This is a genomic window from Streptomyces albipurpureus (genome assembly GCF_023701525.1).
GTDB lineage: Bacteria > Actinomycetota > Actinomycetes > Streptomycetales > Streptomycetaceae > Streptomyces > Streptomyces albipurpureus.
On the sequence record NZ_JAMQAW010000012.1, the window covers coordinates 60,109 to 175,451 of the forward strand.

A 115,343-nucleotide genomic window follows, 5' to 3' on the forward strand; every position below is an offset into this window, starting at 1 on the left:
ACCCCTGGACCTGGGCGAAGCCATAGGTGGCCGCCGCGCCGAGCAGCGCGCCCGTAGCCCCGCCCAGCCCCGAGAGCAACAGCGACTCGGTCAGGAACTGGAGCCGGATCGCACTGCGGGTCGCGCCCAACGAGCGGCGTAGGCCGATCTCCTGGCGCCGCTCCAGGACGGAGATGACCATGGTGTTGGCGACGCCCACACCGCCCACCAGCAGGGCCACCGCGCCCAGGCCGAGCATAAGGGTCGTCAGGCCCTCATGGGTGGCGGCCTTGGCGGCCAGCGCGTCCGAGGGGCGGGAGACCTTGACGCCCGACCCGTTGCCGGGGCTGATGGTGCGGCCCAGAACCGCCCAGACATCCTCCACCGACGCGTCCGTGGAGCGCTCGAAGATGGTGGTGGGGTGGCCGTCGAAGCCGAAGTAGCGCTCGGCGGCGGGGAATCCGACCATGGCCACCCGATCCAGGGTGGGGACCAGTTCGATCGGTTTGAGGATGCCGACAACGACCACGCGCGTCTCATTCATCATGATCGTCTCGCCGGTGCGGGTGATGCCGAGGCGATCCGCCGCCACCGAGCCGAGAACCGTCGTCGGCAGGCGTTCGCCAGCCTGATTGAGCCAGCTGCCCTTGTCGACCTCGCCACCGAGCGTGGACAGCAGATCGATACGGACCGCCTGGGCGATGACACCGGCGGTGCGTTCCCTGGGAACCACATCGCTGCGGCGGATGCGGGCGTCGATGTCGGCGCTCGCCGTGGCGTGCTGCACCGGACCGATGCGCTCGACCATCGCGACCGCGCTCTTGGGGAGCTTGATCGGGTTCCCCCGCTCGTCCTCGGAGGCCTCCGCGGTGAGGAGATTGGTGCCGAGGCGGTCGAGCTGGGCCATCAGATCCGCGCGACTCGACTCGGACAGGCCGACCACCGCGACCATGGTCGCGATACCGATGGCGATACCGAGCGCCGAGAGCACCACCCGCGCGCGACGCGCCCGCAGGCCGACCGCTCCGACACGGAGGATGTCGCGCGGGGAGAGACGGGAGGGCTTGAGGTCGCTCTTCATGAACCGGCCTCTTCGGTAGGGAAGATGGGGCGCGAGTCCGAGACGATCTCGCCGTCCTTGAAGCGGACCCGGCGCGGCAACGAGGCCGCGATCTCACTGTCGTGGGTGATCACGCAGATGGTGGTACCGGACGCGTTCAGCTCGTGCAGCAACTCCATGACGATCTCGCCGGACGCGGTGTCCAGCGCCCCGGTCGGTTCGTCCGCAAGCAGCAGTGTGGGATCTCCCACCAGGGCACGGGCGATGGCCACGCGCTGCTTCTCGCCACCGGACAGTTCGCTCGGCGTATGCGAGTAGCGATGCTCCAGTCGCACCTTGGCGAGCGCTTCCCTCGCCCGCGTACGCCGTTCCCTCAGCGATACACCCGCGTACAGGAGCCCGTCGGCGACGTTGTCCACCGCGTCGCGCCCAGCGGCCAGGTGGAAGTGCTGGAACACAAAGCCGATATGGCGGGCGCGCAGTGCGGAGAGCCGGGAGTCCGACAGCTGGGACACGTCGTATCCGGCGATCCGGACGGTGCCCGTGGTGGGCTTGTCTAGGGTGCCCATGACATGGAGCATGGTGGACTTGCCGGAGCCGGACGGGCCCACAACGGCGACCAGTTCGCCTTGGTGAACGGTGAGGTTCACTCCACGCAGGGCGTGGACGCCGCCGGGGTAGGACTTGGTGGCGTCCCGTAGTTCGATCACCGGTGCGGGCGTCATGACTTCGCCACTCCGACCTTCAGTCCCTCGCGCACATCCGGGCCGCTGACCTCGATCTGCCCGTCGGCGGTCATGCCCGTCTGGACGCGCACCATCTTCGAGGTGTCGCCGTCGACGGTCTGGAGACCGTAGCCGCCGTTCTCACCGCGCAGGGCGACGACCGCCTCGACGGGGACGGCGAGGACTCCCTCGCGTGCCTCACTGACGAACTTCACACTCGCCGACGCCTTGCTGTCCTCGCCGGACAGGGCGCTCGCCCCGCCGTCCAGGACGACCTCGACGGTGATGCCTTCCGCGGCGACCGCGCCGCCCTCGGATTCGGACTGCTCGGGACGTACCGTCCCGGCGACCTTGCCCGTCACGGACTTCCCACTCGGGAGGGTGACCTCGACCTTGGTGCCGCTTGAGGCGAGCGCACCGTCGTTCTGGTCCAGTTGCGCGCGCACGACGGGTTTGGTGGAGGCGATCGTCAACACCGTGTCGCTCGGGCCGACCTGATCGGCGAGCACCGCATCGGCCTTGGCCACCTTGACCTGTCCGGTCTGGAAGACGACGTCCCCCTTGCCGACCCTGCCGGTGGGGTCGCGGTTGAGGGACTTCTGCCACTGCTTCACGGCCGCCGCGGTGTCGTCGTCGTACCAGATGTCGACATACAGCTTCGACCCGTACCCCAGGTCGCGCAGATTGCGCTCCAGCTGGAGTACATCGCTCCCCCGGTCGCCCGCCTTCATCTCGCGGAACATGGGGACCGGCCCGTACAGGAGGGTGACGGGCTTGTCGTTCAGCTCGTACAGTGCCTGCCCCATGGTCAGGGTCTTCCCTTCGGAGGCGGCCACCGTGACGGTGCCGTCGACGGCGGACTTCACCGCGCGGCGCTGCGCGAAGTCGAGCTTGCCGTCGACCGTCTTGGACAGCACGAGGTCGGTGCGTACGACGGTGGTGGTGGCGGGTGGGAGATCGCCACCACCACCGGAGTTGCCCGCGTCAGCTCCGTTGCCGAGGAAGAGGACTCCCCCGGCGACCGCGGCGCCGACAGTCACCGAGCCGAGGGCGAGGAAGGCGGTGCGGCTCCTCACTGCATGCCGTCCAGGCCTTCGAGCAGCTTTGACTCGCACGCCTTGCGGGCCTGCTTGTACGAGGGCGACTCCTCGTCGAAGGCACGGGACATCGGGTTCGGCTGGCCGCCCGGCTGTGCGTTGCCGCCGCTCATGGTCGGGTTGGTGAACTTGGAGATGCCGTTGTCCCGCATGCACTGGGCGTGCGCGAGCATCGACTCGTACGCTTTCTGCTGGTCGATCTTGGGCGTTGCCGCGGACGCGGCCAGCAGCTCGTCGACGCAGGCGCGGTTCTTGCCGCCCTTGATGCCCTCGTTGCGGCCGGGCTGGGAGCCGATCTCGTTGATCTTCGCCCAGTCGAAGTGGCCGCTGAGCTTGGGGTCGGGGAAGTCCGGGTAGCCGCCCTTGGCGCGCATGCACTGGACGTACTTCATCTGGGCGTCGTAGAAGGCGCTCTTGCCCGCGGGCTGGGTGGCTGGTGTGGTCTCGCCCTTCGTCGCGCTTGAGGTCGGCGCGTCCGGTACATCGGCGATCGCGTTGTCCTTCTTGGCGCCGTCGCTGTCATCACCGCCCCCGCAGGCCATCGAGAAGGCGAGGACGGGGACCGTGACGAGCGCGGTCAGGCGCAGCCGACTACGGGTACGCGGGGTCGTTTTCAAGATCATGCCCCTACTCTCGCGACCCCGTGTGACAGGCCCTCCATGGCCACATGATGAGAACGTAACAATGCCCCCGACCTGCACATCCACCACCCGTCGGGGCAGCGGACGGGCGGTTGTGGCGCCCATAATCGACGGCATGCCGCATGTACTGCTCATCGAGGACGACGCGTCCGTAAGGGACGGAATGGAGCTCGTGCTGCGCCGGCACGGGTACGACATCGACACGGCGGCCACCGGCGAGGAAGCCCTCGCCCTGCTGGACGGGCCCGGGGGCGGGAAGGTTGAGCTGGCCGTACTGGATCTCATGCTGCCTGGAATGAACGGCTTCGAGGTGTGCCGCCGCATTCGTTCCAGGACCACCGTGCTGCCGATCATCATGCTGACCGCGCGCGGCGACGACCAGGACGTCGTGACGGGTCTGGAGGCGGGCGCCGACGACTATGTGGTCAAGCCGGTCACCGCACCCGTGCTGGAGGCCCGCATCCGGGCCGCCCTGCGGCGTGCGGAACCGTCCGGGCAGACGCAGGGGGCGGACGCCGACAGCGCCGGGTTGGTGATCGACCGCGCCGGGCTGACCGTCACCAAGTACGGGGTCCTCATCGCGTTGCCGCCCACGGAGCTGCGGTTGCTGCTGGAGTTGTCGGCCGCCCCCGGACGGGTCTTCAGCCGCGAGCAGCTCCTCGACTCCGTATGGGACCACACCTACCTAGGTGACTCCCGGCTGGTGGACGCGGCGGTCGGCCGGCTGCGGGCCAAACTGGAGGACATACCGGCGAAGCCGCGGTACATCCAGACGGTGCGGGGCTTCGGCTATCGCTTTGGACCCCTGTGAACAGGAGGAACCAGGGCGGTGGTCCCACCGCGAAGCGCCGCTCCCGGCGGCTCGCCGGCGGGCTGCGCACCCGGCTGGTCGCCGGCTTCGTCGTCGTCGCCCTCATCAGCGCGGTGACCGCTACCGCCCTCGCCTACCGGGACGCCCGCACCGCCATCCTCCAGCGCACCCAGAACACCGCCGTGGACGATCTGCGGGAGCGGGTCAGCACGGTCGCCGCCGACTTCGACGTACCGCCCAACCGGGAGTCGCTGTCGCGGTTCGCCGTGAAGGTCTCGGAAGGCATCGGCGTCGGCACCCCCATCGTGCTCGCGCGCTACCAGGACCTCGTCGCGGTCTCCGACACACTCGCCGACACCGAGGGCCGCATAACCACCGAGCTGCGCGCCGCGGTACGGGGCGGGGGTGGTGCCAGGTTCCAGCGGGTGATGTGGCGGGGCCAGCCGTACCTGATCGTCGGCATGCCCGTGCTGATCTACGACGACGGGAAGAGCCGCGTCTCCGGCCTGGAGGTCTTCGCCATCACCGATCTGCGGGCCGAGCGCGATGACACGGCCGCCCTGCTGGACTCCGTACGGACGGGCGTCGTGCCGGTGGTGGTGCTGGCCGCCGTTCTGGCGCTCCTGGCCGCGGGTACGGTCCTTCGTCCGGTCCGGAAACTGGGCCGGGCCACCCGTGAGCTCGCGGCCGGAGACCTGGGCAGCCGGGTGGCCGTCACCGGGCACGACGAACTCGCCGATCTGGCCAGGACGTTCAATGAGACCGCCGACGCGCTCCAGGCATCCGATGCCGAGCTGCGCGAGCAGGAGGCGAAGGCACGCCGCTTTGTGGCGGATGTCTCGCACGAGCTGCGCACACCGCTGGCGGCGATGACGATGGTGGCGACCGTTCTGGAGGAGGACGCCGACCAACTGCCGCCGGACGCGGCGCGGGCAGCCCGTACCGTCGGCGCGGAGACGGCGCGGCTGGCCCGGCTGGTCGAGGATCTGATGGAGATCTCCCGCTTCGATGCGAAGGCGGCACGGCTGAACGCCACCGAGACGGACCTCGCCGACACCGTACGAGCGTCGCTGGCACTGCGCGGCTGGACGGACCAGGTGCGGCTGCGGCTACCTGGCGGGGTACGGGCGGTGGTCGACCGGCGGCGCATCGATGTGATCGTTGCGAACCTGGTGGGCAACGCGCTGCGGCACGGAGCCCCGCCGGTCATCGTGACCCTCAAGGTCGCCCACGCGGTGGACGGGGAGTGGGTGACGTTGGAGGTGGCCGACCACGGCCCGGGACTGCCACCGGAGGCTCGGGGGCGGGTCTTCGACCGGTTCTACAAGGCGGATGCGGCACGTACGCGGAGCACGGCTGACGAGAGCGGCCAGGGCAGCGGCCTCGGCACGGCGATCGCGCTGGAGAACGCGCGGCTGCACGGCGGCACGATCGAGGTGGCCGACGGATCCCGGGGCGGCGCGGTGTTCACACTGCGGCTGCCCCTGCGACGCGACGGAGAGGAGACGCGGTGAAGGTCCGACCGGTGCTCTTGATCACCGCGCTGGGTAGCGCCCTCATGGGTTGCGGCGTTCAACCGACCGGAGTGGTGGACGCGGGCGGGCCCGCATCCGGCCTGACCAGCGGGATGCGGCTGTACTTCGCGTCCGACAGCGGACTGCGCGGGGTGTCGTTGCTCGACCGGAAGACCGAGAGCCTCGGCGGTGTGATGAAGCGGCTCGCCGAGGGGCCCTCGCCCAGCGAGGTGCGCGACGGGCTCTCCTCCGCCTACCGGATAGGCGGCTACACGGTGACCGGTAAGGGCACCCGCGTGACACTGCGCCTCGAAGGAGGCTATGCGGGGACGGGGAGCGACCAGGGCACGGGACAGCTGGTGTGCACGCTGTCGCGGGCGCAGTCCGTACTCGATTCGACGGTCAGGGCCGATGAGGTCGAGGTCACCTTGCGACCGTCGGAAGGCGCGGTGCTGGGTCCCTACCGGTGTGCGGAGTTCCTCAACGGGTGAGGCGGGCCGCTGATTTGGCCGCGCCGATCCAGGCGGGCTGCCCAGCCCGGTGCACCGATCCGGCTGGGCCGTTGATCTCGGCGCGCCGACCAAGCGGGCGCGCGCCGCCGTTCGCTCCGTCCCGTACGGGTGCGCAGGCCGAGCGAAGCCGGTGCCCACGAACAGCGGTGTTCATCGCGGGGTCCCGGCCAGCACCGGTGGTCACGATCGGAGTGTTCATCGCCGGTCCCGGCTGGCGCCGGTGGCCGCACGACCTTGAGCGGCCGCCGAAGCGCGGGTTTCGGGTACACGGGCCGGGTGGCCCGACTCGTCGTCGAGGAGGGGAACGGCGGAACCCCCGACGGTGGACCGCACCCCTCACCCTCACACCGCGCCCGGCCGATGGCTGTGATGGGCGAGAGCCGCGTGCGGGTCGCTCCCCGTGGGGATGTGGTCGGTGTGCACGGTCACGGCGGTCAGTCTCGGTACCGCGTGGATCAAGGCATGCTCCGCAGCCACGGCCAGTTCATGGGCCTGAACGACGGTCAGATGCGGGTCGACGACGATGTCGGCCTCCGCGCGCAGAGCGTGGCCGATCCATCTCATCCGCACCGGACCGGTGTCCCGCACCCCCTCCACATCGCGCAGCGCCGCCTGGGCGGTGTCGACGAGGGCGGGGTCGACCGAGTCCATCAGACGGCGGTAGACCTCGCGGGCGGCGTCCTTGAGGACGAACAGGATGGCGATCGTGATCAGCAGGCCGACGACCGGGTCGGCCGCCCGCCAACCGAGCGCCGCGCCACCAGCGCCCAGGAGCACCGCGAGGGAGGTGAAACCGTCGGTGCGAGCGTGCAGGCCATCGGCTACCAGCGCGGCGGAGCCAATCCTCCGCCCGGTGCGGATCCGGAAGCGGGCGACCCACTCATTGCCGACGAACCCGGCCAGCGCCGCGGCCGAGACCGCCCCTAGATGCGTGATGTCACGGGGGTTGAGTAGCCGGTCGATGGCCACCCAGGCGGCTAGGCCGGCAGAAGCGGCGATCGTCGCCACGATGACGATGCCGGCGAGATCTTCGGCACGGCCGTAGCCATAGGTGTAGCGGCGGTTCGCCGCCCGCCGCCCCAACAGGAAGGCGATGCCCAGCGGGACCGCGGTCAGGGCGTCCGCGGCATTGTGGATCGTGTCGCCCAGCAAGGCCACCGACCCCGACAGGGCAACGACCGCCGCCTGGACGAGAGTGGTCACTCCCAGAACAACCAGGGAGATCCACAGTGTGCGCATCCCCTCGCGGGAGGTCTCCATGGCCGCGTCGACCTTGTCGCCCGTTTGATGGCTGTGCGGTGTGATCAGATGGGCGAGCCGGTGCCGAAGTCGACGGCGGTGCGGCTCGACCCGCCCGTGCTGGTGCCCGCTGGCGCCGTGCCCGGGGCTGGGGTCGTGGTGGTGATCGTGCGGATGAATGGGCCGATTCGCCTCCATGCCCGTCACCGTGACACATCGAATCGATTGCGGCTACCACCGTCATACACTCCCTGACCAGGTGCGAAGTACCCGCAGCTGCGACCGGAGAGCATCTGGTACCCCGCAGCCGGGGTTCATGGAGGTCAGCGCCTGCTGTCGTCGAGCACAGAGACCGGTCATGGGAGCGATTCCTTCAGCGGCGGCTTGAAGGAGGAGCGGACATGGTCCGACTCCCGCTGCCGGGCGCCCCCGGAAGCGGAGCCCTCCGAGGCCGTCAAGAACCGCCTGGAGACCGAGCTCAAAGGCTCTGTCGGGGGCTGCGCCGTACTCGGCGGCGTGCGTTGCCCAACCCCGTTGCACCGTTACCGCGCGGCAGGCCGACCCGACGACCGCGCAGAGCCCCCGACTCAGACACCGCCTCATGCGCCGCTGTGCCGCCGACCGAGGTCGATGTCAGTCCCGTCCGCTTCAATGGACGCGATGGACGACAACGAAGATGTGCTCAGGGCGGTCCAACGGCTGGCCCGGCCCGGCATGGGCGATCTGCACTGTGATGAGGCAGGGCACTCGGCGAACCACTGCTGTCTCGCACTGTCGGAGAGGACCCCGCTCCCCATGCTCCAGGATGCGCTGAGCGCACGATATGGACAGCCGCGGAACCTCGCCATGGACGGTTATGTCGATCCGACCGTGACCGAGCGGACCGGACTGCCGCTCCTGGTTCCCTTCGGTGAGCGGGTCGTCGAGATGCGCGCATGGACGTACGGAAGCAGGTGGATAGGCTGCGGAACCATCCAGTTCGGCAACGGCATCCGGCCCGTCGTGCTCGTGGCGGAGGAGCAGGACCCGGCGGCGGAGTTGCCGGAGGGGGCATCCTGGGCGGAGGGGGTCATCGCCGCGACCGGATGGGACACCACTCGTGCGCGTACGGTCGACTGGGCGGCGGCCGAGGCCCGGTTGGGGACCGCGTTGCCCAGCGACTACAAATGGCTCGCCGAGATGTTCGGACACGGCGCCTTCGATGAGTACCTCGAACTGTTCGTGCCCGGCGCCTGTTTCAGCAGCCGCGACATCATCCTCAACACCAAGCGGTCGGGAGAATGGGCCAGAACCAACAGCGGCGACCTGTGGGAACCATACGATGTGTACCCGGCCCCGGGTGGGCTGCTGGAGTGGGCCCATTCCGAGCAGGCCGATCAGTTCTTCTGGCTCACCGAAGGTCTCGACCCCGACAGATGGCCCATCCTCGCCACGCCGGACCTCCCCGACTCGTGGGTGCGGTTCGACGGGACGACCACCGAGTTCATCTACCGGATACTCACCGAACGACAGCACCCCTTCTCAACAGCCCGCTACTTCGACAGTCACTGGTTCCAGAGCTGCGAAAGCGAGGGCTGAAGGCCGCCCGCGGACTCAGCCGGGACGGGAGGTGGTGACAAGGACCGAGAAGGCACGTCATCGTGCGTTCGCTAAACCTGCGTCGGGGACAGCCCTGGGGCATTGGTGGCGGCCAGCCAGGTGCTGACGTCCTTCCCAACCGTGCCGATGGGCAATTCGGTGGTGGGCGATGGGTGGCACCCGGCCGGGCCATCGCGTCAGCGCCCACGACGCACTCGGTTGCCCGCGGTCCACACCTTCACCACGCGTTCGGCTTCCGCCGCCCGGAGTACGGGCGAGTGTCGGCGCGCCTCTGGAAAGGGCCCGTACTCATCCCGCTGTCGGCGCAAGAACCCCGTCAAGCCGTGGCGAGTCGCGGCAGCCTCGCGGAGCGAGCAAGCCCAGAACACATCAGGGCCGTCGGTCGAAACCGTTGTCCGCGGGGTTGAACACCCAGGGGGCCGATGGACAGACGAGTTCATACTCCCGTCGTGCCCGGGTAGACCTTCGACCGATGTTCGGCGCGCGCCACCGTTCACCAGACTGGGATCCCGTCGCAAGCGGCGGAGACGACCAGGAGAGGTGTGATGCGCGGTGCGGAGCGATGGAATCAGCCGAGCGCGGTTTCTCGCGGGAGCGGGAGCCATGGGTGTTGCCACCGCAGTCGGGACAACGGGGTGGGCAACGGCCGCTGAGCCGACGCCCATTGGTACATCGGATGGCAACGCGAGGCGGCGCGGGCTCACCCACCGGGGTGTGTGCTACACGCTCGGAGCCGGTGAGACCCCCGGTACCGCGTGGCAGCCGGCGCGGGTGCGCGACGATGTACGGGCCATCCAGCGCGAGCTACACGCCGACTCGATCAAAGTCACCGGAGACGGTGTACAGCGGTTGACGACCACGGCAGCTGAAGCCGCGGAACGCGGCCTGCACATCTGGCTGGAGCCCACTCTCGGCGATCAGCCAGAACAGGACATTCTTGACCATCTTGCGGAGTGCGGTCGGTTCGCTGAGCGGCTGCGACGGCAGGGCGCGAAGGTCGATCTCAGTGTCGGCTGCGAGTTCTGGCTGTTCGTCCCCGGCATCGTGCCCGGCGCACATGTGCTGGAGCGGATCGCGAACCTGCAGAACGGCACCTTCGACCCAGTCCATATGCAACGTGAGCTACGGCGATTCATCGGCCGGGCCGCACGGGTCGGCAGATCCGTTTTCCACGGGCGGTTGAGCTACGCGTCCGCACAGGGCGATGAGGTTGACTGGACGCTCTTCGACATCGTTGGCCTCAACTACTACTCCTCCTTCCCCCGCCGATCGTCCTACGTCCGTGAACTGGAGAAGTATCTACGCTGGGGTAAACCACTGGCGATCACGGAGTTCGGCACCTGCACCTTTGTCGGCGCACCGGAAGCAGGCGGCATGGGGTGGGCAACGGTCGACTACACCAAGGATCCGCCGGAGATCATCGGCAATCCGATCCGAAGCGAACATACCCAGGCGGTCTATCTGCTGGAACTCCTGGATGTGTTCGAGTCGATGGGACTGTACTCAGCGATGGCATTCGAGTTCATCACCCCTGACCAACCGCATCGGAAAGAGATCCGATACGACCTCGATCTGGCGAGCTACGGCATCGTCAAGGTGATCAAGGACAACCCCAATGATCCGGAATCCGACTGGCACTGGAAGCCGAAGGAGTCGTTCCACGCCCTGGCCCGGCGCTACGCCCGGGCTGCCACCGACTGACCAGGTCCTGCTCATAGCGGTGCGGCGGTCACATCCGAACGGTGGCGGCACCCACGTCGGTGATCTTGCACTTCACCCGTGGACCGTGTTGCCGTTCGCCCTATTTCCTCTCTCCGTGGCGCATGAAATCATAAATACGTTACTAACGGTAAAGCGCCAACACCGCGCATTCTGCCTCAAGAGCGCCAGTGCCGTACTGTCTCGCAGGCTGGAAAGCAGCCAAGTGATTTGGTGATAGACCTCTGACTCTAGCCCTCGGGGAAAGCGCGCGGTTAAGTTGCTCGGTGGAATTCAAGTTCCACCACGAGGAGAGTGAATGCGTACCGCACTGAGATGGTTATTGTCGATTGTGGTGCTTTCTAGCGCCGTGAGCGTTTCCGGTGGCCCGGCTGCGGCATCCTCCGAGGACCCCATATCAGACATCAATGGACGCCTTGCCGCGCTTCCGGGAGTGACCTCCTCGCAGGAGATCACCAATAGCGAACACTTCGGTCTGCGCGCATACCGGGTCCAGTTCGAGCAGCCCAAGGACCATCGGCGACCAGCGGCGGGCACGTTCCAGCAGCAGGTCATCGTCTTCCACAGGGGCGAGACCCTCCCGACCGTTCTCACACCCACACAACACGGCCAGGGAAACCCCACCGGCATCCTCTTCCCGAAGAACGAAGTGAAGGTCGAGCAGCGCTTCCTGCCCGATTCGTCACCGCATCAGAAGGACCTGACAAAGCTGACCAGCTGGCAGTTGGCCACCGATCTGCACCGAGTGACGGTCGCAATCAAGGGCATCTACGATCAGAAGTGGCTCTCCACAGGTATGGGAGTGACGGGTCAGATCGCGACGTACCACCGCCGCTTCTACCCGGCTGATGTGCAGGGGACGTATGTCCTCGCCGCTCGGAATGACGCGCGAAACAACGACGATTCGGCGTACGACGCGTTCTTCGCACGGGTGGGCACTCCCGAGTGCCGGGACCGGATCGCATCCTTCCAGCGCGAGGCCCTGGTGCGCCGAGACGAACTGGTGGAGCTCTACCGCCAGCAGGCCCAGGCGGACGGCGATACCTTCGAGCTGATCGGCTCGGTGGACCGCGCCTTCGAGATCTCGGTCACGGACTACCCATGGAAGTTCTGGGAACACCGGTCCGAGCGACTCTGCAAGATCGTTCCGCTGAAATCGGCCACCACGGCCGTGATCTGGAACGAACTCCGCTTGAGTGCCGCCTACTTCCGGGGCGACAAAGACCTACGCTGGAACGAGCAGAACCTCTACCTGGCCGGAACTCAGACCGGCTGGCCCACCGTCAGCACACCGCACCTGGACGACCTCCTACGCTATCCGGGTATCAACAGCCCGCGAACCTTTGTCGACCGAAGCATCCCCATGACCTTCGACAACAGGGCGATGGCGGACATTGACAACTGGGTCCGCAAGGATTCCTCCGAGATGATCTACATCTACGGAAAGAACGACCCGGTGAGTGCCGAGGCGTTCCGGGTCGACCAGGGCAGCAAGGATTCCCAGGTCTACTTCGGTGCTCCGTACGGAGGGATCGCCTATCTCACTCCGGCCGAACAGCAGGAGATCACCGGGAAACTGAGGAAGTGGGCTGGTGTAGCGGACCAGCCGCCCGCAATACGCTAACCGACCGGCTCAGGGCTGTCTCGCAATCCGGGTGGGACAGCCCTGGGCAACGACTCAAAGCCTGGACGGGTAGCGGTGGCCCGCCGTGCGTCTCCGCTCGGTGGCCACCGTTGCGCGACGCTACAGCCTGTTCGTCAAGGAATGCACCGAGGGTTCCCAGATCTCGAAGCGCCAGCGCGCGGCCGCATCAGCGAGCAGTTCACAACCCCTCTTGCCCACCGGCGGTGGCCACGACCCCGAGGGGCGGGTGGGCACGCCCTTGTCGCCCGTAGGCGATTCGTCGCCCTGCCGACCGGCGGGGAAGGGCCCCGGTTCAGCGAAGGCCGCGGCCACCGCCGGTGGGCGCCGTTGGCCCAGGGCGCGTACCCGTCGGGGCCTCAGCCGATTCACAGGATCGAGACCCCTGCGAGTGGATAAGAGGGCAGAGCTTGCCCGACGGTTCATCGGAGCCGGGACTGAGGCCCGAATGCACCCCTCAGCTGGTCTCTTTCGGACATCAGTGATCGTTTGGCCAACCCAGATCACCGGAACTCCGCTTCTCTCAGGGTGAACGAGGCCGCACCGGCACGCTCAACTCCCCGCAGGAGGTCATGTGTTCCAAAGACAGCAGCGCGCCGGGATGGCCGCGCTCACAACCGCGGTCTCACTGGCGCTGGTCGCCGGAATGACCGAGGCCGGTACTGCCGCCGCCGTCCCAGCGCCTGCCGGAAACGCCTCGCAGGCACGGTCGGCGGCCGGCCAGCCGAGCTGGATCACACTGATCACCGGAGACCGTGTCCGGGTCGATGCGAAGGGCAAGGTCACGGGCTTCGACCATGCCGAGGGGCGGGCTGGGATACCCGTTGGGACCTATACGGACCGCGGACACACCTATGTGGTGCCCCATGACGCGCGCCGGCTGGTCGCCGATGGCAGACTGGACCGGCGGCTCTTCGATATCACCGAGCTGGGTAGGGCGGAGAGCCGAAACGCGCATCGGGACGGGCTGCGGCTGATCGTGGCGTACGGCGGTTCCGCCGGAGCGGGTGCCCGTAGGTCGGTCCGTGCTGCCGATGGCACCGAGTTCAACCGGGCGTTGAAGACGCTGAACGCGGACGCGGTGACCAGCACGCCGGAGTTGTGGGAGACCATCACCAGGGATTCGAACGACGGAGCCAGGGTCGCAGCGTCCGGCATCAGCCGGATCTGGTTGGACGGCATCCGCAGCGCCACCCTGGAGAGGAGCACCGGGCAGATCGGGGCACCGAAGGCCTGGCAGGCCGGGTATCAGGGCAAGGGCGTGAAGATCGCCGTCCTTGACACGGGCGTTGACGCGGATCATCCCGACCTCAAGGGGCGGGTCGTCGCGGCCCAGAACTTCGGCGATTCCCCGGACACCCGGGACCGTGTCGGCCATGGCACCCACGCGGCCTCCATAGCCGCGGGCAGCGGAGCCCATGCCAACGGAACCCACCGGGGTGTCGCTCCCCAGGCTGAGATCCTCAACGGCAAGGTGCTGAACGATCTAGGCCGTGGCACCGACTCGGGCATCATCGCGGGCATGGAGTGGGCGGTGGCGCAGGGAGCGGACATCGTCAACCTCAGTCTCGGCGGGCAGGACACCCAGGAGATCGATCCGCTGGAAGCCACTGTCAACAAGCTCTCGGCCCAGACCGGTGTGCTCTTCGCAGTGGCGGCGGGGAACGCGGGACCGAACGGGATCGATTCGCCGGGCAGCGCCGACGGCGCTTTCACCGTCGGCGCGGTCGACCGCGCGGACAGGCTCGCCGGCTTCTCCAGCACCGGCCCCCGGGTCGGCGGCGGTGCGGTCAAGCCCGATGTGGCCGCGCCAGGTGTGGACATCTCCGCCGCGGCCACTGGGAATGGATCATCCGGGAGCACCCCGGGCTACCTCTCGATGTCCGGTACGTCGATGGCCACCCCGCATGTCGCCGGCGCCGCCGCCCTGCTCAAGCAGCAGCATCCCGGGTGGAAGGCGAAGGAGCTGAGGAGCGCCCTCGCCTCATCGGCCAAGGACACCGGACACACCCCCCATGAGCAGGGCAGTGGCAGGATCGCCATCGACAAGGCGATCATCCAGACCGTGATCTCCGAGGAGACCTCGCTCGACTTCGGCAAGCAGGCGTGGCCGCACACCGACGACACACCAGTCACCAAGAAGATCACCTACCGGAACAGCGGCAGCGCGGACATCACCCTCGATCTGGCGGTCACCGCCCATGGCCCCGGGAGCACGCCCGTACCGGCAGGCTTCTTCACCCTCGGCACGAACCAGGTCACCGTCCCAGCCGAAGGCACCGCCTCCGTCGACTTCACTGCCGACACCCAGCGGGGTGGCGATGACGGCCACTACTCCGCCACCGTCGTGGCATCCGGCGGCGGCCAGACCGTCCGGTCCACCGCGGCGATCGAGCGGGAGGCCGAGTCCTACGACGTCACCTTCAAGCACATCGGACGGGACGGGAAGCCGAGCAGGCACTTCAGGTCCGGGCTGAACTCATTGACCGCGCTGCATTCACCACCGCGATTCATCGATTCATCCGCCGGTGACCTCACCGTCCGGCTGCCCAAGGGTGAGTATGTGCTCGACTCCAACGCACCGGTCGACCCCAAGAACCCGGCCGACGGCATCGATGTGCTGCTCCAGCCCAAGCTCACGGTGGACAAGGCCCAGACGGTGACTCTCGACGCCCGCCTCACCAGGCCGGTGAAGCTCACCGTGCCCCATGCGAAGGCCAGGATCGCCGCCGGAATGATGGAGTACAACCGGACCTCCTCGAACGGTCGGGGCACCGGCGGGTACTTCCCCGTGGACTCGTTCGACACATTCAACATCGCTCATCTCGGCCCGCAGATCACGGACGGGTCCCTGAACCAGATATGGGTCGGGAACTGGCGCAAGAACTCCCGCACGGAGTACAACGCCGCTTCCGGCGGCCCGGTGAAGCGGATCGCCACCGGCTACACCCGCGACTTCAGGGCCGCGGAGTTCGCCACGGTGAAGGTCGGTCTCGGCGCCTCGGTCAAGGGCAAGCGGGCAACCGTGGAACCGACCGCGTACATCCCGGGAGGCCACTGGGGAATGGTCGGCTTCGGTGTCGCGCGGCCCTCGCCCGACACCCGCACGGTGTATGTCTCCAACGGTGACAGGGTGAGGTGGAACTTCTACGTGGGCCAGGTCGCATCGGACGACCCGAACGGCGGGTACCAGACCGATCTGCTCCTGAACTCACCGCCCAAGACCTACCGGGCCGGCAAGACCCATCAGGAGACCTTCAACACCGCTGTCTTCGGGCCGATGCTCGATCAGTGGTCGGGGCTCTGGCGATACGGCGACCAACTAGTGGCCCAAGTACCGCTGTTCGCTGATGGCCGGGGCAACTCCGGCACCGGCGCCGTCCAGTCCGCCCGCACCACGCTCCACCGGAACGGGACGAGGATCGGCGAGAACTCCGACGCGTTGACCGGTCGCGAGACGCTGCCGATCGGTCGGGAGGCGGGTCAGTTCACGCTCACCACCTCGGTCACACGGAGCGCCACAACGACACGGGTGAGCAGCCGAATCGACGCCGAGTGGACCTTCCGCGCCGATGCGGCACCCACGGACGGTCAGGTGACGCTACCGATCTCGACAGTGCGTTTCACCGGTGCCCAGGTCGGTCTCGACAGTACCGCTCCTGCAGGTGCCACCCAGACCATTCCGCTCCAACTCCACGGCGCGGCGGCGAAGGGCAACATCGCATCGCTCACCGCGCAGGCCTCCTATGACGGCGGCAAGACCTGGCGGAAACTCACGGTGACCAAGAACAAGGTGACCGTGAAGAACCCGGCGAAGGGCAGGTCGATCACCCTGCGCGCCCAGGTGGCCGACAGGCAGGGCGGCATGCACAAAGTCACCGTGCACAACGCCTTCTTCGGCGGATAGGCACCGCAGCGGAGCCCGCACCGCATGATGACGGCGGCCGACCGGAACCTGGTACCGGGTTCCGGTGGGCCGCCTTCCGCAGGGTGGAAGTGCGGCCCGCCGGAGCCTTGGTACGAGGTCCGGACGGTGACGCTCGGGCGTCGCCCGAATCAGATGTGGTCCAGCGCACGGGCCTGGCCGAGGGCGACCGATCGTTGTGACGGCGGATACTTCGGGCCAGAGTGCAGGGCGCATGGGACACATGGGTGCTCGGCTCTCGTGCGCCCAGCGGACGCACCACCTGGTGATCCGCCGCCCCACCCCGCGTGGACCGCGCCCAGCCGGTCAGTCAGTCACCCACTCGCTCGGGCCGAACCCACCGATGGGGGTGTCCATCCGCACCTGGAGTCCTCGGTGTGATCCGAGCGACGGTCCGCTGGGGCCCACACTCCGGGGTGGGACAGCCTCAGGCGATATCGATGTGCATGTTGAACCGCACCCCGCCGATCTTGACCAGCAGATTCCCCTGCACCTTTCGCTTGGCGAGCGTCTCACCGACCGAGCCCTTGCCGAGCGCGGCCTTGTTCTGCGGAGCGTGGCTGACGAAATCGGTGAAGACTCCCCCCGCAGCGAGCCCGGAGGCCTGTCTCCACTCGCTGCGCAACTCCCCGTAGGTGTCGGGGTCCATCGGAGATCCACCGAGGCCCAAATTGACGCGCTCCCCACCGACATAGGCGGCGGCGCACTGGGTGAGTATGGTCGGGACAAGGGTGTCCTTCAGCAGGTAGTGCCCCTTCACCGTATCGAGGAGCCCGCTCGCGTCCGCGGCGAGTCTGGCCTTGCGGGCGTCCTTGGCGCCAGCTCTGACCATGTCCTCCTTGTCGCTGTCGATGGTCTTGCGGGCCTGTTCGAAGCCGTGGTCCTTGTCCTGGGCGATCCTGATCGACGAGGCCCACTTGTCGGGGGTGACCCACTCGGGGTCGAACCCAATCTCCTCGCAGTACTCCTGGAGGTTCTGCTCGGCTTCCTGCGCGGACTTGGCGTACTTCGGCATGCGTCCCCCTGGGTGTGTGTTGTGCTGGCGCGGTGCAGCGTCCCACGTGGAGCCGAGTCCGTCAGACGTTCCGGAAAGATCGTGAAAGGGGCCTATAACTGGGGCTATTGGTGCGCGTTCACGTCGTTTTGCGACTCGATTCGCTCGACTCTGAACGGAATATCAGTCATGCGGGATTCTCGGTCCAGGCGGTATCTGCTCGACCGGCACCATCGGAAGGAGACCCGCTGCAACGGTGCGGGCCAGAGCCGGATCCACCGCGACAAGCCAGTGGGGCGGTACCAGCCGAATACACGGACGCGACGACACCACGGTCTCCGCTTGACACTCAAGGATCAACAGCGGGCTGGTGGCGCGCCCACCCGATACGAACACAGGCTAGGCCGGAGCTCCCCCGGTGTTCTGGATCATCCGGTGGAGCACCTTCAGAGTGGTGACGTAGTCGGCGTCGTCGATGCCCTGGTGGATGTGGTGACGGATTGCCGGAGCGTGCTGCTTGAGGCGGACCCGAGCCTCCTCGCCCGCCGCGGTGATCCACAGTCTCTGCCCGGCGTCGCGGGTGAGCCAGCCACGCTCCAGGAGGACTTCCGCCTCAGCGGTCAGTTCGTCCTCAGGCCTGAGGTAGGAGACCATTGCCTGTTGGAGTTCGGCGATGGTCATCCCCTGGCCATCAGTTGAGATGTCGTTCTCAGAGAGGTTGCGCAGCAGCCAGAACTGGGGCTGGGTGAAGCCTTGTTCGGCCTGTTGGGCACGGGTGAACGAGATGAGGGCCTCATAGGCCACTCCGGTCCAGTACGCGGCGGGCTGGGCAGCGAGCTCGGCGTCGGTGATGTGCTGGGTCGTCATGTTCGCTCCTGAGTGAGGATCACCGGGTGCAAGCACCGTAAAACCTCAAGCGGAGCTGAGGTCAAGGCCAGCGTTGTCCCGATAGCGGTGAGGGACACCGACCCTGGGCAGTCACTCTGCACGGGCACTTCGAGGACAGGGGCGGAGCACAGGCACTCGGGGGCGTCGTAGCGGTCGGCCTCGGCTTCGGGGAGGCCGGCAGTGGCCTGCGGAACCCTGCGAATTCTTCGCCGTTCCGGCGGGCGCGAGTGCTTCTTCCTCATGGTGGCGCGCTCTCGTTCCCGAATCGACCGGACTGAAACCACGATGTCGAGTGCGTGAGATGTCGATAGCGGGGCACATGATTTTCCGGAGGTTGATAATTATGGTTCCCCTGCTTCTTGTTTTGCTTCTGGCTCTCATCCTTTTCGGCGCTGGTTTTGCCTTGGAAGCGTTGTGGTGGATAGCGGTCATCGTTCTTGTGGTGTGGCTGCTGGGGTTCGTCGTCCGGCCTGGCGGTGGTGGCGGTCGCCGTGGCCGGTGGTATCGCTGGTAGAGCCGAACAACCGGTTCGCGTGGCGGGTCGGATCAGGTTCTCCCTGGTCCGACCCGTTTGCGTGGTGCAGGAGGCCGCGTAGCCGACGGCCGGTGAACCTCGGGAAAGTACTGGAATGCAGAGGTGTTTTCCAGTTTTCGGGGTAGGGACGCGCGAGCCCGGAGACAACCAACCCCTATGGGGTATTTCTCAGACCTCGCCAGGTTTCCTGGATTATTGAGGAATGGCATGGCGCGGTGTGGGAAGGCGCTTCATCGAGCAACGAGTCGGCACCTATTTGAGTATCGACCCTCATTTCTTACCCATCGATCGAAAGGCTTTATCGTGACGGACAACATGTGGGGTTACCCGGCGGCGTCGGGACACCAGGCCGGATCGGATCTGACCGGCTTCAAGGTTGAGGCGACGGACGGCCAGATCGGCAAGGTCGACAAGCACTCCGAGGACGTCGGCTCCGCCTACATCGTGGTCGACACCGGTATGTGGATCTTCGGGAAGCATGTGCTGTTGCCGGCGGGCACCATCTCCCGTATCGACCCCGCCGAGCAGAGGCTCTACGTGGACCGCACCAAGGACGAGATCAAGGCCTCCCCGGAGTTCGACAAGGACAAGCACGTCGGCGACACCGGATACCACCAGCAGGTCGGCACGTACTACGGATCGCCGCGCGCGTAAGCAGCGCACATGAAGCGGGGTGTTCACCTCCCGAGAGGGTTGGGGTGAACACCCCGCTTCATGTGTCGGGACCCAGGTCATAGCGGCCAGGCTCAGACCTTCGATGGCCGGCGGCAGAACCCGGATCGTCGGTGCGGCCGGTGCCTCAGGTCCCGCGTCGGCAGCCGACGATCCGACGAGGTGGCCAGAGGGTCCCCGCGGACGGTTGAAACCCGGCGTCCCCGGTCCGTGCGCCATGGGCGACGGGCCGGGGACGGGTATCGGTGACACGGTCATGACAGCCTGGCCATCATGGGGTGCAGGAACAAGGGGAAGACGCGGTGACTCGGACATCGTCGATGACGGGTCCGTAGGCACCGGGCAGAGTACTGGCGAACCCAAGGGTGGTCGTCGGCGTGTTGGCCACGAAGGTCACCTGCCGCTGCACATAGCCCATGGCGGCACGCGTCTTCCCGGTGGAGTCAAAGGAGAAGTCCTGGAAGTTCTGCCCGCCGACCAGGACCCGGCCGGTCTTCACCGCCGGGCCGCCCTCCGGGTTCGCGGCCAGCGCATAGGTCACCGTGTAAGTCCGCCCCACGATCGTGGAGAAGGTCTGCGCCACCGCGCCCGCCTGACCGCCGTTGAGATCGACGGACTGGTCACCCTCAGCCGCTTGCCAGAACCCGGTACCGATCAGGTCCACTGACCCGGAGGTGACCTTCCACGGCCCGATCGACTGCCCGCTGACCAGGGTCGTGAAGGAGTTCGCCGGGGCGGTGGGGTACTCGAAACTGCCGTCGTCGAACCGGCTCACAGCCGCCGCCGACGGGGCGGCCAGCGCCGCACCCGAACCGCCGACAAGGAGCCCTGCCGCAACAGCGACGACGCCCAGGGAACGTGCAACCAACATGACTGCCTCCTGAAGAGATGGAATTCCTCGTCCAACACGATCATCTTTCCGTCAGCTCGGAAGGGATGAGAAGGCCCGCGCCCAGGCGTGCGGGAGTACTGGCGAGGGGAACGTGATCCATGAACACACTCGTGCGCCCCAACAAGCCGATTGAGCCCATCGTTACCGCGTTCATCTCCTGTTGGCGTCCCGGGTCGGAGCCTCAGGGCCGTGCTTCACTGAGCAGCTCCGCCGGCCCGGGGTGGCCGGTCGGCTCTGTTTCCCCGGCAACCGGGCGTCCTCGGAGAAGAAGTGCAACAGTTCGTACGGTGGGGCGTGCATGGGCCAGGCCCACGCCCTGCCGGGGCAGCCGGGGCAGTGGCAGACCAGGCTCGTCAGGGGAGAGACAAATCGGAGACCTGGACCGCGCACCAGTCAGGCAGCCGTTTCCCTGCCGGAGGGGCATTGCACCGGCCCGCGTGGACCGCTGCCAGGGCCGGCAATCCCAGCGACCTTGAGTGGTCGCACCACCGGGACTTCCTCGTTGCCTCCCCACGGCGGCTCACGATCGCCCGCACGACCGCTCGAACCAGCTGGCCGCTTCGGAGCGGCGTTTGGCGCGACTCGGCGAGGTGCGCGGCGATGCCGGGCCCTGGGGTGCGGATGGGAGGAGCGCGGCTCATGCCATCCAGCGCGATCGTCCCAGCGCGTGACCCAGCAGAGCAAGGTGGTCGGCGGGTGCGCCCGGTCTACAAGCAACGGTGTGGGTGAGAGCGGGAGCGAGATACTCGGTGCCATCGTCGAGGCTGTCGATGGCATCGCCCGGTACGGGGACCCGCGCTCCCGACTACGCCGTGGGCGGGTGTCGTTGATCGGGCCCTCGGGGGTATTCAGACCTTGCGGCCAACACCGACGTACAACGGGGTGCCACCGGCCGCTGTGGACGCTGCTTCCGGATGCCAGTCGTCCACCAGCCGAAGGCCGGGTTCAAGAAGTTCAAGCCCGTCGAAGAAGGTGGCAACCTCGGCTTCCGACCTCAACTGGGCCATGACTCCATTGTTGCGATAGACCTCCATGACCCGTTCCATGGCTTCGGGGTCGAGATCGGCCGTTCCATGGGACAGCACCAGATGACTTCCCGAAGGCAGCGGGTCGAGGAGGCTTCGTACCAACCCGCGAGGGTCATGCTCATCGGAGACGAAATGCAGCAGCGCCACCAGCGACAGCGCTATGGGCTCATCGAAGTCGAGCACATTCCTCGCCCCACGGAGAATCACGTCTGGGCTGCGGACATCCGCCTGGACGTACTCCGTCCGCCCTTCCGGGCCGCTGCTCAAGAGGGCCTCGGCATGTCGCAGCACTATGGGGTCGTTGTCAACGTAGACCACGCGTGCCCCGGGAACGATCCCCTGGGCGATCTGGTGGAGATTCGGCTCGGTGGGTATCCCGGTCCCGATGTCCAGGAACTGCTTCACACCGTGCTGGGCTAACAGCCTCACAGCCCGGTTCATAAACCGCCGATTGGCCTGTGCGGCCAGCCTGCCCTGAGGGTAGAAGGAGAGGACCTGTTGGGCGGCGGCAGCATCGACGGGGTAGTGGTCCTTCCCATTGAGGTAGTAGTCGTACATGCGCGCAGGATGGGGTTTGGTGGTGTCAAGGATTCCCGATCCGTCGTCAGCATCCGTCATGGGCCGTCCTTCGCTCTCATTGACTGCGGTAGGGCAGGTACGGGTGCCGGGTGACTCCTCGCCACCACTCAGGAGATCAGGAAGTCGGCGCCGCCGTCCTTCGCCCACTGGATGAAGACACGCATTTCCTCGGTCGTACAGACCAGGGCCGGGCCGTGTGGATCGCTGGATTGACGCAGCGCGATCCTGCCACCGGGGAGTTTCTTGGCCTCCACGCACGAGGCCCCGTTGGGGCCGCTCCACGGCCGGCGCCAGTTCTCGTCGCCGAGGTCGGCGGCGGCATGGTCGACATGGTGGGTACGCGCGGTCATTGCTTCTCCTTGTGGATGTCCGTCCAGGACATCTCTGATCCTGCTAGGGGTGTCGCTTTGATGGTCAACGGGCTCGATGGCCGGGAAGGGGCCCGGGCGGTGGGTGATGGCATTCGCAGCAGATTCGGCGGGGCGGGCCGCGGGGCCATCGGCAGATCCACTGCGACACCCACCCTTCCCACCTCGCTGTGTCCTGGCGTACGGTCACCGACCGCCGCTCCCGCCTCGGGCCATCCATTGATCCGACACGCCTTCGGCATGACCTCGACGGCACAGGTCTCCGCGATCGGTGGGGCCTATGCCCAACGCCGACCCCCGGTAGGTGTGAACACGACTCGGCTCGCTCACACCCCACAAACTCCCCTGCACCATGGGCCCGTTGAAGAACAGTTTGCCACGCATGGGGTGGAGTGCACAGAGCACTTCGTGACAATGCACTGTGCATACTTCGCGGCGTGATAGGCCCTCAGGAGAAGGTACGCAGGTCAGCGGCTAGCTGGCCCAAGAGGCGAGGCCCGACGTGGCCCTGGCCGGGAGGGCACCAAACCCCATCGCGTGGCGGGAGGAGGGGCGTGAGGACACAGCCGCCGGCGTTCTGGGCGGCGTCACCGTAGGCCCGGCCACGCGGTACGAACATGCCCCATGAGGGGGTAGCAGCTGGCCATCCGCAGGGAGAAGGCTCAGTGGCCGGGGCAAGCGGAGGAGATCGCGGCATCCGCTCGACTCCGCTAACCATAGGAATACGGTGGATACTCACCCATCGAGGGCAACACACGCCCATGCGGGGTGACTTCACTCGCACGGACAGCGGAGGAAGCCCAGGGACCGGGGTGCTTCAGCCGCTCCCGGAACCAACCTGACGCGTACTCGGCCCCACCCGCCAAGCGCCCGAACAAGCCAACCGCCTACGCGGCCCGACGCCCCTTGAGTAGATTCCTACCGTCGCAGTCCCGCACGAGGACACCATAATCTACCGGCTTTAGCTCGACCTTCAATTCCGACAATTGAAACGCTGCCACCTCTCTCTGGAATTCACCACTCCCGCAGGGCAATCAGGGCCGGGATCCGCATAAAGGACATCAATATGCCAGAAGCCAGAAGGGGACATATGAATCGCGGTAATGGCATCACCTTGCTCGCCGTAACGGCCGCACTAGCCATCTGCTCGATTCCATCGTCTACGACCATGAGCGTGCAACCCCTGCGGAACGTGGCAGCCTCCGACCCCGGCGTACTGCTCACCGGCAAAGTGGTAACCATGAACGATGCAGGGGAAGTCTGGCCGGGCGCCCGCCTCTGGGTTCGAGCTGGACGTATCGAAGCGATTACCAAAATGGGCGATCCATTACCGGCAGGCGCAAAAGACGCACAAGTCATCAACACCGATGGTGTGATTTATCCAGGGATGATCGATCTGCACAATCATCCTGAATTTTCCATCTATCCGTTAATGCCCATTCGGAAGGCATACAAGGATCGCTATGAGTGGCGATTCTATGAAGCCGCCTACAACAAGCGCATCACTTACCCTCAACTCGTTCTGGCCGCGAACGACTACTACGACCTCGGCATGGAAATGGGCCGATACGGCGAGTACAAGGCCATGGCGGGTGGCACAACGGCTCTCCAGGGTGGGAGCGTGGACCGACCGTACTCCACCAGCGAATGCCTGGTACGCAATATCGAGAATTCAAGAGTTGGTCCGCGACTGGCCGTGAGCCGTGTGGATATCGGTCGCGACGCGATCGAATGGGCTGATCTACTGAGGGTAAAAGAAAAAGGCCTGCTGGCGCTGCACCTGGCCGAAGGAACCAGCTCACGTATGGCGACCGAGTACGAGGCCATCAAGAAGAGCGGTTTGGTAGGTTCCGAACTCATCACCATTCATAACGTAGGGCTCACCCGAGATCAGTTCAAGGATATGGCGGCTCATGGCGCCAAAATGGTCTGGTCGCCACTTTCGAATTTCCTCCTCTATGGAAAGACCGCTGATGTAGCTGCCGCAAGGAAGGCTGGTCTCGCCATCAGCCTGGCACCCGACTGGGCGCCCTCCGGGAGTAAGTCGATCCTGGGTGAGCTGAAAATCGCGGATCTCGTAAACAAACATCAACTCAACGGCCTGTTCAGCGATCGCGAACTGGCAGAAATGGTGACACGAAACCCGGCCCAAGCTATGCGCTGGACCGACCGTGCCGGTCAGATCGCGCCAGGTTTCGTGTCCGACCTAGTGGTGATGGATGATCAACACAATGATCCCTATCGGAACCTGATCGAAGCCACTGAAGAGAATGTACGGCTACTGGCTGTGCGCGGCGAAATGCTGTATGGGGATCAGTACATCATGCGGAAGGTCCGCCGCGCGGTGGACATCGAAGGCACGGCGAAATTCGACAACAACCGGACCAAGGTCATGGCGGTGGACTGCCCTGGGACGAAACTACCGAAGATGAGCTTCGCCGAAACAAAGGATCGACTGCAGCGCGCACTCGATATGGATCCCAGCTTTCTCCTGGAACAGGTACAGAGAAGACCAGATTCCGTAAAGAGGATTGTCGCCGAGCTATCCAACTGTCCGGGTGGCAGTTCAGCCGGCAGATTGACGGCTGCGGATATGAAGCGCCTCCTCAGTTGCCGCCTCGGGTTGCCCTACGAGAGAACAACGCTGAGCCCCCTGGTCACCAACGACGATGAAGAGTGGATGGCTCGATTGCTGGCCAATCCAAATATCCCGACATACCTGAAAGCCTTGCCGCATTACTATGAGAGGAAGCAGGAAGAGGGAGAACATCAGGGTAACCAGGGCAACGAACAGCACACTCGAAGGTAGGCGCCCGGTGTTGTGCCAGAAGCGTTCCCGAGACGTTGAAGAAGCGCTTGCGAAGGTCGGTGGCCGAGCAGACCGGCGGGTGCCCGTACGAAGGCGCCGGAGCACACGCTGACCGCTCGTGCTCCCCCATGGAAGGTCCATCCCATGGAAGGTCCATTCAGCCCGGGGGCCCGAGCCTTGGACTCCTGGTGACAGACCCAGAGCATGAGTATTGACTGGTCAGTGCGGTCCACTCCCCCGCTCGCCCCGCCCCGGGCCATCGGGGGCGAAAAGGTCCAGTTCCTGCCAGACCGTCGATACCCGCTCGGCAGCCGATCGGCTCGCCGCCGGGTCACTGGCCGTCAACTCCGCCACCAAGCCGTAGGCCACGCTGGTGGCCACCGTCATGGACTGGATGTTCGCGATGCCCTCGGTCGGCACGACCAGGACATGGTCGGACTCCTGGGCGGGCGGGGAGTACCTCGTATCGGTCACCACACAGGTCACCGCACCCGCCCGGCGTGCCGCCCGAAGCGCCGCCCGAGTGTCCCGGTAGTGCGGCCAAAAGGTCCAGGCCACCAGGCAGTCGTCAGCGCTCAGAGCAGCGAGTGCGTGGGCCAGATGCGCACCGCCCCGATCCTCGCAGCTGACGGGGAAGCCCCGGCTCGCGGCCACCATGGCGAGGGCCTGTGCGGGAATGGCGTGGGTGCCCGCGGCAACGACGAGGGTACGTCGAGCATCACGGATGGAGCGCACGACCGTGCGCGCGGTCTCGAAGTCGAAGGACCGTTCCAAGGCGCCCAGGCTCTGGGCGTCACGGGCGAATGCGGTGGCGAGAAGGCCGCCGTCTGCCTTGGACGGCTGCCCGGGGACGAACCGCCCGGTGAGGTAGACCGCCCGGAGGTCCGCCTGGAGGTGTGGCCAACCGGCGTACCCAAGGCTCTGGGCGAAGCGGACGACCGTCGCGGGGTTGACCTCGGCCCGCTCGGCGACGTCAGCCGCGGTGGCGTAGGAGCAGTAGGTGGGTTGGGTGGTCAGCACCTGACGGACGAGTACGGCCTTGGGGCCCAAGGGGACTTCGTCCGTCAAGCCGTCGAGCCACTGCGCGACCGTGGTCCCGACTCCGTCCGGGTTCTCGCTCGCGCCGAGGGCGCCAGGCGTGTCTGGGTCTTCCATCACAGCCCCATTCTCCCCTTGCACGAAACCATGCACTGACTGTTGTGTGCACGTAACCATGCGACTAGGGTCCTCGCAATCGAGCACCGCCCGCGAGCCGGCAAACCAGCGCGGAGCCGTAGCCACACCCTCAAGGAGCTATGTCCATGTGCGTTGACCCCACCACCCCGCCTCCCCCTTCCCGGGTCACGCGCCGTGGCGTGCTGGCCGGAGCAGCCGTGCTCGCGGGCGGCGCGGCGCTGACCGGTACCGCAGCGGGCACCGCTGCGGCGGCTGAGGATCCGAAGGCCGCAGCGCGGGGCACTTCGTCCCGTCCACCGCGTGGCGGCACGCTGATCATCGACGGCGGTACGCTCCTGGACCCGCTGACCGGTCGGGTGACCGAAGACGCCGTGGTCGTCATTGAGGACGGCACCGTGCGGGCGGCCGGCACCCGTAAGGCGACCCGCAACGACGTCGCGGCGGTACGGAAGACGGCACGCGTCATCCAGGCAGAGGGCCGCTGGGTGCTGCCGGGGCTGGTCGACTCCCATATCCACCTCAGTACCCTCACCGACGCGCACCGCGCGCTCAGTCTCGGCGCGACGAGCATCCGCAGCGGCAGCACCGCGTTCTACCAGGACATAGCGCTCAGGGAGTTGGCGCGCTGGTCTCCCGAGCGGGTACCGCGGATTCGGGCGGCGGGAATCTTCGTCACACCGAAGCTCGGCGACACCATCCTCGCGGACCCCGATCTCGCCCCCCTCGCCCGCCTCAAGGACGGGGTACGTACCCCGGAGGCGCTGCGCCGCGTGGTGGAGGTGAATCTGTCCCGGGGCGTCGACGTCATCAAGACGCGGGTCAACGAGCGCGCCGGCTCGCCCACCGAGGACCCGCTGACTCAGGTCTACAGCCGCGAGCAGCTCTCCGCCACGGTCGCGGCAGCCCGGCGGGGCGGTGCCACCGTGCTCTGTCACAGTTACAGCGAGAAGGGCATCCACGACGCCGTGGTGGCGGGCGTCAACAGCATTGAGCACGGTGTCTACCTCGGTGAGCACACCATGCGGGAGATGCGCCGCCGCGGTACGTACTTCACTCCCACCCTCGCCGCGATGGCGAGCCTTGCCGCCGACCCGAACCCGATCCTCGCCGAGCGCGGTCGCCGCTTCCTCCCGATCGCCAAGCGCGCCGTGCTGCGGGCGCATGAGTTGGGCGTTCCCATCGCCTCCGGAACCGACTCCTCCGGCGGTGCGGTCGACCCCATCGGGCGCGAGGTCGAGTTGATGCGCGAGGCCGGGCTCCCGGCGCTCGAAGCGATCCGCACCGCGACCACGGGTGCCGCCCGCCTGATTGGACTGTCGCGGAGCGCCGGCCGCCTCGCACGCGGTTTCCGCGGGGACGCCGTGCTGGTCGACCGCGACCCGCTGCGGGATGTGTCGACACTCAAGTCCCCCAGCACGGTGATCAGTTACGGATTCGCGGTCGAGGCCTGAGTTACGCCCCGCTAACCCTTCCCCTCGCCCGGATGGCCATCCTCCGGGCGAGGGGTCTTCGTCCGCCCATTCCCGTACGACTGGTCCGGTCCGGCTGATCCGTACGGACTCCGGGAGCGCCGTGCACCGGGCGAGTTCCCCAGGCGCGATGGGATCTCCGCGGCCATCCCGGGCGGTTCCCCACCCTTCTCACGCGCCTTCGGTCGGACCTGGTGCTCAACGGGCCGGCCGGAAACGAGGGCTGTCGCCCTCGTTCATCGCGCCGGCCGTTGCCGCACCCCTCCACCGGGAAGCCCCCGCGCTCGCTACCGCGCGGGTGGCGCGTCTGGCCTTGGACGGAATCCCGGCCTGGCGTAGCAGCGCAGGCCAGGTTGTACTCCCTGGTGACACTGCTCGCTGGTGAGGACCCGCGCATCGTCGGTGCCTCAGCGGGCGGCACCGTGATGCCTCTTGCCGCCGTGGAACCGCCGCTGGAGTCGGCTGGTCCCTGAGCCGGCCAACGTCGTCGCCTGTTCCGCAACAACGCATGAGGGGGCGGGTTTGCGGGCACTCGCCGCCCGTGCGGACGCGGCTCGGTACGCTGCGCTGATGGATGCCTCGGCACGGTGGATCAGCCAGTTCAGCGGCTTGCGTCAGTGGGCCAGGGCTGGTGAGCGAGCCCCGCACAAACCCCTGCTGCTGCTGTACGCGCTAGCGCGATTCCAGCGGGACGGCGCGGAGCCGCTGCGGTACTCGGCGGTCGAGCGGGACCTTCGGGGGCTGCTGGCCGAGTTTGGACCGGCGAGGCGGACCACCCCTGCGTATCCGTTCCACCACCTGCAGAGCGACGGGCTCTGGGTGGTGCGGACCGCGCAGGGCGAGGGCAGTCCCGGTACGGGAGAGCGTGCTCTGCGGGAGAGCGGAGCCGCAGGGGAACTCGCCCCAGAACTACGGGCAGCGCTGGAGGCCGACCCCGGGCTGTTGGAACGCCTGGTGGGAATCCTGTTGGAGCGCCACTTCGCGCCGTCGCTGTTCGAGGACATCGTGGCCGCGACCGGTTTGCAGCCGCAGGAGCCGCAAGTCCAGTCAGCCGACGGCTCGACCGGTGTGGCCTACGCCCTGGGAATGCGACAGGTTCGTCGTGGTGCGGTCAAGATGCGGGCGCGGGTGCTTGAGGCGTACAGCGGCCAGTGCGCCTTCTGCGGATTCGATGGACGGCTGGGTGAGGTGGCGGTGGGTCTGGAGGCGGCCCATGTGCGGTGGTGGGCGTTCAACGGACCGGATGAGGTGTCCAACGGCCTCTGTCTGTGCACCCTGCACCACAGACTCTTCGACAAGGGAGTGATGGGGCTCTCCCCTCAGCGGCGGATCATCGTCTCCCAGCGTTTCGCGGGGCACGGTGAGGCTGCCCGTACACAGGTGTTCGCCCTGGCGGGGCGCCCGCTGCTCGGTCCGGGTGACGCGGTCCTCGATGGTGCACACATCAACTGGCACACCGCCCAAGTCTACAAGGGCTGAGGCCGCCGCACCCCCGTGCTACCGGGACAGAGGACAAAACCAGGGGGAGTTCCCCAGTGCGTTCGCGGGCAGTCGACCAAGCGGAGGTGACTCTATGCAACCCGAGACTGAGGTGACGAACTGCGGCACATCGGCAGCACGGTGGTCCGAAGTCCTCCATGAACTGTGGTCCGCCGCGGACCGGGCCGAGGATGTGACGGCATTGGCCGGCCGCCTCTACACGGTCCTTGCCGAGTTCCCCGGCGTCTTGACGGTTGTGGGTACGCGCTGGCACGGGGGGCAGTTGCGATATATGCGTGGTCTGCGCACGGCTGATTCCCCACCCGCGCTCCTGGACACGGATCAAGAGGGATGTGCCGAGGCGGCAGCCCGTGCCCCCGGCTCGGGGACTCGGGTCCGGGAACATGACACCGCCGATCTCGCCGCCGGCTGGCCGGAGGCCGAGTTGCTGCGGGCAGTGGGCGCCAAGCGGGTTGTGGAATGCGTCTTCGCCCTGGACGCGGGGGATTGGGCCTCCCTGGTGATCGGGCTCGTCTCCGCGGAGCCCGCCGATCCGGCGCTTTCCCTGCGACTGCGGCAGGCATCGGAGGTCGTCGCGACCTGCAATCGACGCATCGTCACTCAGCGCGAGCACGAACGGCGCCAGGTTCATGACGCGTTCCTGGCAGAAGCGTCGTTGCAGATGGACGCGAGCCTCGATGTGGAGGAGACGCTCCAGCGCGTGGCACGACTCGCGGTGCCCGCCGTCGCCGAAGGCTGTCTGCTGCACCTGCGGCAGGGGCCACGGCTGGTGCCGGTGGCATCCGCGCACATCGCGGCAGACCGTCAGTCCTGGCTCGCGGACACCGCAAGCGGTGACGCATGGCTCACCCAAGTGCTACGGCGTTCGGTCGAGGGCGAAGGAGGACTGATCCTCAGTGGGAAGGCACTGGTGGGAGGCCCATTGGGCGCGAAGGCAGCAGGGGTGGGCACATCGGTACGAGTGCTCAGCGTCAACCCGCTACGGGCCCGCGGGCGGGTTCTGGGCACCCTGACGTTTCTCTTCCACCATGAGGACGCGAGTACCCAGATGCCCCGCTTCCTCGCCGACCTCGCCAACCGTGCCGCCCTCGCGATCGACACCAGCACCCTCTATGAGCAGCGAAGACAACATGTGGTGTCGTTGCAGCGACATCTGCTGCCAGCGGAGCTTCCGCACTCCCCCGGGCTGGTCCTGAGCTCCGCCTACGAGGTGGCGGACGACTCGCTCGATGTGGGTGGCGACTTCTACGACGCGATACCCGGACCGAGCGGGCGGATCGCTCTGCTGATCGGGGATGTGTGCGGCCGGGGAGCCGAAGCCGCGGCACTGACTGGTCTCGCTCGCCATACGCTACGGACCCTGCTGGAGGACGGGAGCCCTGGCGCGCACACTCTGGTCCGGCTGAACCAGGCACTCCACCGGGAGAGGGCCCGGCGGTTCGTCACCGCGCTCGTGGTCACGCTGGTGCCCGAAGGGGACGGATTCCGTGCCGAGGTCGCCAACGCGGGCCATCCCCCGCCACTCGTGCGGCGAGCGAGCAGCAGGGTGGAGCGGGTCGAGTGCGGCGGTCTGCTGCTGGGGGTCCAGTCGTCCGCTGCGTACACCTCGGTCTCCGTTGATCTGGGGCCGGGCGACAGCCTGGTGCTCTTCACCGATGGGTTGACCGAAGCCCGGGCGCGTGACGGCCGGTTCTTCGAGGACCTGCTCCCCGGCGCTGTGGCACGGGAGGGCGCCGGCGACCCCCGTTGGCTGGCCGGACGGCTGGTGCACGCCGGGGTCGACTTCCGGGTCAGCGGGGAGGACGACGTGGCCGTGCTGGCCGCCTTTGTGAAGGAGGTTCGATGAACGAGGTACAGCAGCACCATCAGCGGGTGGACCGAAGGCGCATTCTCGTGGTGGAACCCTCCGCGGAGGACGCCAAGACCATCGAGCAGGCCCTGAGTCGTACGCATCCGCATCTGCGGCTGGAATTCGCCTCTCGGGAGGACGGAATCGCCGAGCGGCTGCTAGCGGCGCCGACCCTGCCCGGTCTGGTGCTGCTCAACGTTCATCTGCCCGAGCACCAAGGGCATGCGGTACTGCGAGCCATTCGCTCGCACCCCCATCTCAGTGAGGTCACGGTGGTGGTCTTCACGCCCTCGACCTCACCGACCGAAGTCGACTCCTGCTATCAGGCGGGAGCCGACAGCTATGTCTACAAGCCGGTCAACTTCGCGCTGTTCAGGACCGCGCTCAAGGGTGCGATCGACTACTGGCAGGATTCAGCGTCCCGGATACGCGGATCGTTGGATGGGTCCTGCCCCACGCCACGGTAGACGGTTCCTTGTGCCAGGACGCGGTCGTGCTTCAGCCCGAGCCGCCGACCCACTTCAGGCTCCACGGCTCTTCTCACGCCCCAGCCCGATCTCCACCGTCCCCGGAACTGCGGGGCACGGCAACGGGCTCCGCCGCCCGGGCCACCGGACCGTCACCACCATGGGAGAGTTCCCCACGGTCGTTGCGAGCCCTCACCCGGTTCACCCGGGCTGTTCGGTGCCGTCGTTGCCCGGTGATGGTGCTCCCCACCCGATCGCTGGCGCCCGATGGCTGCGCCTCACCAGTGCCTTCTCCCGTGCACATGGCCCGCACGGCTCTCCTGGCGCTCCAGGTCCAAGGAGTCACTTCGCCGCCGGAGAACCGTCCTGGGCACGATGGACACGCAGCAGCCACTGTCGGCCCGGCCAGCCGTCGCGCTGAATGAGTTCAGCGGTGAAACCCGACTCCTGCAAGGTCTGCGCTATCAGCGCCAGCCGCTCCCGACGGTGCTCCGCCGCGCCCGGCGGGTCCGGCACATTCCCCGGGGGACGCCGGAACTCAGCGGGTGGGTAGTAGGTGACCTCGACACAGAGCTCCGCACCGGGAGGCCAGCTGTCTGGATGCACTGCCTCCACGGCGCAGAATCCACCCCTCCAGTGACCTTTTCGCTCGGCCCGGGAAGGAGTCAGCCCTGTCTCCTCCAGGACACGCGCCACCTCCGTGGCTCCCCCGTAGTAGTCGAAGCCTTCGGGCACCGGGCTGGCCGGCTGCTCGGAAGCCGAGTCGAGGGGCGGAACGGCGGAGAGAGGATGCGCACGACCGCGGTTGCGCTTGGTCATGCCCCATCCTGCCTCTCCATACCCGCCGCCACCGCCGCTTTCCGGCCAGGTCCTAGAGGCGGGAGAGCAGAGCAGAGACCGGGCGCCGATGACCGTTCAGGAGTAGCTGACGCTGAGCGGTCCCGGGCGAACGGCCGGTGCTGACGGCGAGCCGTGCTCCGAGGGTTTTCATCTGATCGATAGCGCACAAGAGTTGATCGTATGATCCTGCCGATTCCCTTCGTGTGCGAGCAGGGCACATACGCTTCGATTCCCTCGCTGCTCGCTGGAGTGTTCCATCCGGGTGGGGGTGAGAAGTGCTCACCAGACACGCATACGGATTCATCCCGGTCAGCCGATGCTCCGCGCAGACGCTCAACAGATCAGTCCCTCCCCGGTCGCGGACGCTCCCAGATGCCTGGATCCCACCCACCGGGTGGGGTTCGGGCTGCCACCCGTGGACACGCGCCAACTCATCGGCCGCACCTCGTGCCCACACCCTGCGACGGCTCCGCCGGCGCCCGCCACGAAACCAAGCGTGAGCGGACAACTCCCCCTGATCGGTGGTGAAGTCGCCCTCTGGTGGACCGGGACCAGACTAGAGGGCGGCCTCATCGCGGGCCTTACTTTTCCGTCAGTACGGCTGGAGAGCGATGTGTGCCGCTGAGGATCCCCGGTGAGGTCAGCGCATCGGGGTGGAGGTGCCGATCCAGTACAGGGCGATGTCGATCTCCCGTGCCGTCCAGTCGGCGGCGAGCGGGTCGGCGTGGGTGAGGAGCCCGTCCAGAAGGTTCATATAGCGGCTGTAGCGCCCGGAGTCATCGGTGAGAGTCAGCCCCAGGGATGTCAACGCGTGGTGGGCGCGCCGGTCGTAGACGGCCATACGGTGGGGAGCGGCGGCGGTCAGCAGGGTGGATGCCAGGGCGTCTCCCGTTCTGCAGCCTGGCAGTTCCCAGACGATGCTTCGTCCTTTCCGGGCGGCCTCGCCACGCGGTTCGGCCATCTCACGGACCGCTTCCATTGCCCTGGCGGTGATGGAACGTATCTGGACGTCCGGGAGCCCCATCAACTCGGCCACCCAGGCGGTCCGGGCGGAGAGGCGTTTCCACACCATGAGTGCACCGATGTCGACCTTGCCCAGGCTGCCCGTGTCCTCGGCTCGCTGGGCCACCTCCCACAGGACTTCGTCGTACGCGGGTGAAACCGCGGCCCGGTAGGAGGCACGGGCGGCGAGGAGGGACGGCCAGACCCGTCTGGCTTCGATGGCGGTCAACGGTGTCGATTCCATGACTCTGTTTATCAGTCAAAGGGTTGATGGGCCCGAGGTTCTGTCTGGCCGCGGAGGTGACGGGTCGGCCAACCAACCACGGCGGACGATCAAGGGCGCGCACTCCGCCGCGCCCTATCGCCCCCAACCGATCGGCTCCCCGGCATCCGGAGATCCGACCGCGATGCGAGATGCCTCAGATCAATCGGCGTATCTCACCGCGCACCCGGTAGAACCCACCCGAGGCAGGGTGGAGCGCATCGACCACATAGCGGGCGCCCGGCTCTCTGATGCCCCGCGGGAACTGCACGTTCCAAGAGGGGTCGAAGCCCTCGGAGACCACCTGTACCCGCATACGGCCGGCGTCTTGGACGCACTGCACCACCACCCCTCCAGCAGGTGCCACCACCACGGTGGCCACCTCGGTCGGCGAGGCCGCCGGGGTGTAGGCGGTCATCGCGGCGGCCGACTTGATGTCCCGTGCCAAGGGGACCGTGCCTTGCTGTGCTGCCGCTATGGCCGCGGTACTCGCATCCACACAGACCAGTGAACCGTCGGTGGTGACCATGTACAGCCGCTCATCGAGATACTGCATGGACAGCGCCGAGCCACCGCCGGTGCCCAGTTTCCACAGTCGATTGCCCTCAGCGTCGAAGCAGTACACGGACGAGGAGGAGTCACCGGCGAAGACATAGGCCCCACCCGGCGCGGTCGCGCAGGAGTAGACCGAGGTGTCACAGCGATAGGTCGCCTCGACCACGCCCTTCGCCTTGGACAGCCGCTGAACCACATGGCGGCTGGTCCCCGCGTACACCGAGTCGTCTTCCTGCCAGCCGAAGAGGACGCCTCCTGTCGTGGGGGTGTGCCAGAGTTCGCCGCCGCCATGAGGTGCGTAGGCGGTCACCCCCTTCTGGTGACCGTGGTAGACACCCCGCTCGTCCGCCCGGACCATCCAAGCGTGGTTTCCGGCGGACTTGCGCGACCACTGGTGCTCATCCTCATGGTCAATGACCGTCAGCCCGCCCTGGGCATCGGAGACATTGAGCACCCCCTCGCGAATGTCCAGCCAGAAGATGTCCACGTCGGCCGCTATGTCATAGGCCCCGAAGGGCAGCTTCGACGAGAGGTCGTACACCGTGCCGTTGTCGCATCCGGCGTAAATCCAGAAGTCGTCAGCGACCAGACACTTGACGCCGTCCGGCAGCGCGTAGCGAGCGAGCACATCGCCGCCGTGGCTCAGTGTGTAGACATCGCCGGCCTGGTTGCCCACCCAGCAGCGGTCTTCGTCGATATGGATTCCAAAGGCCGCGGAACCCGTGCGGAACCTCCAGAGCACGGGGGCGACCGAGTGGGCGGTCGAGGGCGCGGAGGTGGCCTGACGACGGGTCACCGAGCGCGCGGCCCGCTGCCCCTGGACCGCGGGCGCGTATCCCTTGCGGACCTTCTCCCCGACCTTCTTCGCGGCTGCGGCCTGTGCCTTCTCGACCGTGGGAAACGTCGAGACCTGGGACTGACCCTGCGCGCCGATCCTCCCGTAGCGCACGGAGACGACCGTGCCGGCCACGGTCACCTCATAGAACTTGTGCGCTCCTTCGCCATCCTGTGACAGCTCCAGATACGTGGTGGTACCAGACACAGCAGACCCCTCCCCTGGGTGGAACCGCGGTCCGATCCGCCGGCTCCCACTGCTGAAAACTCTAGGCGGCACCACTGACACTCGTCCGGGCCACGCGACGGGCCAGCTGCCGGGGACCCTGCGGAGGATCGCAGTCCGCACGCGGTGGAACAGATCGCCGTCCCCTCTCGGATTCCGGAATGTGAACAGTGGTATCCGCGTAGGCGCCGGTCCCTCTAGTCTGGTAGGGCAACTGGTTCGCCCTGTCCGCCAGGCAGGCGCGTCGCAAGAGGGAACCCGGTGGGAATCCGGGACTGCCCCGCAGCGGTGAGTGGGAACGACCGCCGTCATACGCACTGGGCCCGTCGGGCCTGGGAAGCGACGGCCAGTAGGTGTCTGCCCCGGCAGATGTGCCCGCGAGTCCGAAGACCTGCCCGTTGCCCGCGTACGTCCATCGTGCGCGGACCGCTGTTCCGGTGACCTTCGAGGGCGGGTCGACGTAGATCGAACGGATGGCCGCGTCCCAGCACGCGGAAATGGTCCGGTCGGTCGGTTCGTCATACCTTTGCGTTCCTCTCCCGTCACCGGGACATGTCGGACGACATGCTCGCGAAGGAGAGTTCTGTGACATCCAAGTCCGCAGTCGCGGCGGCACGGGCCACCGTGTACGGCTATCCCCGTCAGGGGCAGGGCCGAGAGCTGAAGAAGGCCATCGAGGGCTACTGGAAGGGGCGCGTGAGCGCCGATGCCCTCCAGCAGGCGGCAGCCGGCCTTCGGCGCAGCAACTGGCAGCAACTGGCCGACGCCGGTATCCACGAGGTGCCGACCGGCGACTTCTCCTACTACGACCATGTTCTGGACACCAGTGTCATGGTCGGCGCGATCCCCGACCGCCACCGGGCCGCCGTGGCGGCCGACGCCCTCGACGGGTATTTCGCCATGGCGCGAGGCACCCAGGATGTGGCGCCCCTGGAGATGACCAAGTGGTTTGATACGAACTACCACTATCTGGTGCCGGAACTGGACCCGAACACGGTCTTCACCGCGAACTCCTCCCAGCAGGTGGCCCAGGTGCGGGAGGCACTGGCGCTGGGTCACTCCCCCCGGCCGGTACTGGTCGGCCCGATCACCTATCTGCTGCTCGCTAAGCCGGCCCCCGGTGTTGACGAGGGGTTTGACCCGCTGACACTGCTGGACCGACTGCTTCCGGTGTACGCGGAGGTCCTCGCCGATCTACGGGCGGCGGGCGCAAGTTGGGTGCAGCTGGACGAGCCCGCCCTCGTCCAAGACCGCTCCCCGGCTGAACTGAACGCGGCATCCCGTGCCTACCAGGCCCTCGGCACGCTGACCGATCGGCCCAAGGTGCTCGTCGCCTCCTACTTCGACCGCTTGGGTGAGGCGCTCCCCGTACTGGCCAAGTCCCCGGTGGAGGGCCTCGCGCTGGACTTCACCGAGTCGGCGGCCGCCAACCTGAGGGACCTCGCCGCTGCCGGTGGGCTGGCCGGCAAGCGACTGGTGGCCGGTGTCGTCAACGGTCGCAACATCTGGATCAACGACCTGGAGAAGTCGCTGTCCACCCTCGGTACCCTGCTCGGTCTGGCTGACCGGGTCGATGTCGCCGCTTCCTGCTCGCTGCTGCACGTTCCCCTCGACGCGTCGGTTGAGAGCGAGATCGATCCTCACATCGCCCGCTGGCTCGCCTTCGCCCGTCAGAAGACGGCCGAGATCACCCTCCTCGCCCGGGGGCTCACCGAAGGTACGGAGGCCATCGCCGCCGAGCTGGCGGCCAACCGAGCCGATCTCACGGCCCGCACCACCTCGGCGATCACCCGCCACCCGGCCGTACGCGCCCGTACCGCGGCCGTCACCGACGCCGACAGCCGCCGTCCCCAGTCCTATCCCGAGCGGGCCAAGGCCCAACGGGAACAACTCGGTCTGCCCCTGCTCCCGACCACCACGATCGGCTCCTTTCCGCAGACCGCGGAGTTGCGTACCGCTCGCGCCGAGCTGCGGTCCGGACGCATCGACATCGCCGCGTACGAGGAGCGCATCGAGTCGGAGATCCGGGAGGTCCTCGCCTTTCAGGAGCGCGTGGGAATCGATGTCCTGGTGCATGGGGAGCCAGAGCGCAATGACATGGTGCAGTTCTTCGCGGAGCAGCTGACCGGTTACCTCGCCACCCAGCACGGTTGGGTGCAGTCGTACGGCACCCGCTATGTGCGTCCGCCGATCCTCGCCGGTGACATCTCCCGCGCCAAGCCGATGACCGTGCGTTGGACGACCTACGCCCAGTCACTCACCGATCGACCGGTCAAGGGGATGCTCACCGGGCCGGTCACCATGCTGGCCTGGTCGTTCGTCCGGGACGATCAACCGCTCGGGGAGACCGCCCGCCAGGTGGCGCTCGCGCTGCGTGATGAGGTCGGCGATCTGGAACGGGCGGGAGCATCGGTCATCCAGGTGGATGAGCCAGCGCTGCGCGAAACCCTGCCGCTGCGGGGCGCCGACCGTCCCGGCTATCTGGCGTGGGCCACCGAGGCGTTTCGGCTCACCACCAGTGGGGTGCGCGCGAACACCCAGATCCACACACATATGTGCTACGCGGAGTTCGGTGACATCGTCGAGGCGATCGACGATCTGGATGCCGATGTCATCAGTCTGGAGGCGGCCCGCTCGCATATGCAGGTCGCGACCGAGCTGGCTGCCCATGGGTATCCGCGTGAGGCCGGTCCGGGGGTGTACGACATCCACTCGCCACGCGTTCCGACCGTGGACGAGGCAGCCAGCCTCCTGCGCAAGGGTCTCGCCGCCCTCCCGGCCGAGCGGCTCTGGGTCAATCCAGACTGCGGTCTCAAGACCCGCGGCTGGCCCGAGACCCGAGCGTCCCTGGAGAATCTGGTCGCCGCTGCCATCAGGGTGCGGGGTGAGCTTCCGGCCCAGCCCTCCTGATTGAGGGGATCCGCCGGGCCGGGCGGTGTGACCGCCCGGCCCGGCGGTTCGAGTCGGCTTCTCGACGTCCCCACGCTAGGGGAGTTCCTTACGGATGCGGTACAGAACGTCCTTGGTCGTCCGCGGTGGGGTCGCTCTGATGACCATCTGGTCGAGGACTTCCCGGTACACCGAGACCTCCGTCGGCTCCTCGATGTAGGAGGAGCGGGTCAGGCTCTCGCAGTAGATGACATCGGGAAAGTCGAAGCCGTCGAAGCGGAAGAGGGCGAACGGCCCGTATGCCCCTGGGTGGGCGCCGGCACGGAACTCGGCGAGCTGGAGTGCGACATTCGGCAGATCGCAGGTGTCGAGCAGACGGTCGATCTGCCCCTTCATGACCTCCGGTCCGCCAACAGGACGCCGTAGCGCCGTCTCGTCCATGACCACCCAGAGCTTGGGAGCGCCGGGGCGGCTGAGTACCAGCTGGCGCTCCTGGCGGAGGGCGATGCGTCGATCCAGCTCCCGCAGATCCACCCGGGGAAAGCCGAGCCGCAAGACGGCTCGGGCGTAATCCTCGGTCTGTACCAGGCCCGGGACGAAGTGTGGTTCATAGGTGCGGATCTGGGCGGCTGACGCCTCCAGACTCACATAGAGGCTGAAGACGTCTGGGAGCACATCGCGGTACTTCTGCCACCACCCGGAGACATTCGCCTTCTCGCTGAGATCGAGGAACTCCCTTTTGTCTTTGGCGCTGACGCCATAGAGATCGAGCATCGCGGCCACGGTCACATACTTCAGCGCGACCTCAGCGCGCTCGATGCGCGTGACGGTGGTGTGGGCCTGGCGTAGGTGCTGACCGGCTTGCTGTGCGGTCATGCCCGCGGCTCTGCGCAGCTTCTGGAGCCGTCTGCCAAGGACCATCTGCAGAACGGTGGGAGCGGACCGCGACTCGCTCACTCCCACAACCTCCCCTGTTCATAGGCCCTTTGAGGAGCAGTCTGCCATGGCCGCGGGAAGGTCGCCGCCGGCCGCCAGTCAGCCTGCACCCGGCGTATTCGATGTCACCGGGGACGGGACGGTTGACCAACACATTCAGCTGATGGCTTGTGCCCGATCGAGGGGGGTGAGTCGGGATATCTCGGCATCCCGCTCACTGGACCGGGGACCGAATCGGCCGTCGGCACCGTAGACTCAGCAGTTGCTCCCGGCCACGGGAGCGAAACTCGTGTGCGGAGAGGACTGGTTGCCCGTGTGGCAGGAGGCGCCGATCTACGACCGGCTCATAGGGGAGCTCGGCGATGTGCCTACTCAGGTCCGCCGGGAGGCCGAGCGCGTACTGCGGGAGCTGGAGCAGGTGATGCGGTTGGCGACGCCGCTGTCCGGGGGGCTTCCGCAGCAGATGTGGCCTCCGTCGCCCCGTCAGTGAGGCTGTCGCGACACTCGTTGAACGACGATGGCCGGGGCCGGCTGCGTCCGGCCCCCCTCGTCGAGCATGACCGCCTCGTATGACCCATACCCCGCACCGGGCCTTGGGCCCTGGGGCGGGGTTTTGGCGCGCCGCTGAACAGTGCCGCGCGCGCATCAGGCGGTGCTTCGCCCTTGCCCGACGGGTACCTCCCGCCTGGGCGCGGTGCCCATGCTCCCGTGGGGCGGGCGTCCTGGCTGCCTCGGTGACGAGCCCACCCGCCGTCTGAGGGGACGGCCCACTTCACAGGGCGACCCCTCAGGAACCCTGCGCGGCACCTGGACCGGGGCACAACAGACTCGTTCACCGGACCGCGTCCCACCCGCCCGAGAGCAACACTTTTTTCGATGCTCAGACAGGAATAGCTTCATCATCTTCCATTCACCGGTTCCCTGCTGCCAGCATCGGCGCACCGTCACCGTGTGAGGGAGAACCCCATGAGAAATCTCAGACGTCTCAGCTGTGTGGCCGTGCTGGCGGTCACTCTCGCGACCGCCGGCTGTGGCCGTTCCGACCAAGGCAGCACCTCGTCCGGGAGTAAGCCGGCCGCTGGAAAGACCGCGGCGGAACTACTGCCCGCTCAGTTCAAGAAGAGCGGCACCCTGCGTGTGGCCACCGCGGTCGGCTATCCGCCGATGGAGATGTACAAGCCCGGGACCACCGAGCTGACCGGCGTCGATCCCGATCTGGCCAAGGCCGTCGCCGACCGACTCGGGCTGAAACTCCAGCTCACCAACGCCGCCTTCGACGGGCTCATCCCCGGGCTGAAGTCCGGGCGATTCGATCTGGTGATGTCGTCCATGACGGACAGCGCCCAGCGGCGGCAGGCCGTCGACTTCGTCGACTACTTCCGTACCGGCGGTGTGGTGATGACGAAGAGCGGCAATCCCGAGGGCATCAAGACCCTCGCGGACCTGTGCGGAAAGTCCGTCGTCCTCGCCAAGGGAAGCTCCAACCTCGACATCGGGCAGCAGCAGAACGCCAAGTGCACCGAGAAGATGCGCATCTCGCAGAGCGAGGACGCACCGACCGGCCTCCTCCAGTTGGAGAGCGGGCGGGCCGTCGCCACCATCGTCGACTACCCCGTTGCTCAGATGTTCGCCGAGAAGAACAAGGCGTACGAGGTCGTACCGACACAGTACGGGGCCGCGCCCTGGGGCATCGCCGTCGCCAAGAACCAGAGCGGTCTGCGTGATGCCGTGCAGAAGGCCCTCCAGGATCTGATCGATGACGGCGGCTACAAGAAGATCCTCGACTCCTACGGGGTCGCGGGCAGCGCCGTGCCCAAGGCCACCATCAACGACGGACAGTGAGTTCCGCGGTGAACACGGAGACAACCGATGTCAGCAAGGCCGGAGTGGTCGAGCCTGGCGGGGGCGAGCTCGCGCTGCGGGTGACTCGACGGCCCCGGCCGGGCCGTTGGGTCGCCGTCGCGCTGGCCACACTCTTCACGGTGTGGCTGGCCTACACCGTGATCATCAACCCCAATCTGCACTGGGATGTGATCGCCGAGTACCAGTTTGACGGTGTGATCCTGAACGGTCTGTGGGTGACGGTGCAGCTCACCCTCATCTCCATGGTGGTGGGCATTGTCATCGGGGTCGTCATCGCCGTGATGCAACTGTCCGAGAGCCCGGTGCTCAGGATCATCGCCAGCGCCTACACCTGGTTCTTCCGGGGCACGCCCCTGCTCGTTCAGCTCATCTTCTGGTTCAACCTGGCCCTGCTGTTCCCGGTGATCAGCATCGGCATACCGTTCGACGGGCCCAAGCTCATCGAGTGGCAGACCAACATGGTCATCACCGGATTCGTCGCGGCACTGCTGGGTCTGTCCATCAACGAGGGCGCCTATATGGCGGAGATCGTACGGGCCGGCATCCAGAGCGTGGACCCCGGCCAGCGGGAGGCCGGTGAATCCATCGGCATGTCGAACCGGAAGATCCTCACCCGGATCATCCTGCCGCAGGCGATGCGCGTCATCATCCCCCCGTTCGGCAATCAGTTCATCTCCATGCTCAAGACCACATCCCTGGTCTCGGTCATCGCCGGAGCGGATCTGATGACCGTCTCCCAACACCTCTATCTCGCGAACTTCGAGGTGATCGCGCTGCTGATGGTGGCGTCGATCTGGTACCTGGTACTCACCACGGTCGCGAGCGTCGCCCAGCACTTCATCGAGCGCCGGTACAACCCCGGCACGACACCGGTGCGCCGCCGGGTCCTCGCCAACCTCAGACCCGGGCACACCACCAAGGGGGCAGCAGCGTGACTGATCTGGTACTGCGAGCCCGCGGAGTGCGGAAGAAGTTCGGTGACATCGAGGTACTGAGAGGTATCGATCTCGAAGTCCGCCCCGGGGAAGTGCTGTGTGTCATCGGCCCCTCGGGATCGGGCAAGTCGACCCTGTTGCGCTGTTTCAACCATCTGGAGCGCATCGACGCCGGCCGTATCTGGGTGAACGGCGAACTCATCGGCTATGAGCAGCACGGCGCATCGGAGGGGACGCTGCGGGAGCGCCGGCCGCGCGATGTCCGCCGGCAACGGGAGCGGATCGGCATGGTCTTCCAGCGGTTCCATCTCTTTCCGCACCGCACCGCGGTGCAGAACGTGATGGAGGGGCCCGTCACGGTCAAGGGGTTGAAGTGGGCTCATGCGCAGCGACAGGCGAGTGAACTACTGGACCGGGTGGGGCTGGCGGATCGTGCCGATCACTATCCGGCCCAGTTGTCCGGTGGGCAGCAGCAGCGCGTGGCGATCGCCAGGGCACTGGCCATGGAGCCGACGCTGATGCTGTTCGACGAGCCCACTTCGGCGCTCGATCCTGAGCTGGTCGGCGAGGTCCTCGGTGTGATGCGCGATCTGGCCCGCAGCGGTATGACGATGATCGTGGTCACTCATGAAATGGGCTTCGCTCGCGAGGTCGCCGACCGCGTCATCTTCATGGACGAAGGGGCCGTCGTGGAGGCGGGGCGTCCCGATGAACTGTTCACCCAGCCGCGCCATGAACGCACTCAGGCCTTCTTGTCGACGGTTCTGTGATGGGCCTTCCCTACGATGTCCTCCTCCGCGGGGGCACCGTCGTCGATGGCACGGGAGCTCCCGCCCGCAGAGCCGATATCGGTGTGCGGGCCGGGCGGGTCACCGTACTTCCCTCAGGTCGCGATGAGCGGGCAACGGATGTGGTCGACGCGACCGGGCAGATCGTCGCACCCGGCTTTGTCGATGTGCACACCCATTCCGACGCACTCGCCGCGCCGCACGCCGATGACCGCGCGGGCGCGATCGAACAGCTGAGGTTGGCGCCGCTGCTCCAGGGCGTCACCACCGAGATCAGTGGGAACTGCGGTATCAGTCTGTTCCCCTCGTTGCCCGAGCTCATGCCGGAACTCACCGAGCACATAAGGGTGTCGTTCGGGCTGGGAACGGTTCCGCCCGCGGTGGACTTCGATGCCTTCGCCGCCGGACAGAACCCCGCACTGCGCACCACCCACATCGCCTCGCTGGTGGGTCATGGCACCCTCCGTGCGGGAGTGATGGGCTTCGACGCCAGGCCGCCCACCACACATGAGCTGGGTACGATGTGCGAGCTGCTGGATCAGGCGTTGGGGCAGGGGGCGGCGGGGCTTTCCACCGGGCTGATCTACCCGCCCGGCACCTATGCCGGGACCGAGGAGATCATCGCCTTGGCGAAGGTCGCGGCCCGTCATGGCAAACCGTATGTGACCCATCTCCGCGATGAGATGTCCCAGGTGGAGGTCGCGCTGGAGGAGGCGTTGGAGATCGCGGTGCGTTCGGGCGCGTCGCTGCAGATCTCCCATCACAAAACGGCGGGGCGTCATGGCTGGGGCGCCACGCTGCGGACGCTGCCACGGTTGGAGCGTGCCCGCGCCGAGGGTGTCGACGTCCTGTGCGATGTCTATCCGTACACGGCGGGCAGTACGGTCCTGCACGCCATGCTGCCGCCGTGGACGAGCGAGGGCGGTGTCGGCGCCATGTTGGAGCGGCTGCCTCAGCCGACTGTGCGTGACGGTATCCGTCGGGACATCGCCCAGGGCGTGCTGGGCTGGGAGAACACCGTCGGCAACGGCGGTTGGGATCTGATCGCGGTGGCGGCGGCTCCCTCACGGCCGGAGGCGGAAGGCCGGCGAATCGCCGACCTCGCCGGCGAGCGAGGCATTGATCCGGTGGACTATGTATGTGATCTGCTCCTCGCCGAGCGGGGCGAGGTGACCATCATCAGCCACTCGATGCATGAGGACGACGTACGCCGGGTGCTGGCCAGTCCCCTGGCCATGATCGGCTCCGACGGTGTTCCCAAGCCCGGCCGCCCCCACCCCCGCTGGGCGGGCAGTTTCGCCAGGGTTCTCGGGCACTACGGCCGTGAACAGGGACTACTGTCCTTGGAAGGTGCGGTGCACAAGATGACCGGGCTACCCGCACGGCGTTTCGGGCTGACCGGGCGCGGTGTGCTGGCCGACGGTGCCCGCGCCGATCTGGTCGTCTTCGATCGGGACACGGTTGGTGACAGGGCGACCTTCGACCGTCCGCTGTTGGGGCCCACGGGCGTCGGCACCGTCGTGGTGGCGGGGCGGATCGCGGTGCGTGACGGTCTTGCGACCGGGGTTCGGGCAGGCGAAGTGGTGAGGGTGCGATGAGTCTGGCAAGGGTGGCCGCCGCCGCGCGGAGCTCGGCAGCGCTACCGCTGGTCCTGGCGGTGGCGGCCGTCGATGTGGACGACGGCGAGATCGTGGGCGTCGACGACGATGTGGTGCTACCGGTCGCCTCGGCATCGAAGGCGCTACTCCTCGCCGAGGTGTCTCGTCGACTGGACTCGGGCGAGCTGCGCTCGCAAGCCCCGGTGACGATCACCGACGAGGACGCGGTGGGTGGCACCGGCCTGCTCTCCCGGCTGAGCCGGCGTGTCTGGACGGTTGAGGATCTGGCGTGGTTGACCGCGTCGGTCAGTGACAACACGGCGACCAACGCCTTGCTCAGGACCGTTGGGCTGGATTCCACCGCCGCGTTGGCCGGGAAGCTGGGGCTGCGACAGCTCGCTCTGCACGATGTGGTCCGCGATGTCCGGGGCCCGGATGTGCCGCCCGTCTTCGCGACCGGCACAGCGTGGGACCTGGCACACCTGATGGCCCACGCGGTGCGCGGCACGATGGTCTCGTCTCAGGCATCGGCACGGTTGTTGGGCTGGATGCGCGCCAACACCGACCACGGTCTGGTGCCCGCGTTGGTGGCCCACGATCCCTACGCGCCGTTCCCCGGCCCGCCGGCGGCCGGCGGGCTGCTGGTGGCCAACAAGACCGGAACCGATCCGGGTACGAGGGCCGACACGGGGGTCATCATCGGGACGCGACGGCTTGCCTACGCGGTGGTGGCGCACTGGGATACGGCGCTCGGTTCCAGTACGGAGCGGGCGGCGGTGCATGCGATCCGCGATGTCGGCCGGACGCTGGCGGGGTGCGCTCTGCGTGCCACCCGATGACCGTGCTGTGGCAGGTCCGCGGAGTGTCAGTCTCTCGGCGGCTATGAAGGCACGGTGGGGGTCTTCCACGGGTGGGGTGTGGCAAGCCGCCGAAGCAGCGCAAGGAATGCGGCGCTGGGCCCCGCACCGATCACCTCGTTCCCAGGAGGCCGCAAGCGTCCGAGGCAGCGCCGCCGAGGGTACCTAGGCCCACTGGGCCTCCAGAAGCGAGCCGACCTCGTCGGCGGCCGCCCGTAGATCGGTGAGAAACGCCTGGAGCAGCGGGTTGCGGTTGGTGGCCCGGGTGGCAACCCCGATCCTTCGGTGCAACTGGGGGTGGTCGAGCCGGCAGACATGCACCCCGGCCGTGTCCCCGATGCCGAGGGCGGGGACCAGTGCGATGCCCATCCCGGCGCGGGCGAGGTTGATGGTGACCTGGTAGTGGTCGCTGCGGCAGCGGACTCGGGGAAGGAACCCCTCGGCCGCACAGGCGCGTTCGAGCACCGGCTCGCCGGTGGCGGCGCCACGGGTCCCGATCCAGGTCTCGCCCTCCAGTTGTGCCAGCCGAACCGCCGCTCGCTGACCGAGCCGGTGCCGTAGGGGTACGACGACCAGCTGCGGCTCGTCGAAGAACATGTCCACGTCCACGGCCGACTGTCGGCACCAGGGGTCGAGTGGATGCTCGAAGACGACCGCGGCATCGAGTCGCCCGGCTTCCAGGTCCGGTAGGAGTTCATGCGGCTGGCCGAGGATCAGTTCGAGTTCTACCTGGGGGCGCTGTGCCGCGAAGACCGAGAGCGCTCTGGGTAGCAGCTCCAGACCCGATGACGCGAAGAAGCCCAGGCGCAGCAGTCCTGCCTCACCGGCGGAGTGTCCGCGCAGATCGTCCTGGGCGACGGCCATCAGATCGGCGATGGCCTGGGCGTGTTCGGCCAACCGCTGCCCCGCCGCCGTCAGGCGCAGGCTCTGGGGTGCCCGTTCGACGAGGGCCACCCCCAGTTCTTGTTCCAGCCGGGCCAGCTGATGGGAGATGGCGGAGGGGCTGAGATGGAGCGCCTGTGCTGCGGCCACGATGGTGCCTCTGCGGGCGATCTCCAGTAGTACGTGCAGGCGGGCGCTGTTGAGCATGGGGCCAGGTTAGTACTGCGACGGTGCGGGGCATGGCGGCTGGGTGGCCGGTACTCCTGTCCTCTGTGGGTGCTGGCGCCCCGGCTTGGTGGTCGCCGCCAGTACCGACCGACTCGCACTCAACTGCGACACCGACACTGACACTGACACCAACGCAACTGCGACAGCGACAGCGACAGCGACGAGATTCCGCGACAGTCCCGCCCACCGTCACCAGGGGGCCTGCTCGCCGCCCCCACTGAGCACCGCCTCTCAGCTATGCCGTCCGCGTCCGTGGAGAGCCGGACGGGCGCGCCCTGGGCCCGGCGGCACAGATGGGGGCCCTGGCTCTGCTGGACCGCCCGTGAGCGGGCTGTCCGGCTGTTGGTCGGGGCTGTTGGTCGCCGAGGACAGTGGCTGCGGCGCCCGTCTCGGTGCGCTTTGGTGCCTCCCGGTCGCCCAGCAGAAGGAGGGTCCGCGGCCGCCGGTATGGGGCGCCCCGAGCCACCCAGCAGGGGGCGGCAACTGATTTCGCATCAGAATGCCAATGGAACAACGAATTCAGTTATTACAAAGCCGCATATCTGCGGTATAGCATGCCCAACTAGCAATCCAGGTCCGGAATCCGCACATCTCTTGTAGGGGTTGGGCATGCCCAGATTCAGTGATCGCGAGCTCGGAATGACCCGGAAGATCACCCGCAGGGACTTCATGGATGGTGTGGCGGTCAGCGCCGCCGGTGTGGCGATCGCAGCGGCAGTGCCCGGCGTCGCGCAGGCCGCACCGGGTACTCATGGCCGTGGCCCTGGTCACGGCCACGGACACGGCGGGCACACCCAGTACCCGCCGACGGAGACGGGTCTGCGAGGCCAGGAGCCCGGGTCGTTCGACGTCGCCCACTCGGTGCGCAACGGCGACTTCAAACCGGGCAGCATCAAGGACACTCGCGAATCCTTCGACCTCGTCGTTGTCGGCGGAGGGTTGAGCGGCCTGGCGGCAGCGCACTTCTACCGCAAGGCCGTTGGACCGCGCGCTCGCATCCTCATCCTCGAAGCACTTGACGACTTCGGCGGGCACGCACGGCGCAACGAGTTCCGGGTGGGCCGCCACACGCTGCTCTCCAACGGCGGAACCGTGAACATGGACACCCCCAGCACCTGGTCCCGCGAGGCGTACAGGCTGGTGACCAAGGACCTCGGCGTCGACCTCAAGGCGCTGGAGGCAACGGTGAAACCCAACGCCTACCAGCAGTACGCACTGCGCAGCGGCACCCTCTTCAACTCGGAACGCTGGGGCAAGGACCGCCTGGTGATCCGGGAGTCCGGCGAATCCTGGGCGTCCTACGTCACCAAACTCCCGATGAGCGACGCGAGCAGGGCCGCGCTCGTCCGGCTGTACACCACCACCGAAGACTTCCTTCCGGGCCTCACAGACGCCCAGAAGAAGGCGACCCTGGCCCGTATGCCGTACGAGACATATCTGCGCGAGAAGATCGGCATGGACACCGACGCTCTGGCGATCATGAAGCGCGGGACCAACGGGCTGTGGGGAGTCGACGTCGACCGAGTCGCCTCGGCCGACGCCTGGGCGACGGGTCAGCCGGGCTTCAACGGCCTCAACCTGGAGAGCACACCCTGGCCGGGTGCCGGGTTCACCCCGCTGATGCAACTCGCGGCGACCGAGGGCGACGGCAACTACTACTTCCCCGAGGGCAACGCCACGTTGGCGCGGCTGCTGGTCAGCAAACTGGTCCCGCACGCCTTCAAGGAGCGCCGCCTGGACTGGACGGAGGCGCCCACGGCGACGGCTCGCTACGCCAACCTCGACGACTCCGACTCCCCCGTCCGCATCCGGCTGTCGAGCACGGCGTTCCAGGTGCGCAACGAGGGTCGCCACGGCGCGACCGTCAGCTACTCCAAGAACGGGCGCAGCTACCGGGTGCGCACCAAGGGCGTCGTGATGGCCTGTTGGAACTCGGTCGCCTCCTACATCGTTCCCGAACTGCCCGCCGACCAGGTCGAAGCGATGCGCTACGGCGTGAAGGTGCCGCTCGTGTACGCCCGGGTCGCCCTGCGCAACTGGCGTGCCTTCGCCAACGCCCGCGTTTCCCGGGTGAGCACCCCGTCGCTCTACTTCAGCAGCTTCGGATTGCCCACCGTGACGGAGATCGGCGACTTCAAGATGCCGCACCGCCCCGAACTGCCGACCGTCATCTCCCTGTCCGCGACTCCGAACCTGCCCGGCTCGGGCTCCGCCCGCAACCAGCACAAGGCCGGCCGGCGCGCCCTGGCCGGGATGCAGTTCGAGAGCTTCGAGCGGGAGATCCGCGATTCCATGGCCCGCTCCCTGAGCGCTCACGGATTCGATCCCGGCAAGGACATCACCGCCATCACCGTGAACCGGTGGGCGCACGGCTACTCCTATGAGTACAACTCGCTGGACGACCCGGCGTTGTTCGGCCCCGAGAACCAGCGGCCGTACGTCAAGGCCCGCCGCCCCGTCGGCCGGATAGCCATCGCCAACTCGGATGCCGAGGCCTTCGGTTACACCCATGCGGCCTTCGACGCCGCCTACCGTGCCGTGTCACACCTGGTGTGAGAAGAGCCGGGCCGCTCGGCCCGGCAGACCCCAGACCCCAGACCCAGGACCCAGTCAACCTGGCACGCTTCCCCCGCGTAACGCCAACGCACCCAACGTTGCCAACGCACTTGCCGCCCCGGGCCCCCATACCTATGGGCCCGGGGCCACAACCGCCGACACACCAGCGCCCAAGACCTGAGCGGCGTTGCCGACAGCCCAGCCAGCGCCGTGCTGATCAGAGACCGCGCCACGCACGGTCAGCTACGAACGGCGGCATCCCCAACCGAACGGCCGGCTTCCCTCATCAGCCGACGAACCAGGGGTCCCAGCCCAGCAGTCACCTCCACCGAGTGCCGCCGTATCGTCGGCGGCGGCGTCGCAACAGCCCGTGGCCCGCACCTCCACACCAGATAACCCTAACCCTAGACTTGAGGTAGAGACTGAGCCTCCGCCGGTCCCTCCCAGCTGCCCCGTCGAGGCCACCCCCGCAACCACCGGCCGGGCCCTATGCCGTCCCGGGGTGCCGGGCCGCGACCAGCCTCCCCACCCCGGAAGGAATCACCACCCCGTCCGGGGCGCTGTCCATGTCCAGGCGCAGCAGGTCCTCCTCGGTCTCACGGCGCACCACGATCCGGGCTTCGCCGTTCCGCACGAACACAACGGCGGGGCGCAGCAGTTTGTTGTAGTTGGACGCCATGGCATAGCCGTATGCCCCGGTGACCGGTGTGGCCAGCACATCCGAGACCCGAAGGTCCAAAGGCAGTGCCGCGTTGTCGATGATCACATCGCCGCTCTCGCAGTGCTTGCCGACGAGACGTGCGCGCAGGGGCCGTGAGGAGCGGGGGCTGCGCGGGAGGAACGCTTCATAACGGCTGGCGTAGAGCGCGGGGCGAAGGTTGTCACTCATTCCACCGTCGACGCTGACATAGGTTCGTACGCCTTCGATCCGTTTGATGGTGCCGACCCGGTAGAGCGTCATCCCCGCGCGGGCCACGATGGAGCGGCCCGGTTCCACCGCCACCTCGCCGTTCCACCCCGCGCCACGAGCGGCATCGCGTACCTGCCGGGCCCATTCGGCGAAGGTGGGCGCGCTCTGCCCGGCCTCGTAGGCGACACCGAGTCCACCACCCACGGTGAGTCGGCACACCCCGGCGTGGGCGGCGAAGCGTGCGACGGCAGCCGCGCCGGCCGCGAGCTCACGGGCGTCGAGCACTTGGGAGCCGACGTGTGCGTGGATGCCTTCCAGGTTCATCGCCGAAGAGGCCGCGGCCCGTCGCACTGCCGCGTCCGCGACTCCGTCGGCGAGGCCAAAGCCGAACTTGGAGTCATTGCCACCGGTGCGTATCGATTCATGGGCGCCGGCGGCGACACCGGGTGCCACCCGCAGCTGGACCTGGGCGGGGGGTAGATCCCCCGCGGCGTGGAGGCGTTCGATCCGATCCATCTCGTCGAAGCTGTCGACCACGATATGGCGTACTCGGGCAGAAACGGCGGTACGCAGTTCGTTCTCGTCCTTGTTGTTGCCGTGGAGGACGATCCGATCGGCCGGCACACCCGCTCGCAGAGCCACCCGCAGTTCGCCGCCGGACGCGACGTCCAGGAGCATTCCCTCTTCATGGGCGAGCCGGGCCATCGCGGTGCAGAGGAAGGCCTTGGAGGCATAGGCGACATTGTCCCGGCCGAAGGCGGAAACGGCCTCGCGGCAACGCTGACGCAGATGCTCCTCGTCGTAGACGAAGAGGGGGGTGCCGAAGCGGCGCGCCAGTTCGGTGAGCGCGATGGCCCCGACGGACAGTCCTGCCGGACCGTCCTCGGAGGTGAGGGGCAGCAGTTCTGCTTCGATGGCTGACGACATGGTTCCTCCCCGGAAGCTGACTCACTCCCAATCCTGTGTCCTGACGGTGAGGCAAAAAAGCGCATTGTTCTCGTGCTGAGCCTCAGCTTTTACGATGCTCTGAGGATCTGTCCCTTTCATCCCGGTGATGCAGTGTGGCCAGGGACCGAGGGTGACCGCTTCGGCTGTATCCGGGTGTCGGTCCACCGATGGGCGGCCACCGGCGTGGGACGCTCGGCACACACGGCCGTAGCCCGTGGCCAGGGCATGCAGCACGGCCGGGTAGGCACTGTGCCGACCCAGGCCACGGAAGCGGTGCGCGACGGCTGCCTGGGGCGTGGGCCGCGACCTGCCGGCCAGCCCCATGACCCTGTGCTGGAGGCCAGATGGATGTCAGTACGTTCTACGCGCTCTTCTCAGCTACGTGTTTCACCCTGGTCGGGCTCTGGTGGAACGTCGTACAGAACCATGCGGACTGGCTGCGCACCCCGACGCTGCGCCGGGTGGTGGGCGGCGTCTACCTCTCCTTTCTCCTGCCCGCGCTGATGGGGCTGTTTGCCCAGGTGGGTGGGGTTGGGACCCCCGAGATCTGGCGAGCGAGCTTTGTGGTGCTGGCGGTGATCGGCTGTGTTTCGACGGTACGTCTGCTGGGGCGTAGCCGGGGCGATGAGGGCGCGGGGACGCTGGCGGCACCGCAGGTGGTGGCGTGTCTTCTCTATCTGCTGATCGCGGTCGTGGGAGTGGCACCGAAGGTCGCGGACCCCATCGGCCTGCGCCCCATTCAGGCGGAGGCGATTCTCTTGAGCCTTCTGGTGCTGATGGGTCATGGCCTGGTCTGGCGCTTCATGGCCGGTGTGGGTCGACCCGCCGCTGACTGACCGGCGCCGGTACACCACCGCGGGCGCGCTGGGGACCGCGGCGAGCCGAGGTCCCCTCCCACCGTGCGGCGGCGCCGCTCTCCGCCTCGGCCCTGACGCACCGATCCGGTCCGCCGTTCCGCCCTCAGGGTCACAGCGGGGAGGTCAGCGGCGAACCGCTTGCCGCCTCCCCGCTACGACCCGGGCCCCATGACCGTCTGCGAACAACCGAAGCAGCCGCTTTCGCGGGTGCGGCCGGGGGCTGAAGGACACGGGCAACCGGGCGGCTACCGGCCCACATACTGGCGCAGATGCCGTGCGGTGAGTGTGTCGGCCGAGGCGACCAGTTCCGCTGGGGTTCCGGTGAACACCACCTGTCCGCCGTCATGGCCGCCTCCGGGGCCAAGGTCCACCAGCCAGTCGGCGTGTGCCATCACCGCCTGGTGATGCTCGATGACGACCACGGTGTTCCCTTCGTCAACCAGCCGATCGAGCAGCGCGAGCAGCTTGTCCACATCGGCCATATGAAGGCCGGTCGTCGGCTCGTCGAGGATGTAGGTGGAGGACTTCTCCGCCATGTGGATCGCCAGCTTGATCCGCTGCCGTTCTCCTCCGGAGAGCGTGTTGAGGGGCTGTCCCAGCCGAAGGTAGCCGAGCCCCACCTCGTTCAGTCGCCCCAGGATGGTGTGCGCCTGGCCGGTGGGGAAGAAGTCGAACGCCTCGGCGATCGACATCCCGAGTACCTCGCTGATGTTCTTGCCGCGCAGCTGGTAGGTGAGCACCTTGGGTGTGAACCGCTTGCCCTCGCACTCCTCGCACACCGAGGCGACACCGGCCATCATCGCCAGATCGGTGTAGACCAGTCCGATCCCGTTGCACTTGGGGCAGGCACCTTCCGAATTCGCGCTGAACAGCGCGGCTTTGACGCCATTGGCCTTGGCGAACGCGGTACGAATGGGTCCCAGTAGACCGGTGTAGGTGGCGGGGTTGGAGCGCCGGGAGCCGCGGATCGGTGACTGATCGGCGACGACGACCCCGTCCTGATCGGCGAGATAGCCATGGATCAGTGAGCTCTTGCCCGAGCCCGCCACTCCGGTGACGACGGTGAGCACGCCGAGCGGAATGTCGACGCTGACGTCCTTCAGGTTGTGGCGATCGGCGCCCTTGACGGAGAGCTGCCCTCGGGGCTCGCGAACGGGCTGACGCAGCTCGGTGCGATGCTCCAGATGGCGTCCGGTGAGGGTGCTGGAGGCGCGCAGTCCATCGACGGTGCCGCTGAAACAGATCTCGCCGCCCGCCTCACCGGCGCCCGGGCCCAGATCCACCACATGGTCGGCGATCGCGATGACTTCGGGCTTGTGCTCGACCACGAGGACGGTGTTCCCCTTGTCCCGGAGCAACAGCAGCAGGTCATTCATGCGCTGGATGTCATGTGGGTGCAGCCCGATGGTGGGTTCGTCGAAGATGTAGGTCACATCGGTGAGGCTGGAGCCTAGGTGGCGAACCATCTTCACGCGCTGGGCCTCACCGCCGGAGAGGGTGGAGGCGGGCCGATCCAGACTCAGATAGCCCAGTCCGATCTCGGTGAGCGAGTCCAGGAGATGGCGCAGATTGACCAGCAGCGGGCCCACGGAAGGATCGTCTACCGAGCGGACGAAGGTGGCGAGGTCGCTGATCTGCATGGCCGAGCACTCGGCTATGTTCACCCCGCCGATCTTCGACGAGAGGGCGGCCTGGCTGAGTCTCGTACCCTCGCACTCAGGGCAACGGGTGAAGACCACCGCGCGGTCGACGAAGGCACGGATATGTGACTGGAGTGACTCGCGGTCCTTGATGAGCCAGGTCCGCTGGAGCTTGGCGGCGAGCCCTTCGTAGGTGAAGTTGCTGGAGCCGACCTTGACCTTGACCGGCTCCTTGTGGAGCAGATCGGCCCATTCCTGCTCGGTGAACTCGTTGAGCTTCTTCTCCGGGTCGAAGAAGCCGGAACCGGTCACGATCGACCAGGGCCACGAGTCCACCGCATGGCCGGGGACGGTGATCGCACCCTCGTTCAGGCTCTTCGCGCGGTCGACGAGTTGATCGGTATCGATCTGTGATACTTCGCCGAGCCCCTCACACCGAGAGCACATCCCCTCGGGGACATTGAAGCTGAAGGCGCTGGAGGTGCCGATGTGTGGTGTGCCGAGGCGGCTGTAGATGATCCGCAGCATGGTGTACGCATCGGTCGCGGTGCCCACGGTGGAGCGTGAGGTGGCGCCCATCCGCTCCTGGTCGACCACGATCGCGGCGCTGAGGTTGTGCAGTCCATCGACGTCCGGGCGGCCCTGGCTCTGCATGAACGACTGGATGAAGGCGGTGTAGGTCTCGTTGATCAGCCGTTGGGACTCGGCGGCGATGGTCCCGAAGACAAGGCTCGACTTGCCGGACCCGGACACTCCGGTGAAGACCGTAAGGCGACGCTTGGGTAGGTCGATATCCACATTGCGTAGATTGTTTTCACGTGCTCCTCGAACCTTGATGACACTGTGACTGTCGGCGGGGACCTGCGGCGGGGAGTCGGCGGCGGACATACGAAGGACCTTTCCTGTACTTGGTCGTTGGCACCTGGAGACACGGCCGGCTGGAGCGGGGCGCGAGCGGCCCTCCCCTGACACACCAGGACAAGCACGGATCTCCAACCCCATCTTCGCGCACCGCGGTGGAGTTCTTGACGATGAGAAGTCTCTCCTTCGGCGGGCGGCCCGGGCCGGGAGGGACGAGACTCGCTGTCAACGAGGAACCGACCGGGCGAAGGGGCGCGGCCCAGGCGCAGCGCCGCGTTCATTGACACCCAGAGGTACCCAAAAGGTCCAGACCTATTGACGCGCTGGTCTAGTCCTTTTAATCTCTGCTCACCTCGGATGAGGTCCTCGGCGTACGCACGCCTGGACCCAACACGCTGTACCCCCACGCATTTTGAGCGAGGCCGAACCACCCCCGCTGCCCCACATGGGCGGCGGGCCCCCCACCAGGAGGACCGACCGTGCTGTCCCTCACCCGTAAGAGAGCATCGCTGCTCGCCGTCGGCGCTGCCGCCGCCGCGCTGGTGGCCAGTTCGCTCTCCTCAGGCGTCTCACAGGCCGCCTCCCAGGAGGCCTGCCGTCCCGACGGCCTCTACTCGACGCCGGGCGTCGATGTGCCTTACTGCTCCGTCTACGACGCCGACGGGCGCGAGAAGATGGGCACCGATCACCAGCGCCGCATCATCGGCTACTTCACCAACTGGCGTACCGGCAAGGACGGCACACCCGCCTACCTCGTCAACGACATTCCGTGGAAGAAGATCACCCACATCAACTACGCGTTCGCGCATGTCGACCAGACCAACAAGCTGTCGGTCGGCGCGGACGGTCCGGACAACGCCTCCACGGGCATGACCTGGCCGGGTGTGGCCGGTGCGGAGATGGACCCGGGCTATGCCTACAAGGGTCACTTCAACCTGCTGAACAAGTACAAGAAGGCCAATCCCCATGTGAAGACCCTGGTCTCCGTGGGTGGTTGGGCCGAGACCGGCGGCATCCTCCAGGGTGACAGCCGGATCAACTCCGGTGGCTTCTACTCGATGACCACCAACGCCGACGGTTCGGTGAACACGGCGGGCATCAACACCTTCGCCGACTCCGCCGTCGACTTCATCAAGAAGTACGGCTTCAACGGCGTCGACGTCGACTACGAGTACCCGACCTCGATGAAGGACGCGGGGCACCCCGCCGACCACACGCTGGCCAACGGCCGCCGCGCGGGTCTTGCCAAGAGCTACTCCGTACTGATGAAGACCCTGCGCGAGAAGCTCGACCGCGCGGGTGCGACGGACGGCAAGCACTACATGCTGACCGTGGCGGCTCCGTCGTCGGGATATCTCCTGCGCGGGATGGAGACCTTCCAGGTACAGAAGTACCTGGACTACGTCAACATCATGTCGTACGACCTGCACGGTGCTTGGAACGAGCACGTGGGTCCCAATGCCGCGCTGTACGACGACGGCAAGGACAGCGAACTGGCCGGCGCGGGCGTCTACAGCACCTCGCAGTACGGTGGCATCGGGTATCTCAACACGGACTGGGCCTACCACTACTTCCGCGGTTCGATGCCTGCCGGCCGCATCAACGTCGGCCTGCCGTACTACACCCGCGGCTTCAAGAACGTCCAGGGCGGTACGGACGGTCTGTGGGGCAAGGCCGCTGCAACCACCTGTCCCGCCGGGTCGAACCTGACTAAGTGTGGCGACGGCGCGGTTGGCATCGACAACCTCTGGACCGAGAAGGACACCGCGGGCAAGGAGTCGCCGGCCGGCTCCAACCCGATGTGGCACGCCAAGAACCTGGAGAAGGGCGTGGTCGGCGACTACGTCACCAAGTACGGCTTCCCGGCCGACACCAAGCTGACCGGCTCCTACGTCCGCAAGTACGACTCGACGCTGGTCGCGCCGTGGCTGTGGAACGCGCAGAAGAAGGTCTTCCTCTCCACCGAGGACGAGCAGTCCATCACCGCCAAGGCCGACTACGTCGTGAACAAGGGCATCGGCGGCACCATGATCTGGGAGCTGGCGGGCGACTACGCCTTCAACGCCGCCAAGGGTCAGTACGAGCAGGGTGAGACCCTCACCACGCTGATGTACGACAAGTTCAAGGCCGCGGCCCCGTACGGTGCCAAGAAGTCGAACGTCGCCCTGCCGGCCGAGGCGATCAACGTCGATGTGGACTTCGGGCAGTTCGCGCTGGGTGACAGCAACTACCCGATCAGCCCGAAGCTGACCATCACCAACAACACCAAGACGGCCCTGCCCGGTGGCACGGAGTTCCAGTTCGACTACGGAACCTCCGCTCCGGCCAACGCCAAGGACCAGTCCGGCTTCGGTGCCACCATCATCAAGAGCGACCACACCGGCAACAACATCGGTGGCCTCAAGGGTGACTTCAACCGGGTCTCGCTGAAGCTGCCGGCGTGGCAGACGGTTGCCCCGGGCGCCTCGGTCCAGCTGGACTTCGTGTACTACATGCCGGTGTCGACCCCGTCGAACTGGACGGTGAAGATCGGCAGCAAGACGTACGCGATCGCCAGCGACCTGACGCGCGGCGCCAAGGTGGTCGAGCCGGACGGCGGAACCACCGGTGGCACGACCACGGGCACCACGGCAGGCACCACCACCGGCACCACGGCTGGAACCACCGCCGGCACCACGGCAGGCACGACCGCCGGCACCACCGCCGGAACCACGGCAGGCACCACCACCGGAACCACGGGCGGCCCCGGTGGCACCTGCACCGCACCGCCGTGGAGCGCGGGTACCGAGTACCCGGGCAGCACCACGGTCTCGCACAAGTCGAAGAACTGGAAGTCGAAGTGGTGGACGAAGGGCGATGAGCCCGGAACCACCGGTGAGTGGGGCGTCTGGACGGATCTCGGTCCTTGCTGACCGGGTGAACCCCTGCTGAACCCCTAGAACCCGAAGGCCCCCGGCGGCGCAATCCCTGACCTTGCCGTCACCGGGGGCCTTCGTCATGCCCCAGGGCAACTGACTCCGGGCCCACCACCCTTACCGCGGCGGCCCCTTGCCGTTGTCACTCGCACCGTGCGGCATCGACGATGCCGTGAGCACAACCCTGGATGGACATCGAGAATGGCGAATAGCGACCCTAGACTGATGCCTTCGGCGACCGAACGATCTAGCGTCTTGCCCATGGTCAAACTCACTCGCACGGCCACGGCCGTCACCCTCGCCCTGTCACTCGCGGCTCCACTCACCATCGCCGGCAACGCGTCCGCCGCGGGCACCGGACAGGACACCATCGCCCAGACCGCACCGGCCTCGGTCGCGGAGTACCCCCGTCTGCCGCGCCCGACCGGCAAGTTCGCGGTCGGCAGCAACACGCTCCACCTGGTGGACCAGTCGCGTACCGACCCCTGGGTCCCCACCGCCGAGGGCCGGGAGTTGATGGTCACCCTGCACTACCCCGCCGCTCGCTCCGGCGACGGCCGCCACGCGCGCTACGCCACCGCTGAGGAGGCCAGGCTGCTCGTCGAGGGTTACGGTTTCGGCCCGGCCGTGCTGCCGGAGAAGCTCAGCGGTATGCGCACCCACAGCAGGGTGGGGGCACGACCCGCGCCGGGTCACTTCCCCCTGGTCGTGCTCTCACCGGGCTTCTCGGTATCTCGCTACACCCAGACCGCTCTGGCCGAGGATCTGGCGAGCCGCGGCTATGTCACAGCCTCCGTCGACCACGCCTATGAGTCGTTCGGTGTCGCCGTCCCGGGCAACCGCATGCTGACCTGTGTCGCCTGCGAGGCGTTGGAGGGGGGTACGCACGGCAGTGTGGTGACATCGACGCGTGCCAAGGATGTGTCCTATCTCCTGGACGCACTGACCGGGCCCTCGCCCGTGTGGCGGAACGCAGAGATGATCGACAGCAAGCGCATCGGCATGGCGGGCCACTCCATCGGGGGTGCCAGTGCTGCCACCTCGATGGCCGCCGATCGGCGGATCGACGCCGGCATCAACATGGACGGCGCGTTCTGGGAGCCGTTGCCCGCGGAAGGGCTCCGCGGGCGGCCGTTCATGATGCTCGGCACCGATGACGACGTGCATCGCCCCGGTGGCCAAGACACCACCTGGGACACGATGTGGCCCACGCTCGACGGCTGGAAGCGCTGGCTCACCGTCGCCGGATCGGATCACATGTCGTTCTCCGACGCTCCCCTGATCACCGAGCACTTCGGGCTGCCGCAAACACCCTTGCCGGCCAAACGTGCCGTCAAACTCACCCGCACCTATGTGGCGGCCTTCTTCGACCAGCATCTCCGAGGCCGGCCACAGCCACTGTTGAAGGGGCCGAGCGACGCCAACCCCGAGGTGAAGTTCCACAGCCCCTGACAGGGCATCAAAACCCCTGCGCACGACCTGGTGATGGCCCGTGCCGCTCCAACGCCCGGCCACCGGAGTCCGATGGCCACTGGCCCCACGGTGATCACCGTGGGGCCAGTGGCTTGAGCCGAGGCGCTCCCGGCTCGGCGCACCGGTGACGGCCTCGCTGGCCATGGGCTGTCCCGCGACCCCGGACCGTCGTGCGGGGCAGACCTCAGGCGGGCCGGTGGTGCCAGCCGCGAGCGGTACGGGTGAGTTCGACGAAGCCGTGCCGCAGCATTCCCTCGATCTCCTCCTTCTCGTCGTGGGTCGCATAGGCGAGGAGCCGTCCCGCGCCGCACAGGGTCAACCACGCCCGCGCCTGGCCGAGGAGCCACGGCAGCAGATCGGGGTGGGCGTCCTGGGGCAGTTCGAGATCGGAGACATCGGCCATTCCACCGGAGCGGACATGCCGCTCGGGGCGGTCCAAGGTGGTGTCCAGCTCGATGTAGGCGATCTCCTCCGCGTCGACCACCGCGCTGAGTCGGGTGCCGAGCACACCGAGTGTGCGCCGCAGGGTCAGCCCGGGCAGCGGCGCGGGGGCGGGTGCGGGCAGATCCGCGACCCGGGCGAGGAAGAGGATCTCCGTCTCCCCCAACTGGACGAACCCCGCCCGCTCCAACACCTCTCGGATGTGCGGCCACTGGTCGGGGACACCGTAGACACCGGGAATGGGCAGCCGGCCGTCGGCGTGGCGCGAGCTCACATGCCAGCGGTTGAACTGCGCGAAACAGGCCGCCATCAGGAGATCGGGGGCCTGCTCGGTACCAGGGTCCTCGGCGACTGAGGGGTGGTGGAGAAACCAGACGATGTGGCCGGTGTCGCGGTAGTCCTCGCTGACATCGGGATCGTTGGCGTAGCGCACCAGGTGGGCGGCGGCAACGATCCGGCCGGCGTGCTCGGCTACCAGCGTCGCCCGTTCGGCTATCCAGGGATCGGTGACGAACTCTTCGGGAGAGCGCTCCAGGCTGCTGAGAACCGTATTGACCGAGGCGACAGCGCCGGGGACGACAGCAGCGGCATGCACATTGATCAGTGTGGTGAGCTGGTCGCGGTCTTCGCGATGAAAAGTGCGCACATGCAGGGTAGCGGGCATGACAGAGCCTCCGTGGAGTCGCGGATGGGGAGGCCGCCATGAGGTGCGGTACGTCAAGCACCATAGCACCCGGCCAGGAAACCCCGTCCGAGCTGGGCTTTCCCTCCGCTCGGGGGGACGGTCAAGGACCGTCGCCAGGATGCTCCAAGGCTCGGACGGGCGGACCGCGACCTGGAGCGGGTGTCCCGTGGAACGGATTTCGGCCGTTCGTCGAGGGCTTTGCGTCCGCGGGCCACCACGCGTGGTCGAGAGCCGGAGCAGCTTGGGACCGCCCCGGCACCTCAGTGGGGATGGTGGATCAGTTCCCCCGGCTCCAGTGGAACTCGATCTCGGGGAAGCGTCGCGAGGGCGCCCTGAGCAGGGGTGCTGGACGGCGGGCGAGAAAGCGGCCGAAGAAGGCCACCGCGTAGGCCCGGGTGATCTCGGCACCCCGATCGGGTGCGAGGGTGCCGAAGGCGTACTGCCACTCCGCAACGGGCCATACTTGACGCAGCCCGATGGCTTCGGCGTAGGCGGGCAGGTCGGTGGCGGTGAGATGACCGCCGCCGTTCAGACGCAGATGCCGGCCCCAACCGTGGTGCGCGGCTCGCCAGCGGCCCCAGCTCTCATGGTCCGGCGCTGAGCTGAGCAGCAGATAGGGACGGTCGAGACCGACATCGGGGACGGTGGTGCCGAACAGTCCGCCATCGAGGTTGAGCCCGGCCAGGAACCGTCGGTCCTGCCGCATGGCCTCAGCGGCTGCCGGACCGCCCATCGAATGCCCGAGCACTCCGATGCGCGGACGCAGCGTATGGCTTTCGGTGAGGCGATCAGCGACAAAGCGAAGATCGGCGGCCCGCACCCCGATTTCCAGGCGGTCCTGAGCGTCCCAGTCGTCCGGGTTGGCGGGCAGGTTGCCGAGCTCCAGTCGCCCATCGGGGAAGCTGACCACCGCGGAGTCATAGGTGTGATCGATGGCGGCCACCAAGTGCCCGTGCGAGGCGAGCTCGATCGCGAGGGAGGTGGTCAACGCCCTGACGGAGCCTCGGCCGTGGCTGAGCAGGATCAGCGTGGGCAGGCGCGGCGCCCGACCGCCGGTGGTCGCCCCGGTGCGTACCCGCGCCAACGAGCCCGCCGGCGCGGCCCAGCCGGTCTCCAGTATCTGCGCAGTACGCGGATTGACGTACTCCGCTTCTTTGGTGCCGGTGGGCGCGCTGGGGAACCAGAGTTGGACCATCAGCTCGCGCGGCCCGGACCGGGGTGCGAAGGGGTCGGTACGGGAGTGATCCACCAAGGCGAGGGAACGAGTGGCCACCAAGAGGCCACCCGAAGGTCTGGGCAGTGGCAGCGGGCCTCCGGATTGGGGGGCAGCGGCGTGGGCGACGCCGGGCAGGGCAGCCGCAACGGCCGCGCCTCCGGCCCCCAGCAGCAGGGAACGACGAGCGAGCACCGAAACCTCCTGGGACCGCGGGCGCTGAAGTGCACCCGGGGCACGCACACCATAATTGGTCCGGACCAATTTTCGGGGGCGTTTGGGATCACTCATCGGCCCTTCCATCAGCCGGAGTTGGCCGGCGACGGCCCCTCGCGACACCGCCCACCCGACCCCGGTGGACCATAGGGCCGCAAACCGCGGGGCGGTCATGGGCGGGGAGGGAGCCGGGGCTTCCCCGTCCGGGTGACAGCCGGCCGCCGGTGTGGACACTCGGACCACTCTTTTGGGTCGGGCATACCCACACGGAAAGTGCCGCGAAAGGTCATCTCCCCAGTTCCAGGAGTGCCCGATACCACCGGCACGCCTGCCGATGGGTCTCAAGGCGTCCTCGTGGGAGCAGAGTTACCACCAAACAGCAGCCGAGTCGGGGCCGCGAAGACACCATCGCGGCAGCGACGAAGTCAACGACCCAACCGGAAGCCGGGAGCGTGCTCCCAGGTGTGCCCGGTGCGCCGACTGGGCAGTGCTGTGACGTCGTACGGCGCTATCCCGCGCACTGGGGTAGCGGCGGACCAGGTGGCTGGAGTTGAACGAATGACACAGACCGGACAAGCGCCCGACGGGGCGCGCATCCACGTGACCGGTGCCGGGCTGCGGGTGCGGGGTGGCAGGGAAGCACTCCGCGATGTGACGCTCGACATCGCGCCGCGGCAGCTCACGGGAATCGCCGGCGGCAGCGGCGCGGGCAAGTCGCTCCTGCTGGAACTCCTCGCCGGGTTACGCCTCCCCTCGACCGGGCTGGTCCGGCACGACGGCCAGGAACCCGCCCGGGCCGCGATCCCCTCGGGATTCGTCCCCCAGGACGACATCGTCCACCGCGGACTGGGGCTGCGCCGGAGTCTGGAGTACGCGGCACGACTGCGGGGCGCGGACCCCCGGATCGTCGAGGGGGTGCTGCTGGAGTTGGGGCTGGCCGATCGCGCCGATCAGAGCGTGGCGACGCTCAGCGGGGGCGAGCGGAAGCGCGCCGGTATCGCGGTTGAACTGCTCACCCGCCCACGGGTGCTCTTCCTGGACGAGCCGACCTCAGGGCTCGACCCGGCCACCGGCGAGCGGCTCATGGACACACTCGGCGAACTGGCCGCCACCGGTGTCACCGTCGTACTGACCACCCACTCCCCCGCCGATCTCGCCCGCTGCGATCTCGTGGCCTTCCTCACCCCCGACGGCGAGTTCGCCGGCTCCGGTACACCGGACCAGATGCTGCGGCGCTTCGACGCGAGGACCTTCACCGAGGTGTACGCGGCGGTGGCCGTCAACTCCACCGAACCGGCTGAGCTCCCTGCCACGACTCCCCCAGCTGATCCCGATGGCCCCTCCTCCGCCACCACCCCCATGGTTTCCGCCACCCCCGCGACCGCTGGCCACCCCAGCGCCACATCGGTCGAAGGCCCCGCACCACGAGAGACCGATGCCTCGCAGCGCGAGGGAGCGGAGCGGGGCAAGCAGGCTGGACGGTCCCGCCTCGGTCCGGGCGCTGTGGGGCAGTGGCTGTTGCTCACCCGACGTGGCGGGGAGCTTCTGGTGCGCGATCGACTCTCCGCGGCCATCATGGTGGGCTCGCCGCTGATGATCGTGGCGATGTTCGCCCTGCTCTTCCGTCCCGGGGTCTTCGATCCCGGCCTGCCGAGTCCCTCGTCCACGGCGATGGTGCTGTTCTGGATCGCCTTCGGTGCGTTCTTCTTCGGTCTCGCCTATGGACTGCTGCAGATCTGCGGGGAACTGGGCGTGGTCCGTCGGGAGCGCCTGACCACCTTGCGACTCGGGCCCTACCTGGCGTCCAAGGTGACCTTGCTTCTTCCGGTCCTCGCCCTGGCTGACGCGCTGCTCCTGCTGGTACTGCGGGCAGGGGACCGGCTGCCGGACGCCGGCCTCGATGTGTACGGATCGCTCTTCGTCACCACCGCCCTGGCATCGGCCGCCGGACTCACCCTGGGATTGTTGACCTCGGCCGCTGTGTCGGACCCGGGGCAGGCGGCGCTGATGCTGCCGCTGTTGTGTTTCCCTCAGGTGCTGTTCTCGGGTGCTTTTGTGCCGGTACCGCTGATGGCCGGGGCGGGCCAGTGGCTCAGCGTCGCCATGACCAACCGATGGGCGTTCGAGGCACTGGGGGCGGGCGCGGACCTGGAAGGACTCTGGGCTCGGGGCGCGTCACCGCTCGGACCCCCGCTGCTCGCCTCGTACGGGGACAGCTTCGCTCACGCGCCCTGGACTCGCTGGCTCATCCTGGTCGGATTCTCGGTCTTCTTCGTACTGGTTGCCGGTTGGTTGCTCAACCGGCGCTGTCCGACCGTCCGTCGGCCTCTGGTCAGCAGGCGTCAGCAGGTCAGCCGGGGGGCGAGGCCTTCCGCTGAAGGGACGCGATCGCGGTAGGCGCTGGTCAGGAAGCTCAGTAGCGCATCCACGTCTGACGCGCTGGAGGGAAGTCCCAGGGACACCCTGATCGCGCCGGCCGATGGCAGCCCCAGTTGGGTGAGGTACTCATCGATGGTGGTGCCCTCGTTGCGACCGGTGCGGCGCAGGGCCTTGGTGCCGATCGCAAAGGCGGCTTCTCCGGCGCCTGGGTTGCAGAAGCAACCGGTACGCAGCGAGATGCCCGCTGCCGCACTGTCCCGGGCGATGATCCTCTCGTCGACCACTTCACCGTTTGCATCCAGGACATTGAGCGCGACGGTGCCACCCCGACGTTGTGTGGTGTGGGGGCCGTAGAGCCGGATCAGCGCGGTGCCGTCGCTGTGGTGCAGACCGAGCAGCCCACCGAGGAGTCGGTCGGTGAGGCCCGCGACATGGTCATGGACGGCATCGAGGCCGACGGACTCGACCCAGTCGAGACCGGTGGAGACCTCGGGTATCGCATGGAAGTCAACGGTGCCGTCCTCGAAGGCTGGGGCCCCGTCCGCGAGCCGGTGCCACTGCCCCTGTGCGCTGACGACCTGGATGGTACCGCCCGAGAACCAGGGCCGACGCAGCAGCGCCAGCGCGCTCCTACGGGCGATGAGGCAGCCCACGCCGGTGGGATAGCCGAAGACCTTGTACCAGCTCAGTACGGTGAAGTCGGCGGGCCAGCGACTCAGCCGCAGTGGGTTGGAGGGGGCGAAGGCGGCGGCATCGAGGAGGACGTGCCAGCCGTGTCGTTGCGCATACGGTATCCACTCCAGTGGATGTTGCACCCCGCTGAAGTTGCTCTGCGCGGGAAAGGCGAACAACCCTCGTCCACCGCGGCGAGCGCGGAGGGCTCGGGTCACAACGGCGTCTGAGACCCGCAAATCAGTTTCGGTCAGGGGGAGGTAGGTGGTCCGAGCCCCCCGCGATCGCGCGAACTCCCGGAGGCCGTTGACAGAGTTGTGGTTGTCGAGTGTGAGGAGCAGTCGCGCACGGCGCGGATGGAAGGGATAGCCCTCGCCGACGAGTCGGCACGCGGCGGTGGCATTGGCCGTGAAGACGGCCGTGTACTCGGTGGGGTCGGCATCGACGAAGTCCAGTACTCTGCGTCTCGCCTCCTCGACCAGGGTGGTGGTGCCGGCGGATGCCGGGCTGTCGGAGTGCGGATTGCCGTATACGCCCTGGGTAAGCCGGGCGGCTTGGATCCGCAGTTGGCGGCGCGCGGGTAGCCCCGAGCCGGTGTAGTCGAGATAGACGTGTCGGGTTTCGTCGAGATAGCCGTACTCGGTGGTACGCAGGTGCTCGAAGTCCGTCTCCTTCGTGACGCCCTCGGATTCGCGGTCGCTGCCGTCGCCTGCTCCATGGCTCCCGTACGGACGCCTGCTGTCGGTCCCGGTCGTCCCACTGCTGTCATCGGCCATGCCATCCCCTGACCGTCGCCCCACTCCCAGGATGCGTCCGGTTGCAGTACGTCGGCAAGATGACCTACGCCTGGGTGAGGCCCCGTGGGCCGCGATACGGCCGGTACGGCGAGAAACACGTGCGTGATCTGCCCAAACACCATGAGGCATGGGATGGGGGCACAAATGTTCCAGGGCTTTGCTGAGTCTTCCCTTCAGCGAAGCACGCCCATCGAGACATGGTCGGGTGTGTCGATCGATGCGCCACCCGAAAAGGCCACGATCGCATATGCGAAGGTTTCACGCAGCCGCAAACCCGCCCGGGCGAACAGGTGCGCGGGAGAGCGGCGTGTTGCCGCTAGTCCATGATCAGGACTGCCTCCGCCGTCTGGGCGCGCCCGCGGCGCGCCCGTTCCGCTCGGCCTTCCCGTGCCGCGCGAGTGCCCTGGGTGACGATGGCTCCGTCAGCGGGAGTGATGGCCGAGGGAGATCGCGATGGAGAAGACGATGCGGGCTGTGGTGCTCGACGAACCCGGGACGGTGGATCACCTTCAACTCCGGGTGCTGCCCGTACCCGATCCCTCCCCCGGCTGGGTACGGATCGCCGTGAAGTCGTTCGGTTTGAATCGGTCCGAGCTGCACACCCGACTCGGACTGGCGCGGGGAGTCACCTTTCCCCGGGTACTCGGCATCGAGGCCGCAGGAATCGTGGACGCGGACCCCGACGGAGTACTGACGCCCGGACAGCAGGTCGTGACCATGATGGGCGGTATGGGCCGCACCTTCGACGGGGGGTACGCCGAGTACACGGTGGTGCCCCGCTCCCAGGTGATCCCCTTCCACTCCGATGTGCCCTGGGAGACGATCGGTGCGGTGCCCGAGACACTGCAAACCGCCTATGGCTCCCTCACCACCGGACTCGATCTCCAGGCCGGGCAGTCGCTGCTGATCCGAGGTGGCACCTCGGCCCTGGGCCTGGCCGCGACCGCACTGGCCAAGGACATGGGGGCGACCGTGTTGGCCACCACCCGCAATCCCGACCGCGTCACGGCACTCGCCGACCATGGCGTGGACCATCCGCTGGTCGATGATGGAGCCGTTGCTGCGAAGGTCCGGGCGATCGTTCCCGAAGGCGTGGACACCGCGCTCGAACTGGTGGGGACACCGACGCTCCCGGACACCCTCGGCGCCACCCGAGTCCATGGCACCGTCTGCTTCACCGGGATGCTGTCGAACCACTGGACGGTCCAGGACTTCTACCCGATCGACTATCTTCCCAGGGGCGTACGACTGACCGCCTACGCCGGTGAGGCGGGGGACCTCCCGGCCGAGGTGCTCCAGCGGTGTCTGGACCGGATCGGGGCCGGGAGACTGTCCCTCGGCCCGGTGCACGTCTATCGGCTCGATCAGATCAGGGATGCCCATCAGGATCTGGAACAGGGCCGGCGGGCCGGCAAGCTGGTCGTCCTGGTCTCCGGGCCATGATCGGCGGCACGGGCGGTGCGCAGTCGGCGTCGGCTGGGCGGGCACCGCGAGGCCAGCCGGGCGCCTCAGGCAGATCGATCCGGCACTGACACCGCTGAGCACCACGCCTGCCCGCCAGGCTCGGCGGAAGACTCCGTCCAGGCCCTGGACGCGCCACCCGGCCGGGAGATCGGCCACCGAGGCCCCCATGACCCAGACGACGTCCTGATCGAGGACGGCACCCTCCTGATCGTCCAGGCCGGGCTGAGGGAAGGGCTGAAGCGCGGTCCGATCGAAGCCCGCGAGCCGGGCGGCCTCCGCCATGCGAAAGGCGAAGTGCTCGGCGTCGCCGACGTATCTCACGCGAGGACGGGCCCATGGAGACCGGAGGGCTCTACCGCATGGTGGACGAGGGAGTGGAACGCCGCGAAGGTTCGCCTCGCGCCACGATGGCCGCCGGAGGTGGCAACGACGGTCGGATCTGGCGCACTCATGGCCACGGCTGGCTGATTCCACTCGCCAAAGGGGCGATGAAACAGCGATTGAGGCTCTTATCCAGCATGGGTGTGGGTGTATCCACAATCGCGGCAAGGCCAGTATTCACCGGTCTGAGCGTGATCCATTATGCGATAGGCCGTGATTTCTCCCGCACTCCGCCGTGAGTGGCTGGCGGGACCCTCTCATAAGCGATTCATTTCGGCCTTGCCAGGAAGCACCTCTACTCAGGGGTTTGATACTCATTTTTCGCCATTGAGCTGCCCGCCCGCTTGAATGGTGCGCAGTGCTTCATCGAATGCCGTTCGCTGCCCCGGGGTCATCATGGCCACAAAGGAGACCAGTGCTGCCTGCGGGCAATCGCTCCTGGCCCATGCCGCACGCATCAGCGCCGCAGCATAGTCAGCCCTGGTGCCGACCGGGCTGTATCGAAAGGCCCGACCGTCGAGCTCCCTGCGGAGCCAGCCCTTCTGATGCACCTTGTCCATCACCGTCATGACGGTCGTATAGGCGATGGAACGTTCCCGTTGGAGATCCCCGAGGACCTCCCGGACGGTTACGGGTCGATTCCATCGCCACACACGCGTCATCACCGCGTCTTCAAGTTCTCCCAACTGCCCATACACACCACCAAGCCTAAGGAATCCACAGGTGGTGCCCAAGCTATTGCGCGGCCTTCCCGAACGGGCCGATCGCAGGCCGTCACTCCCTCGGCGTCAGGGCCTTTGGGGATCATCACGGACGGTCTGGCACCCGCTCAGGGACCGAGGGCTCCAACTCAACCGGAATCCAAAGCTCCGAGTCCGCTTCGGTCCCGCCCGCCCTGAGTTGGGTCAGCACGATCTCAGGTCCACGTCGGCTCCGATAGGGATGGGAGGGAAACCACTGGGTGAAGACATCCCGCCAGAGGTACTGAAGCGTCAGCGGAAAGGACCCGGAGCTGTCAAAGACCGCCCAGACCCCCGCCGACACGCACAACTGGTCAAGACCGGCGGGGGCGTCAGCCGAGGTGATGACGGCGTGGTAGTAGTCGAACTCGGTCCCCTCACCGCGACTGACATCAAGATCATCACTGACACCGGCGATACCGCTCGGCTCCTGGTCGGAAAGCTCCGCGATGCGCTGGACGGTCTCCGGCGCGATTCCTCGGACAAAGGCGACCAGTTCCGTGTTCATCCCCTCGTGAACCAGTGGGAGGCGGGCCTTCTTCCCCACCACGTTGAAAGCGTCCTTGTGCACGATCCGATAGCGCATGGCGCTACTCCCCTCGACGATCAACCGGAAGGACATCCGCGGCTGGGCGCACAGGGGCGCACCCGTCCGGCGTGCTTCGCTCGGGCCGATGCCGTGCATGGCTCGGAACGCACGGGCGAACGCCTCACCCGATCCATAGCCATGGCGTACGGCGACGTCGAGCAGTGACCGCTCGCCGGCGATCACCTCGGTGGCGGCGATGGTCAGCCGCCGACGCCTGATGTACTCGGCCAGTCCCATCCCGGCGAGTGCGGAGAACATACGCCGGAGGTGGTACTCCGACGTCCGAGCGATCCGGGCCAGTTCCGTCACATCGATCGGACCGGCGAGGTGCTCCTCGATGTACTCCAACGCCTCGTTCAGTGGTTTCAGCACTTCGGCTTCCTTCCCTTCTGGAAGTTCACGTTAGAAGGGACAGGGCCCGGGGACCCGGCATCCTGTGCCCGATCCGGTCGGGTGGGGTCGCGCGATGCCGTCCACCAAGGCGTCGCGCCGCGGGGAGGGCGAGGGCGGACACGACTGCTGACGGCTGGAGAGGGGGTAGCGGACGGACATCTGTTGAGGCAGCCTTGGCGGTCCCCGGCCACGGATCCGTTCCTCCCCCGCGTGATGGTCTCAGCCCGCCCCCGCTCCGCTCTGGTGTGGATACGGTTGGTGTTATGGCCGACCACGATCCGTCCACCCGAAGGCTGCTCCTTGGATTCGTCGCCGAAGTGCGCCCTCTGGTGTCACCCATCGCGATCTGGGCCCATGGCTCGCTCGGTGGCGGCGACTACCAGCCCGGGCGCAGCGACATCGATCTCATCGCCGTCATCGATCGGGCCTGTTCACCCGAGGAATGGCAGCAGCTCGCCGCGTTCCACCGCCGTCTGATAGCGGAGTTTCCGCTCGCGGCCAAGCTGCACTGCAGTTATCCGCTGGCCGATGAGCTTGCCGATGTGAAGGGTGAGCATCTGACCTGGGCCCATCAGGAGCTCTTCCACCGGCCGGTGACCGAGGTGACCCGAAGGGAACTGTATGAGTTCGGGGTCGTGCTGCACGGTCTGCAACCAGCCGATCTCCTCGCGCCGGTGACGGAGGGCGAGTTGGTCGATTTCCTCATCGGGGAGATGAACGGACCGTGGCGCGCGGTGTTGGAGAAGCCGCGTCTGTGGCTCCAGGACGGCTGGGTCGACTTCGGGATGCTGGCGCTGGCGCGAGCGACAGTGACCCTGCGGTCCGGTGGCCTGATCACCAAGGCTGAGGCCATCGAGGTGCTCGTCGGGGAGCTCGACGCACCGATCGAGGTGGTGGATGACATCAGGTCCCGCCGCTACGGCACCCCGGCTCCCGCGTCGCCGGAGTGGCTGGATCGCCGGGCCGAGCTGACGGTCGCCTTCCTGAGGGCGGCACTGGACCGGTTGCCTGGGCGGCCTGATGGGCCATGACCACGGGCACAGGTCTCTCACCGGGGCGATGTCACACTCTCGGCGCCCCTGTGCACTAGAGGGCCACGGTGCCGCACGGTGGCATTGACTGTGGGTCAGGAGGACGCGGTGAGAACGGTTTTTCGGGACGCTGGCGGTGGACGCCGCGGCTCATGCCGATGGGGCTGGGGCAGGGACGTCCCGCCGTGGACGGAAACACACCATGCCGGTGAGGCCGCTCATCGAACGGAACGGGCCGCCGTACGCGCAAGGCCCCGAGAACGCGGTGTACCAGTGTTCAACGGGCTCAGCGGAGCCGAGGGGTAGATCGTGATGGAGGACGCTCCCAGCGCGGAGCTCCGGGTGAGCGAGGCCCCGGAGGCTGCCTTTCCCCCGGTGAGTGGCCGGGACCTTGCGGAGGAGCTACATCACGCCGAGTATCCGGGGTTGGTGCGCTTTCTCCTGCTCAACGGAGCATCATGGAACGAGGCTCAAGACGCGGCGCAGGACGCCTTCACCCAGATGTGCCGCCCCGGGACACGGATCACCTATCCGAAGGCCTGGCTGCGAACAGTGGCCTGGCGGTCCTGGTTACGGCAGCAGGTGCGACAGGAGGAGCCGTGCGCGGATGTTCCCGACATCCACGCCGTGCACTGGCAGACCCCCGCGCACGCGGCGGAGTTGGGCACGGAGGAACGGCAGGTGGTGGAACTGCTTCTCAAGCTGCCGGCGAAACAAAGGGCCGCGTTGGCCTGGAACCTGGACGGGTTCACCTCGCAGGAGAGCGCTGAGGCCATGGGCATCACCCCGGAGGCGGTACGGCAGAACCTCGCCCGGGCGCGGGCGACGCTCAAGGCACGACTGGGCCTGGAGGGGCCGGGCGGCGGCCAAGCACGAGAGGTGGAGTGATGGATCAGGACGGCGGGTTCGACCGTCTCGACACCCTGCTGGCTCAGGCACACCGGCGGCTTGGAACCCTGGTGTACGACTCCGTGATGGGCCAGGGCGGCCCGCCGGAGCCGGTCGATCCCGATCGGGCGCTGGGGCTCTTGCTGGCCGCCGCGCACCGGCAGACCCGGGACGCCGTCGTACGACGGACCGCCCGACAGCTGAAGGAGGATGTCATTCGCAGGAAGCGGGCGGCGCCGGGGGTGGCCGCACGAAGCGGCGGAACGTTAATGCGGCGTCCGGCGACCATTCGGCTCAAATACCGGGAGCAGGCGCTGCGTATCGCACACGCCTACTGGCCGCGGGATCTGGATGAACTGATCCGCCATGCGTTGGAGGAGATACAGGAACTGATCGTCCATCTGGAGGCCGAGTCCCTGCCGGTGGGGCTTCCCGCGATACTCACCAGGGTGAGTGAGGACATGGGCCAGGTGTTGACCCTGCCCAAGAGCTCACAGCTGTCTCCCGCACCGGCCGGGTACGACTATCTGGAGGCGGTGGAGCAGCAACTGGCCGTCCGCGCGGCCCGGTTGGTGGCGGAGGCCCGCAACTCCCGCGTACTGCTGGATACCGAGCTGATTCCCCATCTGTCGGACGGCGGTGTCTCCTGGCTGGGTGCCCTGGAAGTGGCTCAGGACCTCGCCGACGATCTGGATCTGGCGCATCGGGAGGCTCTGTCCCTGCTCAGCGCGGTGGCCTCGGTGAAGGAGGCGGGCACGGACTTTCGAGCGGCAGACCTCCATACGGTGGATCTGACGGGACTGCTTCTGGTCGGTATTCGCTGGGACGGGGAGACGATCTGGCCGCCGGCGTGGGAGGAGCGGATTCTCCGGGCGTCGTCGGCCACCGACGATGACCTCGGTGGCCTGGTCGTGGGGCCGCAGCCGCATGACAGCACGGTGGGGGCCGATGCCTGATCCGCGGTGGACGCCAGCGGGCGGACAGGGCGCATCCGTTCGGTGGACCGGGTCAGTTCGCCGGCCGTGCGTCGGAGTGGCCCGGCGCACCGGCACCTGGTGGCGCGGGACCACCCGGTACCACCGGTGCGGACGGGGACGGTGTCGGGGAACGCTCGTCGTGGAAGATGCCCCCGGAGCCCGAAGGCGCGGAGTTGAGCACCCATAGCCCGGCGAGCGTCGCGAGGGTGAAGACCACGGTGACCAGGAGCGTGAGCACCAGTCGCCGTCTGCGCTCGCGGCGCTGCCACTCACCGCGTGCCGTGCAGTAGGCGTCGGGGGCGGGGTGGACCTGGCCCGCGAGCGCCGCCATGGCATCGCGCAGTTGCTCTTCGGTGCCGGGGCTGTTCACCGGCTCGGTGTCCTGGCCGTTCATCGACGGTTCTCCATCACCTGGGTCAGTGCGGCGATGCCGCGCGCTGTGTGCGTCTTGACCGAACCGGCCGAAATCCCCATGGCCTTGGCTATCTCACCCTCCTTGAGCCCCATCCAGTGGCGCAGGACGAGCGCCTCGCGCTGCCGGGGAGGCAGCTTCTGCAAGGCGACGATCAGCGCCTGCTGGTCGTCATGGAGCAGAGCGGTGTACTCAGCCGACGCCACCGGTTCGGCCATGGGAGTCTCGGCGTGCTTGCGGACGATCTGGAGATGGCGTATCCGCATCCGGGTGAGGTTGCAGACGACCGAGCGGAGATAGGATTCCGCGCGGTCGGCGTCACGCAGCTTCCGCCATTTGCGGTAGATCTCGTAGTAGGCCTCGGCCACGATGTTCTCCGGATCATCAGCACCCAGCAGGGCGGCCAGACGGAGCATCGAGGTGTAGTGCCGTTCGAAGAGACGAGCGAGCGCGGCTTCCCGTTCCGTTTCGGCGCCGCCCTGTCGCTGGACACCACAAGCGGGGCGCCCGGAGCCGACGGAGCCCGCTGGCCGGGGCCCCGGGTCAGCACCTGGCCCCGGGGAGTCGCTGTCCTGACCGGTCGAACCGCGGCTCTGTGCGAAGGAGTTCTGGGCCCGTGCGGTGGAACCCCGGTCCTCAGGGCCCGCGTTGCCGCTCTCCTCGCGGGGAGCCCCCGGCTGGGCCGGCACCAGAGCGTCCGCCCGCCCACCGGGGTCGGTCTGGGCGATCGGCCCGAACGGGGCCACCGGCGCGGGTGCGGCGGCGGGAGCCGAGGCCGACGGGGGTACCGTCGGCGCGGGTTCGGGGGGCAGCAGGATGCGGAGGGCGCGCGATGTCCGTCTCATGGGGAACTCGTTCCCGTCTCGGGCCGTGGCCGGGCAGAAGGCCATGTGGACAGTGAGGTGACATCCGGACCCTGCGGAGCGCCCCTCCATCGCAGCAGGACGGTACCCGCCACGGCGACGACCAGGTTGAGGAGCAGAGCCGCGAGGCCGGCGTAGATTTCAACGGTGTGGCCGCTCGGGCCGAGCGGTATGACGGGCGAGAAGCCTTCGCGTACGACCATGACGGTACCGAAGCCCATCCCCAGCGCCCACCCCATGAGCAGTGCTCGATGGTGCAGCCATCGGGTGTAGAGACCGATGGCTACGGCCGGGAAGATCTGGAGTATCCATACGCCCCCGAGTAGTTGCAGGTTGATGGCCGCCTGGTCGCGCAGCCCGAAGACAAAGGCGATCGCGCCCACCTTGGCGGCGAGCGAGACGGCCTGGGCGATCCGTACCTGGCGCTTGGGGGTCGCCGTGGGATGGACGTACTCAACGTAGACATTCCGCACGAACGACGTCGCGGCGGCCACCGACATCACCGCGGCCGGTACCAGGGCCCCCACCGTGATCGCGCCGAAGACCAGCCCCGCGAGGGGAGCGGGCATCAGACGGTCGACCAGCATGGGAACAGCGGATTCCGAGCCGCCTTCGGGGGTGCGCACACCGGCGGCTATGGCGGCTATCCCCAGGAGCCCGAAGAGCGCCAGGACCGCGGTCCAGGCGGGCAGGGCCACACAGACGCGGCGCAGGTTGGCGGGGCTGGCGGCGGCGAAGCCCGCGGTGAGCACATGGGGGTACATCAGCAGGGCGAGTGCCGACCCCAGGGCGAGGCTCGCGAACGCGGGCTGCTGGTCCGGGGCGAGCAGCAAGGAGGCCCCCGACGCGCCGTGTGCACTGAGCCGGTCGGAGGCGGTGGTGAACACCGTGCCAGGTCCGCCGAGCCGGTCGAGCACCAGCCAGACCAGGGCCAGCACGGAGGCGAAGACGGCAACGCCCTTGAAGGCGGAAATGACGGTCGGGGCGCGCAGTCCGTGGCGGTAGGTGGCTATGGCGAGTCCGGCGAAGAGCACGATCATGACAAGATCGACCATCAGGGCGTCGGATGTATCCATTCCGCCGGCGTTCAGTACCGCCCGGATGCCCAGGAGTTGCAGCGCCAGATACGGCATGGTGGCGAGGATGCCGGTGAGGGCGACGACCAGGGCGAGCAGCGGGGAGCCGTAGCGGCCCCGCACGAAGTCGGCCACGGTGATGTAGCCGTGCTCCCGTGCCACGGACCAGAGTCTGGGCAGCAGAACGAAGGCGAGGGGGCAGACGATCACGGTGTAGGGCAGGGCGAAGAACGCGGGTGCCCCATTGCCGTAGGCGAGTCCTGGTACGGCGGTGAAGGTGTAGGCCGTGAAGATGGTTCCGCCGAGCAACAGCCACATCCAGCCGGTGCCCAGACTGCGGTCGGCGAGCGCCCAACCCTCCAGCGAGGGCAGCGTGTCGCGGGCGTGGAACCGGCGGGCCCCCGCCGCCAGCAGCGACACCGCGCCGATGACGGCGAGGAACGCCGCGGCCACGGCACCTTCGGTCATCGTTCACCGTCCGTGCTGTTCGCTGCGCGCGATGCGCCTGGGTTGTCGTCCGGTCGCTGTCGAATAGCACGTCCGGCCCGAGGGGTGAGCAAGTCCACGGTCAAATTCTTGTGTGCTCCGTGTCAACCAAACCGGTCGGACCGGCAACTCTTCCACAGACCGGCGGAAAACAGGGACGGACGGCTGACAACGGTGGAGGAACCCTTGACGGAAAGCGTCCACCCATCGCGGCACGGCGGCCCGGGCAGGGTCCGTCGGACCGTGGCGGGGGTGTGCCTCATCGTCCCGGTCATCGCCCTGCTGTGGGTGCCGTGGTACACGCAGGAACGACCCCGACTGGCGGGGGTCCCGTTCTTCTACTGGTACCAGCTCGCCTGGGTGCCCGGTTGCACCCTGGTGCTGCTCGTCGCCCACCTGTTGACGCGGAGGCGTCCGAGCTCATGAGCTGACGCCTCCGTCCGGCGCCGCGCCGTCCACTTCCCCCGGCGCGGCCCTCCGGTCCCTCGGTGCTGAAGTGCCACCCCCCAACGTAAGGAGCACTGTGTCCCGGTCATCCGCGCCCCTGTCCCGGGCGAATCCAACCTCGGTCGTCGTCTGGACGGCCATCGCCGTTCTGGGCGCGGTCTGCTGGGGCGTGCTGGCCCTGTCACGCGGTGAGGAGGTCTCGGCCATCTGGCTGGTCGTCGCAGCCTTGGGGTCGTATGCCATCGCCTACCGCTTCTACTCCCGGTTCATCGTCACCCGGGTACTCCGTCCGGATGACAGCCGGGCGACACCGGCAGAGCGGCTGGAGGACGGAGTCGACTACCAGCCCACCGATCGACGGGTGCTGCTGGGGCATCACTTCGCCGCGATCGCCGGGGCGGGGCCGTTGGTCGGACCGGTGCTGGCAGTGCAGATGGGATATCTGCCGGGCACCATCTGGATCGTCTTCGGAGTGATCTTCGCCGGGGCGGTACAGGACATGGTGGTGCTGTTCCTGTCGATGCGGCGCAACGGCAAGAGCCTGGGGCAGATGGCCCGCGACGAGATCGGGAAGGTCGGCGGCGCGGCCGCCCTGATCGCCGTCTTCATGATCATGATCATTCTGCTGGCGGTGCTCGCGCTGGTCGTGGTCAACGCGCTCGCCGACTCGCCCTGGGGCACGTTCTCGGTGGCGATGACCATCCCGATCGCCCTGTTCATGGGGTTCTATCTGCATATCCTGCGGCCTGGCCGGGTGTTGGAGACCAGTCTGATCGGTGTCGTCCTGCTGCTGTTGGCGATCGTGGGCGGCGGCTGGATCCAGAACTCCTCCCTCGCCGACACCTTTACCCTCAGCCCCACCACCCTGGTGTTCTGTCTGGTGGTGTACGGATTCATCGCCTCGGTTCTTCCGGTGTGGATGCTGCTCGCTCCCCGCGACTACCTCTCCACGTTCATGAAGATCGGCACCATCGCCCTGCTCGCGGTCGGTGTCGTGGTCGCGGCCCCGATGCTCCAGGCGGAGGCGGTGAGCAAGTTCGCGTCCGCGGGTGACGGCCCGGTCTTCGCGGGCTCCCTCTTCCCCTTCCTGTTCATCACCATCGCCTGCGGCGCCCTCTCCGGCTTCCACTCGCTGGTGTCCTCCGGGACGACTCCTAAGCTGATCGAGAAGGAATCCCAGGTCCGCATGATCGGCTACGGCGCCATGCTGATGGAGTCCTTCGTCGCCATCATGGCCCTGATCGCCGCCGCCGTGCTGGACCCCGGTCTCTACTACGCCATGAACGCTCCGGCCGGAGTCCTCGGCCCGACCGTCGAATCGGCCTCCCAGGCCGTCGCCAATCTGGGGTTCACCATCTCGCCCGAGGAACTGGCCGCGGCGGCCAAGGCGGTTGAGGAGAGCACCCTGGTGGCACGGACGGGCGGTGCGCCGACGCTGGCGGTCGGCATGTCGCAGATCTTCTCGGATGTCATCGGCGGCGAGGGGATGAAGGCGTTCTGGTATCACTTCGCCATCATGTTCGAGGCGCTCTTCATCCTGACGACCGTCGACGCGGGCACCCGGGTCGGTCGCTTCATGCTCCAGGACATGCTCGGCAATGTGTGGAAGCCGCTGGGCCGCGTCCACTGGAAGCCGGGGATCTGGCTGGCGAGCGCGCTGGTCGTGGCCGGCTGGGGCTACTTCCTGTACGCCGGGGCCACCGACCCGCTCGGCGGGATCAACCAGCTCTTCCCGTTGTTCGGCATCGCGAACCAGTTGCTGGCCGCCGTGGCCCTCACGGTCGCCACCACCGTACTCATCAAGTCCGGGCGGTTCCGCTGGGCTTGGGTGACCGGCGCCCCCCTTGCCTTCACGGTGGCGGTCACCTTCACCGCGAGCTGGCAGAAGGTCTTCTCGCCCGACCCCCGGGTGGGCTTCTTCGCCCAGCGCGACCGGTACTCGGACGCCATCGACGCGGGGACCGTCCTACCACCCGCCAAGAGCATGGACGATATGCACACCATCGTCACCAACTCCACGGTGGACGGGGTGCTGATCATTCTGTTCGTGGTGCTGGTGACCGCCGTCATCGTCAACGCGGCGGTGGTCTGCGTCCGCACCCTCCGCTCCCCCACGCCCCCGTCGACCACCGAGACGCCCTATGTCGCCTCCAAACTGAACGTGCCCGCCCCGGAACCGGTCGGAGTACGCGAATGAGTGCCCGGGAGGGCTCGGCGCTCGCCACCGTACGGCGGGCGCTGGGCGCGGTGCACTGGTATCTCCAGGAGCTGACCGGGGAGACGGCGTACGAGCGGCACTGCGCACGGCACCGCAGGAGGCATCCACTGGTGCCGGCGCCGACCCGGCGTGAGTTCCAGCGCCTGCGCGCCCGGCGCCGGGAGGCGGAGCCGGGTTCCGGCTGCTGCTGATGGCCCTCGGGCCTGTGGTCACCCGCCCTCACCGGGCGGGCGACCACCTCAGCCAGGGATCAGCAGTTCTTGTAGTCCACCTTGGTGGAGTTGTACGAGCAGGTGTCGACCTTCGCACCCGACGACTTCTTCAGGGTGGCCGTGTCCTTGTCGTTGTTCCAGACGTAGGCACCCCGGCCCTGGTACCGGTTGGTGGTGGTGTTGGTCCCCTTGCCCGTGCGGACGGTCACCGACTTGCCCTTGCCCAGGGTGTAGGCGCCGAAGACGTACTTGTGGTTCGAGGAGTCGGTCAGGATCCAACCCTTCAAGCTCACCGCTGACTTGGTGGTGTTGCGGATCTGCACCCACTCGCCGTTGAGGCTGGCGGCGGTCCGGGTGTCCTTGCCCGGGCTGTCGTAGTAGACCTTGTACAGGTGGACCGATCCCGTGGCGGCCTGTGCGGTCGAGGGCAGCAGGACGAGCCCGCCGAGGCACGCGGTTGCGGCGGCGACGGCGATGGTACGGGTCTGAAGCATGAGCATCCTTCTGGGTTCACGCCGGGCACCCCCCAACTTCCGGGCCCGGCAAGGCGCTCAGACTAAACGATGCTCACACAAAGTGAAGAATTCTCGCAGAATGTGGATGCACCGTGCCCGCGACCCGGACGTGGTCGGGTAGGCGGGCGGGGGTCAGGATGGCCACCCTGCCCCAGGGACGAGGCCCCGCCCCTCAGCGACACAGCCTGCCCTGCTCCGCCGATGTGCGCGAGGCCCGGGCCCACACCCCCATCACCGCGGGATTACTCCCCAGGAGCGCTCAACCAGGCGGCGACCGCGTCGGCGATCGGCTGCTCGGTCTCCAACTCGACAAAGCCGAACTGGCCGCCCTGGTTGCACTCCAGGAACCACCAGGTCCCCTCGGAGTCCTCGGCGAAGTCAAAGGCGCCGTAGGCGAGTCCGGAGAACTTGCGGTACTGGGCCACGGCTCGCGCGACCCGGCCGGGCACATCGACCGGCCGCCAGGTGTGCCCCGTATCGCCGTACCGGCCATCCACCTGCCCCGGTTCAGCGACCTTGCGCGCGGCGAAGGACTCGTTCCCGACGCTCGTGAGCCGGATGTCGGCGGTCTTGGCGATGTACCGCTGGAGCAGGGTGGGCGCGGCCGCGACATCGGAGAAGTCGGCATCGGGCGGCACCAGGGTGGTGGGCAGCGCCATCGGCGGCTCGCTGGGCGGTTTGCCCGACACCACCTTCACCACCACATGCCGGTACTGATCGGCGAACTGCCGGGCAACCCGGGGATAGGTGGTGATGACGGTGGCGGGCACGGGGAACCCGCTCTGGTGCGCGAGCCGCAGCTGCCAGGGCTTGAGACGCGCCTTGGCAGCGGCTGACGGATCGTTCATCCAAGGGACTTGGGTGCACTCCAGCATTCCGTACAGCGCCTGCCCGCTCTCGGCGGAGAGCCAGGCCGACGGCTCGGGCGCGTGCGCCGCCGGCTCGCTTGGCCTGCGCACCCAGACGGACCGCAGTCCATCCATGCTCACCACCCGTCCGCCCATCGACAGATAGCCGCGGAACTCACCCCGGACGTACTCGGCGGAGAGGGCTCCCTCGCCGGGTAGATCGCCGGGATCGAACCGGACCAGCGGCACGCCGCGCTTGTGCAGCTGCGCCACCACCATGTCCGCCGTCACGTCCTGCTCACAGGTCAGGATCAACACCGTCATCGCGGGATCGGTCAGTCGTCGAAGTGAGTGGCGGAGCCGGCGGTGGAGGTGGTGGTGCCGACCGCCGCCAGCAACACCCGATCCATGATGGCGGGCCGACCGTCCGGAAGGACGTTCAGCTGAAGGGTGGAGTCATATGCGTACTGGTCGATCACGGGCGCCAGCTCTGCCGGACGTGCGTAGTTCCACGCGAACGGTTTCATGGTTTCTCCCTGGCCCACACGGGACTGTTCCGGGCCACTGCGTGGCCTCATGAGAGCAATACGTGGAGTGGATGTAGTTAGCTCATCACATTCCGTCATATTGCAAATACTGGCAGCCAGTCGGACGTCCCCGATCCGAGCAGCCGTATATCCATAAGGCGAACACACCCACGCATGCGGGCCGTTGACGTTTCCTGGTACTTATACAGACGTCCGAAGCGGCAATTCCGTGCACTCCGAGGGGAAGTGATGTCCGTCACCATTTCCCCCAGGAACCCCTCCGGGCGCGCTCACACCAATTATCACGGAGCCCTCACCCTGACCGTGGTGAACACAGCGTGATAACTCGCTGGCCATCCGTGAGTCCTGCTCGCAAATAGGCCCGCGGACCCGGAAGCTGGATTCGAGCACCGGCCGCAATGGGTCGGACACGGCGCGCCACCCCACCTCCCGGGCAGGCTCACCCGGGATCGTACGCGGAAAGGCTGTGAACGCCATGGCGGATGACATGCACTCGACTGTGCCGGTCCCGGACACAGAGCTCGCCCGGGAGGCGACCGAGTTGGTGCGGGACACCACGGACGCTCTGATCTATCACCATTCCCGCCGGGTCTACTTCTTCGGCGGACTACAGGGCCGCAACCGCGGTCTCTCCTTTGACCCGGAACTGCTCTACATCGGGGCCATGTTCCACGATCTAGGTCTCTCGGAACGCTTCCATGGCAGTGGCAGGCGGTTCGAAGTGGACGGCGCGGACGAGGCCCGGCGCTTTCTCCAAAGCCGTCAGGTGCCCGAGGACAGCATCCGCCGGGTGTGGACCTCGATCGCCCTTCACACCACACCGGGCATTCCCGAGTTCATGGAGCCGGAGGTCGCTTTGGTCACAGCGGGTGTTGAATACGATGTGCTCGGTATCGGCTATCACGAGATCCCCGATACGGAGCGTGCCGCTATCGTCGCTCTCCATCCCCGTCCGGACTTCAAGCGACAGATCCTGGCGGCGTTCACCGAGGGAATCCGCGGCAAGCCGGAGACCACGTTCGGGAATGTGAAGGCGGATGTCCTCGCACACTACGAGCCGGGTTTCGAGCGCGGGGACTTCGTGACCACGATCCTGGACTCGCCCTGGCCGGAATGATCTCTTAGGGCAGCCCCTGACTGGCCGGGCGGCCCCGCCGCCGGGCCAGTTCGTAACCGGCGCCGGTGGTGACCACGAGCGCCGCCACGGCCAACAGTACGGCAGCGGCCTGGACGCCCTGGTGCAGCAACCAGGCGCCCAGCAGACCCCCGAGGAACATGGCTCCCACCGATGCGACACGGCGGCCCTGGTTCCGCACTCCGGCCGGGATCTGGGAGTCCAGCGCCAACGGTGCGAGGAGTGCCGTCAACGCGCGGGTGGCCACGGTGGTTGGCAGGTCAGGGACCTTGGCCCGCATGGTGGTGACATTGCGCAGGCCCATCGCCACGGCAACGATCGCGGTCACCGTACCGTGCACCGCGCTCAGCGTTCCGCCGACCGGACCCATCCCCCAGGCCACCACCCCCGCGATCGCGAGCAGGGCGGACTCCACGGCCAGCGCCACGGGGAACCAGTGCCCGCCACGCAGATCAACCGCGGACTCCAGCCGTGCGCCGAGTAGCGCGCCGACCACGAACCCGGCCAGTGACACCATCGACGCCACGGTGGAGAAGCCGCCTTCACCGGCGACGGCGAAGCCGAGGAAGAGTAGATTGCCGGTCTGTACGGCCGTGAAGACCGGCCCTAGAGCCAGGAAGCTGACGGCCTCGACCAGCCCGGTCGTCAGCGTCAGCGCCACCATGGCCGTGGTGAGGGCCACCCCGGGCTGCGGCTTCATGGCTCAGCTCCTTCCGGGCCCCACCCCTCTCATGATCGTTCCAACATAGGGGTGCGCAACGCCCTTTCACCGGTGCTCTGCTGTCGTGTCGTCAGTGATCGAGCGTCCGCGCCCTGCCCGCGGCCGCCCCGAGGAAGTGGAAGCCGGGCCGGGGATGCATCAGGAACTCATGGTGGGAGATGTTCCAGGCGTACGCGCCCGCCATCTCGAACAGCACCCGGTCCCCCGCCCGCAGCCCCGCGGCGGGCACCTTGCGGGCGAGGACGTCCTTGGGCGTGCACAGCTGCCCGACCAGGGTGACGGGTCCCTCACCGGCTGAGGGCCGCGGCCAGGGGTGGGGCCAGTCATCGGTGGTCAGCACCTCGCAGGGCTGATCGTGCCCCTTGGTGGCGGGGGTGCGCAGATGGTGGGTGCCGCCCCGCAGGACGGCGAACTCCTCGCCGTGGCTGCGCTTCACATCGAGCACCTCGGTGGCGTACCAGCCGCAGTACGCGGTCAGGGCACGTCCTGGTTCCATGCGCACGATCAGCCCCTGATGCTCTTCCCGCAGGGCGGCGAGGCCCTTACCGAAGGCGCTCCAGTCAAAGCGTTCGGCCGGGCGGGCGTAGTCGACGGCCATCCCGCCACCGACGTTGACCTCGCTCAGGCGTAGACCGTGCCGGGTCATGAGCCGGGCCGACCACTCCACTACGGCCGTCGCGACGGCGAGCTGTTGAGGCGCCGTCAGTCCGCTGGCCAGATGGGCGTGGACACCGCGCAGCTGCAGCTGAGGGTGGTCGTCGGTGACGGCGCGGACCATGTCGTCGGCCTCGGTCGGGTCGATCCCGAAGGGGGTGGGCCGGCCGCCCATGGCCAGGGCGCTGTTCGCCAGCAGGTCCTGGCCGACGGCGAGATTGAAGCGGAGGAGGACGGCGACGCGCGTCCCCGGGACGGTACGGGCGGCGATGCCGGCCAGCATCCGCACATCATGGGCGCTCTCCACATGGAAGCGCTCGGTGCCCAGCCGCAGGGCCAGTTCCAGCTCCGCCGGGGTCTTCCCCGGCCCACCGAAGGCCAGCGGCAGGCCCGGCACCGTCTGCCGTACATGCGCCAGTTCACCGCCCGAGGAGACCTCGAAGCCGTCGAGATGGGGTGCGAGCGCGGCCAGCACGGGTGCTTCGGGATTGGCCTTCGCGGCGTAGTACATCTCCACCCCCGGGGGGAGTGCGGAGCGTACGGCCGAGGCGTGCTCACCCAGTGCGTCGAGGTCGTAGAGATAGGCGGGCAGCGCGTTCGCGGGCAGGTCGCGGACGAGGGCGCGTACGGCAGGTGTGGCGGTCATCGCGTACTCCAATCGGCGTCGGCGCGGATCGCTTCGAAGAGGACGTCCTCAGCGAGCGGCGACGGCAGCCGCACATAGCCTGCCTCCCGGTCGGCGGAACGCTCCCAGCGGGCCAGCAGATTCGCTTTGGCGGGTAGCGGTACGCCGGCGAGGAGGGCGCTCAACCGGGGCGGGCAGCCGTGCTCGTCGGCGTATCTGACGACGGTTCGGCGGACCTCGGCCCACAGGGCCGCCTCGGTCTGGGGGTGGAGGTCGGCGAGTGCGGCGAGCAGTTCGGCGATGTGGTTCACCAGCAGGCAGTAGACCACCCGGTCCCAGCCGCGCCGGGCGTCATAGGTCATCGGCCCGGCGACCTCGGGAGGCAGCGCCGCGAGGGAACCGCTGTGGTGCTCGGGCAGGAGCTTGGTGCCCTCCAGGTCGCGGAAGAGGATCTGCGCGGGCCTGCCGTCGGAGTCGACGCAGAGGACGACGTTCTGCAGATGGGGTTCGAGCACGAGCCCGTGGTCGAAGTAGGCGGCCAGCACGGGCGGAACGAGCAGCGCGAGGTACTCCCGCCACCAGTGGAGGGCGGCCGTGGGGCCGTTACCGGCCCAGCGGGAGACATGGGCGGGGCCCGAGCGGTACTCATCGGCGACGGCGGCGGCGAGGAGGGGTGTGGTGCCGGGGAGGAGCCGTGGCCCGAGCCCCTCGCGCACGATCACGCCGAAGCCTTCGAGCAGCGAGATGTCCGGGCGACCGCTGGGGTCGGGGAGCGCGATGCTGCGGTAGGCGGGCTCGCGCAGCATCCCGGTGCGCGGAAATCGCGCGGCCAGGTCCTCAAGCGCCGGACCGAGCAGCCGAGTGAGCGCGACCGCTCCGGAGAGTTCGTAGTGGGAGTTCTTGCGTACGCAGTTGGTGATGCGGACGTTGAGGCTGAACTTCAGGAAGGTGTCGCCGTCGTAGAGGGTCCGCACGGAAGCCGTGGGGGTGAAATGCCGGTTTCCAGGGCCCAGATCGAGGAGATCTCCTCGGTCGAGTGCGGCGCGTACCCCCGGCCGGGTCCGTAGTTCTTCGTACTGCCAGGGGTGGGTGGGCAGCAGTCGGTAGCCGTCCGGCACCGGATGGAGTCGATCCAGTGGGGCGGCGGCGCCCGCCTCGGCGCATTCCTCGGCGACCAGCGGTGCCCGGACGGCGAGCATCCGCAAGGGGAAGGACGCGCCGGCTTCGGGGGCGTAGCTGGCCCAGGCGTTGTGGTCACCGCCGTGGGCCTTGGGGGTGGGGTGGAAGCGGTGGCCGAGGAGAAGGGACTGCTCGGAGGCCAGGTAGACGGTCAGCGGGTCGTCGTCGGTGCCGGCCCGCGGTGGGGTACGGGCGGCGAGAGCCGTGGAGACCGCCCGATGGCTGGCCGCTACCTGGCCGATGAACTCCTCATTGCGCGCGCCGGTGCGCAGGGAGAGTTCCCCGTGGGTGTGTTCGGCGAGTTGCCGCCAGTCGAGTGCGGCCCATCGGTCTTTGGACTGTGCGTGGACCGGACCGGTGAATCGGTGTGCGCCGAGCAGTGAGGTGCGGCGGAGCGCCACTCGCAGCAGCACCCCGCGACGTGGTAGCCGCAGCAGCAGATGCCCGTCGATGACGGCGGTCTGGTGCTCGGGTCCTGAGACCTCCCGAAGGAGGCAGTTGAGGAGGGTGTGGGCCACGGCCTCGTCTGCGGTCGGCATCCCGTCCGGCGGTCCGGCCGGTGCCGTGGGTCGGTCGGGCGTGGTGCTGGTCATGGCCGGACCTTCCTTGGCGCCAGATAGTTGGGCCCGGTGCCGTAGTGCTTGTTGATGTCCGATGCCCCTGATCTTTCCTTGGCGAGCAGGGTGCCCGCCGTGACCATTGCCTTGATGGGCAGGTGCGCCGCGTCCAGGACATGGCTGCGGAGCAGGGCGCCGGGTTGCCCCGGGCGGGTGCCGAGCCGGTCGGCGGCCTCGTCGAGCCGATCACGTATCAGGGTGAGCAGCCGTTCCAGTGGTGCGTAGCCGTGGCGGGCGAGGCCGAAGGCGTATGCCCCGGCGCAGAGATGAACGGTGATGGTGGTGAACAGATCGAGTATGGGTGTGTCGCTGTGCGTGTGTATCCGGGGGTCGTCGAAGCCGTTGCCCTCCTCGCCGAGGGTCGCCCGGAGGCGGGCCGTATGAATGCGCGGCCCGTCGTTGTCCTTGAACAGCAGCCGCAGCCGGGTCTTGCCGTGCGGTGCGTCGAGGAGGAGGGAGATGTTCTGCTGGTGGGATTCCAGGGCGATGCCATAGCCCAGGAGGGTGGTCTGCCAGTCGAACAGGAGGGTGAGGAAGGCGTCGAGCAGGGCGAGGGTGTCACCGCGGTAGAAGTGCTCGGCGAGTGCCCCGATGATGAGTCCGCCGCCCGGGGCGGGGGCCAGGAGCGCGGCCAAGGGGACGACGGCGGTGTCGTCGAGTCCGGCCGGCAGTCGACGGACGAGGACGGCGATCAGTTCATGACCGGCGTGGGCGAACCGGCTCTCGTCGGCGTGGAGGATGGAGTGCCGAAAGCGGGGTTCGCGGGCTATCACCCGCTCCAGCAGACGCTGTCCGGCAACGCCGTCGGTGAGCGTGCCGGGTTTGATGGTGCGCCGGTTGAGCCGCCCCAGGGTGGCCGTCGCCAGGGGCAGTTTGAGGTGGGTGCGGGGGTCGCCGGTGAGGGCGACGGTCCGCATGGAGAGGGTGGGGACGGCGTCCAGCTCGGCGCGCGCCGCCAGTACGGCACGGTCGGTGAGCCCCATGGTGTGCAGGGCCCTCTCCAGCGGCTCACCGACGGTGCGGGGGTGGAGGGGGAGACAGCGATGGGAGTGGTCCAGGGCCGCGGGCAGACCGAGTGCCGAGGGGTGGGGGAAGAGGTCGGGGAGGGCGCCCTGGGTGATGACGTTCTCCTGGGGCAGGGCGAGCCAGCGCAGGGGGAAGCGAGGGTGGAACTCGGGGGCGTAGGCGCGCAGCTCGGATTCGGTCAGCCCGGAACGGCCCCGGCCGGTCGGGTAGACCGGATGGTCGAGGCGGGCGGCGAGGGTGTCATAGGCGAGGGAGGCGGGCAGACCCCGCCAATCCCTGGCCGGATGAGCACCGTAGTGGCCGGCGAGGGTGGCCGCGATGGCGGCCTTGGACGCGGCGTGGAGTCGCTGTGCGGTCGCGGCCTGCCGGATCTCGGCGGCGAAGGCGTCAAAGCCGGTACGGTCCCGAGGATCGGCGAGGACGGCGAGCGCGGCGAGTATGTCGTCGGCGCCGGTCAGTTCCCGGCCGTCGTGCTCACAGCGTAGGAGGGGCAGCCGGGCCTCGGTCCTGCTCTGGAAGCCGGGGGTGGTGTGATGGACCGGCAGCAGGACGGCGTTTCGCTCGGTCGTGGCGAGCCGCAGCCAGATCCCGTCCGCCGCGGTCACGGTGGTGCTGCGGGTTCGCAGCCCGGCGACGTCTTCGCGCAGCAGTGTGCTGAGCACCCGCAGCAACAGCCCGCTGTCGGTGTCCGTGCTGCTCGCGGTCACGGGGTGATCTCCCAGCTCTGCCGGGCGAGGAAGTCGTCCACGGCCTGGTCCACGACCTTCTGGTCCGTGCCGATGGCCCGGACGATCCCGAGGAAGTCGCGATTGGTGTGGTGGAGCTCATGGTGCTCGCCGGTGCGGCGGGTCGGACGGTAGGTCAGTTGTACGCCGCCGATGGCGATATCGGCCGGGCCGGGCGCGGCGGTGAGGGTGCCGGCGCGGTCGGCGCAAGGGTAGGCGAGGGTGGCCGCCCCGTCGGTCCGCGCCGCAAGGTCTCGGGGCAGCGGTTGGCCGAGATGAGTGCTGAGTATGAGGTCGAACAGCGGAATGCCGAGGAGTTCGGCGAGCAGGAGGTCGCACTGGTCGCCGATGGCACGGTAGTTGACCTCGATCAGGCGGACCCGCCCCTCATGGACGACGAACTCGGTGTGGCAGGCACCGAAGCCGACGCCGAGTGTCACCAGCTGCGCGAGCACCTGGTCGATGATCGGTTTCGGGTGGGCGGGGACGAAGGAAAGGCGCTCCTCGATGAAGTAAGGGAGCGGGGAGAGTTCGGTGTGGAAGCCCCCGAGCACATGGAGGCGCTCCCCGTCCCCGAGGGTCTCCAAGGTGTAGAGCTCACCGGGCAGATACTCCTCGGCCACCAGCGTGGCGCCGGGGCGTCGGGACCAGATCTCCGTGGTGTGGTGGATGAGCCCGCTGGAGTCGTCGACGCGGACCACGTCCTCGCTGGCCACCCCTTCGCGCGGTTTGACCACACAGGGGTAGGGGACGTCGAGCCCGGTCGGATCGGTGAGGTCCTGGCCAGGGGTCAGTTCGATGGATCGGACCGTGCAGACCCCGGCGGCGGCCAGCCGCCGCCGCATCTGGGCCTTGTCCTTGGTGCGCAGCGCGCTCGGCCAGCTCTTGCCGGGGAGGCCGAAGAACTCGGCGGCCAGTGCGGTCTGGGTCTGGAGGTGGTCGCTGTTGCTGAAGACCGCGTCCGGGGTGTGGTGCGCGGAGATCCGGGTGATGATCGCGTGATGATCGCGAACATCGCACTCCAGTATCTCGATGTCGGGGTGGCGGTCGCGGTGCGCCTGCGGCTGGTCCGTCAGCAGGGTGATGCCGAGGCCGAGCCGTTGTGCGGCGGGAAGGAAACCCTCGGTGACCGAGTCGGTGGGATTGAGGGCGAGCACATACATCTGCATGGGTGAAATACTTCCGCGCGCACATTCGCTGGGTATGGGACAGACCGTAAACAGGCAGGAAAACACCGGGGCGACCCGGCCCGCCGGCGCCTGATCCATGGAAGAACTCCCTGGTCGCAGCGGCCTGGCCGGCCCGGATCACCACACCGGAGCTTAGGTTAGGCATCCCTAAGAATGCCAATTCCCCGCGTTGCGGGACCCGTTGGCAAACACGTACGAGGGATAACGCTAAGGTGAGCCTTACCTTCCTCGCGTTCATTCTTGCTCATTGAGGAGTACCCGTGACTCTGGCCCCGGCGCCTGCACCTGCCGGAGCTGCGCTCAGCTGCTCCACTCTGCTGGCATCCTCCTATTCCCGGCTCGCCACCCTGTGCGAGGCGCTCCAGGTGGAGGTCGCAGAACCCCATTCTCCAGCGGCCCAAGGGTGGATCGACAGCGCCGAACTGGCCTGCCGTCCCGAGCTGCTCGACGCGTTCCTCGATGCCGAAGCCTGCCGCATCCACGAACGGTACGAGCATGTCGCCCGCCCCGACGTGGTCGCCTCTCGGGCACTGCACGCCTACCTCTGGTCGGCCTGCCTATTGATCAGCGGCCCTTGGTACTTGGAACGCCGGGTGCCACGACTGCGACCCGACGCCGTACGCGTCAGTCGAACGAGTGAGAGCCATGCGGTCGTACCGGGCAGCTTCTGGTGCCTACCGGACGATCCCGCGGCGGGACTGCCGGGCGTGCGTGTGTCCAAGGACGAGGAGGCGCTGCGCGATGAGTTGCGTACGGCCGTCGCCGACCACGTACGACCGCTGCTGACGGCAGTCGCCCCGCGGATGCGACGGGGGCCGCGGAGCCTCTGGGGCATGGTGGGCGACGATCTCGTCTCGGGCATCTGGTACCTCGGGCGGATGCTCGGCGATGAGGAGCGAGCGGTGCGGGAGGCGAGTGAGGTCCTGCCGGGACCGGTGGGCCCCTTCGCGGGCGGAGCGTCCTTCCGCCGGCTCACCGGGGGTGACGGACGGTCATATCCCACCCGCAACCGCATGGGCTGCTGCCTCTACTACACGATCCGGCCCGCCGAAGCCTGTGCCACCTGCCCGCGCACCAGCGACGCCGAGCGGCTGCGACGGCTGGAGGAGCCCACCCCCTGACACCAGGGCGAAAACCCGGGGCGCCGATGCCGTCTTCGGCACTCCGACCCCATGCCACCCCGGGGCACTCCTCCCGATCACGGCCGTGCCCTGCTCGCACCGCGGCCCCTGGCTTCGCGTCCCTCCGATGGTCTTCGAGACTCTGCTGGGCACGGCCATCGGCCCCGATCTCCTGGGTTGGGCGGAGACCGACGAGGCCGTCTCCCCCGCCCCGCCTGGCGATGTTGGCCTTCCTCGCCGGGCGTGAGAGCGGCTTCGGCGTCATTCACGGGCCTGACTGCTCCCCTTCGTACGGGCGTGGGCATCACACGCTGGGCCCCTTCGGTGGAGAGCTGAGTCGGAGCTCCTCCTCGTGCGCGCGGACCACCGGGTGAGCGCCCGCACCTGGCGATCTCCCCGGAGCCGCCCAGGGCCTTGCCCTCCATGCCTCAGTCCGTCTGCCGCTGGTGGTGACGATCACTGCGATAGGGCTGAATGAGCGGGCCGTCGATACGGGCGAGGCGGCTTCGCTGGTCGCGGTGGCGATGGTGTCGGTTCCGGACCTGGTCTCCTGTGACACCGCGACTTCGCGCCAAGACAGTAAAGGGCGTGACGGCCGCGGAATGCCTTCCAGGGCAAGGGAGTTGGTGACAGAGCGGGCGGCTTGGGGGCGGTCGGAGCCCCGATCTCCCTGGCCACCGGTCCGCAGTCGCCGTCCATGGACAAACCGGCCGTCGAAGGGGACGGTCCAAGGGGAGCGACCGCGACCGATGAGTTTCCGGCCGCCCATCCGTCTTATCTGCCATACGCACCGCTTACACCCACGCACCGGACGCCAAGACAGCAGGAGACACTGTGAGCGACATCCAGAAGAGACTCCAGGAAGCCGCCGACCACCTGGTCGAGTCGGGGGCGGAGCGCGGTCTGCAGATCGCCGTCTACCAACACGGCGAGCAGTTGGCCGATGTGGTCGCGGGCATCGCGGACCCGGACACGGGAAGGGCGGTCACAGCGTCGACCGTCTTCTACAACTTCTCCATCGGCAAGGCGGCGACCGCCACGGTGGCGCATGTACTCGCCGAGCGCGGCCTGTTTGGCTACGACACCCCTGTTGCGGAACTCTGGCCGGAGTTCGCAGCGCACGGCAAGGAAGCGGTGACCATACGTCAGGTGCTCACCCATACGGCAGGAGTGCCGGGGTTGCCGTTGGACACCACCCTTGAAGACATCAGCGACTGGGACACCATGTGCGAGATCATCGCGGATGCCCGGCTGTGGTGGGAGCCCGGCACCGCGATGGGCTATCACGCCTACACCTTCGGCTATCTCATCGGTGAGATCGTCCGACGGGCCACCGGCAAGCCCATCTCCCAGGTGCTTCGCGAGGAGATCACCGAGCCCCTCGGCATGGCCGACGAGCTCTACTTCGGGATGCCCAGGAGCGAGCACGGGCGGCTCGCCCGGCTTGAGGACGCGCCGGGCGCGGCCGAGATGATGGCCTCACTGCCGCCGGATCTGCCGATGCTCAAGGCCGGACCGATCGCCCTGTTCCCCGCGGCGGAGATGGGCAATCGCACCGATGTGCTCACCGCCGACATTCCGGCGGGTGCCAAGACATCGGCGCGGGCCATGGCCCGGTTGTACGCGGCGCTCCTCCATGAGGTCTCCGGTGTACGGCTGATCTCACCGGAGCGGCTGCGGGAGGTGACTGCCACCTCATACAGCGGGGTCGACCAGGTGTTCGGCATGGAGTCCTCATGGGGCCTGGGGTACTCGATCGGTCTGCCGACTGGTGCGGCGGACAGCCCCAGTGTGTTCGCGATGGGCGGTGCGGGAGGGAGCTTCGCCTACGGGGACACGGAGACCGGGGTGTCGTTCGCTGTCACCAAGAACCGTCTCACTCCCGACTTCACGGCGGCCAGCGAGCTGTCGGCGCTGGTCCAGAAGTCGATCGCCGCAGACTGAGCTAACGGGGGCACTCTGGGCGGTTCGACGCGGTTCGGGGTCTTCGCCGGGAGTGTCGTCCGCCGGTAGTTCCCCCGAACCACCGCCCGCGCCGCCGCCGGCGTTCTGGCCTCGGAATTCGGCGTTGCCTGCCGACGGCACTGACCGCTGAGGCCGGCGTTCCCTCCCGGTGGCATGACACGGTGAACGTTCACCTTCGCGTCATCGAGGCCCATCGCTCCCGTTCGTCCATCGAGTCGCGCCGACGGGGTCGTTCCGGGCCGCGCCCCTGGCTGCGGGGGTCGGGCGACTGCTGCGCCTGGTGATTCTCCCCCCACCATGCGCCAGCACTCCATCTGGGTGAGGATGGAGGAAAGGAGCATCGGCCCCTGCGCAGGCTGTCAGGAGGCCCGCATGGAGTACGCGGAGCGTTACGAGCTGGTTTTCCAGGCATCGACCGCCGAGGACGATGTGGTGATCGTCCGACGGACCGAGAGAGCCGGGGCGGGCGGTTATCCCATCTTCGAGGATGACAGCGGCATCGTCCGGGCGGAGATCAGTGACCAGGGCGAGGTGCGCATGGTGGCGAGCGGGGGGCACCAGGCACCGGGAATGCCGGTGTCGATACGCCCCCTGGATACCTGACCCCTGGTCTTTCGGGCCTGTCCGTCGCCTGTCCGCCCTGTCCGCCCTGTTCGTGGGCGCGGCGACAGGAGGCGGACCGTGAGCTGTTCTCCGGTCCGCCCGGAGAACAGCTGGCGGGAATCCAGGCCGGAAGGCGGACCCGGGGCCAGGCCCCTCAGCGCGGTTGGTCCGCGGCCTCTAGTTCGATGATGGCCGCCCGCAGCCGAGCAGCCCGGTTCTCCGGTGTACGAGCCCGCAGCAACCGCAGGATCACCGCGTAACGATCCGTCTTGCCGAGTTGTTCGAAGCGGGTCCTCGCCGGGTCACTCCGCGCCAGCGCCCCGGCCAGATCGGATGGAACCACAGCGGTCTTCTGCGAGGCGTAGGCCGCGTCCCATCGACCGTCGCCCTTGGCCGCGGCCACCTCCGCGAGCCCCGGCTCCTTCATCCGCCCGGCCGCGGTGAGCGCCTCCACCTTGTCGACATTCACCTGGGACCACTGGCTCTTGTGCCGTCGCGGGGTGATCCGCTGGAGGTAGTGGCTGTCGTCAAGGGAACGCCGCTGGCCGTCGATCCATCCGTAACACAGGGCCACGTCAATCACCTCGGCCGGGCTCACCGAACGGATTCCGGAACTCTTCTTCGCAAGCTTCAGCCAAGCCTCGGTCACCACTGCGTGGTTCTCAGCGAGCCAGGCGTCGAGGCGGTCCACACTCTCGAAGAAGTGGACGTCCCTGCCGTCGAACGTCTCCATGCGCCCTCCACCGGACAGCTGACCAGGTAACCCACAGGGGACCATAGCCGTTGAGCCATGGACGAGCTCGCCGCAACCTGCTTGGGCCCCTGCTCGACACGCGCGATTCAACGGCCCCTGTCGGGACGGGAGACTCCACGCCACCTCGGCCAGCGGCCACCCGGGGCCCATCGGCCGCGTCCATCACCTCGGAACGGCAACCCGTGTCGCGGGGTTGGCGACAACACCGGACAGGGCTTAGGTTAGGCAAACCTAAGTTTCCTCGATATGTGGAGTTCTGGATGCGCCGCCTGTTCAACGCCCCGCTCGCGCAGCCGACGAGCGCGGAACGAATCCGGTCGATCCTGACAGCAGCCGACTCGATGACGGTGGTGACCGACGAGGGGCGCACCGAGGTTTCCCGGCTGGGCGGACCAGGTATCTCGGAACACGTCCATCTCCACCCGGCGCCGACCCGGGTACGGGAAAGCGCTACCGCTGTTCCCGGGGACGGTCCCGTGCGCGCCACCCTGGAGTTCACCGATATCGCCCCCACACCGGTACGTGACCGGGTTCGGGCCCGAGTGCTCCTGGTGGGCTGGCTCGTGGACTCCGCCGAGCACTCAACGCCTCAAGGCAGCCGCTGTATGCAGTTCGACCATGCTGTCCTCGACCGGGACGGCGAGCGCGTCACCGTCAGCCTCGATGAACTCATGGAGGCCGACACCGACCCGCTGGCCACCTGCGAGGCCGGGATGCTGACCCATCTGCTCGACGATCACGGCGATATCGTCGACCTCCTGCTGCGGCTGGTGAAGCCGCGCCTGACGCTGGGGGCCCGGCGGGCATTGCCCGTGGCCATCGACCGCTACGGGATCACCCTGCGCCTGGAGTACGCGGACACCTATGCGGACGCCCGCCTCCCCTTCCCGGCACCGGTCAAGGAGGTCGATCAGGCGGGCGTACGCATTCACTCTCTGCTCAACATGGCCCGGCACCGCACACCGCGAAGCTGGCTGCTGAGCGATTCCTAGAAGGACGGCACCGATACGGTCCCCGGCGGAACACCACCCCGCAGACGGGGCAAGTGGCCACCGCACACCGCACCTCTGGCCTACCCGTTACCCGTGAACCCCGAATTGACGGCGTATCCGCGGACCAGCGGACCAGTCATCGACTCAGCAGCCCGGCACAACCGGCGAACGACTCAATCCCGGCGGTGACGGCTGTTGTCGACACGGGGAGGCCGAAGGGTGACGAGCGTGCCCACGACGAGCAGGGCAAGGGCCGCGACACCTCCGGCGACGATCGTGGAGTTGTTGCCTCCGCCGCTGGACGCGGACTGGCTCTGGGAAGGTGAACTGTTGACGCCGGTGAGGGGCGCTTCCGACACCTTGGGGGTGCTGGGTCTGCCGAGCACGCCCAGCCTGCGCGATTCACCGGGCATATCGGCTGCGAGCACCACGTCCGAACAGTGGTAGTACGTGTCCTTGGAGTCCGTGTTCCGCCAGACGGTGTACAGGACATGACGCCCTGTGAGTCCGTCCGGAAGGGTGGCGTTGATCCGATAGGACCCGTCCAGGAACTCCGCCTGCTCCTCCGTGGCGAAGGGTTCCTCCTCCAGATCCGACCACTGCAGCTTCTTGGCCGGGTCGTATCCCTCCCTGGTGAGGAAGAGGTCGAACGATCCCTGGTGCTGGATGGTGGACTTGTAGGTGACGGTGAAGTCGCCACCCGCCGTGAGTTGGGTGGTCGGCCAGTCTGTGCGAGCGATGTCCAACCCCTTGAAGTCAGCCAGGCCGGCGCTGCACAGCTTCCCGTCGGGTATGACCTCGCGTTCGCCCTCGCGGTTACCGACATTGGCCACCCGTATGTTGTCCCAGGCGTCGAACGCCACGCCCCCGTTCGCGGTGACGGCGGCACGACAGGCAGCCGCCTTACGGTCCGGCCCCTCAGGTCCGCAGGCTGCCACCCGGCTCGCGGGATCGGTTGGCGCCCCATGGGCCTGGGCGGTCCCTTGGGCCGCGGTGACGAGCAACACCGGTACGGCACCGGCGGCGACGAATCGCATCACGACGGCGGCAGCGGTGCGTGGGACGATCATTTTCGGTAGTCCTCCTTGTCGACCCGGCGGCTTTCCGTCTTAATACGGGCGGACCCGGTGGAGTGTTCACTCCACTAGCGGACGGGCAGCCTCGGTAACGGCGACGGTGGGCCTACCGGTGAGAGAATCCTGCTGGGCCAAGGGGCTGCCCGCAATGCCCTGGTCAGAGAAAGAATCACCGTTTTCCCTGTCAGTGTCCGCGCAAACGTCGACGCCCGTCAGTGGAGGAGTCATGTCCGGTCGGTTCGAAGCTATCGTAGAGATCCAGCGCCCCATCGAGGAGGTCTTCGCCTTTCTCGCCAACGGCGAGAACGACCCGAAGTTCAGCCCCCGCGTGATCAGGATCGCGAAGACGACACAGGGCCCGACCGGAGTGGGCACGGTCTATGCGAGCACCGTCAAGGACGCGGGTCTCACCACCGAGCGGCAGTTCAGGATCACCGAGTTCCAGGCTCCGACCAGAATCCGGTGGGCCGAGGTCTCCAAGAACCTCGTGACCGCCAAGGAAGGCGGCTACGACCTAGAAACCACCGGCTCGGGCAGTACTCGGGTACGCATCTTCAACCAGCTCGAAGGCCATGGCATCGGCAAGGCGGTCGTACGCCTCGCGCTCAGCGCCGCCCGTAAGGACGGTAATGCCTTCGGCCAACGCATCAAGGCCGCCGTCGAATCGTCATAGCCGGTGCGCCGCTCCACCCCTCACCCTTCGCACGTGCGAAACCACGCGTGGATACCAGTGGTTTGAGGATCAGCCTCACCGGCCATGCTGAACTCGACGCAACGCCAGGCACTGGCCAAGATTGGACAGTTGAATGGCGTAGAACCGGTCAGCTATTTGGCTGACCGGTTCCTCTCGCATCCAACATCACGTCACCCAAGCGGCTGCGTCTGTCGGAGTACTCCTTTTGGTAGTGGACCGTCCACTCACACGGGCGATCGACCGCCACGACTGCTCTTCATGGCCACTGCCGTGCACGCCAACCCCAGCAGGAAGGTGAGCCCGCCCAGGATGGCATTGGTCCAGATCACTCCCGCATCCGGGCTGCTCCCCACGATCCAGGGCGCGATGACCAGCCATACACCCATGGCACACATGGCACCACTCAAGCCGTACATCCGTTGCGGAGCGACGGTAAACCCGAGCGCGAGCACCGCGATCGCGATGCCCACGATCAGGTTGTGCGTCGCCAGAGCCGGCTGATTGGCCGAGAAGTGAACGATCCATGGGGAAACCGCACATGCCAGACCCACCAGAAAGACCGGGCCATCGATGAGGGTGACGTCACGTCCTCCCAACACCTTGGCGTATCGGTCCCGCATTTCTGTGACGTCAGGGTGGTCTCTGAGATCTCCCCTGTGTGAGACGCCGGCCATACGACTCGCCTCCTTCGGTGCGCTGCACGTCTGACCGTGTGTGCTTGAGAAGCACTCACTTTCAGTCTGCTCTTATCTTTTCCTTATCGGTAGGCATTCGGAGTGCTAGATTCCGCTTTGTCTCAACCACGCCTTCCGAGCCTCGATCTTTGACGCGATCTCGACGCCAGGATCGTCGAGATCGCGCCAGGTAATGAGTCACCACACGCTGAGTGATCCCCCTCCCCCCGAGGAGGAGCGAAGGAGACAATCCGAACGCCTGGGGTGCTCAGCGCCACATCCGCAAAGCGAGCGATCTGATCCGAACCCAGATCCGGGCCTGCTTCTGGCCACCGCCCCGACCGCCCGACCGCAGCCCGCCCTCGAACACCACCGGCGGCCTGGAGCCGCCGCGCATGGACATACGCATGCCGACGGTGATGGGATCCGTTCCGGGCCCATGAGCTCCGCTCTCGGACACGACACAGCGACATGCCGAGTCAGAGCGGGGTGTACTGGGTGGGATGAGCCATCTGGTCGGCCTGTCCCAGGGCGCGCCGCCAGCAATCGGGTCCGTACGTGTGGGATTCGACTCCACTCGTTGGCAGAGTCCCTTGTCATCGGCATGATCGTGATGACTACGGGCAAAGGCCCGAAACAACCCGGCACACCTTCGGATCGGAGTCGTACACCATGGCACGCACCCTGGCGGTCTCGGACAGCATCATCATCCAGGCGGCCCCTTCGGTCATCTACGACCAAGTCAGTGATCCAACCCTGATGGGCCACTGGAGTCCGGAGAACCTCGGCGCAACCGTACAAGGCGGAAGCCGGGGCGCCTTCGTGGGCATGAAGTTCGAGGGCTACAACAAACGGGGTCCGGTGCGCTGGACCACGCGCTGCACGGTGGTGGCGGCTGACCGCGGGGAGCGCTTCGCCTTCCGGGTCCACGCCATCGGTAGGCGTCGACCGCTGCTGCGCGGACGGATAGCCACTTGGGAGTACCACTTCGAGGCGGTTGAAGGCGGCACCAGGGTCACCGAGACCTGGCGGGACGACCGCAGGACATGGCCCGACGCCTTCGCCAACGCCTTCGACAAACTGACGACCCGGGGGCACACCTTCGCCGAGTTCCAGCGGGGCAACATCCGAAGGACCCTCGACAAGTTGAAGAAGGCGATGGAGGCGGCGCCCACCCCCTCCTGATCCACGATGGGTACAGGGAGTCCGATACATACGCAAGACTGGGCGCGTGTTGGGGAACCTTCCCGAAGAATCCACCAGTTTCGTAGGACGGAACTGGGAGCTGTTCCGGCTCGACCGGGCGCTGGCGCGACACCGTCTCATCACGCTGGTCGGTAGCGGCGGTGTGGGCAAATCGCGGCTGGCCCTGCGTGCTGCTCGGCAGGCGGTCGGCATGTTCCCTGATGGTGTGGCATGGGCTGAGTTATCGCCGCTGCACGGAGACAGGCTGCTGTTGACCACCGTGTCGGACGCGTGCGACCTGTCGGACCACACACCGCGGATGCCCGTCGACGCGCTCTGCGAATGGCTCGCGGACAAGCAACTGCTGCTGGTGCTCGACTCCTGTGAACACCTCGTCGCCCCCTGCCGCACGCTGCTGGGCGACCTGCTGACGGCGGCACCCGGGCTGAATGTGCTGGCCACGAGCAGACAACCACTCGACATGGAGAGCGAGAGGTTGATCGAGGTGGCCCCGCTGTCACCCGAGGGACCGGACGCCGTCGAACTGTTCCGCCAGCGGGTGGCCGCCGCCCTCCCCGCCGATGGGACGCGCCGGACAGCCACGGACACCGCAACGACGGTACGCCGTAGGGGTGATCGTGTTCCGGAGGCGGACGCGGCGGATTCCGGCCCTTCGAATGCCCCGGGTGGGGGCACCGGTGGGGCGACACCGGACGGGCACCCTTCCGCTGGAGATCCCGGGTCCACCGCCACCTGGATCTGTAGGCGGCTCGAAGGCATCCCGCTGGCACTGGAACTGGCGGCCGCACAGGCCGGTCGCACCAGCGTTCAGGAGATCGCGCGGCGTCTCACCTCACGCTTTGATGTCCTCCAGGCCGACGACACCATCCAGGTACAGCCAGAGCGGCATCGAACGATGCGTACCACGATCGGATGGAGCCATGAACTGTGCTCCCCACACGAACGGCTGCTCTGGGCCCGGCTGACCGTCTTCCGCGCCGCCTTCGACGAGGAATCCGTACGGGCCGTGTGCACGGGCGGCCCGCTCGCCGCCGAGGAGATCGGCCCACTGCTTGACCGGTTGGTGGCGGTCTCGGTCATCAGAGTGGTACAGGGACCGAGAGGTGCCGGTATTCGCTACCAGATGCTCGACACCATCCGCGAGTACGGTGCCGCTTGGCTCTCCGCACTGGGCGAGGAGAAGACAGCGGCTGACCGGCACGCCTCCCACTTCCTCGAATTCGCGCGTCAGGCCCACGAAGGATGGCTCGGGCCCGACCAGGCCCACTGGTACCGCCGGGTTGGCGAAGCCCACACGGATCTCTGTACGGCACTCGACCATCTACTGGTCGATTCCCCGGCAAGCGCGGTACGCCTGGTCGGACTGGTCGGCTTCTTCTGGAGCTGCTGCGGTCATCTCCATGAGGCTCGCGGCTATCTGGAACAGGCACTCCTCATCCACCGGGAGCAGGGACCTGACCGGACCCGGGGGCTGTGGACGCTGGGTGTCACCATGACGTTGCAGGGCGAATACGACACCGCCCAAGGCATCAGCGACGCATGCACCCGCTCCGCCCGCCGCGATCGGGAGGAGGGCGAGGGGTCGGAAGGCATCCTGGCCGCCGCCTATCTCAGCGGACTCATCGCCCTGCTGACCGGCCGCCCACTCGCCGCCGACCTGATGGCGGGGCATGCCCTGGACTCGGCGGAGAACGGTCCCTTCGACTCACCGAACGGACTCCGCTGCCATCTGGTGCAGGTCTTCGCCCTCACCGGCCTCGGCAAACTAGCGGAGGCCCGCGAGCGAGCCCTCACCCTGCGCCGGGGCTGTGTGGATCTGGGCGAGTCATGGACTCGTGCCTATCTCGACTACCAACTCAGCCTGATCGCGCTGTTCGCAGGAGACCCGCTCGCCGCCGCCGAGTACGCGCGGGCCATGCTCGAAGGGAAACAGGGGATCGGTGACAGTTTCGGCATCGCGCTCGGGCTGGATCTACTGGCCGCGGCGATGGCAGCGGGAGGCGACGGCGAGCGCGCGGGCCTGGTGTACGGCACCGGTCAGGCCTTCTGGAGCACGGTCGGGCATCCCCAACGAGGCACTCCGGAACTCCACGCGGTACGCCAGGAGTGTGAGCGCGCGGCCCGCGCCGGAATCGGGGACAGCGCCTACGAGATGGCGTTTCAGCGGGGGGCGGCCATGAACCCGGAAGCCGGACTGAAGGAGGCGTTGGTGCCTCGTCCCGGCCCTGGACCGAGTCCGCAGGGGTGACTCCGGGAGAACGTGGGCTGGCTCATACCGTCGGCTGGATCGGTCCGCAGGGGTCGCGCTGACCGATGCGACTCCGCGTACTCAGCGCTCCTCCCGTACCGCGTTCAGCCATCCGTTCGGGCATGGATTCAAGCCCCGTCCAGCCACGGGCTCGGTCCTGGGTTCACGACACGAGGTCCCGGCGCGTAGGCGCCGAGCAGGTCCGCCTCAGTCGGCGGAGAGGCCCAAAGCCGCAGCGGTCAGGGATTCCAGCACGGGCGCGATGAGGGGATGCGACTCCGCCCCGCGCCGCACCGCGGCGAACACCCGCCGCCGCGCGGCGGGACCCGAGACCGGTCGGACGACGACGTCCTTGAGTGCCATGCCGCGCAGCGCGGAGCGCGGCACCAGAGCCACCCCCGCGCCGGCCCCGGCGAGTGCGACGACAGCGCGGAAGTCATCGGAGGAATGTACGAGACGAGGTTGGAAACCTGCCAGCTCACAGGCGAGCAGCACCATGTCATGGCAGGGGTTGCTCGGATAGGGGCCGATCCAGTCGCCATCGGCCAACTCGGCGAGGACGATCGTCCGCCCTGCCGCGAGGGGATGAGCGGCAGGGAGGACGGCGTCGAAGGGTTCGGCGTAGAGCGGTACCTGCGACAGTCGAGGATCGTCCTCGCCCGGCGCACCCCGGTACTCCACCGCGACCGCGATATCCGCCTCACCGTCCAGGACGAGCGGCAGGCTCTCATCGCCCTCCGCGTCCCGCACCCGCACCCGGACACCGGGATGGGCCGACCGGAGCACCCCCAGGGCCGGGGCCACCACCTCGGCGATGCCGGTGGCGAAGGCGGCCATGGTGACTTCGCCGGCCTTGCCTCCCGCGTAGGCCGCGAGTTCGGCCTCCGCCCGCTCCAGTTGGGCGAGCACGGCATGGGTGTGGTCGAGCAGGATCACCCCGGCCGCCGTTAGCCGGACCCCCCTGCCACTGCGTATCAGGAGGGTGTGGCCCGTCTCCTGCTCCAGGGCGTTGAGCTGCTGGGAGACGGCCGAGGGGGTCAGATAGAGCGCGGAGGCCGCTGCGGTCACCGTTCGGTGGTCCGCGACGGCCCGGAGTATGCGCAGCCGCCGGGGGTCGATCACCCAGCCATCTTGCCAGCTCGGGCCGGGTGGGGCGGCCGGCCCCCGGCGCTTGGGAAGGCTGCGGGCCGGCCGCGGCCCGGAGCGTGTCGTGGCGCGGTCATGCTCAGCCCGTCAGAGTCTGTCGTGCGTCGACGAAGGCGGAAACCACCCGCTCCACATCCTGGGTGGAGTGCGCCGCGGACAGCTGGACCCTGATCCTGGCCTGTCCGAGGGGGACCACGGGGTAGGAGAAGCCGATGACATAGACCCCGCGCTCCAGGAGGAGTTCGGCCATGCGCCCGGCCTCGGCCGCGTCACCGATCATGACGGGCGCGATGGGGTGGTCGCCGGGGAGGACGTTGAATCCGGCCTCGGTCATCTTGGTGCGGAAGAGGGTCGTGTTCTGGTCCAGCCTGGTCCGCAGATCGCCGGCCGACTCCAGAAGGTCGAGGACCTTGAGTGAGGCAGCGGCGATCACAGGAGCCAGGGAGTTGGAGAAGAGATACGGGCGGGAGCGCTGACGCAGCAGGGCCACGATCTCGGTACGAGCGGCCACATAGCCGCCGGAGGCTCCGCCGAGCGCCTTGCCCAGGGTGCCGGTCACGATGTCGATCCGGTCCATGACCCCCGCGAGCTCCGGCGTGCCACGGCCGGTTGGGCCGATGAAGCCGACCGCGTGCGAGTCATCGACCATGACCATCGCGTCATAGCGGTCGGCGAGATCACAGATCTCGCGCAGGGGCGCGACATACCCGTCCATGGAGAAGACGCCGTCGGTCACGATGAGCCGGCGGCGAGCGTCCTGCGTCTCCTTGAGCTGCTGCTCCAGATCGGCCAGGTCACGGTTGGCGTAGCGATGCCGACGGGCCTTGGAGAGCCGGATGCCGTCAATGATGGACGCATGGTTCAGGGCGTCGGAGACAACGGCGTCCTCGGGGCCGAGCAGTGTCTCGAAGACACCTCCGTTGGCATCGAAACAGGAGGAGTAGAGGATGGTGTCCTCCTGTCCGAGGAACGCCGACAGACGTGCTTCAAGTTCCTTGTGGACGTCCTGGGTGCCGCAGATAAACCGCACCGAGGCCATTCCGTACCCCCACCGGTCCAGCGCTTCCTTGGCGGCCGCGATCACCTCGGGATGGTCGGCGAGTCCCAGGTAGTTGTTGGCACAGAAGTTGAGCACCTCGCCGGAAGCCACGGAGACGGTGCCACCCTGCGGGGAACCGATGACGCGCTCGGGCTTGTGGAGGCCTGCCGCGCGGATTTCATCGAGGGTGGTGCGAAGTTCGGTACGGACGGACTCGTACATCAGAAGGGCTCCCTAGCGGGTTGGGTGGGGAAACGGTGGTCAGACCCGGGGCGGACAGATGAGGTGGCTGCCCGCGCTCCCCAGGGGACCCGCCTGGCGAGCGGCGTCAAACCCGGCTGGTGGCGGGAGACGGGGCCAGGTCCCCGGGCGGACCGGTCGGGCTGGTGGGCATGGGACCGCGCACGGGTCGGACCGGGCTCGGTCACCTGGTCAGATCGGAGCTCAGTGACCGGTCCAGCTCCACCTGGGCGGCGCTGCGGCGTGAGTCGGGGTCCTGGTGCGGGACCGGGTGGTCTGAAGGGAAGGGGTGCGGTCGAACCGGTCAGGATGTCCAATCGAGGATGATCTTTCCGCCGCGTGCGGTCGCCGCCTCGTCGAAGGCCGCGTCGTAGTCCTGGTAGTCGTACCTGCCGGTGACCACCGGGCCGAGGTCGAGTCCGGCCTCCAGGAGAACCGTCATGGCGTACCACGTCTCATACATCTCGCGCCCGTAGATGCCCTTGATGGTGATCATCGAGGTGACGATCCTCGACCAGTCCACGGCGAACTCATCCGATGGGAGTCCCAGCATGGCGATACGACCGCCGTGCGTCATGTTGTCCACCATGTCCCGCATCGCTTCGGGGCGGCCGGACATCTCCAGGCCGATGTCGAACCCTTCCTTGAGCCCCAGGCGCCGTTGTGCTTCGGCTATGCCCTGGCCGGTGACATTCAGCGCGAGCGTGGCTCCAGCCTTGCGCGCCAGTTCCAGTCGGGATTCGCTGACATCGGTGATCACCACATTGCGGGCTCCCGCGTGTCGGGCGACGGCGGCGGCCATGATGCCGATCGGCCCCGCACCGGTGATCAACACGTCCTCGCCGACGAGGGGAAAGCTGAGTGCGGTGTGTACGGCGTTCCCAAAAGGGTCGAAGATCGCGGCGATGTCCAGATCGACCGCCGTACGGTGCACCCAGACGTTGGAGGCGGGCAGGGCCACATACTCCGCGAACGCCCCGTCCCGTCCGACTCCGAGGCCCACGGTGCTCCGACACAGATGACGTCGGCCAGCAAGGCAGTTGCGGCACTTGCCGCAGACCAGGTGCCCCTCGCCACTGACCGTGTCGCCAGCCGCCATGTCCCGGACATCCGAGCCGACGGCTGCCACCTCACCGGCGAACTCATGCCCCAACACCCTGGGTGTGTCGACCGCTTGCTGTGCCCAGGGGTCCCAGGAACGGATATGGAGATCGGTGCCGCAGATCCCGGTGCGCAGCACCTTGATCAGCACATCACCGGGCCCGATCTCCGGTTCGGGTACGTCCATGAGCCACAGTCCGGGCTGGGCGTGCTGCTTGACGAGTGCCTTCACGGGGGCGGCTCCAGAGGTGGTTCTGCGTGGCTGGCGCGGTGTGCGATGTGCCGGGGATGCAGACGCGCCCTGCGCGAGCTGCGCGCGTCGGCTCCCCGTGACCAGCACCAATCTGCCCAGCTCGGCGGTGGTAGTCCATCGAGGATTTCTTAAGCGGGGCAACAGAAGAACTTCACACATCGATCCACCGGCCTGGCCAAGGAGCGGGCACCGTATGCCGCCGGCGACCGCAGTCACCCATCACCGGAGGTCGGATGTCACCGGAGCCGTCTTCGGCTCCATCGCAATCCGCGCCGCGTCCCCGCACCCGGGATGTTCGGTTGGTGGGCCGGCAAGGGTTCGGCCGGTGCGGAGCCGCTTTCGGGGCTCGGCCGGGACGGTCGTGATGGCCACCACGGCTGACGGGACCCCGGGCCGGGGCAGGATTTTCGGTTGTTCCCGCACAACGGTCGCGTATCCGTCCCCGGAGTGCGAGCCTGGGAGGATGAGCTGGGCATCGTGGACGACCACGGGGGTGTATTCCGGGCGTGGAGGTGTGCTCACCGAAGAGGTCGGGATTCTCACCGGGGATCTCACCGTGCACACCACCTGGGCAAGCGGCGAGGCGCGTGTCGCCGTGCAGTACAGCGGGGCGTCCGACTGGTTCACCATGTCGGGAAGTCCCACCGCCTGCGCCTCCGAGGACGACAGTCGCGCTCTCCACCAGGCGATAGTGCAGGCTGTTGAAATCGGTGGTGGGGCCACTGTCCCGCCGGTTCCCAGCAGTACCGTCTAGCACGGCGCCAGATGCGACTGACAGGCGCTGTCGCGCAGCCCCTCGATGCCGAGGTCCATTCACTCAGGCTCTGACTGGGCGACCATGAGAGCTCAGCGGCCGCTCCCCGTTTCTCACGGGCCCTGTATGAGGCCGGTGCGTCGGGCTGCGGTTCGGACAGTCACCGGCCGTGCACCGTCCGGGGCAGGGCCGAAACCCAGACCAACAGACCACCCCCTCCGTTGTGTAACCGGCCGACCGCTTTGGGTGGCTGACCTCTGCACCAAACCGCCGTCCAGCCGCTCGCGCTGTCGTCATGCCCTGCCAGCGCGCTCCAACCGTCGGGCCGTAGACGAAGTCGAGCCTCTCCATCCATGAGACCAGAATCGCCATCCGCCGGGCTGCCCAGTGGACAACCACGGCGGCGGTTCCCAACCGTGAGGCGTTCCCCAGCTCACGGTTGGGCATCTACTCCAGGTCAAACGTCGCCTATTGCTGGCTGACGGGCTTCAACGCTCAGATGCTCACCGACCCGGTTGACGAGCAGCGTCATCTCGTAGGCGATCTGGCCGACATCAGCTTCGGCCTCACTCAGTACGCAGAGGCAGCTGCCTTCCCCAGCGGCCGTGACAAAGAGCAGCGCCTCATCGAACTCGACCATCGTCTGGCGGGCTCTGCCGGCGCGAAAGTGCCGTCCCGAGCCGCGAGCAAGGGAGTGCAGACCCGAGGATACGGCCGCAAGGTGCTCGGCGTCCTCACGGGCCAACTCCGTACTCGCCCCTGTCACTAGGCCGTCGTTGGATAGCACCAGGGCGTGCCTGATCTGCTCGATCCGCTTGGTCAGATCGTCGAGCAGCCAGTCAAGTCCTTTGTCCAGCGGCATGGTTGGTCCCCTCCCCGCTCATACGTTCCCCGTGTTGCACGTAAGCCTTTCGCACACCGGACGACAGAGCAAGGTGTAACTGGCCCACTGAATCGAGCGGCCGGACCGTGTACATTCGGCCGGCATATTCGACCGGCTGCACTGATCCCCCATCGCGAGTCACAGCCGCAGACATCGCATGGCGCCGCACGCGTTCCTGGGGCCAGATCAGGAGCACGGTGAGAGTCACGAACCTGCCGGCGCAAGTCCGCAGAGAAGAATGTTCAGCACAGCCATCGGATGGTGTTGACGCTCGCCATAGCCACTCCCTGGGAGAAGGGTGATTTCCCCAGGGAAACGGTTGGCGAGATGTCATCCATGTGGGCGCCCGGCCGCTCCCTGAGAATACCGACATGATTCCTTGCTGAATCAACAGGGAGTTCTGGCCTATGACGCCGAGGGGAGAACTGAGCAGCCCAGGAATACGAGGTCCGGTCGGCATAGCCGAGCCGGGTCGGCTGTGGGCTGGTGCCCGGCTGGTTCGGGAGCGTCAAACACCCCTGACGACCCGGTTGAACTGCGATTTCCCGCACCACGGGCGGATTCTTCGGCGGTCATGCCGCCCAGCGCCGTCGCACGGTCTCCAGTGCACCCATGACCAGGCTTTTCATCACACCGGATAGGGTCCAGCCGCCCTCAGCGATCTGCGCTTGCCCGGGGTTCACCCATCTCCACATCGGCGCTCGACCACCGGGCACCCACTTCGACGGGCCGTTAGGGCGCGCGGTTGGACTAAGGCTCCCGAGTGCTTTCCCGCTCCATTGCACCGCGGGATGAGCGGAAAACGACCGGGCGGACACCTTCGCGATTGCGCTCGTCATCGGTTTCGGCTTTGCCTCGAAGGATGACCCAGGAGGAAACACTCGGGCATCGACCCATCCCAACGGGAAGATCCGCCGCTGACTGTCCCTCCCGCGACTCAGCGGAGACCTCGGCTGGCTCCCCGAGGAGTGGACTCGAATGCTCCGCTCACCGACGGGCAACGATCACCAGGTCATATGGCTGACTCGATGGTGGACGCCCTCGGCAGCACCAGCCCGGGCGGGGTGGTTGCCCGGCGCTCCAGTTGCCGCTCAACCGCCATCTCCGCACAGGCCATGTGGTCGTCCCGAGGGAGGGTTCCCGGCCGGTTCGCGTTCGGGTTCCCGATGACGACCATGCCGAAGGCAACCTCTCCACAGGGCGGCATGGCGATAACGCCCAACAGGGAACCGACACCCTCCCCGTCCCTGCGGAAACCTTCGAAGCGGGGGCCCAGTTGGCCACTGAACCCGCCTCAGAAGCCGAAACCATTGATGAAGTGGGCGGGATCGGCAATCTGAATTTCCGTAGATCCCCCATCCCTCAACTCTGCGCATCAAGGAATAGCGATGCCAGTACACCACGCAGGAACAGGAAGGAGAGTGCGGGCCTGGGAGGGTACCCACCCTTGGGAAATCGACTGCGGACCATGAGAATCCCGACTAGCCCCGGGACTCTTCCACTCCACCAGCGCGGCAGCACTTCCATTCATGCAGAACCATAAGCCAGATGACACCGCAGGGGAGGCCACAGGGGACGGGAATGGACTGCCCTACCGGACAGCAAGCAGAATGAGGAGGTACCGGCAGTCAATCCAGGGACGGTCCGGCCACGGCACAGCAGCGGGCCCGGCCGTGGATTTCTCGATATGGGCCGTTTCCATCGCTCCGCCGATCACGCGCCCGGATCGACGAAGCCAAGAGCGGCCCCTCAGTCCGCGCACGCACATCGGAGCCATGCCGACAATTCCCTGGCTGGGAGCAACGGCCCGTAGGGCATTCAGCCGTGGCGGGCGAGGCGACCACTTCGGCGGTGGCGCAGGTGTGCTACGTCAGGTCCGGTGGGTGGGGTGACCGATCGGTGGGGACCGCGTTCGGTAGGAGCCCCGATACCGGCCCCGCTGGACGCCAGCAGTTTGGAATATGCCAGGAGAATATTCTTGCCGTGGAATGTACTCACTTACCCGTGCGCGCTGAACCAGCGACACTGCCGAGAGGAATCCCGTTCTGATGCCCGATGACCCAAGAACAGCTCCCCCACGGCCCGAGGGGCCGCGCGATGACCACAGGTCTGTGCAGGAGTTCTTCGGCACCCGGGCAGCCGGCTGGGACGCCCGTTTCCCCGATGACGAGCGGGCCTACGCGGCAGCCGTGGCCAGGCTCGGCCTGAGCCGGGGGGACACGGTGCTTGACGCGGGATGCGGCACCGGAAGGGCGTTGCCGCCGCTGCGTTCCGCCGTGGGCGATCGGGGCACCGTACTAGGCGTCGATCTCACCCCGGAGATGCTGGCCGCGGCTACCACGGCGGGACGCGACCAGTGGGCCCTCCTGCTCCTCGCGGACGTGAGCAGACTGCCCCTGGTGCACGCGTCACTCGACGCCGTGTTCGCAGCCGGTCTGATCGCCCATCTCCCACAGCCGGACGTCGGACTGCGGGAGCTGGCCAGAGTGGTACGCCCAGGGGGGAGACTGGCCCTGTTTCACCCCTTGGGCCGTGCCGCGCTGGCGGCCCGGCAAGGACGTCAGATCGGCGACGACGATCTTCGCGCCGAGCCCCGGCTCAACGATCTCCTGGCCGCCTCCGGTTGGCGAATGACCTCCTACGAGGATCAGGACGCCCGCTTCCTCGTCCTGGCGATCCGTCAGAACCAGCACCCACGGGATCGCCGAGGAGGGATCGGGTAGCGGGCGCCATCCAGTCGTCCGGCAGGACGCGCCGCAGTACAGGCCGCTCGCAGAAGCTCTAAAGCCGGTGTCAGAGGGGCATGCACAGTACAAGGATCGGCGACGCCCCCGTCGCCCCTGGGGAAGGTGGTTCGGGTGTTCAGCAAACTCCGCAGGCTCTTTGCACCCCGCCCGCAGAAGACGCCGGCGACGCCTGTCCGTTCACCGCAGCACAACCTCTTCGAGGCCGCGGCGTTCTATGTGTCCGGCTGCGCAGAGGACGACCAAGCACAGATGGACGAGGCCGTGACCTGGGTGTCACCGGAGGCGCTCTCCTTCGGGGTGAACGAGTTGGCCTGCCGCGCGGTCATAGCCCTGGCCCGCGAACGGGACGAGTCGCCCCAGACCGTGGCGAGGAGCCTTCTCGGCCTACCCGCCGCCTGAGGGCTCCTTCCAACCCGAAGGCGGACGAACCTTATTGGGCCGGACACCGAACCCGCTCACCGCGGATACGGTGCCACCGCCCGCTCGACGGACGTCTGCCGCTCGGCGCGGTCGGATCCCCGGGCGACCGGAAGAAGTGGCGTTCTTCCCCTTCAAGAACCTCGACGACCGGGTTACCCACTGGTTAGGGTGCGCCGACAAGCGATCGAGCAGGGACAGCCTGGCGGGGAGGCACCATGGCCGAGACGGAAGTCTCCGTCGACGAGGACGCGTTGTACGTGCTGACCGCGGTGCTTCTGACGCCGGCGCAGTTTCCCAGCGCTCTCGGCGACGACTTTCCGGCCGCCTGCGCCGCACTGGGGGTCCATCCCCGCGCCGATGGCTACGGCTTGGTGATCGGCCAGGACGGCGATGGTGCGCGCTGGACGGTCGTGGTGGACGATGTGCCACTCGTCGCCGTGGCCATCGCGGCCTGGGACTGCGGTATGGCACATGATCTCTCGCCATCCGAGCGGACCGTGGTGATCGCCCTTCCCGGCTGGCCACTCTCCGTCGCGGTCGCCGCACCCGGGGTGCCGGAGCCACATGACCCGGAACCGGAGGAGGGAGACGTACCGCCGCTCTCGCCGCCGAACACGGAGGAGTGGGGGCCCGCACAGCGGCGGCTGGGGGCGGATGAGATCGCCCTCCAATGGTCACACTGGCGGCAACAGATCGACGATGGACACATCGTCCCCTCACCGGACATCGCCGCGCCCCCGCCACAGCGGTCGCACGACGGTCTGCGGGAAGCGATGGACCAGGCCAGGCGGTATCTGGAGTCACCCCCGCCCATAGGACGGGTGCGTTCGACTTTTGCGCCCGGCGGCGCACGAACCCTTCGTGCGGACGGGCCGGGCTGGTCCATGGTGGCCCGCACCGACGATATGGCCTTCTTCCTGCTGGACGAGGAGCCCCATGAGGTGCTTCCCGTGAGCCGAGGGAGCGAGCTGCCCGATCTGCTCGATGCCCTCGACCTGATGGCCGTGCGCCCCGGCTGAGCCGTCAGGTGCCGACAGCCCCAGCAGGGCGGGGCCGCGTCACTCCCCTCAAGCCGACCGGCCCGCTCCCGCGGGTGGTGGTCCCTGGCGCCGCCCGGCGGGAAGGCGAGGCCACTCGCCTATGGGCCCCCTGGGCCTCCCGCCCGGATCAGCGGCCGAGCTCCTTGCGACTGACGCGCCGCAGCCTACGACGCTGGCTGGGGTCAAGCATCAGATAGGCCACCGCAGGCACTCCCAGCACGACCAGCAGGGAGAACCAGCCGATCAGTGGGCTCAGCAGCAGGGCCACGGCCACTCCTGCGATGACGACCTTTGTCCGTGTTGACACGTCGATGCCTCCTTGCTCGGCCTTGCCCCGACTTCTGCTGGGGAAACGCATGGGTACCCTCTGTAGTTCCCCTACCCAGCCCCCCGTACCCCGTGCGGCCGCCCCAGCCTCCGCCTGTTACGTATCGGTCCGCAGCGGCTCGCCGACCTCGTGCATATGGGCGAGCGCCTGGCGGTAGGAGTCGATCAGCCCGGTCTCCGTGTACGCCACGGAGAGGGAGCGGCAGTGGGCTCGCACCAGCGGCTGGGCGAGCCTGAGGTGGGGACGGGGCATGCTCGGGAAGAGATGGTGCTCTATCTGGTAGTTGAGGCCACCGAGCATCCAGTCCGTGACCGGGCCGCCGCGCACATTGCGTGAGGTGAGAACCTGCCGGCGCAGATGGCCCCAGCCCTTCCCGTTCTCCTCGTCGGGCATCTCCATGCCCTTGTGGTTGGGCGCGAAGGCCATGCCCAGATGGAGTCCGAGCAGTAGTTGATGGATCAGGGCGAAGACCACTGCTTGGCCCAACGGCATGGTGGCCAGCAACAAGGCGCCATAGGCGAGGAGATGGGCGACGAGCAGCGCCCCCTCCACAACGCGACCGCGGGCGGACTGCCGGGAACCGCCTCCGGTGAACACGGCCCGGAGGCCGTGGACCTTGAGCGCGATCCCTTCGAGGGTGGTCAGCGGAAAGAACAGCCAGGCCTGATGGCGGGTGAGCCAGCCGGCGACCCCCGACCGGTTGCCCAACTGGCTCTGACTGAAGACCAGAACGTCCGCGGCGACATCGGGGTCCTTGTCGATGTGGTTGGGGTTGGCGTGGTGGCGGTTGTGTTTGTCGTTCCACCACTCCTGGCTCATCCCAAGCAGCAGATTGCCGAGGAACAGTTGGATGTGGCGGCTCCTGCGACGATCGCCGGTCATCTGCGAGTGGCCTGCGTCATGAGCGAAGAAGCCGGTCCGGGCGGACAGCACGGCAAGCGGCGGGGCGAGCAGAAGTACCCACCAGGAACCGCCGATCAACACCATCCCGGTGACCGTTGCGGCGATGCCGAGCAGATTGACGACGATACTGCGGACGTACCAGCCGGTGCGGCGCTCCAGGAGCCCTTGCTCCTTCACCGTGCGTAGCAGTGGCGCGAATTCACTGCCCTGGCTTCTGGCGGGGGCTTTGAGCTGCCCGGCACTCGCTGGAGCGACGTCCGGCGCCGTGCGCGCGCTGGGGACGAGCCGAGTGTTGATCGCAGCCACTGGGTCTTCTGGTGCCTCTCCCTGGGTCGGGGGCACCGGCGCAGAGGTGTCGGGGAGGGAGTGCTCGGCCTCGGCAGCCCCTGCGGGTACCCCGAGGGGAGCGACCTCCGCCTGGGGTGCGACGGGTATGGACGCGTCGTCCGCAAGCGCGATGGCCTGGGGCATAGACAGTCTCCGGTCTCTACGGCGTGCAAGTAAGCGCGACTGCGCTGACCTGAGAGAACGTAGGCTAGGACACGTTGCGGTAACCATGGCGCCACCCCCCGGAACTCGCGGGGGAAAGCCCGCCGGTTTGGGTGGTGCTGACCGCACCCGGAACCGCCACCCAACGACACGTGCGCTGGATCACAGTGATACGGCCTCCGCCGCGGTAGGGGATCGAGTACCCTCGGCGACTCCCACCCCAAGAACTAGTCAAATTTGAGGAATGCGTCATCGCTGTGCACAGGCCCTCCGCGGCAACGCCCTCCCCGACCGACCAGCCACCCTTCGCCTCCACTGGCGCGGCTTCCACACCCGCGTCCCGCACACCCCTTCCCCACTCCACCTCCCACGGCCAACCACCGCCGTCCGCACCTGGAGACGCCGTAGCCGCCCTGAGGCAGTGCTCCGCGGTGTTCCTACCGGCCGATCCACCGCGCGCCGGACAGATCGCCTTCTGGCGGTCCGGGGAACCCGGGCCCACGGCACCGAGCCCTGTCCCACCCGGAGTCGTCGAGCCCCTGACCGTCATCACTGACGAGGTCCGCCCGCACACCGTGCCCGCACTGCTGCTGCCGGTCCGGGACGCACTGCCCGTCCTGACCCGCGCCCATGCCGACGCGTCCGCCTCCCCCAGTGCGGGCTTCTGGGGTGCGGCGACCCTGCTCGCCCTCCAGCTCATCGCTCGCGGCCTGCTACTGCCCGGCCTCACCCCCACCGATCATGACGCCTGGCGGGTCGGCCCACTGGCACCCGAGGACCTGGAGCGCGTGCGCACCCTGGCAGCGGCCATGCCACCGAACGCTCATGCCGTACCCCTGGCATCCACGACACACGACCAGGACGGCCCGCTCCTGCTGCCAGAACCCCAACGGCTCCTGCGGTCCTTCCTCGACGCGGTCGCCGACACCCTGCCGCGCACCCCGGCCGCGCCGATCGCCGCCGGCACGGCGGCGTTCGCGGCGCGCGCCGGGAAGCCGTTGCCCAGCGCACGTGCCTGGGCGGCGGACATCGCCGCCGGGCATGATGCCGGCGTTCGGCTCTCCCTACGGATCGAGCTGATCGAGCACACTTCGGCCGCGCTCGCACCAGACGCGGAAGGGCACGGCGAAGGGCTGGAGCCGACCTTCCGCGCCGTCCTTCAGATGCACAGCGCCAGCGATCCGGCCATCGTCGCCGACGCAGCCGATGTCTGGGCGGGCGGCGACCGTCCCGGTGCGGACTTCGGCCCCCGGGCCCGGATGGACGGACTCCTCGCACTGCGGCGTGCCGCGCGGGCTTGGCCTGCCCTGACACCCCTCCTGCACGCCGCCGTCCCCGATGCCCTTGAGCTCGGTGACGAAGAGATCACCGAGTTGCTGGGCGAAGCGACGCGGGCGCTGGCGACCTGCGGAGTCCAGGTGCACTGGCCCAAGCACATGGCACACCGACTCGTTGCGCGGGCCGTCATCGGACCGTCGGACGACGACTCCGCGGCAGCGGCGGGGAGCGGTTCGAGCGGCCAGGACGCTTCGGCGCTTCCCTCCTTCCTCTCGGCCGACGCACTGCTCGCCTTCAACTGGTGGTTCGCGCTGGGCGATCAACGGCTGACCCGCGCGGAGTTGGACCGGCTGGCCGAGGCCAAGCGTCCCTTGGTGCGACTGCGTGACCAGTGGGTACTCATCGACCCCGACGAGGTGCGCCGCGCCCGCGAGCGGCAGGACCGCACGCTGACCTCGGTCGACGCGCTCAGCGCCGTACTCACCGGCTCCACGGAGATCGACGGCAGACGGGTCGAGGTGCGGGCGACGGGATGGATGGCCCAGCTGCGCGACCGGCTCGCCGATCCGGAGGGCGGAACTCAGGAGATCGGCCAACCGGCACAACTCACGGCGACTCTGCGCGACTACCAACTGCGCGGACTCAACTGGCTGCACCGCATGACCTCACTCGGCCTCGGTGGCTGTCTCGCCGACGACATGGGCCTGGGCAAGACCATCACACTGATCGCACTCCATCTGCACCGGGGGACCGACGAGTCCGCTGCCGGCCCCACCCTCGTCGTCTGTCCTGCTTCGCTGATGGGCAACTGGCAGCGCGAGATCGACAAGTTCGCGCCAGGTACCCCGGTACGCCGCTTCCACGGTGCGGCACGCAGCCTGGATGACCTGGCCGACGGGGAGTTCGTCCTCACCACCTACGGGACCATGCGGCTCGACGCGGCTCGGCTGGGCCAGGTGGCCTGGGGCATGGTCGTCGCCGACGAGGCGCAGCATGTGAAGAATCCGTACTCCGCGACGGCCCGTCAGTTGCGCACCATCAACGCCAAGGCGCGGGTCGCCCTCAGTGGCACACCCGTCGAGAACAACCTGTCCGAGTTGTGGGCGATCCTCGACTGGACCACCCCCGGTCTCCTGGGGCGACTCGGCTCCTTCCGCGGCCGCTATGCGCGCGCCGTGGAGGGCGGTGATCCGGCGGCGGCCGAGCGGCTGGCCGCGCTGATTCGCCCGTTCCTGCTGCGTCGGCGCAAATCCGACCCGGGAATCGCCCCCGAACTGCCTCCGAAGACCGAGACGGACCGTGCGGTGACGCTGACCACGGAACAGACGGCACTGTACGAGGCGGTGGTGCGGGAGACGATGGCCGCGATCGCCGAGGCCGACGGTATGGAGCGACGCGGTCTGGTGGTGAAGCTGCTCACGGCGCTCAAGCAGATCTGCAATCACCCCGCGCAGTACCTCAAGGAGGAGAGGCCGAGGATCGCCGAGCGCTCCGGCAAGGTGGAGTTGCTGGACGAGCTCCTCGACACCATCGTCGCCGAGGACGGGAGTGTCCTGGTCTTCACCCAGTATGTGCAGATGGGGAGGTTGCTGGAACGGCACTTGGCGAGCCGCGGGGTGCGGACGCTGTTTCTGCACGGTGGTACGCCCATCCCGGAGCGCGAGGCGATGGTGGACCGGTTCCAGAGCGGAGAGGTGCCCGTCTTCCTGCTCTCGCTCAAGGCCGCGGGCACCGGTCTCAATCTCACCAGGGCAGGACACGTCGTGCACGTCGACCGCTGGTGGAATCCCGCCGTCGAGGCCCAGGCCACGGACCGCGCGTACCGGATCGGCCAGACCCAGCCCGTACAGGTCCATCGGCTGATCGCCGAGGGGACGATCGAGGATCGGATCGCCGACATGCTGGCACGCAAGCAGGACCTCGCCGACGCGGTGCTGGGCTCGGGGGAAGCGGCGCTGACGGAACTCACCGACGCGGAGTTGGCGCAGCTGGTGGAACTTCGTCACAGCGCGGGTACGCCACGGTGAACCGGTTCGGCAGCAACGACAGTTACCGCGGGTACGGGCAGTTCGGCGGAGGTTTGGGAGCCGGCCGGGAGACGCAGGACGCAGCCGTGTCGCGCGGCGGCTTCGAAGCAGCGAATGACTTCGAACCGACGGACGGCTTTGAGCCCCGACCGGCAGAGGAAAGAGAGGCGGCGGACATCACGGACAACGGACACGGCAGCGGCGGTCAGCGCGGAAGGGGCCACCAGGGGGCGGGGGACGACGGCGAGCGGACCTTTGCCGCGTTGCCGCCCGCGGCCGGTCGCGGTTTCGCCGGGACCTGGTGGGGGCGGACCTGGGTCAAGGCGCTGGAGGAGACGGCTCTCGACGGCGACCAGTTGAAGAAGGGCCGCAGGCAGGCCCGTGCGGGATCGGTCGGGGCGGTTTCCGTGCGCCCCGGACGGATTACCGCCGTCGTGCGTGACCGGGACGGTACCGGTCAGCGCTGCGATGTGCTCCTCCAGGAACTCAGCGACGCCGAATGGGATCGTTTCCTCGACATGGCGGTGGATCGCGCGGGGCACATCGCCGCGCTCCTCGACCGTGAGATGCCGCCCCATCTGGTGGAGGACGCCACGAGCGCCGGGGTGGAGTTGCTGCCCGGCATAGGTGATCTGGAGCCGGAGTGCGGATGCGGGGCCTGGGACCTCTGCCCGCACACTGCCGCGCTCTGCTACCAGGTGGCGCGGCTGCTCGATCAGGACCCGTTCATCCTGTTGTTGATGCGGGGTCGGGGCGAGCGCCGTCTGCTGGATGAGTTGCAGGCCCGCAGCGTGGCCCGGGCCGCGACCGGCGCCGCGGGTGATGAGCGGCGGGGGCAACCGCCGCGGGGCGTGCGGGCCGATGCGGTGTTCGCGGCCGGCTCCTCGTTGCCACCGCTGCCTGTCCCCCCGCCGCTCCCGGACGAGCCTGGGCTGTCACCGGTCCTGGACAGCGAGGTCGACCCGGGTCCCGGCATCGACCCCGACGCGCTGGAGTTCCTGGCCGAAGACGCCGCCTCGCGCGCTTACCGGATGCTTGCTGACGCGCTGTCCCCCGGCCATACCCGTAAGCCGCTGGAGGACGAACCGCGGGTGGGTGTCGACGCGGTGCGGATGGCGGCGAACATCCCTGGCCCGGTGATCGTCGAACGTCTCGCCCGTGGGACGGGCCGCCAGCGCGCCGATATGGAGCTAGCGGTACGCGCTTGGCGAGCGGGCGGCCCGGCGGCGCTAGCGGTACTGGGCGACGAGTGGTCCCCCGGGGAGGAACTGCTCACCCGTGCGACGGCCGTCTTGGAGGGGGCCTGGGAAGCCTCGGATCGGCCGCGGTTGCGGTCGGCGGGCGGCGGCAGATGGACGGTGGTGGGAGCAGAAGCACAGCTACGGGTCGGCGAGGACGGCCGCTGGTGGCCCTTCGCCAAGGAGAAGGGACGTTGGGTGCCGGCCGGGCCGGCGAGCCATGACCCGGCCGCAGCGCTGTCCGAGGTGGTGCCAGGGGCATTGGGCGAAGTGGACTGAAGTCGCACAAAGTAATACGTGAACCCCCCACCACATGAGAGAGATCCACCGAACCACGCCGAACCGCCCCCAAGGCCTACGCGCGTAGGGCAGGGTTTCACCAGATGCATGGATCCGCCGGTAGGAGCGCTCGTCCGGGCAACTGGCCCGAGCGCCCCCATCGGCGGCCCCGCACGGAGTCCTGACGCCTCGTGGGAAGGGGCTCCGGAGCCATCTGGCCAGTAGACCCGCCTGACCCCCACCAGGAGGCCTTGTGTCCCGCTACGCACAGCTGCCCCGACCGCTCCGCCGCTCCATCGCCCTGGGAGTGCCGGTCGCCCTGGTCACCGCGATCGCCGTGACCGCGACCGCCAACGGCAGCACGCCCGCTCCGTCCAAGCCCCGCGCCGCGGCCCCCGAGGTGGTGGGTACCGCGGTTCTCGACGAAATCCCCCTCGCGCAGTTCAGCAACTCCCTGATTCCGGACTCCGTGAAGAACGACCGCGGAGTCCACCTCGGGATCGGCAGCGATATGTTCCCAGCCGATCGCAAGGGCGAGTTCTGGGCGCTGACCGACCGCGGCCCCAATGGACAGATCAAGGTCGACGGGGTGAAGCGCCGCACCTTCGCGGTGCCGGAGTTCAACCCGGCGATCGTGCGCGTACGCGTGGCCGGTGACCGGGTCTCCGTGCTGCGGGCGATCCCCATCACCACGGCGTCCGGGAAACCGGTCACGGGTCTGCCGAACCAGGCGGCACGGGACGAGGCACCGTACAACTTCGACGCGAGTGTCCCGCTGGCCTTCAACCCGAACGGCCTGGACACCGAGGGGATGGTCAGAGCCGAGGACGGTTCGTTCTGGCTCGTCGACGAGTACGGACCGTCGCTGATCCATGTCTCGGCACGCGGTCGGGTGCTGACCCGCTATGTGCCCGAGGGCCTGAAGCTCAAGGGCGCGG

The 115,343-nt window shown here is 67.7% G+C and carries 94 protein-coding genes, 1 pseudogene and 1 riboswitch (2 of these 96 only partly in view); of the genes and pseudogenes, 49 read left to right on the top strand and 46 right to left on the bottom strand.

The annotated features are described in order from the left end of the window. The 4 genes in view from NBG84_RS16030 to NBG84_RS16045 are tightly spaced (each overlapping or abutting the next) and all read right to left on the bottom strand, a layout consistent with a single transcriptional unit that may run on beyond the window. Window positions 1-1,060, bottom strand: partial view of an ABC transporter permease gene (locus NBG84_RS16030; protein ID WP_250920124.1) — the 5' portion only. Its footprint begins 134 nt before the window's first position; only the first 1,060 of its 1,194 coding nucleotides appear in the window; its start codon is at window positions 1,058-1,060; its stop codon lies beyond the left edge, outside the window. Beyond that, complete coding sequence (locus NBG84_RS16035) at window positions 1,057-1,764, bottom strand: ABC transporter ATP-binding protein (protein ID WP_250920125.1); 708 nt, start codon at window positions 1,762-1,764, stop codon at window positions 1,057-1,059. The genes NBG84_RS16030 and NBG84_RS16035 overlap by 4 nt, the downstream gene beginning before the upstream one ends. Next, the gene (locus NBG84_RS16040) at window positions 1,761-2,840 is read right to left on the bottom strand and encodes a peptidoglycan-binding protein (RefSeq protein ID WP_250920126.1); all 1,080 of its coding nucleotides are present in this window, start codon (window positions 2,838-2,840) and stop codon (window positions 1,761-1,763) included. Before NBG84_RS16040 ends, NBG84_RS16035 begins: the two co-directional genes overlap by 4 nt. Next, window positions 2,837-3,484, bottom strand: coding sequence for a hypothetical protein (locus NBG84_RS16045; protein WP_250920127.1), 648 nt, complete (start codon window positions 3,482-3,484; stop codon window positions 2,837-2,839). The genes NBG84_RS16040 and NBG84_RS16045 overlap by 4 nt, the downstream gene beginning before the upstream one ends. 133 nt (window positions 3,485-3,617) lie before the next feature. On the opposite strand from NBG84_RS16045, the gene NBG84_RS16050 reads away from it, so the two are divergent. From NBG84_RS16050 to NBG84_RS16060, 3 genes are read left to right on the top strand one after another with little or no spacing between them, the layout of a single operon-like run. Further along, window positions 3,618-4,313, top strand: a complete 696-nt coding sequence (locus NBG84_RS16050; protein WP_250920128.1) for a response regulator — start codon at window positions 3,618-3,620, stop codon at window positions 4,311-4,313. After that, window positions 4,310-5,827 (top strand): ATP-binding protein, encoded by a 1,518-nt coding sequence (locus tag NBG84_RS16055; RefSeq protein ID WP_250920129.1) that lies wholly within the window; start codon window positions 4,310-4,312, stop codon window positions 5,825-5,827. The genes NBG84_RS16050 and NBG84_RS16055 overlap by 4 nt, the downstream gene beginning before the upstream one ends. Next, a complete protein-coding gene (locus NBG84_RS16060) occupies window positions 5,824-6,318 on the top strand; it encodes a hypothetical protein (RefSeq protein ID WP_250920130.1) in 495 nt (164 codons plus the stop codon). The genes NBG84_RS16055 and NBG84_RS16060 overlap by 4 nt, the downstream gene beginning before the upstream one ends. Here the strand turns inward: NBG84_RS16060 and NBG84_RS16065 are convergent. Both NBG84_RS16065 and NBG84_RS16070 read right to left on the bottom strand, forming a co-directional pair. After that, window positions 6,308-6,523, bottom strand: coding sequence for a hypothetical protein (locus NBG84_RS16065; protein WP_250920131.1), 216 nt, complete (start codon window positions 6,521-6,523; stop codon window positions 6,308-6,310). The genes NBG84_RS16060 and NBG84_RS16065 overlap by 11 nt on opposite strands. A gap of 158 nt (window positions 6,524-6,681) precedes the next feature. Further along, window positions 6,682-7,776, bottom strand: a complete 1,095-nt coding sequence (locus NBG84_RS16070; RefSeq protein WP_250920132.1) for a cation diffusion facilitator family transporter — start codon at window positions 7,774-7,776, stop codon at window positions 6,682-6,684. Window positions 7,777-8,238: 462 nt separating this feature from the next. Here NBG84_RS16070 and NBG84_RS16075 point away from each other — a divergent pair, with 462 nt between their 5' ends. From NBG84_RS16075 to NBG84_RS16090, 4 genes are all read left to right on the top strand, one after another. Continuing rightward, window positions 8,239-9,156, top strand: a complete 918-nt coding sequence (locus NBG84_RS16075) for an SMI1/KNR4 family protein (RefSeq protein WP_250920133.1) — start codon at window positions 8,239-8,241, stop codon at window positions 9,154-9,156. Between the two features lie 624 nt (window positions 9,157-9,780). Then, window positions 9,781-10,878 carry a glycoside hydrolase family 113 protein gene (locus NBG84_RS16080; RefSeq protein ID WP_250920134.1) on the top strand — a complete coding sequence of 366 codons (1,098 nt, stop codon included), beginning with the start codon at window positions 9,781-9,783 and terminating at the stop codon, window positions 10,876-10,878. Between the two features lie 316 nt (window positions 10,879-11,194). Continuing rightward, entirely contained in the window at window positions 11,195-12,520 is a 1,326-nt protein-coding gene (locus tag NBG84_RS16085; protein WP_285366841.1) for an alpha/beta hydrolase family protein, read from the top strand. A gap of 592 nt (window positions 12,521-13,112) precedes the next feature. Then, window positions 13,113-16,445 carry a S8 family peptidase gene (locus tag NBG84_RS16090; protein ID WP_308312071.1) on the top strand — a complete coding sequence of 1,111 codons (3,333 nt, stop codon included), beginning with the start codon at window positions 13,113-13,115 and terminating at the stop codon, window positions 16,443-16,445. A 445-nt stretch (window positions 16,446-16,890) separates the two neighbouring features. Here NBG84_RS16090 and NBG84_RS16095 read toward each other — a convergent pair whose 3' ends face one another. Then, window positions 16,891-17,478 carry a hypothetical protein gene (locus NBG84_RS16095; RefSeq protein WP_250920136.1) on the bottom strand — a complete coding sequence of 196 codons (588 nt, stop codon included), beginning with the start codon at window positions 17,476-17,478 and terminating at the stop codon, window positions 16,891-16,893. A 378-nt stretch (window positions 17,479-17,856) separates the two neighbouring features. Beyond that, window positions 17,857-18,324 (bottom strand): MarR family winged helix-turn-helix transcriptional regulator, encoded by a 468-nt coding sequence (locus NBG84_RS16100; protein ID WP_250920137.1) that lies wholly within the window; start codon window positions 18,322-18,324, stop codon window positions 17,857-17,859. Window positions 18,325-18,688: 364 nt separating this feature from the next. Here NBG84_RS16100 and NBG84_RS16105 point away from each other — a divergent pair, with 364 nt between their 5' ends. After that, window positions 18,689-18,859 (top strand): hydrophobic protein, encoded by a 171-nt coding sequence (locus NBG84_RS16105; protein WP_250920138.1) that lies wholly within the window; start codon window positions 18,689-18,691, stop codon window positions 18,857-18,859. Window positions 18,860-19,183: 324 nt separating this feature from the next. After that, complete coding sequence (locus NBG84_RS16110; protein ID WP_250920139.1) at window positions 19,184-19,534, top strand: PRC-barrel domain-containing protein; 351 nt, start codon at window positions 19,184-19,186, stop codon at window positions 19,532-19,534. A 289-nt stretch (window positions 19,535-19,823) separates the two neighbouring features. On the opposite strand, the gene NBG84_RS16115 is transcribed toward NBG84_RS16110, so the two are convergent. The 3 genes from NBG84_RS16115 to NBG84_RS16125 form a co-directional block, all read right to left on the bottom strand. Continuing rightward, window positions 19,824-20,423: a choice-of-anchor C family protein gene (locus tag NBG84_RS16115; RefSeq protein ID WP_250920140.1), complete on the bottom strand. Its 600-nt coding sequence runs from the start codon at window positions 20,421-20,423 to the stop codon at window positions 19,824-19,826. An 869-nt stretch (window positions 20,424-21,292) separates the two neighbouring features. Then, on the bottom strand, window positions 21,293-22,090 hold the full coding sequence (locus tag NBG84_RS16120) for an SAM-dependent methyltransferase (RefSeq protein WP_250920141.1): 798 nt from the start codon (window positions 22,088-22,090) through the stop codon (window positions 21,293-21,295). 68 nt (window positions 22,091-22,158) lie between these two features. Further along, window positions 22,159-22,401, bottom strand: coding sequence for a DUF397 domain-containing protein (locus tag NBG84_RS16125; protein ID WP_250920142.1), 243 nt, complete (start codon window positions 22,399-22,401; stop codon window positions 22,159-22,161). A gap of 1,108 nt (window positions 22,402-23,509) precedes the next feature. Between NBG84_RS16125 and NBG84_RS16130 the strand changes: the two genes are divergently transcribed. Next, window positions 23,510-25,228, top strand: coding sequence for an amidohydrolase family protein (locus NBG84_RS16130; protein ID WP_250920143.1), 1,719 nt, complete (start codon window positions 23,510-23,512; stop codon window positions 25,226-25,228). A gap of 219 nt (window positions 25,229-25,447) precedes the next feature. Here NBG84_RS16130 and NBG84_RS16135 read toward each other — a convergent pair whose 3' ends face one another. Continuing rightward, window positions 25,448-26,383, bottom strand: coding sequence for a MurR/RpiR family transcriptional regulator (locus tag NBG84_RS16135; protein ID WP_250920144.1), 936 nt, complete (start codon window positions 26,381-26,383; stop codon window positions 25,448-25,450). A gap of 146 nt (window positions 26,384-26,529) precedes the next feature. On the opposite strand from NBG84_RS16135, the gene NBG84_RS16140 reads away from it, so the two are divergent. The 4 genes from NBG84_RS16140 (at window position 26,530) to NBG84_RS16155 (ending at window position 31,689) form a co-directional block, all read left to right on the top strand. Continuing rightward, on the top strand, window positions 26,530-27,855 hold the full coding sequence (locus NBG84_RS16140) for an amidohydrolase family protein (RefSeq protein ID WP_250920145.1): 1,326 nt from the start codon (window positions 26,530-26,532) through the stop codon (window positions 27,853-27,855). A 588-nt stretch (window positions 27,856-28,443) separates the two neighbouring features. Then, the gene (locus tag NBG84_RS16145) at window positions 28,444-29,352 is read left to right on the top strand and encodes a phosphorothioated DNA-binding restriction endonuclease (RefSeq protein WP_250920146.1); all 909 of its coding nucleotides are present in this window, start codon (window positions 28,444-28,446) and stop codon (window positions 29,350-29,352) included. A 94-nt stretch (window positions 29,353-29,446) separates the two neighbouring features. After that, a complete protein-coding gene (locus NBG84_RS16150) occupies window positions 29,447-31,219 on the top strand; it encodes a PP2C family protein-serine/threonine phosphatase (RefSeq protein WP_250920147.1) in 1,773 nt (590 codons plus the stop codon). Next, complete coding sequence (locus tag NBG84_RS16155) at window positions 31,216-31,689, top strand: response regulator (protein ID WP_250920148.1); 474 nt, start codon at window positions 31,216-31,218, stop codon at window positions 31,687-31,689. The genes NBG84_RS16150 and NBG84_RS16155 overlap by 4 nt, the downstream gene beginning before the upstream one ends. 342 nt (window positions 31,690-32,031) lie before the next feature. Here the strand turns inward: NBG84_RS16155 and NBG84_RS16160 are convergent, their stop codons facing one another. The 3 genes from NBG84_RS16160 to NBG84_RS16170 form a co-directional block, all read right to left on the bottom strand. Next, the gene (locus NBG84_RS16160; protein ID WP_250920149.1) at window positions 32,032-32,508 is read right to left on the bottom strand and encodes a hypothetical protein; all 477 of its coding nucleotides are present in this window, start codon (window positions 32,506-32,508) and stop codon (window positions 32,032-32,034) included. A gap of 661 nt (window positions 32,509-33,169) precedes the next feature. Beyond that, window positions 33,170-33,775: a hypothetical protein gene (locus NBG84_RS16165; protein WP_250920150.1), complete on the bottom strand. Its 606-nt coding sequence runs from the start codon at window positions 33,773-33,775 to the stop codon at window positions 33,170-33,172. A gap of 175 nt (window positions 33,776-33,950) precedes the next feature. Continuing rightward, window positions 33,951-35,390, bottom strand: a complete 1,440-nt coding sequence (locus NBG84_RS16170; RefSeq protein WP_250920151.1) for a WGR domain-containing protein — start codon at window positions 35,388-35,390, stop codon at window positions 33,951-33,953. Window positions 35,391-35,606: 216 nt separating this feature from the next. After that, a riboswitch (cobalamin riboswitch) is annotated at window positions 35,607-35,821 on the top strand. 172 nt (window positions 35,822-35,993) lie between these two features. On the opposite strand from NBG84_RS16170, the gene metE reads away from it, so the two are divergent. Next, on the top strand, window positions 35,994-38,318 hold the full coding sequence (gene metE, locus NBG84_RS16175; RefSeq protein ID WP_250920152.1) for a 5-methyltetrahydropteroyltriglutamate--homocysteine S-methyltransferase: 2,325 nt from the start codon (window positions 35,994-35,996) through the stop codon (window positions 38,316-38,318). A 75-nt stretch (window positions 38,319-38,393) separates the two neighbouring features. On the opposite strand, the gene NBG84_RS16180 is transcribed toward metE, so the two are convergent. After that, window positions 38,394-39,218 (bottom strand): helix-turn-helix domain-containing protein, encoded by an 825-nt coding sequence (locus NBG84_RS16180; RefSeq protein WP_285366848.1) that lies wholly within the window; start codon window positions 39,216-39,218, stop codon window positions 38,394-38,396. 304 nt (window positions 39,219-39,522) lie between these two features. Between NBG84_RS16180 and NBG84_RS16185 the strand changes: the two genes are divergently transcribed. From NBG84_RS16185 to NBG84_RS16210, 6 genes are all read left to right on the top strand, one after another. After that, window positions 39,523-39,723 carry a hypothetical protein gene (locus NBG84_RS16185; RefSeq protein WP_250920297.1) on the top strand — a complete coding sequence of 67 codons (201 nt, stop codon included), beginning with the start codon at window positions 39,523-39,525 and terminating at the stop codon, window positions 39,721-39,723. 476 nt (window positions 39,724-40,199) lie between these two features. Continuing rightward, window positions 40,200-41,075: an ABC transporter substrate-binding protein gene (locus NBG84_RS16190; protein WP_250920154.1), complete on the top strand. Its 876-nt coding sequence runs from the start codon at window positions 40,200-40,202 to the stop codon at window positions 41,073-41,075. An 8-nt stretch (window positions 41,076-41,083) separates the two neighbouring features. Then, window positions 41,084-42,031, top strand: coding sequence for an amino acid ABC transporter permease (locus NBG84_RS16195; protein ID WP_250920155.1), 948 nt, complete (start codon window positions 41,084-41,086; stop codon window positions 42,029-42,031). After that, window positions 42,028-42,801, top strand: a complete 774-nt coding sequence (locus NBG84_RS16200) for an amino acid ABC transporter ATP-binding protein (protein WP_250920156.1) — start codon at window positions 42,028-42,030, stop codon at window positions 42,799-42,801. The genes NBG84_RS16195 and NBG84_RS16200 overlap by 4 nt, the downstream gene beginning before the upstream one ends. Further along, entirely contained in the window at window positions 42,801-44,417 is a 1,617-nt protein-coding gene (locus tag NBG84_RS16205) for an N-acyl-D-amino-acid deacylase family protein (RefSeq protein ID WP_250920157.1), read from the top strand. The genes NBG84_RS16200 and NBG84_RS16205 overlap by 1 nt, the downstream gene beginning before the upstream one ends. Continuing rightward, window positions 44,414-45,256, top strand: coding sequence for a serine hydrolase (locus NBG84_RS16210; RefSeq protein ID WP_250920158.1), 843 nt, complete (start codon window positions 44,414-44,416; stop codon window positions 45,254-45,256). Before NBG84_RS16205 ends, NBG84_RS16210 begins: the two co-directional genes overlap by 4 nt. A 183-nt stretch (window positions 45,257-45,439) precedes the next feature. Here the strand turns inward: NBG84_RS16210 and NBG84_RS16215 are convergent, their stop codons facing one another. Continuing rightward, a complete protein-coding gene (locus NBG84_RS16215) occupies window positions 45,440-46,363 on the bottom strand; it encodes a LysR family transcriptional regulator (protein ID WP_250920159.1) in 924 nt (307 codons plus the stop codon). 630 nt (window positions 46,364-46,993) lie between these two features. Here NBG84_RS16215 and NBG84_RS16220 point away from each other — a divergent pair. Then, entirely contained in the window at window positions 46,994-48,940 is a 1,947-nt protein-coding gene (locus tag NBG84_RS16220) for a flavin monoamine oxidase family protein (RefSeq protein WP_250920160.1), read from the top strand. A 487-nt stretch (window positions 48,941-49,427) separates the two neighbouring features. Here NBG84_RS16220 and lysA read toward each other — a convergent pair whose 3' ends face one another. Beyond that, entirely contained in the window at window positions 49,428-50,777 is a 1,350-nt protein-coding gene (gene lysA / locus NBG84_RS16225) for a diaminopimelate decarboxylase (RefSeq protein ID WP_250920161.1), read from the bottom strand. A 365-nt stretch (window positions 50,778-51,142) separates the two neighbouring features. On the opposite strand from lysA, the gene NBG84_RS16230 reads away from it, so the two are divergent. Next, window positions 51,143-51,634 (top strand): hypothetical protein, encoded by a 492-nt coding sequence (locus tag NBG84_RS16230; protein WP_250920162.1) that lies wholly within the window; start codon window positions 51,143-51,145, stop codon window positions 51,632-51,634. A gap of 266 nt (window positions 51,635-51,900) precedes the next feature. Here the strand turns inward: NBG84_RS16230 and NBG84_RS16235 are convergent, their stop codons facing one another. Next, window positions 51,901-54,183, bottom strand: a complete 2,283-nt coding sequence (locus tag NBG84_RS16235; protein WP_250920163.1) for an ATP-binding cassette domain-containing protein — start codon at window positions 54,181-54,183, stop codon at window positions 51,901-51,903. Window positions 54,184-54,635: 452 nt separating this feature from the next. Here NBG84_RS16235 and NBG84_RS16240 point away from each other — a divergent pair, with 452 nt between their 5' ends. Then, window positions 54,636-57,068: a chitinase C-terminal domain-containing protein gene (locus NBG84_RS16240; RefSeq protein WP_250920164.1), complete on the top strand. Its 2,433-nt coding sequence runs from the start codon at window positions 54,636-54,638 to the stop codon at window positions 57,066-57,068. 264 nt (window positions 57,069-57,332) lie between these two features. After that, on the top strand, window positions 57,333-58,523 hold the full coding sequence (locus NBG84_RS16245) for an alpha/beta hydrolase family protein (protein ID WP_250920165.1): 1,191 nt from the start codon (window positions 57,333-57,335) through the stop codon (window positions 58,521-58,523). A gap of 205 nt (window positions 58,524-58,728) precedes the next feature. Here the strand turns inward: NBG84_RS16245 and NBG84_RS16250 are convergent, their stop codons facing one another. Together NBG84_RS16250 and NBG84_RS16255 are read right to left on the bottom strand one after the other, a co-directional pair. Next, window positions 58,729-59,649 carry an N-acetyltransferase gene (locus tag NBG84_RS16250; RefSeq protein WP_250920166.1) on the bottom strand — a complete coding sequence of 307 codons (921 nt, stop codon included), beginning with the start codon at window positions 59,647-59,649 and terminating at the stop codon, window positions 58,729-58,731. Window positions 59,650-59,947: 298 nt separating this feature from the next. Next, window positions 59,948-61,078 (bottom strand): alpha/beta hydrolase, encoded by a 1,131-nt coding sequence (locus NBG84_RS16255; protein ID WP_250920167.1) that lies wholly within the window; start codon window positions 61,076-61,078, stop codon window positions 59,948-59,950. A gap of 579 nt (window positions 61,079-61,657) precedes the next feature. Between NBG84_RS16255 and NBG84_RS16260 the strand changes: the two genes are divergently transcribed. After that, window positions 61,658-63,496, top strand: coding sequence for an ATP-binding cassette domain-containing protein (locus tag NBG84_RS16260; RefSeq protein ID WP_250920168.1), 1,839 nt, complete (start codon window positions 61,658-61,660; stop codon window positions 63,494-63,496). Here NBG84_RS16260 and NBG84_RS16265 read toward each other — a convergent pair. Next, window positions 63,442-64,926 (bottom strand): aminotransferase class V-fold PLP-dependent enzyme, encoded by a 1,485-nt coding sequence (locus NBG84_RS16265; protein ID WP_250920169.1) that lies wholly within the window; start codon window positions 64,924-64,926, stop codon window positions 63,442-63,444. The two genes, NBG84_RS16260 and NBG84_RS16265, sit on opposite strands and share 55 nt — an antisense overlap. A gap of 474 nt (window positions 64,927-65,400) precedes the next feature. Here NBG84_RS16265 and NBG84_RS16270 point away from each other — a divergent pair, with 474 nt between their 5' ends. Further along, entirely contained in the window at window positions 65,401-66,390 is a 990-nt protein-coding gene (locus NBG84_RS16270; protein ID WP_250920170.1) for a zinc-binding dehydrogenase, read from the top strand. Window positions 66,391-66,459: 69 nt separating this feature from the next. Here NBG84_RS16270 and NBG84_RS16275 read toward each other — a convergent pair. Further along, window positions 66,460-66,863 (bottom strand): annotated as a pseudogene (locus NBG84_RS16275) (Type 1 glutamine amidotransferase-like domain-containing protein); the annotation flags it as partial. Between NBG84_RS16275 and NBG84_RS16280 the strand changes: the two are divergent. Then, window positions 66,747-67,031, top strand: coding sequence for a hypothetical protein (locus NBG84_RS16280; RefSeq protein ID WP_250920171.1), 285 nt, complete (start codon window positions 66,747-66,749; stop codon window positions 67,029-67,031). The pseudogene NBG84_RS16275 and the gene NBG84_RS16280 sit on opposite strands and share 117 nt — an antisense overlap. Before the next feature lie 75 nt (window positions 67,032-67,106). Here NBG84_RS16280 and NBG84_RS16285 read toward each other — a convergent pair whose 3' ends face one another. Beyond that, window positions 67,107-67,490 carry a BlaI/MecI/CopY family transcriptional regulator gene (locus NBG84_RS16285; protein ID WP_250920172.1) on the bottom strand — a complete coding sequence of 128 codons (384 nt, stop codon included), beginning with the start codon at window positions 67,488-67,490 and terminating at the stop codon, window positions 67,107-67,109. A gap of 109 nt (window positions 67,491-67,599) precedes the next feature. Continuing rightward, entirely contained in the window at window positions 67,600-68,493 is an 894-nt protein-coding gene (locus NBG84_RS16290; RefSeq protein ID WP_250920173.1) for an AraC family transcriptional regulator, read from the bottom strand. A 284-nt stretch (window positions 68,494-68,777) separates the two neighbouring features. Here NBG84_RS16290 and NBG84_RS16295 point away from each other — a divergent pair, with 284 nt between their 5' ends. The 3 genes from NBG84_RS16295 (at window position 68,778) to NBG84_RS16305 (ending at window position 71,389) form a co-directional block, all read left to right on the top strand. Continuing rightward, window positions 68,778-69,545: a nucleotidyltransferase gene (locus tag NBG84_RS16295; RefSeq protein ID WP_250920174.1), complete on the top strand. Its 768-nt coding sequence runs from the start codon at window positions 68,778-68,780 to the stop codon at window positions 69,543-69,545. Between the two features lie 312 nt (window positions 69,546-69,857). Continuing rightward, on the top strand, window positions 69,858-70,433 hold the full coding sequence (locus tag NBG84_RS16300; protein ID WP_250920291.1) for an RNA polymerase sigma factor: 576 nt from the start codon (window positions 69,858-69,860) through the stop codon (window positions 70,431-70,433). Continuing rightward, window positions 70,433-71,389 carry a hypothetical protein gene (locus tag NBG84_RS16305; protein ID WP_250920175.1) on the top strand — a complete coding sequence of 319 codons (957 nt, stop codon included), beginning with the start codon at window positions 70,433-70,435 and terminating at the stop codon, window positions 71,387-71,389. The genes NBG84_RS16300 and NBG84_RS16305 overlap by 1 nt, the downstream gene beginning before the upstream one ends. 52 nt (window positions 71,390-71,441) lie before the next feature. Here NBG84_RS16305 and NBG84_RS16310 read toward each other — a convergent pair whose 3' ends face one another. From NBG84_RS16310 to NBG84_RS16320, 3 genes are all read right to left on the bottom strand, one after another. After that, entirely contained in the window at window positions 71,442-71,804 is a 363-nt protein-coding gene (locus tag NBG84_RS16310; protein WP_250920176.1) for a hypothetical protein, read from the bottom strand. Continuing rightward, entirely contained in the window at window positions 71,801-72,511 is a 711-nt protein-coding gene (locus tag NBG84_RS16315; RefSeq protein ID WP_425608648.1) for an RNA polymerase sigma factor, read from the bottom strand. Before NBG84_RS16315 ends, NBG84_RS16310 begins: the two co-directional genes overlap by 4 nt. Before the next feature lie 152 nt (window positions 72,512-72,663). Beyond that, entirely contained in the window at window positions 72,664-74,229 is a 1,566-nt protein-coding gene (locus tag NBG84_RS16320) for a sodium:solute symporter family protein (RefSeq protein ID WP_250920177.1), read from the bottom strand. A 204-nt stretch (window positions 74,230-74,433) separates the two neighbouring features. Between NBG84_RS16320 and NBG84_RS16325 the strand changes: the two genes are divergently transcribed. From NBG84_RS16325 to NBG84_RS16335, 3 genes are all read left to right on the top strand, one after another. After that, a complete protein-coding gene (locus NBG84_RS16325) occupies window positions 74,434-74,673 on the top strand; it encodes a DUF3311 domain-containing protein (protein ID WP_285366860.1) in 240 nt (79 codons plus the stop codon). 97 nt (window positions 74,674-74,770) lie between these two features. Beyond that, on the top strand, window positions 74,771-76,891 hold the full coding sequence (locus NBG84_RS16330) for a carbon starvation CstA family protein (RefSeq protein ID WP_250920178.1): 2,121 nt from the start codon (window positions 74,771-74,773) through the stop codon (window positions 76,889-76,891). After that, window positions 76,888-77,103 (top strand): CstA-like transporter-associated (seleno)protein, encoded by a 216-nt coding sequence (locus NBG84_RS16335; protein WP_250920179.1) that lies wholly within the window; start codon window positions 76,888-76,890, stop codon window positions 77,101-77,103. The genes NBG84_RS16330 and NBG84_RS16335 overlap by 4 nt, the downstream gene beginning before the upstream one ends. A 59-nt stretch (window positions 77,104-77,162) precedes the next feature. Here NBG84_RS16335 and NBG84_RS16340 read toward each other — a convergent pair whose 3' ends face one another. The 3 genes from NBG84_RS16340 to tgmA form a co-directional block, all read right to left on the bottom strand. Beyond that, complete coding sequence (locus NBG84_RS16340; RefSeq protein ID WP_250920180.1) at window positions 77,163-77,618, bottom strand: lamin tail domain-containing protein; 456 nt, start codon at window positions 77,616-77,618, stop codon at window positions 77,163-77,165. Window positions 77,619-77,881: 263 nt separating this feature from the next. Next, a complete protein-coding gene (tgmB, locus tag NBG84_RS16345) occupies window positions 77,882-78,811 on the bottom strand; it encodes an ATP-grasp ribosomal peptide maturase (protein WP_250920181.1) in 930 nt (309 codons plus the stop codon). A gap of 11 nt (window positions 78,812-78,822) precedes the next feature. Then, window positions 78,823-79,014 carry a putative ATP-grasp-modified RiPP gene (gene tgmA, locus NBG84_RS16350; protein WP_250920182.1) on the bottom strand — a complete coding sequence of 64 codons (192 nt, stop codon included), beginning with the start codon at window positions 79,012-79,014 and terminating at the stop codon, window positions 78,823-78,825. Between the two features lie 508 nt (window positions 79,015-79,522). Here tgmA and NBG84_RS16355 point away from each other — a divergent pair. After that, on the top strand, window positions 79,523-80,152 hold the full coding sequence (locus tag NBG84_RS16355) for an HD domain-containing protein (protein ID WP_425608645.1): 630 nt from the start codon (window positions 79,523-79,525) through the stop codon (window positions 80,150-80,152). 4 nt (window positions 80,153-80,156) lie between these two features. Here NBG84_RS16355 and NBG84_RS16360 read toward each other — a convergent pair whose 3' ends face one another. The 5 genes from NBG84_RS16360 to NBG84_RS16380 form a co-directional block, all read right to left on the bottom strand. After that, on the bottom strand, window positions 80,157-80,870 hold the full coding sequence (locus tag NBG84_RS16360; RefSeq protein WP_250920184.1) for a YoaK family protein: 714 nt from the start codon (window positions 80,868-80,870) through the stop codon (window positions 80,157-80,159). A 91-nt stretch (window positions 80,871-80,961) separates the two neighbouring features. After that, on the bottom strand, window positions 80,962-82,191 hold the full coding sequence (locus NBG84_RS16365) for a type III PLP-dependent enzyme (protein WP_250920185.1): 1,230 nt from the start codon (window positions 82,189-82,191) through the stop codon (window positions 80,962-80,964). Then, the gene (locus NBG84_RS16370) at window positions 82,188-83,942 is read right to left on the bottom strand and encodes an IucA/IucC family protein (RefSeq protein ID WP_250920186.1); all 1,755 of its coding nucleotides are present in this window, start codon (window positions 83,940-83,942) and stop codon (window positions 82,188-82,190) included. The genes NBG84_RS16365 and NBG84_RS16370 overlap by 4 nt, the downstream gene beginning before the upstream one ends. Beyond that, window positions 83,939-85,699, bottom strand: a complete 1,761-nt coding sequence (locus NBG84_RS16375) for an IucA/IucC family protein (protein WP_250920187.1) — start codon at window positions 85,697-85,699, stop codon at window positions 83,939-83,941. Before NBG84_RS16375 ends, NBG84_RS16370 begins: the two co-directional genes overlap by 4 nt. Continuing rightward, window positions 85,696-86,886, bottom strand: a complete 1,191-nt coding sequence (locus tag NBG84_RS16380; RefSeq protein WP_250920188.1) for an ATP-grasp domain-containing protein — start codon at window positions 86,884-86,886, stop codon at window positions 85,696-85,698. Before NBG84_RS16380 ends, NBG84_RS16375 begins: the two co-directional genes overlap by 4 nt. 281 nt (window positions 86,887-87,167) lie before the next feature. On the opposite strand from NBG84_RS16380, the gene NBG84_RS16385 reads away from it, so the two are divergent. From NBG84_RS16385 to NBG84_RS16395, 3 genes are all read left to right on the top strand, one after another. Then, complete coding sequence (locus NBG84_RS16385) at window positions 87,168-88,028, top strand: (2Fe-2S)-binding protein (protein ID WP_250920189.1); 861 nt, start codon at window positions 87,168-87,170, stop codon at window positions 88,026-88,028. 834 nt (window positions 88,029-88,862) lie between these two features. Beyond that, window positions 88,863-89,972: a serine hydrolase domain-containing protein gene (locus NBG84_RS16390; RefSeq protein WP_250920190.1), complete on the top strand. Its 1,110-nt coding sequence runs from the start codon at window positions 88,863-88,865 to the stop codon at window positions 89,970-89,972. Between the two features lie 393 nt (window positions 89,973-90,365). Then, a complete protein-coding gene (locus NBG84_RS16395; protein WP_250920191.1) occupies window positions 90,366-90,596 on the top strand; it encodes a DUF6296 family protein in 231 nt (76 codons plus the stop codon). 154 nt (window positions 90,597-90,750) lie between these two features. On the opposite strand, the gene NBG84_RS16400 is transcribed toward NBG84_RS16395, so the two are convergent. Beyond that, window positions 90,751-91,329 (bottom strand): YdeI/OmpD-associated family protein, encoded by a 579-nt coding sequence (locus NBG84_RS16400; protein ID WP_250920192.1) that lies wholly within the window; start codon window positions 91,327-91,329, stop codon window positions 90,751-90,753. 281 nt (window positions 91,330-91,610) lie between these two features. On the opposite strand from NBG84_RS16400, the gene NBG84_RS16405 reads away from it, so the two are divergent. After that, complete coding sequence (locus NBG84_RS16405) at window positions 91,611-92,342, top strand: DUF2470 domain-containing protein (protein WP_250920193.1); 732 nt, start codon at window positions 91,611-91,613, stop codon at window positions 92,340-92,342. Between the two features lie 173 nt (window positions 92,343-92,515). On the opposite strand, the gene NBG84_RS16410 is transcribed toward NBG84_RS16405, so the two are convergent. Beyond that, window positions 92,516-93,412, bottom strand: a complete 897-nt coding sequence (locus tag NBG84_RS16410; protein WP_250920194.1) for a lytic polysaccharide monooxygenase — start codon at window positions 93,410-93,412, stop codon at window positions 92,516-92,518. 232 nt (window positions 93,413-93,644) lie between these two features. Here NBG84_RS16410 and NBG84_RS16415 point away from each other — a divergent pair, with 232 nt between their 5' ends. Beyond that, window positions 93,645-94,091, top strand: coding sequence for an SRPBCC family protein (locus NBG84_RS16415; protein ID WP_250920195.1), 447 nt, complete (start codon window positions 93,645-93,647; stop codon window positions 94,089-94,091). A 245-nt stretch (window positions 94,092-94,336) separates the two neighbouring features. Here NBG84_RS16415 and NBG84_RS16420 read toward each other — a convergent pair whose 3' ends face one another. Next, window positions 94,337-94,786, bottom strand: coding sequence for an SPW repeat protein (locus NBG84_RS16420; protein WP_250920196.1), 450 nt, complete (start codon window positions 94,784-94,786; stop codon window positions 94,337-94,339). A 672-nt stretch (window positions 94,787-95,458) separates the two neighbouring features. Here NBG84_RS16420 and NBG84_RS16425 point away from each other — a divergent pair. Beyond that, window positions 95,459-95,971: an SRPBCC family protein gene (locus NBG84_RS16425; RefSeq protein ID WP_250920197.1), complete on the top strand. Its 513-nt coding sequence runs from the start codon at window positions 95,459-95,461 to the stop codon at window positions 95,969-95,971. A 46-nt stretch (window positions 95,972-96,017) separates the two neighbouring features. Continuing rightward, complete coding sequence (locus NBG84_RS16430) at window positions 96,018-98,240, top strand: ATP-binding protein (protein ID WP_250920198.1); 2,223 nt, start codon at window positions 96,018-96,020, stop codon at window positions 98,238-98,240. A 207-nt stretch (window positions 98,241-98,447) separates the two neighbouring features. Here the strand turns inward: NBG84_RS16430 and NBG84_RS16435 are convergent, their stop codons facing one another. From NBG84_RS16435 to tdh, 3 genes are all read right to left on the bottom strand, one after another. Next, complete coding sequence (locus NBG84_RS16435) at window positions 98,448-99,362, bottom strand: LysR family transcriptional regulator (protein ID WP_250920199.1); 915 nt, start codon at window positions 99,360-99,362, stop codon at window positions 98,448-98,450. Between the two features lie 103 nt (window positions 99,363-99,465). After that, window positions 99,466-100,647, bottom strand: a complete 1,182-nt coding sequence (locus NBG84_RS16440; RefSeq protein WP_250920200.1) for a glycine C-acetyltransferase — start codon at window positions 100,645-100,647, stop codon at window positions 99,466-99,468. 322 nt (window positions 100,648-100,969) lie between these two features. Next, window positions 100,970-101,998, bottom strand: a complete 1,029-nt coding sequence (gene tdh / locus NBG84_RS16445) for an L-threonine 3-dehydrogenase (RefSeq protein WP_250920201.1) — start codon at window positions 101,996-101,998, stop codon at window positions 100,970-100,972. A gap of 484 nt (window positions 101,999-102,482) precedes the next feature. Between tdh and NBG84_RS16450 the strand changes: the two genes are divergently transcribed. After that, window positions 102,483-102,773 (top strand): hypothetical protein, encoded by a 291-nt coding sequence (locus NBG84_RS16450; protein ID WP_250920202.1) that lies wholly within the window; start codon window positions 102,483-102,485, stop codon window positions 102,771-102,773. Between the two features lie 457 nt (window positions 102,774-103,230). Here the strand turns inward: NBG84_RS16450 and NBG84_RS16455 are convergent, their stop codons facing one another. Both NBG84_RS16455 and NBG84_RS16460 read right to left on the bottom strand, forming a co-directional pair. Continuing rightward, window positions 103,231-103,635 carry a roadblock/LC7 domain-containing protein gene (locus tag NBG84_RS16455; protein ID WP_250920203.1) on the bottom strand — a complete coding sequence of 135 codons (405 nt, stop codon included), beginning with the start codon at window positions 103,633-103,635 and terminating at the stop codon, window positions 103,231-103,233. A gap of 1,033 nt (window positions 103,636-104,668) precedes the next feature. Beyond that, window positions 104,669-104,878 carry a hypothetical protein gene (locus NBG84_RS16460; protein WP_250920204.1) on the bottom strand — a complete coding sequence of 70 codons (210 nt, stop codon included), beginning with the start codon at window positions 104,876-104,878 and terminating at the stop codon, window positions 104,669-104,671. An 826-nt stretch (window positions 104,879-105,704) separates the two neighbouring features. Here NBG84_RS16460 and NBG84_RS16465 point away from each other — a divergent pair. The 3 genes from NBG84_RS16465 (at window position 105,705) to NBG84_RS16475 (ending at window position 107,842) form a co-directional block, all read left to right on the top strand. Then, entirely contained in the window at window positions 105,705-106,379 is a 675-nt protein-coding gene (locus NBG84_RS16465; RefSeq protein WP_250920205.1) for a class I SAM-dependent methyltransferase, read from the top strand. A 135-nt stretch (window positions 106,380-106,514) separates the two neighbouring features. Next, window positions 106,515-106,802 (top strand): hypothetical protein, encoded by a 288-nt coding sequence (locus tag NBG84_RS16470; RefSeq protein ID WP_425608646.1) that lies wholly within the window; start codon window positions 106,515-106,517, stop codon window positions 106,800-106,802. A 236-nt stretch (window positions 106,803-107,038) separates the two neighbouring features. Further along, entirely contained in the window at window positions 107,039-107,842 is an 804-nt protein-coding gene (locus NBG84_RS16475) for a hypothetical protein (protein ID WP_250920207.1), read from the top strand. A 148-nt stretch (window positions 107,843-107,990) separates the two neighbouring features. Here NBG84_RS16475 and NBG84_RS16480 read toward each other — a convergent pair whose 3' ends face one another. Then, window positions 107,991-108,170, bottom strand: a complete 180-nt coding sequence (locus tag NBG84_RS16480) for a hypothetical protein (RefSeq protein ID WP_250920208.1) — start codon at window positions 108,168-108,170, stop codon at window positions 107,991-107,993. A gap of 117 nt (window positions 108,171-108,287) precedes the next feature. Then, a complete protein-coding gene (locus tag NBG84_RS16485; RefSeq protein WP_250920209.1) occupies window positions 108,288-109,565 on the bottom strand; it encodes a fatty acid desaturase in 1,278 nt (425 codons plus the stop codon). 431 nt (window positions 109,566-109,996) lie between these two features. On the opposite strand from NBG84_RS16485, the gene NBG84_RS16490 reads away from it, so the two are divergent. From NBG84_RS16490 to NBG84_RS16500, 3 genes are all read left to right on the top strand, one after another. Beyond that, window positions 109,997-112,888 (top strand): DEAD/DEAH box helicase, encoded by a 2,892-nt coding sequence (locus NBG84_RS16490; protein ID WP_250920293.1) that lies wholly within the window; start codon window positions 109,997-109,999, stop codon window positions 112,886-112,888. A 176-nt stretch (window positions 112,889-113,064) separates the two neighbouring features. Next, window positions 113,065-114,405, top strand: a complete 1,341-nt coding sequence (locus NBG84_RS16495; RefSeq protein ID WP_425608650.1) for an SWIM zinc finger family protein — start codon at window positions 113,065-113,067, stop codon at window positions 114,403-114,405. 253 nt (window positions 114,406-114,658) lie between these two features. After that, a protein-coding gene (locus tag NBG84_RS16500) for an esterase-like activity of phytase family protein (RefSeq protein ID WP_250920210.1) crosses the window boundary here: on the top strand, window positions 114,659-115,343 show its 5' portion. The gene runs 680 nt beyond the window's last position; the window shows 685 of its 1,365 coding nt (coding positions 1-685); it begins with the start codon at window positions 114,659-114,661; the stop codon falls past the right edge of the window.

Coding starts and splice junctions, on each gene's coding strand:
- NBG84_RS16035 (WP_250920125.1), bottom strand. CDS start 1,764: ATGACGCCCGCACCGGTGATCGAACTACGGGACGCCACCAAGTCCTAC.
- NBG84_RS16045 (WP_250920127.1), bottom strand. CDS start 3,484: ATGATCTTGAAAACGACCCCGCGTACCCGTAGTCGGCTGCGCCTGACC.
- NBG84_RS16050 (WP_250920128.1), top strand. CDS start 3,618: ATGCCGCATGTACTGCTCATCGAGGACGACGCGTCCGTAAGGGACGGA.
- NBG84_RS16070 (WP_250920132.1), bottom strand. CDS start 7,776: ATGGAGGCGAATCGGCCCATTCATCCGCACGATCACCACCACGACCCC.
- NBG84_RS16075 (WP_250920133.1), top strand. CDS start 8,239: ATGGACGACAACGAAGATGTGCTCAGGGCGGTCCAACGGCTGGCCCGG.
- NBG84_RS16080 (WP_250920134.1), top strand. CDS start 9,781: ATGGGTGTTGCCACCGCAGTCGGGACAACGGGGTGGGCAACGGCCGCT.
- NBG84_RS16085 (WP_285366841.1), top strand. CDS start 11,195: ATGCGTACCGCACTGAGATGGTTATTGTCGATTGTGGTGCTTTCTAGC.
- NBG84_RS16095 (WP_250920136.1), bottom strand. CDS start 17,478: ATGCCGAAGTACGCCAAGTCCGCGCAGGAAGCCGAGCAGAACCTCCAG.
- NBG84_RS16100 (WP_250920137.1), bottom strand. CDS start 18,324: ATGACGACCCAGCACATCACCGACGCCGAGCTCGCTGCCCAGCCCGCC.
- NBG84_RS16105 (WP_250920138.1), top strand. CDS start 18,689: ATGGTTCCCCTGCTTCTTGTTTTGCTTCTGGCTCTCATCCTTTTCGGC.
- NBG84_RS16115 (WP_250920140.1), bottom strand. CDS start 20,423: ATGTTGGTTGCACGTTCCCTGGGCGTCGTCGCTGTTGCGGCAGGGCTC.
- NBG84_RS16120 (WP_250920141.1), bottom strand. CDS start 22,090: ATGACGGATGCTGACGACGGATCGGGAATCCTTGACACCACCAAACCC.
- NBG84_RS16125 (WP_250920142.1), bottom strand. CDS start 22,401: ATGACCGCGCGTACCCACCATGTCGACCATGCCGCCGCCGACCTCGGC.
- NBG84_RS16130 (WP_250920143.1), top strand. CDS start 23,510: ATGAATCGCGGTAATGGCATCACCTTGCTCGCCGTAACGGCCGCACTA.
- NBG84_RS16135 (WP_250920144.1), bottom strand. CDS start 26,383: ATGGAAGACCCAGACACGCCTGGCGCCCTCGGCGCGAGCGAGAACCCG.
- NBG84_RS16140 (WP_250920145.1), top strand. CDS start 26,530: ATGTGCGTTGACCCCACCACCCCGCCTCCCCCTTCCCGGGTCACGCGC.
- NBG84_RS16145 (WP_250920146.1), top strand. CDS start 28,444: ATGGATGCCTCGGCACGGTGGATCAGCCAGTTCAGCGGCTTGCGTCAG.
- NBG84_RS16150 (WP_250920147.1), top strand. CDS start 29,447: ATGCAACCCGAGACTGAGGTGACGAACTGCGGCACATCGGCAGCACGG.
- NBG84_RS16155 (WP_250920148.1), top strand. CDS start 31,216: ATGAACGAGGTACAGCAGCACCATCAGCGGGTGGACCGAAGGCGCATT.
- NBG84_RS16160 (WP_250920149.1), bottom strand. CDS start 32,508: ATGACCAAGCGCAACCGCGGTCGTGCGCATCCTCTCTCCGCCGTTCCG.
- NBG84_RS16165 (WP_250920150.1), bottom strand. CDS start 33,775: ATGGAATCGACACCGTTGACCGCCATCGAAGCCAGACGGGTCTGGCCG.
- NBG84_RS16180 (WP_285366848.1), bottom strand. CDS start 39,218: ATGGTCCTTGGCAGACGGCTCCAGAAGCTGCGCAGAGCCGCGGGCATG.
- NBG84_RS16190 (WP_250920154.1), top strand. CDS start 40,200: ATGAGAAATCTCAGACGTCTCAGCTGTGTGGCCGTGCTGGCGGTCACT.
- NBG84_RS16205 (WP_250920157.1), top strand. CDS start 42,801: ATGGGCCTTCCCTACGATGTCCTCCTCCGCGGGGGCACCGTCGTCGAT.
- NBG84_RS16210 (WP_250920158.1), top strand. CDS start 44,414: ATGAGTCTGGCAAGGGTGGCCGCCGCCGCGCGGAGCTCGGCAGCGCTA.
- NBG84_RS16215 (WP_250920159.1), bottom strand. CDS start 46,363: ATGCTCAACAGCGCCCGCCTGCACGTACTACTGGAGATCGCCCGCAGA.
- NBG84_RS16220 (WP_250920160.1), top strand. CDS start 46,994: ATGCCCAGATTCAGTGATCGCGAGCTCGGAATGACCCGGAAGATCACC.
- lysA (WP_250920161.1), bottom strand. CDS start 50,777: ATGTCGTCAGCCATCGAAGCAGAACTGCTGCCCCTCACCTCCGAGGAC.
- NBG84_RS16230 (WP_250920162.1), top strand. CDS start 51,143: ATGGATGTCAGTACGTTCTACGCGCTCTTCTCAGCTACGTGTTTCACC.
- NBG84_RS16235 (WP_250920163.1), bottom strand. CDS start 54,183: ATGTCCGCCGCCGACTCCCCGCCGCAGGTCCCCGCCGACAGTCACAGT.
- NBG84_RS16245 (WP_250920165.1), top strand. CDS start 57,333: ATGGTCAAACTCACTCGCACGGCCACGGCCGTCACCCTCGCCCTGTCA.
- NBG84_RS16250 (WP_250920166.1), bottom strand. CDS start 59,649: ATGCCCGCTACCCTGCATGTGCGCACTTTTCATCGCGAAGACCGCGAC.
- NBG84_RS16260 (WP_250920168.1), top strand. CDS start 61,658: ATGACACAGACCGGACAAGCGCCCGACGGGGCGCGCATCCACGTGACC.
- NBG84_RS16265 (WP_250920169.1), bottom strand. CDS start 64,926: ATGGCCGATGACAGCAGTGGGACGACCGGGACCGACAGCAGGCGTCCG.
- NBG84_RS16270 (WP_250920170.1), top strand. CDS start 65,401: ATGGAGAAGACGATGCGGGCTGTGGTGCTCGACGAACCCGGGACGGTG.
- NBG84_RS16280 (WP_250920171.1), top strand. CDS start 66,747: ATGGAGACCGGAGGGCTCTACCGCATGGTGGACGAGGGAGTGGAACGC.
- NBG84_RS16295 (WP_250920174.1), top strand. CDS start 68,778: ATGGCCGACCACGATCCGTCCACCCGAAGGCTGCTCCTTGGATTCGTC.
- NBG84_RS16300 (WP_250920291.1), top strand. CDS start 69,858: ATGGAGGACGCTCCCAGCGCGGAGCTCCGGGTGAGCGAGGCCCCGGAG.
- NBG84_RS16305 (WP_250920175.1), top strand. CDS start 70,433: ATGGATCAGGACGGCGGGTTCGACCGTCTCGACACCCTGCTGGCTCAG.
- NBG84_RS16310 (WP_250920176.1), bottom strand. CDS start 71,804: ATGAACGGCCAGGACACCGAGCCGGTGAACAGCCCCGGCACCGAAGAG.
- NBG84_RS16320 (WP_250920177.1), bottom strand. CDS start 74,229: ATGACCGAAGGTGCCGTGGCCGCGGCGTTCCTCGCCGTCATCGGCGCG.
- NBG84_RS16335 (WP_250920179.1), top strand. CDS start 76,888: ATGAGTGCCCGGGAGGGCTCGGCGCTCGCCACCGTACGGCGGGCGCTG.
- NBG84_RS16340 (WP_250920180.1), bottom strand. CDS start 77,618: ATGCTTCAGACCCGTACCATCGCCGTCGCCGCCGCAACCGCGTGCCTC.
- tgmB (WP_250920181.1), bottom strand. CDS start 78,811: ATGACGGTGTTGATCCTGACCTGTGAGCAGGACGTGACGGCGGACATG.
- tgmA (WP_250920182.1), bottom strand. CDS start 79,014: ATGAAACCGTTCGCGTGGAACTACGCACGTCCGGCAGAGCTGGCGCCC.
- NBG84_RS16355 (WP_425608645.1), top strand. CDS start 79,523: ATGCACTCGACTGTGCCGGTCCCGGACACAGAGCTCGCCCGGGAGGCG.
- NBG84_RS16360 (WP_250920184.1), bottom strand. CDS start 80,870: ATGAAGCCGCAGCCCGGGGTGGCCCTCACCACGGCCATGGTGGCGCTG.
- NBG84_RS16365 (WP_250920185.1), bottom strand. CDS start 82,191: ATGACCGCCACACCTGCCGTACGCGCCCTCGTCCGCGACCTGCCCGCG.
- NBG84_RS16370 (WP_250920186.1), bottom strand. CDS start 83,942: ATGACCAGCACCACGCCCGACCGACCCACGGCACCGGCCGGACCGCCG.
- NBG84_RS16380 (WP_250920188.1), bottom strand. CDS start 86,886: ATGCAGATGTATGTGCTCGCCCTCAATCCCACCGACTCGGTCACCGAG.
- NBG84_RS16395 (WP_250920191.1), top strand. CDS start 90,366: ATGGAGTACGCGGAGCGTTACGAGCTGGTTTTCCAGGCATCGACCGCC.
- NBG84_RS16400 (WP_250920192.1), bottom strand. CDS start 91,329: ATGGAGACGTTCGACGGCAGGGACGTCCACTTCTTCGAGAGTGTGGAC.
- NBG84_RS16405 (WP_250920193.1), top strand. CDS start 91,611: ATGCGCCGCCTGTTCAACGCCCCGCTCGCGCAGCCGACGAGCGCGGAA.
- NBG84_RS16410 (WP_250920194.1), bottom strand. CDS start 93,412: ATGATCGTCCCACGCACCGCTGCCGCCGTCGTGATGCGATTCGTCGCC.
- NBG84_RS16415 (WP_250920195.1), top strand. CDS start 93,645: ATGTCCGGTCGGTTCGAAGCTATCGTAGAGATCCAGCGCCCCATCGAG.
- NBG84_RS16420 (WP_250920196.1), bottom strand. CDS start 94,786: ATGGCCGGCGTCTCACACAGGGGAGATCTCAGAGACCACCCTGACGTC.
- NBG84_RS16425 (WP_250920197.1), top strand. CDS start 95,459: ATGGCACGCACCCTGGCGGTCTCGGACAGCATCATCATCCAGGCGGCC.
- NBG84_RS16440 (WP_250920200.1), bottom strand. CDS start 100,647: ATGTACGAGTCCGTCCGTACCGAACTTCGCACCACCCTCGATGAAATC.
- NBG84_RS16450 (WP_250920202.1), top strand. CDS start 102,483: ATGAGCTGGGCATCGTGGACGACCACGGGGGTGTATTCCGGGCGTGGA.
- NBG84_RS16455 (WP_250920203.1), bottom strand. CDS start 103,635: ATGCCGCTGGACAAAGGACTTGACTGGCTGCTCGACGATCTGACCAAG.
- NBG84_RS16465 (WP_250920205.1), top strand. CDS start 105,705: ATGCCCGATGACCCAAGAACAGCTCCCCCACGGCCCGAGGGGCCGCGC.
- NBG84_RS16475 (WP_250920207.1), top strand. CDS start 107,039: ATGGCCGAGACGGAAGTCTCCGTCGACGAGGACGCGTTGTACGTGCTG.
- NBG84_RS16485 (WP_250920209.1), bottom strand. CDS start 109,565: ATGCCCCAGGCCATCGCGCTTGCGGACGACGCGTCCATACCCGTCGCA.